Annotated in this window: 95 protein-coding genes and 2 pseudogenes; 36 read left to right on the top strand and 61 right to left on the bottom strand. The window is 61.5% G+C overall.

Features of this window, described 5'->3' with window-relative positions; genetic code table 11:
* Window positions 1–83 precede the first annotated feature (83 nt).
* Complete coding sequence (locus tag HX803_RS22720) at window positions 84–1,097, top strand: sensor domain-containing diguanylate cyclase (protein WP_178923689.1); 1,014 nt, start codon at window positions 84–86, stop codon at window positions 1,095–1,097.
* On the opposite strand, the gene HX803_RS22715 is transcribed toward HX803_RS22720, so the two are convergent.
* On the bottom strand, window positions 1,098–2,126 hold the full coding sequence (locus tag HX803_RS22715) for an amino acid ABC transporter substrate-binding protein (protein ID WP_178923679.1): 1,029 nt from the start codon (window positions 2,124–2,126) through the stop codon (window positions 1,098–1,100).
* 144 nt (window positions 2,127–2,270) lie between these two features.
* On the opposite strand from HX803_RS22715, the gene HX803_RS22710 reads away from it, so the two are divergent.
* Both HX803_RS22710 and HX803_RS22705 read left to right on the top strand, forming a co-directional pair.
* A complete protein-coding gene (locus tag HX803_RS22710; protein WP_178923676.1) occupies window positions 2,271–3,164 on the top strand; it encodes a LysR substrate-binding domain-containing protein in 894 nt (297 codons plus the stop codon).
* A gap of 89 nt (window positions 3,165–3,253) precedes the next feature.
* A complete protein-coding gene (locus HX803_RS22705) occupies window positions 3,254–4,504 on the top strand; it encodes an aspartate aminotransferase family protein (protein ID WP_178923674.1) in 1,251 nt (416 codons plus the stop codon).
* Here HX803_RS22705 and HX803_RS22700 read toward each other — a convergent pair.
* The gene (locus tag HX803_RS22700) at window positions 4,501–6,525 is read right to left on the bottom strand and encodes a c-type cytochrome (RefSeq protein ID WP_178923672.1); all 2,025 of its coding nucleotides are present in this window, start codon (window positions 6,523–6,525) and stop codon (window positions 4,501–4,503) included. The genes HX803_RS22705 and HX803_RS22700 overlap by 4 nt on opposite strands.
* A gap of 201 nt (window positions 6,526–6,726) precedes the next feature.
* On the opposite strand from HX803_RS22700, the gene HX803_RS22695 reads away from it, so the two are divergent.
* Together HX803_RS22695 and HX803_RS22690 are read left to right on the top strand one after the other, a co-directional pair.
* Entirely contained in the window at window positions 6,727–7,230 is a 504-nt protein-coding gene (locus HX803_RS22695) for a DUF6622 family protein (RefSeq protein ID WP_178923671.1), read from the top strand.
* A gap of 70 nt (window positions 7,231–7,300) precedes the next feature.
* Window positions 7,301–8,008 carry a hypothetical protein gene (locus HX803_RS22690; RefSeq protein ID WP_178923670.1) on the top strand — a complete coding sequence of 236 codons (708 nt, stop codon included), beginning with the start codon at window positions 7,301–7,303 and terminating at the stop codon, window positions 8,006–8,008.
* Window positions 8,009–8,018: 10 nt separating this feature from the next.
* Here the strand turns inward: HX803_RS22690 and HX803_RS22685 are convergent, their stop codons facing one another.
* From HX803_RS22685 to cyoA, 12 genes are all read right to left on the bottom strand, one after another.
* A complete protein-coding gene (locus tag HX803_RS22685; RefSeq protein WP_178923669.1) occupies window positions 8,019–9,137 on the bottom strand; it encodes an aminotransferase class V-fold PLP-dependent enzyme in 1,119 nt (372 codons plus the stop codon).
* A gap of 1 nt (window position 9,138) precedes the next feature.
* Window positions 9,139–10,344 carry an MFS transporter gene (locus tag HX803_RS22680; RefSeq protein ID WP_178923668.1) on the bottom strand — a complete coding sequence of 402 codons (1,206 nt, stop codon included), beginning with the start codon at window positions 10,342–10,344 and terminating at the stop codon, window positions 9,139–9,141.
* Window positions 10,344–11,594, bottom strand: a complete 1,251-nt coding sequence (locus HX803_RS22675) for an ATP-grasp domain-containing protein (protein WP_178923667.1) — start codon at window positions 11,592–11,594, stop codon at window positions 10,344–10,346. The genes HX803_RS22680 and HX803_RS22675 overlap by 1 nt, the downstream gene beginning before the upstream one ends.
* A gap of 13 nt (window positions 11,595–11,607) precedes the next feature.
* Window positions 11,608–12,579 (bottom strand): proline dehydrogenase family protein, encoded by a 972-nt coding sequence (locus HX803_RS22670; protein WP_178923666.1) that lies wholly within the window; start codon window positions 12,577–12,579, stop codon window positions 11,608–11,610.
* Window positions 12,580–12,583: 4 nt separating this feature from the next.
* Window positions 12,584–13,654, bottom strand: coding sequence for a fatty acid desaturase family protein (locus tag HX803_RS22665; RefSeq protein WP_178923665.1), 1,071 nt, complete (start codon window positions 13,652–13,654; stop codon window positions 12,584–12,586).
* A 270-nt stretch (window positions 13,655–13,924) separates the two neighbouring features.
* Window positions 13,925–14,632 carry a LuxR family transcriptional regulator gene (locus HX803_RS22660; RefSeq protein ID WP_178923663.1) on the bottom strand — a complete coding sequence of 236 codons (708 nt, stop codon included), beginning with the start codon at window positions 14,630–14,632 and terminating at the stop codon, window positions 13,925–13,927.
* A 196-nt stretch (window positions 14,633–14,828) separates the two neighbouring features.
* Complete coding sequence (locus HX803_RS22655; protein WP_178923661.1) at window positions 14,829–15,914, bottom strand: pyridoxal phosphate-dependent aminotransferase; 1,086 nt, start codon at window positions 15,912–15,914, stop codon at window positions 14,829–14,831.
* A gap of 144 nt (window positions 15,915–16,058) precedes the next feature.
* Window positions 16,059–16,946: a heme o synthase gene (cyoE, locus tag HX803_RS22650; RefSeq protein WP_034100500.1), complete on the bottom strand. Its 888-nt coding sequence runs from the start codon at window positions 16,944–16,946 to the stop codon at window positions 16,059–16,061.
* An 11-nt stretch (window positions 16,947–16,957) separates the two neighbouring features.
* Window positions 16,958–17,299: a cytochrome o ubiquinol oxidase subunit IV gene (gene cyoD, locus HX803_RS22645; protein ID WP_016979640.1), complete on the bottom strand. Its 342-nt coding sequence runs from the start codon at window positions 17,297–17,299 to the stop codon at window positions 16,958–16,960.
* Window positions 17,299–17,925, bottom strand: coding sequence for a cytochrome o ubiquinol oxidase subunit III (locus HX803_RS22640; protein WP_058426759.1), 627 nt, complete (start codon window positions 17,923–17,925; stop codon window positions 17,299–17,301). Before HX803_RS22640 ends, cyoD begins: the two co-directional genes overlap by 1 nt.
* Window positions 17,926–17,928: 3 nt before the next feature.
* Entirely contained in the window at window positions 17,929–19,947 is a 2,019-nt protein-coding gene (gene cyoB / locus HX803_RS22635; protein ID WP_176996976.1) for a cytochrome o ubiquinol oxidase subunit I, read from the bottom strand.
* Window positions 19,948–19,950: 3 nt separating this feature from the next.
* Entirely contained in the window at window positions 19,951–20,892 is a 942-nt protein-coding gene (cyoA, locus tag HX803_RS22630; protein WP_176996975.1) for a ubiquinol oxidase subunit II, read from the bottom strand.
* A 27-nt stretch (window positions 20,893–20,919) separates the two neighbouring features.
* On the opposite strand from cyoA, the pseudogene HX803_RS32970 reads away from it, so the two are divergent.
* A pseudogene (locus tag HX803_RS32970) lies at window positions 20,920–21,210 on the top strand (hypothetical protein).
* Window positions 21,211–21,683: 473 nt separating this feature from the next.
* Here HX803_RS32970 and HX803_RS22625 read toward each other — a convergent pair.
* Together HX803_RS22625 and hmpA are read right to left on the bottom strand one after the other, a co-directional pair.
* A complete protein-coding gene (locus tag HX803_RS22625) occupies window positions 21,684–22,190 on the bottom strand; it encodes a disulfide bond formation protein B (protein ID WP_178923660.1) in 507 nt (168 codons plus the stop codon).
* 149 nt (window positions 22,191–22,339) lie between these two features.
* Window positions 22,340–23,521, bottom strand: coding sequence for an NO-inducible flavohemoprotein (hmpA, locus tag HX803_RS22620; RefSeq protein ID WP_178923659.1), 1,182 nt, complete (start codon window positions 23,519–23,521; stop codon window positions 22,340–22,342).
* A 147-nt stretch (window positions 23,522–23,668) separates the two neighbouring features.
* Here hmpA and norR point away from each other — a divergent pair, with 147 nt between their 5' ends.
* Window positions 23,669–25,216, top strand: coding sequence for a nitric oxide reductase transcriptional regulator NorR (norR, locus tag HX803_RS22615; protein WP_178923658.1), 1,548 nt, complete (start codon window positions 23,669–23,671; stop codon window positions 25,214–25,216).
* A gap of 48 nt (window positions 25,217–25,264) precedes the next feature.
* On the opposite strand, the gene HX803_RS22610 is transcribed toward norR, so the two are convergent.
* The gene (locus HX803_RS22610; protein WP_178923657.1) at window positions 25,265–26,167 is read right to left on the bottom strand and encodes a DMT family transporter; all 903 of its coding nucleotides are present in this window, start codon (window positions 26,165–26,167) and stop codon (window positions 25,265–25,267) included.
* A 138-nt stretch (window positions 26,168–26,305) separates the two neighbouring features.
* Between HX803_RS22610 and HX803_RS22605 the strand changes: the two genes are divergently transcribed.
* Window positions 26,306–27,178 carry a helix-turn-helix domain-containing protein gene (locus HX803_RS22605; protein ID WP_178923656.1) on the top strand — a complete coding sequence of 291 codons (873 nt, stop codon included), beginning with the start codon at window positions 26,306–26,308 and terminating at the stop codon, window positions 27,176–27,178.
* A 3-nt stretch (window positions 27,179–27,181) separates the two neighbouring features.
* On the opposite strand, the gene HX803_RS22600 is transcribed toward HX803_RS22605, so the two are convergent.
* From HX803_RS22600 to HX803_RS22565, 8 genes are all read right to left on the bottom strand, one after another.
* On the bottom strand, window positions 27,182–29,686 hold the full coding sequence (locus tag HX803_RS22600; protein ID WP_178923655.1) for a LuxR C-terminal-related transcriptional regulator: 2,505 nt from the start codon (window positions 29,684–29,686) through the stop codon (window positions 27,182–27,184).
* A gap of 181 nt (window positions 29,687–29,867) precedes the next feature.
* On the bottom strand, window positions 29,868–31,235 hold the full coding sequence (locus HX803_RS22595; RefSeq protein WP_178923654.1) for a DUF1329 domain-containing protein: 1,368 nt from the start codon (window positions 31,233–31,235) through the stop codon (window positions 29,868–29,870).
* A 24-nt stretch (window positions 31,236–31,259) separates the two neighbouring features.
* Window positions 31,260–33,026, bottom strand: a complete 1,767-nt coding sequence (locus HX803_RS22590) for a DUF1302 domain-containing protein (protein WP_178923691.1) — start codon at window positions 33,024–33,026, stop codon at window positions 31,260–31,262.
* Between the two features lie 498 nt (window positions 33,027–33,524).
* A complete protein-coding gene (locus tag HX803_RS22585) occupies window positions 33,525–34,436 on the bottom strand; it encodes an SDR family oxidoreductase (RefSeq protein ID WP_178923652.1) in 912 nt (303 codons plus the stop codon).
* Window positions 34,437–34,554: 118 nt separating this feature from the next.
* Complete coding sequence (locus HX803_RS22580; RefSeq protein WP_178923651.1) at window positions 34,555–35,457, bottom strand: alpha/beta fold hydrolase; 903 nt, start codon at window positions 35,455–35,457, stop codon at window positions 34,555–34,557.
* A complete protein-coding gene (locus tag HX803_RS22575; RefSeq protein WP_178923650.1) occupies window positions 35,457–36,239 on the bottom strand; it encodes a class II aldolase/adducin family protein in 783 nt (260 codons plus the stop codon). The genes HX803_RS22580 and HX803_RS22575 overlap by 1 nt, the downstream gene beginning before the upstream one ends.
* A gap of 143 nt (window positions 36,240–36,382) precedes the next feature.
* The gene (locus HX803_RS22570; RefSeq protein WP_178923649.1) at window positions 36,383–37,069 is read right to left on the bottom strand and encodes an LrgB family protein; all 687 of its coding nucleotides are present in this window, start codon (window positions 37,067–37,069) and stop codon (window positions 36,383–36,385) included.
* Window positions 37,059–37,445 carry a CidA/LrgA family protein gene (locus tag HX803_RS22565; protein ID WP_178923648.1) on the bottom strand — a complete coding sequence of 129 codons (387 nt, stop codon included), beginning with the start codon at window positions 37,443–37,445 and terminating at the stop codon, window positions 37,059–37,061. Before HX803_RS22565 ends, HX803_RS22570 begins: the two co-directional genes overlap by 11 nt.
* 99 nt (window positions 37,446–37,544) lie before the next feature.
* Here HX803_RS22565 and HX803_RS22560 point away from each other — a divergent pair, with 99 nt between their 5' ends.
* The gene (locus HX803_RS22560; protein ID WP_178923647.1) at window positions 37,545–38,441 is read left to right on the top strand and encodes a LysR family transcriptional regulator; all 897 of its coding nucleotides are present in this window, start codon (window positions 37,545–37,547) and stop codon (window positions 38,439–38,441) included.
* Here HX803_RS22560 and HX803_RS22555 read toward each other — a convergent pair.
* Complete coding sequence (locus tag HX803_RS22555) at window positions 38,422–38,877, bottom strand: flavodoxin (protein ID WP_178923646.1); 456 nt, start codon at window positions 38,875–38,877, stop codon at window positions 38,422–38,424. The two genes, HX803_RS22560 and HX803_RS22555, sit on opposite strands and share 20 nt — an antisense overlap.
* 128 nt (window positions 38,878–39,005) lie before the next feature.
* Here HX803_RS22555 and HX803_RS22550 point away from each other — a divergent pair, with 128 nt between their 5' ends.
* Both HX803_RS22550 and HX803_RS22545 read left to right on the top strand, forming a co-directional pair.
* A complete protein-coding gene (locus HX803_RS22550) occupies window positions 39,006–39,473 on the top strand; it encodes a PAS domain-containing protein (protein WP_178923644.1) in 468 nt (155 codons plus the stop codon).
* Between the two features lie 56 nt (window positions 39,474–39,529).
* Window positions 39,530–40,135 carry a hypothetical protein gene (locus tag HX803_RS22545; RefSeq protein WP_178923642.1) on the top strand — a complete coding sequence of 202 codons (606 nt, stop codon included), beginning with the start codon at window positions 39,530–39,532 and terminating at the stop codon, window positions 40,133–40,135.
* Window positions 40,136–40,137: 2 nt separating this feature from the next.
* Here the strand turns inward: HX803_RS22545 and HX803_RS22540 are convergent, their stop codons facing one another.
* Window positions 40,138–41,094 (bottom strand): MerR family transcriptional regulator, encoded by a 957-nt coding sequence (locus HX803_RS22540; RefSeq protein WP_178923640.1) that lies wholly within the window; start codon window positions 41,092–41,094, stop codon window positions 40,138–40,140.
* A gap of 212 nt (window positions 41,095–41,306) precedes the next feature.
* On the opposite strand from HX803_RS22540, the gene HX803_RS22535 reads away from it, so the two are divergent.
* Genes HX803_RS22535 through HX803_RS22510 form a run of 6 tightly spaced genes read left to right on the top strand, consistent with a single transcriptional unit; the run spans window position 41,307 to window position 44,242 of the window.
* Complete coding sequence (locus HX803_RS22535; protein WP_178923637.1) at window positions 41,307–41,867, top strand: antibiotic biosynthesis monooxygenase; 561 nt, start codon at window positions 41,307–41,309, stop codon at window positions 41,865–41,867.
* 56 nt (window positions 41,868–41,923) lie between these two features.
* Window positions 41,924–42,634: a dihydromonapterin reductase gene (folM, locus tag HX803_RS22530; RefSeq protein WP_178923635.1), complete on the top strand. Its 711-nt coding sequence runs from the start codon at window positions 41,924–41,926 to the stop codon at window positions 42,632–42,634.
* A 20-nt stretch (window positions 42,635–42,654) separates the two neighbouring features.
* Window positions 42,655–43,215: a GTP cyclohydrolase I FolE gene (gene folE / locus HX803_RS22525; protein WP_176996954.1), complete on the top strand. Its 561-nt coding sequence runs from the start codon at window positions 42,655–42,657 to the stop codon at window positions 43,213–43,215.
* Window positions 43,216–43,217: 2 nt separating this feature from the next.
* Window positions 43,218–43,589, top strand: a complete 372-nt coding sequence (gene folX / locus HX803_RS22520; RefSeq protein ID WP_003176029.1) for a dihydroneopterin triphosphate 2'-epimerase — start codon at window positions 43,218–43,220, stop codon at window positions 43,587–43,589.
* 22 nt (window positions 43,590–43,611) lie between these two features.
* Window positions 43,612–43,908, top strand: a complete 297-nt coding sequence (locus tag HX803_RS22515) for a DUF1244 domain-containing protein (protein WP_178923633.1) — start codon at window positions 43,612–43,614, stop codon at window positions 43,906–43,908.
* Window positions 43,901–44,242, top strand: a complete 342-nt coding sequence (locus HX803_RS22510) for a HopJ type III effector protein (protein WP_178923631.1) — start codon at window positions 43,901–43,903, stop codon at window positions 44,240–44,242. Before HX803_RS22515 ends, HX803_RS22510 begins: the two co-directional genes overlap by 8 nt.
* Window positions 44,243–44,425: 183 nt before the next feature.
* Here the strand turns inward: HX803_RS22510 and trxB are convergent, their stop codons facing one another.
* Window positions 44,426–45,388, bottom strand: coding sequence for a thioredoxin-disulfide reductase (trxB, locus tag HX803_RS22505; RefSeq protein WP_025858049.1), 963 nt, complete (start codon window positions 45,386–45,388; stop codon window positions 44,426–44,428).
* 281 nt (window positions 45,389–45,669) lie between these two features.
* Between trxB and cysZ the strand changes: the two genes are divergently transcribed.
* Together cysZ and HX803_RS22495 are read left to right on the top strand one after the other, a co-directional pair.
* Complete coding sequence (gene cysZ / locus HX803_RS22500; RefSeq protein ID WP_178923629.1) at window positions 45,670–46,437, top strand: sulfate transporter CysZ; 768 nt, start codon at window positions 45,670–45,672, stop codon at window positions 46,435–46,437.
* A 54-nt stretch (window positions 46,438–46,491) separates the two neighbouring features.
* The gene (locus HX803_RS22495) at window positions 46,492–47,670 is read left to right on the top strand and encodes a glycosyltransferase family 1 protein (protein WP_178923627.1); all 1,179 of its coding nucleotides are present in this window, start codon (window positions 46,492–46,494) and stop codon (window positions 47,668–47,670) included.
* Between the two features lie 336 nt (window positions 47,671–48,006).
* Here the strand turns inward: HX803_RS22495 and HX803_RS22490 are convergent, their stop codons facing one another.
* The 7 genes from HX803_RS22490 to rplU all read right to left on the bottom strand — a co-directional run bounded on the left by HX803_RS22490 (window position 48,007) and on the right by rplU (window position 53,574).
* Entirely contained in the window at window positions 48,007–49,110 is a 1,104-nt protein-coding gene (locus HX803_RS22490; RefSeq protein WP_178923625.1) for an NADH:flavin oxidoreductase, read from the bottom strand.
* Window positions 49,111–49,257: 147 nt separating this feature from the next.
* Window positions 49,258–49,740: a glutathione peroxidase gene (locus HX803_RS22485; protein WP_178923623.1), complete on the bottom strand. Its 483-nt coding sequence runs from the start codon at window positions 49,738–49,740 to the stop codon at window positions 49,258–49,260.
* 101 nt (window positions 49,741–49,841) lie between these two features.
* A complete protein-coding gene (locus HX803_RS22480) occupies window positions 49,842–50,306 on the bottom strand; it encodes a CreA family protein (protein WP_058425718.1) in 465 nt (154 codons plus the stop codon).
* Window positions 50,307–50,321: 15 nt separating this feature from the next.
* The gene (gene proB / locus HX803_RS22475; RefSeq protein ID WP_178923621.1) at window positions 50,322–51,440 is read right to left on the bottom strand and encodes a glutamate 5-kinase; all 1,119 of its coding nucleotides are present in this window, start codon (window positions 51,438–51,440) and stop codon (window positions 50,322–50,324) included.
* A 109-nt stretch (window positions 51,441–51,549) separates the two neighbouring features.
* A complete protein-coding gene (gene cgtA, locus HX803_RS22470) occupies window positions 51,550–52,773 on the bottom strand; it encodes an Obg family GTPase CgtA (RefSeq protein WP_176996947.1) in 1,224 nt (407 codons plus the stop codon).
* Window positions 52,774–52,967: 194 nt separating this feature from the next.
* Window positions 52,968–53,225 carry a 50S ribosomal protein L27 gene (gene rpmA / locus HX803_RS22465; RefSeq protein WP_003176049.1) on the bottom strand — a complete coding sequence of 86 codons (258 nt, stop codon included), beginning with the start codon at window positions 53,223–53,225 and terminating at the stop codon, window positions 52,968–52,970.
* Between the two features lie 34 nt (window positions 53,226–53,259).
* Entirely contained in the window at window positions 53,260–53,574 is a 315-nt protein-coding gene (gene rplU, locus HX803_RS22460) for a 50S ribosomal protein L21 (protein ID WP_007950961.1), read from the bottom strand.
* 239 nt (window positions 53,575–53,813) lie between these two features.
* Here rplU and HX803_RS22455 point away from each other — a divergent pair, with 239 nt between their 5' ends.
* The 3 genes from HX803_RS22455 to HX803_RS22445 all read left to right on the top strand — a co-directional run bounded on the left by HX803_RS22455 (window position 53,814) and on the right by HX803_RS22445 (window position 55,753).
* On the top strand, window positions 53,814–54,782 hold the full coding sequence (locus HX803_RS22455; protein WP_176996946.1) for a polyprenyl synthetase family protein: 969 nt from the start codon (window positions 53,814–53,816) through the stop codon (window positions 54,780–54,782).
* 211 nt (window positions 54,783–54,993) lie between these two features.
* Window positions 54,994–55,335 (top strand): zinc ribbon domain-containing protein YjdM, encoded by a 342-nt coding sequence (locus tag HX803_RS22450; protein ID WP_178923619.1) that lies wholly within the window; start codon window positions 54,994–54,996, stop codon window positions 55,333–55,335.
* A 160-nt stretch (window positions 55,336–55,495) separates the two neighbouring features.
* Window positions 55,496–55,753 (top strand): hypothetical protein, encoded by a 258-nt coding sequence (locus HX803_RS22445; RefSeq protein WP_064454108.1) that lies wholly within the window; start codon window positions 55,496–55,498, stop codon window positions 55,751–55,753.
* Between the two features lie 151 nt (window positions 55,754–55,904).
* On the opposite strand, the gene HX803_RS22440 is transcribed toward HX803_RS22445, so the two are convergent.
* Window positions 55,905–56,522: an FKBP-type peptidyl-prolyl cis-trans isomerase gene (locus tag HX803_RS22440; protein WP_106578202.1), complete on the bottom strand. Its 618-nt coding sequence runs from the start codon at window positions 56,520–56,522 to the stop codon at window positions 55,905–55,907.
* Between the two features lie 176 nt (window positions 56,523–56,698).
* On the opposite strand from HX803_RS22440, the gene HX803_RS22435 reads away from it, so the two are divergent.
* The 3 genes and pseudogenes from HX803_RS22435 (at window position 56,699) to HX803_RS33190 (ending at window position 64,477) form a co-directional block, all read left to right on the top strand.
* Entirely contained in the window at window positions 56,699–62,392 is a 5,694-nt protein-coding gene (locus tag HX803_RS22435; RefSeq protein WP_178923617.1) for a membrane-targeted effector domain-containing toxin, read from the top strand.
* 75 nt (window positions 62,393–62,467) lie between these two features.
* A pseudogene (locus tag HX803_RS33195) lies at window positions 62,468–63,574 on the top strand (methyl-accepting chemotaxis protein); the annotation flags it as partial.
* A gap of 39 nt (window positions 63,575–63,613) precedes the next feature.
* On the top strand, window positions 63,614–64,477 hold the full coding sequence (locus HX803_RS33190) for a methyl-accepting chemotaxis protein (protein ID WP_371319360.1): 864 nt from the start codon (window positions 63,614–63,616) through the stop codon (window positions 64,475–64,477).
* A 193-nt stretch (window positions 64,478–64,670) separates the two neighbouring features.
* On the opposite strand, the gene HX803_RS22425 is transcribed toward HX803_RS33190, so the two are convergent.
* The 4 genes from HX803_RS22425 to HX803_RS22410 form a co-directional block, all read right to left on the bottom strand.
* Window positions 64,671–65,039, bottom strand: a complete 369-nt coding sequence (locus HX803_RS22425) for a glyoxalase superfamily protein (RefSeq protein ID WP_178923613.1) — start codon at window positions 65,037–65,039, stop codon at window positions 64,671–64,673.
* A gap of 155 nt (window positions 65,040–65,194) precedes the next feature.
* The gene (locus HX803_RS22420) at window positions 65,195–66,661 is read right to left on the bottom strand and encodes an amidohydrolase family protein (protein ID WP_178923611.1); all 1,467 of its coding nucleotides are present in this window, start codon (window positions 66,659–66,661) and stop codon (window positions 65,195–65,197) included.
* Window position 66,662: 1 nt separating this feature from the next.
* Window positions 66,663–67,523 (bottom strand): MurR/RpiR family transcriptional regulator, encoded by an 861-nt coding sequence (locus HX803_RS22415; protein ID WP_178923609.1) that lies wholly within the window; start codon window positions 67,521–67,523, stop codon window positions 66,663–66,665.
* Between the two features lie 12 nt (window positions 67,524–67,535).
* Complete coding sequence (locus HX803_RS22410) at window positions 67,536–68,885, bottom strand: gluconate:H+ symporter (RefSeq protein ID WP_256732910.1); 1,350 nt, start codon at window positions 68,883–68,885, stop codon at window positions 67,536–67,538.
* Between the two features lie 261 nt (window positions 68,886–69,146).
* Here HX803_RS22410 and HX803_RS22405 point away from each other — a divergent pair, with 261 nt between their 5' ends.
* Window positions 69,147–69,539 carry a lysozyme inhibitor LprI family protein gene (locus tag HX803_RS22405; protein WP_176996938.1) on the top strand — a complete coding sequence of 131 codons (393 nt, stop codon included), beginning with the start codon at window positions 69,147–69,149 and terminating at the stop codon, window positions 69,537–69,539.
* Between the two features lie 21 nt (window positions 69,540–69,560).
* On the opposite strand, the gene HX803_RS22400 is transcribed toward HX803_RS22405, so the two are convergent.
* The 5 genes from HX803_RS22400 to HX803_RS22380 all read right to left on the bottom strand — a co-directional run bounded on the left by HX803_RS22400 (window position 69,561) and on the right by HX803_RS22380 (window position 74,651).
* Window positions 69,561–71,006 (bottom strand): SulP family inorganic anion transporter, encoded by a 1,446-nt coding sequence (locus HX803_RS22400; protein WP_178923599.1) that lies wholly within the window; start codon window positions 71,004–71,006, stop codon window positions 69,561–69,563.
* 193 nt (window positions 71,007–71,199) lie between these two features.
* On the bottom strand, window positions 71,200–72,093 hold the full coding sequence (locus HX803_RS22395; protein ID WP_178923597.1) for an NAD-dependent epimerase/dehydratase family protein: 894 nt from the start codon (window positions 72,091–72,093) through the stop codon (window positions 71,200–71,202).
* A gap of 158 nt (window positions 72,094–72,251) precedes the next feature.
* Window positions 72,252–73,148, bottom strand: coding sequence for a LysR family transcriptional regulator (locus HX803_RS22390; protein ID WP_178923595.1), 897 nt, complete (start codon window positions 73,146–73,148; stop codon window positions 72,252–72,254).
* Window positions 73,149–73,178: 30 nt separating this feature from the next.
* Window positions 73,179–73,769 (bottom strand): NAD(P)H-dependent oxidoreductase, encoded by a 591-nt coding sequence (locus HX803_RS22385; RefSeq protein ID WP_178923593.1) that lies wholly within the window; start codon window positions 73,767–73,769, stop codon window positions 73,179–73,181.
* A 117-nt stretch (window positions 73,770–73,886) separates the two neighbouring features.
* The gene (locus tag HX803_RS22380) at window positions 73,887–74,651 is read right to left on the bottom strand and encodes a sulfite exporter TauE/SafE family protein (RefSeq protein ID WP_178923591.1); all 765 of its coding nucleotides are present in this window, start codon (window positions 74,649–74,651) and stop codon (window positions 73,887–73,889) included.
* A gap of 184 nt (window positions 74,652–74,835) precedes the next feature.
* Between HX803_RS22380 and HX803_RS22375 the strand changes: the two genes are divergently transcribed.
* Entirely contained in the window at window positions 74,836–75,726 is an 891-nt protein-coding gene (locus HX803_RS22375; RefSeq protein ID WP_178923589.1) for a LysR substrate-binding domain-containing protein, read from the top strand.
* On the opposite strand, the gene HX803_RS22370 is transcribed toward HX803_RS22375, so the two are convergent.
* Complete coding sequence (locus HX803_RS22370) at window positions 75,672–77,078, bottom strand: amino acid permease (protein ID WP_178923587.1); 1,407 nt, start codon at window positions 77,076–77,078, stop codon at window positions 75,672–75,674. The two genes, HX803_RS22375 and HX803_RS22370, sit on opposite strands and share 55 nt — an antisense overlap.
* 111 nt (window positions 77,079–77,189) lie before the next feature.
* Window positions 77,190–78,440, bottom strand: a complete 1,251-nt coding sequence (kynU, locus tag HX803_RS22365) for a kynureninase (RefSeq protein ID WP_178923585.1) — start codon at window positions 78,438–78,440, stop codon at window positions 77,190–77,192.
* A gap of 143 nt (window positions 78,441–78,583) precedes the next feature.
* Between kynU and HX803_RS22360 the strand changes: the two genes are divergently transcribed.
* The gene (locus tag HX803_RS22360) at window positions 78,584–79,057 is read left to right on the top strand and encodes an Lrp/AsnC family transcriptional regulator (RefSeq protein WP_016974903.1); all 474 of its coding nucleotides are present in this window, start codon (window positions 78,584–78,586) and stop codon (window positions 79,055–79,057) included.
* 130 nt (window positions 79,058–79,187) lie between these two features.
* On the opposite strand, the gene catA is transcribed toward HX803_RS22360, so the two are convergent.
* Genes catA through HX803_RS22345 form a run of 3 tightly spaced genes read right to left on the bottom strand, consistent with a single transcriptional unit; the run spans window position 79,188 to window position 81,589 of the window.
* Window positions 79,188–80,117, bottom strand: a complete 930-nt coding sequence (gene catA / locus HX803_RS22355; RefSeq protein WP_178923583.1) for a catechol 1,2-dioxygenase — start codon at window positions 80,115–80,117, stop codon at window positions 79,188–79,190.
* A gap of 41 nt (window positions 80,118–80,158) precedes the next feature.
* Complete coding sequence (gene catC, locus HX803_RS22350; protein WP_178923581.1) at window positions 80,159–80,449, bottom strand: muconolactone Delta-isomerase; 291 nt, start codon at window positions 80,447–80,449, stop codon at window positions 80,159–80,161.
* Between the two features lie 12 nt (window positions 80,450–80,461).
* Complete coding sequence (locus HX803_RS22345) at window positions 80,462–81,589, bottom strand: muconate/chloromuconate family cycloisomerase (RefSeq protein WP_178923579.1); 1,128 nt, start codon at window positions 81,587–81,589, stop codon at window positions 80,462–80,464.
* 114 nt (window positions 81,590–81,703) lie between these two features.
* On the opposite strand from HX803_RS22345, the gene HX803_RS22340 reads away from it, so the two are divergent.
* Complete coding sequence (locus HX803_RS22340) at window positions 81,704–82,579, top strand: LysR family transcriptional regulator (RefSeq protein WP_178923577.1); 876 nt, start codon at window positions 81,704–81,706, stop codon at window positions 82,577–82,579.
* Between the two features lie 133 nt (window positions 82,580–82,712).
* Here HX803_RS22340 and HX803_RS22335 read toward each other — a convergent pair whose 3' ends face one another.
* On the bottom strand, window positions 82,713–83,705 hold the full coding sequence (locus HX803_RS22335) for a helix-turn-helix domain-containing protein (protein WP_178923575.1): 993 nt from the start codon (window positions 83,703–83,705) through the stop codon (window positions 82,713–82,715).
* Between the two features lie 327 nt (window positions 83,706–84,032).
* Here HX803_RS22335 and antA point away from each other — a divergent pair, with 327 nt between their 5' ends.
* The 4 genes from antA (at window position 84,033) to HX803_RS22315 (ending at window position 88,511) form a co-directional block, all read left to right on the top strand.
* On the top strand, window positions 84,033–85,424 hold the full coding sequence (antA, locus tag HX803_RS22330; RefSeq protein ID WP_178923573.1) for an anthranilate 1,2-dioxygenase large subunit: 1,392 nt from the start codon (window positions 84,033–84,035) through the stop codon (window positions 85,422–85,424).
* Window positions 85,424–85,915 carry an anthranilate 1,2-dioxygenase small subunit gene (gene antB, locus HX803_RS22325; protein ID WP_178923571.1) on the top strand — a complete coding sequence of 164 codons (492 nt, stop codon included), beginning with the start codon at window positions 85,424–85,426 and terminating at the stop codon, window positions 85,913–85,915. Before antA ends, antB begins: the two co-directional genes overlap by 1 nt.
* Window positions 85,916–86,033: 118 nt before the next feature.
* Window positions 86,034–87,041 carry an anthranilate 1,2-dioxygenase electron transfer component AntC gene (gene antC / locus HX803_RS22320; RefSeq protein ID WP_178923562.1) on the top strand — a complete coding sequence of 336 codons (1,008 nt, stop codon included), beginning with the start codon at window positions 86,034–86,036 and terminating at the stop codon, window positions 87,039–87,041.
* A 69-nt stretch (window positions 87,042–87,110) separates the two neighbouring features.
* Window positions 87,111–88,511 carry an amino acid permease gene (locus HX803_RS22315; protein ID WP_178923560.1) on the top strand — a complete coding sequence of 467 codons (1,401 nt, stop codon included), beginning with the start codon at window positions 87,111–87,113 and terminating at the stop codon, window positions 88,509–88,511.
* Between the two features lie 145 nt (window positions 88,512–88,656).
* On the opposite strand, the gene kynA is transcribed toward HX803_RS22315, so the two are convergent.
* Both kynA and kynB read right to left on the bottom strand, forming a co-directional pair.
* Window positions 88,657–89,514 carry a tryptophan 2,3-dioxygenase gene (gene kynA, locus HX803_RS22310; protein ID WP_178923558.1) on the bottom strand — a complete coding sequence of 286 codons (858 nt, stop codon included), beginning with the start codon at window positions 89,512–89,514 and terminating at the stop codon, window positions 88,657–88,659.
* A complete protein-coding gene (gene kynB / locus HX803_RS22305) occupies window positions 89,511–90,161 on the bottom strand; it encodes an arylformamidase (RefSeq protein WP_178923556.1) in 651 nt (216 codons plus the stop codon). The genes kynA and kynB overlap by 4 nt, the downstream gene beginning before the upstream one ends.
* Window positions 90,162–90,536: 375 nt before the next feature.
* On the opposite strand from kynB, the gene HX803_RS22300 reads away from it, so the two are divergent.
* On the top strand, window positions 90,537–90,881 hold the full coding sequence (locus HX803_RS22300; protein ID WP_049711538.1) for a cupin domain-containing protein: 345 nt from the start codon (window positions 90,537–90,539) through the stop codon (window positions 90,879–90,881).
* A gap of 108 nt (window positions 90,882–90,989) precedes the next feature.
* Here the strand turns inward: HX803_RS22300 and mmsB are convergent, their stop codons facing one another.
* Together mmsB and HX803_RS22290 are read right to left on the bottom strand one after the other, a co-directional pair.
* A complete protein-coding gene (gene mmsB / locus HX803_RS22295) occupies window positions 90,990–91,877 on the bottom strand; it encodes a 3-hydroxyisobutyrate dehydrogenase (RefSeq protein ID WP_178923554.1) in 888 nt (295 codons plus the stop codon).
* Window positions 91,878–91,892: 15 nt separating this feature from the next.
* A complete protein-coding gene (locus HX803_RS22290) occupies window positions 91,893–93,410 on the bottom strand; it encodes a CoA-acylating methylmalonate-semialdehyde dehydrogenase (RefSeq protein WP_178923552.1) in 1,518 nt (505 codons plus the stop codon).
* 129 nt (window positions 93,411–93,539) lie between these two features.
* Here HX803_RS22290 and HX803_RS22285 point away from each other — a divergent pair, with 129 nt between their 5' ends.
* Window positions 93,540–94,487 carry a LysR family transcriptional regulator gene (locus tag HX803_RS22285; RefSeq protein WP_178923550.1) on the top strand — a complete coding sequence of 316 codons (948 nt, stop codon included), beginning with the start codon at window positions 93,540–93,542 and terminating at the stop codon, window positions 94,485–94,487.
* A 326-nt stretch (window positions 94,488–94,813) separates the two neighbouring features.
* Complete coding sequence (locus HX803_RS22280; protein ID WP_178923548.1) at window positions 94,814–95,104, top strand: DUF3077 domain-containing protein; 291 nt, start codon at window positions 94,814–94,816, stop codon at window positions 95,102–95,104.
* 160 nt (window positions 95,105–95,264) lie between these two features.
* Here HX803_RS22280 and HX803_RS22275 read toward each other — a convergent pair whose 3' ends face one another.
* The 6 genes from HX803_RS22275 to recC form a co-directional block, all read right to left on the bottom strand.
* Window positions 95,265–95,756, bottom strand: a complete 492-nt coding sequence (locus tag HX803_RS22275; protein ID WP_178923547.1) for an OmpA family protein — start codon at window positions 95,754–95,756, stop codon at window positions 95,265–95,267.
* Window positions 95,757–95,760: 4 nt separating this feature from the next.
* Entirely contained in the window at window positions 95,761–97,023 is a 1,263-nt protein-coding gene (locus tag HX803_RS22270) for a diguanylate cyclase domain-containing protein (protein ID WP_178923546.1), read from the bottom strand.
* Window positions 97,020–97,595, bottom strand: a complete 576-nt coding sequence (locus HX803_RS22265) for a YfiR family protein (RefSeq protein WP_178923543.1) — start codon at window positions 97,593–97,595, stop codon at window positions 97,020–97,022. The genes HX803_RS22270 and HX803_RS22265 overlap by 4 nt, the downstream gene beginning before the upstream one ends.
* Before the next feature lie 142 nt (window positions 97,596–97,737).
* Window positions 97,738–99,807, bottom strand: a complete 2,070-nt coding sequence (gene recD / locus HX803_RS22260) for an exodeoxyribonuclease V subunit alpha (protein ID WP_178923541.1) — start codon at window positions 99,805–99,807, stop codon at window positions 97,738–97,740.
* Window positions 99,804–103,478, bottom strand: a complete 3,675-nt coding sequence (gene recB, locus HX803_RS22255) for an exodeoxyribonuclease V subunit beta (RefSeq protein WP_178923539.1) — start codon at window positions 103,476–103,478, stop codon at window positions 99,804–99,806. Before recB ends, recD begins: the two co-directional genes overlap by 4 nt.
* Window positions 103,475–106,927, bottom strand: coding sequence for an exodeoxyribonuclease V subunit gamma (recC, locus tag HX803_RS22250; RefSeq protein WP_178923537.1), 3,453 nt, complete (start codon window positions 106,925–106,927; stop codon window positions 103,475–103,477). Before recC ends, recB begins: the two co-directional genes overlap by 4 nt.
* Window positions 106,928–107,031 lie beyond the last annotated feature (104 nt).

Below are 107,031 nucleotides of genomic sequence, written 5' to 3'. Positions count from 1 at the left end.
CCGTTGTACAGTAGCCCCAGCCACGGAGTATCGGCGTAAACAACGACTGGCCTTGGGAGCCAGCCCACGCAGGAAGCGCATATATGGACGATACATCCGACAGCAAGCCGCTACGCAATGATTTTTCCGACCTCAATGCCGACATGCTGCATGCCGTCATGGAGCTGGTCAGCGACGGTATCTGGGACTGGAACGCCAATACCGGGTTCGTCTACCGCAACCCCGGCTGGTACGAAATGCTCGGCTATCCCCGCCACTCCCTGGAGAACAGTGTGTTCACCTGGGAAAACGTGATCCACCCCGAAGACTACCCGCAGGTCATGACGCTGTTTGATGCCTACATCAGCCGTCGCGCGCCCCACTACCGAGCCGAATACCGTTGCCGCAAGAAGGATGGCACCTACCTGTGGATAGAAGACCGCGGCTACGTGATCGCGCGTAACCCCGACGGTACGGTGGCCCGCATGGTGGGGGCCCATCGCGATATCCATACGCGCAAGTCGTCGATCGAGCAGTTGGAACGACGTAACCAATCCCTTGAAGCCCTGGTGGCAGAGCGCACCCGCGAACTGTCGCGGGTCAATCAGCAACTGCAAGTGCAGCTGGACGAAAACCGCTCCCTGGCCGAACTCGACACCCTGACCCGCGTCGCCAACCGATACCGCCTGGAAAAAGTGCTGCGGGAAGAATGTGACCGTGCCGAGCGCTTCCGCCTGCCGTTGACGCTGATCGCCATGGACATCGATGATTTCAAGCCGATCAATGACAAACATGGTCACGCGGTGGGCGACCAGACCCTGGTGCGTGTGGTGCAAAACCTGGTGGCGCGCGTGCGCCCCGGCGAGTTGCTCGCCCGCTGGGGCGGTGACGAGTTCATGCTGATCCTGCCCAAAAGCAACCTGGAGGCGGCGAAGGCTGTGGCCCAGAGCATTCGCCAACAGATCATTCAGGTGCCCGCCGTGGGCGATTTCAAGGTGACCCTGAGCCTGGGCGTGGCCGAGCGCCAAAGCGGTGAATCCCCTGCCGCACTGATGGCGCGTGCCGATCAGGCGTTGTACCGCGCCAAGGCGGCAGGGAAGGACACCGCGTCGGAATAACTAGCGCACGGGCGGTGCGTACTGGATACCGCCTTGGCTCCACAGGGCGTTGAGCCCGCGCTTGATCTTCAGCACGCTGCCCTGGCCGATGTTGCGCTCGAACACTTCGTCGTAGTTACCCACCTGCTTGACGATCTGCACCACCCAATCCTTGCGCAGTTTGAGGTCCCGCCCGTATTCACCGTCGGCACCGAGCAAGCGCGCCACATCCGGGTTCTTGGTGGTCTTGGCCTGCTCCTCGACGTTCTGCGAGGTGATGCCCATTTCCTCGGCATTGAGCATGGCGAACAGGGTCCATTTGACGATGCTGAACCACTCATCATCGCCCTTGCGCACCAGCGGCCCCAGCGGCTCTTTGGAAATCACTTCCGGCAGCACCACGAACTCATCCGGGTGGGCCATCTTGATGCGTTGGGCATACAGGCCCGACTGGTCGGTGGTCAGCACGTCGCAGCGCCCGGACTCCAGGCCCTTGGCGCTTTCATCGGCGGTGTCGAAGGTGATCGGCGTGTACTTCATGCCGTTGGTGCGAAAGTAATCCGACACGTTGAGTTCGGTGGTGGTGCCGGCCTGGATACAGATGGTCGCGCCGTCCAGTTGCTTGGCACCGGTCACGCCCAGCTTGTTGTTCACCAGGAAGCCGATGCCGTCGTAGTAGGTCACGCCGGTAAATACCAGGCCCATCCCTGAGTCGCGGGAGCTGGTCCAGGTGGTGTTGCGCGAGATCACATCCACCTCACCCGATTGCAGCGCGGTGAAGCGCTCCTTGGCGGTCAGTTGGCTGAACTTCACTTTCGAAGCGTCACCAAACACTGCCGCCGCAACGGCGTGGCACACATCCACGTCGATACCGGTCATCTTGCCCTTGCTGTCCGGCACACCAAAGCCTGGCAGGCCATCGCTGACACCGCACTGGATAAAGCCCTTCTTCTGGATCGCATCCAGCGTGGCCCCCGCCTGCGCGGTACCGGCCAAGCCCAATACGGCGGTGGCGCCCAGTGCGGCCAAGGTGGTTTTGAATGGATTCATGCAAGGCACTCCCTGTCATTCCTTATTATTCGGCGCTTCACAGCCCGCGCCGGTTTATAGTGCTGCCGGGCAGTATCCACGGCTTTACGGCGCTGCCACAAACGACCTTTAGGCAAAGGCTCCTTCCGATTTGGAATGAACTGCATGATTTCAAAACGTTTGACCCCTTCGATGACCGCCCTGCAATGCTTCGAAGCCGCCGCCCGCCACCTGAGCTTCACCCGCGCCGCCGAAGAGCTGCACCTGACCCAGAGCGCAGTGAGCAAACAAGTCGCGCAGTTGGAAGAGATGCTCTGCCACAACCTGTTCGAACGGGTGCGCCAGCGCCTGTACCTGTCACCGGCGGGCTCGCTGTACCTGGCCGAGGTGCACAAGATCCTGACCCAGGTGGACATCTCCAGCCGTTACATCCTCACCTACGGCGGCGAGACCGAAGTGCTGCGCATCGCCACCCAGCCGACCTTCGGCGACCGCTGGCTGGTGCCCAAGCTCAAGGATTTCGCGGCCAAGCACCCAAACATCCACCTCGATGTGCGCAACGAACTGGAGCCCTTCGACGTGCTGCAGGCCAAGGCCGATATCGCGTTTTTCTTCGGCCAGGGTTCGTGGCCCGGGGCAACGTGCATCGAGCTGTTCCGTGAGGCCGTGGTGCCGGTGTGCGCGCCGGGGTTTGTCGCCGACGGCAGCGACGCCTCGTCACGCCACACCCTGCTGCAATGCACCTCGCGCCCGGAAGCCTGGCACGAGTGGTTCCTGGAACAGGGCCTGCATTCGCAGAACAGCTACCACGGGCCGCGTTTCGACACGTTCTACATGTGCATCCGCGCCGCGCAATCGGGCTACGGGGTGGCGCTGGTGCCCCAATACCTGGTGGCCGAAGAGCTGGCCAACGGCAGCCTGATGATCCCGTGGAAGTACACGATGCCCAGCGCCGGCGCGCACTTTATCGCCCACGCCGAACACGCCGGCGAAGTGCCAAAAGTGAAGGCCTTCCTGAAGTGGATGGTGAGCTACATCAAGGCACATCCCGACTTTTAATAATGACCCGGCGACTTTATTTCGTTTGCGGCAAGGCCGGGCGCACGGCTTAGATAAAAAGACGCCCGCCATTGCCGAGTCCAAGATTCATGAGCCGCGAAACCATCAGCCAATCGATTTCCGTCGTCCACCCCATCAGCCTCAGCCACGGCAAGAACGCCGAAGTATGGGACACCACGGGCAAGCGCTACATCGACTTTGTTGGCGGCATCGGCGTGCTCAACCTTGGCCACTGTCACCCCGGCGTGGTGGAGGCGATTCGTGAACAGGCCACCCAGCTCACGCACTACGCGTTCAACGCCGCCCCGCATGCGCCCTACATTGAGCTGATGGGACGTCTGACCGCGTTCATCCCGGTGGGCTACCCGGTCAGCGGCATGCTCACCAACAGTGGCGCAGAAGCCGCAGAAAACGCCTTGAAGATCGTACGCGGCGCCACTGGCCGCACGGCGGTGATCGCATTCGATGGTGCGTTCCACGGGCGCACCCTGGCCACCCTCAACCTCAATGGCAAGGTGGCGCCCTACAAGCAAAAGGTCGGCGTGCTGCCCGGCCCGGTGTACCACCTGCCCTATCCCAGCGCCGATAACGGCGTGAGCTGCACCGAGGCCCTGAAGGCCATGGACCGCCTGTTCAGCGTGGAAATCGACGTGGACGACGTCGCCTGTTTCATCATCGAACCCGTCCAGGGCGAAGGTGGTTTCCTCGCCCTGGATGTCGAGTTCGCCCAGGCGCTGCGGCGTTTCTGCGACGAGAACAACATCCTGCTGATCGCCGATGAAATCCAGTCGGGGTTCGGGCGTACCGGCCAGCGTTTTGCGTTCTCGCGCCTGGGCATCGAACCGGACCTGCTCCTGCTGGGTAAAAGCATTGCCGGTGGCGTACCGCTCGGTGCCGTCTTGGGGCGCAAAGCGCTGATGGACAACCTGCCCAAAGGTGGCCTGGGCGGCACCTATTCCGGCAACCCTATCGCTTGTGCGGCAGCGCTGGCCACCCTCGATGCAATGACCGATGAACACCTGCAAGCCTGGGGCTCACACCAGCAAGAGGCCATCGCCGGCCGTTATGACACCTGGCGCGCACAAGGCCTTACGCCCTACCTCGGCCGCTTGACCGGGGTCGGAGCGATGCGAGGTATCGAGCTGGTCAACGCCGACGGTTCGCCCGCGCCGAAACAGCTGGCTCAACTATTGAGCCTGGCGCGGGACGCCGGTTTGCTGCTGATGCCCAGTGGCAAATCGCGGCACATCATCCGCCTGCTGGCGCCACTGACCATCGAGCCTGCAGTACTCGAAGAAGGCCTGGATATTCTCGAGGCCTGCCTCAAGCAGTTGGACTAATAGCGCGCATCGGCGGGTTTGCCGCCGTTGGGCCAGTCCTTGACCTTGTCCGGGAAGTCCGGACGCGGCTGGCCCGAAAAGTACGCCGCCACGTCCACCGCCTCCTGGTCCGACAAACCGCCCTGGCCCAGCGGGAATTTTTCGTGGAAGCCGATCGGCATGTTGCGTTTGACGAACGCCGCAGCCGTGTAAGGGCGGGCCATGCCGGCGCCGATGTTAAACGATTGCTCGCCCCACAGCGGCGGGTACACCAGCTCCCCGTCGGCACGCGCCAAGCCCTGGCCGTTATCGCCATGGCACACCGCACATTGCTGGGCGTAGACCGCCTTGCCATTGGCCAGATCCGGTTTGATCGCCGGGTCGATCTTGCCCACGCCGCGCCCGGCTACTTTGTCTTCGGGGCGTGTGTTGTTTTTCATCCAGTCGAAATACGCGACCATGGCCTGCATGTCCGCCGATTGCGGCGCCAACGGCGTGCCGTTCATCGACCGGCGGAAGCAGCCGTTGATGCGCTCTTCGAGGCTGACCACCTTGCCCGCACGCGGCGCATAGCTGGGGAAAAACGCCGACACGCCTACAAAGGGCGAACCGTCCGCCACGGTGCCGGCGTTGAGATGGCAGCTGGTGCAATTGAGTGAGTTGCCGACGTTATCCGGCAGCAGCGCCTTGGTTTGCAGGTGCAGGCGCATGCCACGCACCACCTGGCCGGCGTTGGGGGCGGCGAGCAGGTCGGCCAGGCGCGGGGTTTCAAACGCCGATGAATCGGTGGTGGCCGGGTTGAGTTGGGCACGCAGTGTCTTCACTTGGGCGGCGCTGATCGGGGTGCCCTCATTGCCCCAACGGGTGCGCACGAAGCTCAGGATCTCGGCAATTTCCGAGTCCGCCAGGCGCGCGAAACCGGGCATTGTGTAGACCCGTGGATGGGCCGCCGTTTGCGCGGTTTCCCAACCGGTGAGGGTGATGTGCAGCAACGACGTCGGGTTGCTGGACGCAATGCTCGGGTTGCCAGCCAAGGGCGGGAACAGGCCCTTCACCCCGGCGCCATCGGCACGGTGGCAGTCACTGCAGAACTGCATGTACCCCAACCCGCCCCGGCTGGTGAACAAATCGGCAGGCGGCGCGGCCGGGGCGCGGGCGACGGCGGGCATCGGCAGGTCGTCTTTGCCCGGTGGCAGGGATTTGAGGTAACTGGCGACGGCGGTGAGGTCGTCGTCACTGAAGTGCTGGGTGCTGTGGTGAATCACATCCGCCATGTTGCCGGCCACCGTGGCAAAGCGGTTCTGCCCGGTCTTGAGCAGTTGCACGGTGTCTTCCACGGTCCACAGGTTGCGCAGGCTCAAGGCGCGCCAGTGCTCGACGGTTTCGCCTGCCAGGTAATGCCGGCCGCTGCGGCCCTCATCGCTCATGGCCTTTTCCTGGAAGGCGATGCCGCGTGGAGTGTGGCAAGAACCGCAGTGACCGAGACCCTGGACCAGGTAGGCGCCACGGTTGAGCACCTCGTTACGGGCTGGATCGGGGGTGAAGGGTTGCTTGTCGAGAAAGGCGAAATTCCACAACGCCAGGCCCCAACGCTGGTTGAAGGGGAAGCCCATGTCGGCGTCGAGGTTGGCCTGTTGCACGGGCTCCACGCCCTGCATCAGGTAGGCGTACAAGGCACGCATGTCCGCTTCGCTCATCTTCGCGTAGGAAGGATACGGCATCGCCGGGTACAGGTTCATACCGGCCGGGGTAACACCTTCACGCATCACCCGGTCGAACTGTTCGAAGGTGTAGGCGCCCATACCCGTCTCACGGTCCGGGGTGATATTGCTGGAGTAGATCGTGCCCATGGGCGTGCTCAACGCCAGGCCACCGGCCATCACTTTGCCCTGCTGGGCAGTGTGGCAGGCGATACAGTCGCCCAGTTGTGCAACGTATCGGCCGTGTTCGATGAGAGGGGTATCGGGTACGTTGGCGTGCAGGGGTAGCGCCAGACACAGCGTCGCCCCCAGCAAGACCAGGCGGGAGAGGGAAAGCGCCATCGCATTAGTCCTTTAATAACCCGGCGTGGGGTGGGCCCCTCGGCGCAGGTCGGTGGTCATTTTTATGGGTTCATCAGGCCTCTGTGTTGTAACGGTTTTGTCGACATGGCGTTTTGATGTGGGTCAGGCTCAATTCGATAGACAAACCCCTGAACGCTCGACGACTATCCACCGCTCACCCCTACCGCACGGACGCAGCCCATGCTCGATATCCTCCAAGGCACGCCCCTGTGGGTGTACGCCGTTTACCTGTGGATTTGCTACTACGGCATCAAGGCCAGCCTGGGTGGGCGCGAAAGTCGTCGCTCGTTGATGATCCTGCCAGTGGTGCTGGTGGTGTGGTCGTTGATGGCGTTGCCGCCTTCGCTGCTGTCGAGCAGCGCCTGGGTGGGCGGCGCCATCGTGGGCAGCCTGCTGGGCATGCGGTTGTTCAATGCCAACGGTGCGCATCTGGATGCCAACGGCGAAAGCCTGGTGCTGACGGGCACCTGGAAAACACTGTTGATCTCCCAGCTGTTCTTTGCGGTGAAGTACTACTTCGGCTACCAGCAGGCGGTGCACCCGTTGCTGTTGAGCACGCCAGAGATGCGGGTGGCGGTCGGCGCGGTCTCGGGGTTTACCGTTGGTCTGTTCTGCGGGCGGGCCGTGCGGTTGCACCGGGCGCTGGCCGCGTTGCGCGGCAAGGTGGGCAGCGTGCTGCCTTGACCTGATCCCCCTCCCCCCTGAAAATGCCCGACGCTTTTTTGTCTCCGTTTACTGAAGTAGTGAAATTTCAATGTCCGATTCCTACACCGAAGAAGAATCCGTAGTCGCCTTGCAATCCAAAGCTGAATACGAAAACGCCATCAATCTTTCACAGCATGTGCCAGCGGCCAAGATCATCAGTGAAATGGTGCTGGACGCCTTCCACACCTCCAAGGAAAGCGACCAGATCCGCGAACTGCGCGTCGCTATCCGCCAGGCCCACGATGCCTTCGATGACGACAAGGCCTACGAACTGATGGGCCAGCTCAAGCAACTGAAAGACGCCGAGGCTGCCGACAACGCCGCCCTGGAAAACCTCAGCAGCCAATTCTCCATCAGTCGCATCCTGTCCAGCTTCAAGGACGACCCCGCGTTCCAGGAGCTGGTCTACGGCCTGGCCCTCAAGGTGCTGAACCAGAGCCACCAGGCCATCAGCAACCCGAGCGCCGGCAAGAGCAAGGCCGCACGGGCCAAGAAAGAAGCCGAAGTGTTCGTGATCAGCAAGGACGGCATCAGTGTCACCCTGCCGTTGCGCACACCGCGCTCCAAGCTCAACGTCGACCGTGAAGCGTTGGAGTTCCTCGGCTTTGCCTTCGTGGGCGAAGGCAGCGAGGCCGAACTGGAAAGCGAAACCTTCTTCGACAACAGCGGCGTCGAGCAGTCGGTCACCCGCAAAAGCATCGTGACCGCGCTGCAGCAGCAGAGCGCGTTCGACGGCTACACCATCGCCGCGCAGTGACTGCCTGACACTACAAGCTGCGCAGTGTCACCAGGGCCTGCTCCACCTGGGCCAGGGTGACCTGCCGGCCGACCGAGGCGCGCACGAAATGCGTGGCGCCCAAGTCCTTGAGCAGCAACGGCGTGTGGGCGGCAGTGCCCGCCCACAGGTTGAGGCCCAATTCGCGGGCCAGGCTGACAAACACCTTGGCCGAGCTGTTGCGCGGCACGAACGACACAATCCCGGTTTGCTCGAACTGCTCACACAGCAGTTGCACCTGCGGCAAGCGCCGCAGCTCCTGCACCAGCAACGCATAAGGTTCGGTGTTCACCGCCGCGCCCACCTCCGCGTATTCGCCCATCGCCGTGTGCAAGCCCACCAGGGCCGAAAAACTCTTCTCGGCAATCTCCAGCACCCGCGCACTGGACACCTCGATACGGTTGACCTCGCCGTCGGTGCTGGCCGCATGCAGGTCGGCAAAGTTCAGTTCCAACTGGCCAAGCAAACGCGGCGACACATAGGCAATCCCGCTGCCACGCGGCCCGCAGAGAAACTTGCGCCCCGCGCCCGTCAACACATCACAGTGAATGTCACGTACGTCCAGCGGCAACTGGCCCAGGGATTGGCACGCGTCGACCACGTACAACGCGCTCGAGTCCTTGAGCAACGCGCCCAGCGCTTCCACCGGGTTGATCACGCCGCAGCACGACGGCAGGTGCGACACACTGACCAGGAACACCTCGTCGTCCAGGTTGCGCTGCACCCAATCCAGGTCCAGCGGGGTGGTCGCGGTGGTTGGGATCACCTCGACACGGATGTCGCGAGACAGCTTGAGGTAGTTGAAAAAGATCAGGTTGGCCGCGTACTCCGAGGTCGACACCCACACCCGCTTGCCCCGGGGGAAGTCGAGCTTGCCAAGGATGCTGGTCCAGGCCTCGGTGGCACTGCTGAAAAAACCGATGTCGGTCGGCTGCGCATTCAACAGCCCGGCGGCGACCCGGTACAGGTCGACGTTGAGCAGCTCCTCGTAGGCCAGTTCCGTCTCATAACTGCCAATGCGCGCTTCGATCGAGGTAAAGCGCTGGATCGCATTCAACGTGGCCGTGGACATCAGGCCCGCGCCAGCGGTGTTCAAGTGCACGATGCTCATTTCACGCTTCCTTGTTCCACAAGAGGGTTGAGCTTTTCATCACGCCCACCGCCACCGCGAACAGCAGCAACACGGTGCCGGACAGCAACCACGGTGATGGCAGGGACGGCTGCGCCACCAACATGAACGCCAGCGACGGCGTGATCATGACCCCGATGTTGACCCCCGCCGAGTAGTAACCCAGGTTGCGGTCCACGGTGTGCCGGCTGGAGATGCTGCTCACGTAATGGGTGATGCCGGGGAACACGATCATCTCGCCCAGGCTCCACAGCACGGTGGCCACCAGCAGCATCGCGCCGACATGGCTGAAGCCCATCAGGAAAAAACCGACCCCGGCCAACAGGAACCCCGCCACCAGTGAACGGCTGCTCGACAGGTGCGCCATGCGTTGGTTGATCGGCACTTCGAACAGGATCACCAGCAAGGCGTTGATGAAGAAAATGATGCCGACGTAATACGCCGGCAGTTCGGTGTAAGTGATGATGTAGGCCGACAGGAAAGTCGGCGGCAAGGCGTAGGCCACATGCACCGGCAGCGCTGCCAGCAAGATCACCAGCAAGCGCGAGCGCTCATGCGGTGCCGTCTCCGGCAAGCCATTGCCCTTGCTCGCCAGTGGCGCTGCCTGTGCCGCGCCAACCGTGACCGCACGGCCGAATCGCAGGCAGGCGGCAAACGACACCAGGGACAACGCTGCGTTGATGTAAAACACTGCGTCGGCGTTGCTCAGGAAAATCAGGCTGCCCAACAGCGGCCCGATCGCCATGCCGATGTTGATCGCCAGGCGGTTGCAGGAAAACGCCACCTTGCGCGTCTCGCTGCTGCTGTGGGTCACCGTCTCGGAGAACGTCGCCGGCGTGAAGGCTTCGTAGCAGGCGCCCCAGAGGAACGACAGCACGAACAGCGCGGCGGTGTTGTCCACCGACGGGATGATCAACAGCAGCAGCGCGTTGAGCAGCAACGAGCCGAGGATCACCCGGTTGGCCCCCAGGCGCTTGATCACCGCACCGATGATCAAGTCCACGAACAGCGCTCCCGCGCCATACACGCCGACCAACAGGCCGGCCGTGCCCGCCGACACGGCGTGCTGATGAATCAGGTACGCCGCGTAGAACGGGAACGCCATGGTGCCCATGCGGAACACCAGGGTGATCATGAACAGCGATTGCAGCCGGGCGTTGAGCCCGCGTAACGCGCGATAAGTGCCCATCAGCGGATCACGTAGACGTTGTCTTTGTACTGGCGGATCTGCTCGTAATCCTGGTCGATATCACGCTGGTTCTCCGACAACAGGAACACACGCAACGGGCTGCTGAGCAGGTCGACGGTCTTTTTCATCAGCTTGCCGGCCTTGTACTTCACGCTCAGTTTGTGCACCGAGGGCAGCGCTTCGATCAGGTGAATGGCCGCTTCGTTGAAGCCGGTCACTTCGCCTTGCAGCGTGGTGTCGGTGTTGATCACGCAGGCTTCCTTGAGCTTGTGGTAGCGCTTGCCGGCGTAACCGGCCTTGAACGCCTCGCCGTCGCAGTAGGCCAGGTAGGTCAACTGCGCCTGGTTGCCGCCCAGGCTGATGTCGTGGAAATTGGGTTCCATGTTGCCGTTCAGCCGCGCACCGACTTCCACCAGCGCAGGGCCGGCCTCGGTCAGGATCACCTCCGAGTGCGCCGGGCCGTTGTTGATTCCCAGGGCCTTGAGCACCTTGACGATGTAGTCCACCAGCACGTTGGCTTCCGGGCTGTCAGGGGCGATCAGCACGTCACGGTCGTAGATGTTCTTGCCGCCGCTGACTTCGCGCTTCACATAACGCCAGATCCCGCAGACATACACCTGCCCGTCACGGCTCACCGTATCGACGATGAACTCCGGCCCCTTGAGGTAGGACTGGCAGAGGATCTCGGTGTTGGCCAGGCCGAAGATGTCCAGGTTGGACACCACTTCCTGGCACGCGCGCTTCACGTCCTCGACGTTGTGGCAGATCGAAACCCCGTCGGTAGACGCCGAGCTGAGTGGCTTGACCACGCACGGGAACACCTGGCCGGCCTCGACCCAGGCCAGCAACTCGGCAGGGTCGGCGGACTTGATCTGCCGCGCGGTCAGCAGGCCGGCAGCGGCCACCTTGCCGATCATTTCAAACTTGTCGCGGCGCGCCCGGGAGCCGGCGCTGCCGTTGGAGGTTGGCAATTGCAGTTGCTCGCTCAGGTAGTCGGCAAACGGCACGCCAGGCTCCTGGCCGGCGATCACCGCCACCACGTCGAACTCACGCAGGCGGCGCACCACGGCTTCGGCGCTGCCGTTGAAGATCAGGTTGTGCTCGAACTCATCCAGGTTCGGCCCGAGCATGCTCGGCATCAGTTCCGGGGTGCTCTGCACGTGAATCAGGCCCAGGCCGGCGTCCCGAAAGAATTTGGGCAGGAAGTTACCGCTGGAGTAGACATCAACCAAGGCGACGTACTGTTTCATGAGGATGTCCTTTTCAGTAATGAGTGGCGGTTTCGGAAGGGCGCGGCGACGCCACGTCGTCCAGCGCGAGGAAAATGTTCTGGGGGAATTCAGCGACGCGGTGCAGCAGGTGCAAATACCAATTGGTGCCGTACACCGCCGACACGCGGGTCTTGACCTGGCCAGCGTCCTTGACGGCCTTGATCAACTCAGGACGCACGCCGTGGAGCATCTCCAGCTCGCCACGGCTGGCGATGCCGCTGGCGAGGATCTGCTCGACCAGTAGCGGGTCCTGGGTGGCGAACGCGTAGTTGCTGCTGGCGCCGTTGATGCGGTCGAGCAGGCCCAGGTAGCGCTCGTTCAATTGCGCACCACGGGGCAAGGCAATGGCGGCCGGCTCGGCGTAGACGCCTTTGACCAGGCGCACCTTGCAGCCGGTGCCGAGGATCTCGCCCAGGTCATCGGGCGTGCGGTTCAATTGCGCCTGCAGGGTGATGCCCAGGTTGGGGAACCGCCCACTCAGGTGCATGAAGATGTCGAGGATCGAGTCGGTCCACTGGGACCGCTCCATGCTGAGGATCACGCCGACGTCCTTGTCGGCCGCATGGGTGAGGATCTTCGAGCAGTTCTCGATTGCCAGTTCCCGGGAAATGATGGTGCCGACGTTGGACAGGTCGAAGCCCAGTTGCGGCGGTTCGCTGAGTGTCGGGTGCAGCGCCATCAGGTCGATCAGCTTGAGGTATTCATCGGTGGCGGTGGTCACCTCGGCCAAGGTGGTGGCCTCTTCGCCCACGTATTCCACACCGGTGCGATAGCCCTTGCCCTGCAGGGCGGCGAGCTTGTCGAGCATCTCCAGGCGGTCTTCGGAAATGATGTAGCGCAAGGCGGCCGGGCGCAGGAAATCACGCAGGGTGTCGCTGGCCAGGAACAGGTCGCGGTAGGTCTTGTTGGCCGCCAGTTTTTTCAGGGCCAGGGTCGCCAGCAGGCTGTTGTCTGTGTCGTTCATGGTGTCAAACCCCGTAGGCCTGGTTGAGCATGCGACGGGCGAAGCTTGAGTCGTCGGCATGATTGGCAATCTTGTGGGCGCGGAACTTGGCCGCGTAGCTGAGCATGGTTTCCTTGTGCGGGCTGTGGCGATCGCGGGTAAAAATCCCGGCCCACAGGTTGTCCCAACGGGCGTACTCGGGGTGCGACATCAGCAGCTCGTGGGCCTTGCGCATGTTCCAGTGGGGAATGGCCGGGTGCAGGTGGTGCACCAGGTGGTAGTTGTCGTCGTGGCGGCCGAAAAAGAAGTTCTCCAGTGCATTGCCCTTGCGGTTGCGGGTCAGCAGCAGCTTCTCGGTTTCAGCGGCGGGCAGCGGGTAGTGCTCGGCCAGCTCGATGATCCAGCCCACGGCCACGGCGGTGGTGAACAGCGGTACGAGCCAGAACAGCAGCAGCTCGGTGACCACGCCGAAGCTGGCGGCCACGGCGAAGATCGCTGCCCAGTAGGTCCACAGCATGAGGCGTTCGTTGCGGATCTTCTTGTCCGAACCCTGGGCCTTGACGCGGTCTTTGATGATGTAGCGGATGTACTGCAGGGTGCGGTAGCCGGACAGGGCCAGCAGCACATTTTTCAGGAAGAACTCACGCTCGCTCTGCTTGACGTCGTACAGCCCGCATTTGAGGTGGAAGTTGTAGTCCGGGTCTTTTTCCGGGTGGCCCAGGTGCACGTGGTGGTTCTTGATGTGCGAGATGCTGTAGGACTGGTGCAGGTGGAAAATCAAATAACCGGAGAGGAACGTGCCGGAAAACCAGTTGATAAAGCGATTTTTGGCCAACATCTTGTGCGCCGACTCATGCAGCACGTTGGCCAGAGCGCGTTGGGTGGTGCCAATCAGAAACAGCGAAACCGGGTAGAACCAGTAGCTGATCCCCAAGGACAGGTAGATGGCAAACGCGATGATGGCGTAGTCCTTGCCCAGCGCGACGGCCCAGTGATAGTTATCTTTTTTGCATAAGTGCTTGAGCATCCCGAAGGTCTCGCGGGAGATACCCGCGGCGTATTCGCCAGCAGCTTCTTTGTTCTGATTGACCAGCATAATCACTCCATTAATTAAGCGGCACGCTGTAACACCCAACCCGCGCGAGTGGCACTGGACTTCCTGGCTCATTACCGGCTCGGGCATTTTTTTAGGTATTACAGCTAACGTTTTTTTTGCCTGAGCTAGACTCATCGGCTGCGAAAAAAACTAAAGCACCGCCCTATCGCTAACAAGCTGCCCTTTTAGACAGGTAGGCCCCAATGCCACGCGCACGCGAACGCGCGCCTGCGAAAAATCGCAGGCGGGCGTGGGATTAACAGGTGTGGGTCAGGCTTGTTCGCGGATATAGCCCAGTTGCAGGGCCTTGCGAATGGCAGATTTGCCGTTGGTGACGTCCAGTTTGTCGAAGACGTTTTTCATGTGGAACTTGACCGTGCGCGGGCTCATTGACGTCAGCAGGGCAATTTCGTTGTAGGTCTTGCCCAGGCTGGTCCAGGACAGCACTTCGGTTTCACGGGGGGTGAGGACGGTCTGCTGGGTCTGTGCGGGCGCACAGCTCTCCAATGCCTCGTCGTACACCGAGACCAGCAACATCTGCAGCTCGCTCTTGTTGGCCAGCACGGTGTCGCGAAAATGCTGGCCCTCGCCGAAGCTGCACAGGTTGAGGATCGAGTAAAACCCACGGTTGCCGTGCACGATAAAACTCGCCCCCTCCCCCACCGGCGCGCAGGGCCCGGGAACCGGGACGGCCTCTTCAGCCGGGGCCAGCAGGTTTTCATCGCTCCAGAAAAAAGGTTTTACCCGGCCCTTGGACAAGGAGAGCAACTGGCCACGCTGATAGAAGTCGTCGGCGGAGTCCGCTCGCTCCAGGGCGTCGGGGTAATTGGAGATGATCTCCGCCTCATCCAGCGTCGGCCCGCATTGATAGACCTCGAAGTGCCCAAGCCCCCGTCGGGTCAGCTCGGCATCGAGCAGTTGGCGCACGTCGGCAGGCTGCATGGGCGTGCTGTTATTGGGTTGACCATTGCTTCGCATGAATCTCGTCCCTGATGAGTGACTACGGGTGAGCCTAGCGTTCTGGCCAGGGCGCTTCAATCCCAAAGCTCCCGATTCAGAGTCGACTCACCCAGTAGGAAATATCCCTACACAACAAGAAGAATGAAACATGCCCCAAACGCCTTGTCCAGTGGTTCCCATGGCGAGCCGACCATGGGCACGGGATTCACCTGGCTCAGACCACCTGCGCGGCAAACACCTCACGGAAGCGCTGCATCTGCTGTGCACTACCAACGGTTACTCGCACCCACTGCGGCCAGTTCTTCCACACCCGCCCGATCAACACGCCGTGCTCGGCCAGCCGCTCGATGACCTGCTCGGCGGGGCGTTTCACGTCGATCATGAAGCAGTTGCTGGCGGACACCGTACAGGTGAAACCGCGCGCCTTGAGCCAGGCCACCGTCTCATCCCGCGCCCGGGCGTTGAGCGCCTTGCGTTGGGGCAACAGCTTCACGTCTTCCAGGCTGGCATGGGCGCCCAGCAGGCTGGAACCGGCCGGCACGTTGTCGCCGCCGAACACCGCCAGCCGCTCCAGTAGCGCCGGGTGGCCGATCGCCAGGCCCACACGGGCGCCGGCCAGTCCGTAGATTTTCGAGAAGGTCCGTAGCACCAGCAGGTCGTCGTGCTCCTTGACCCAGCTGATGCAACTGGGCGCATCGGAGAAGTCGATATAGGCCTCGTCCACCACCAGCACGCTGCCTTTGGGCTTGTTTGCCAGTGCCTCGCGGATGGCGTCGGTGGGGGTCAGGGTGCCGGTGGGGTTGTTGGGGTTGCACACGTAGAGCATGCCGGCCTGGGGGTCGGCAGCGAGCATGGCGGGAATGTCGTGGGCATGCGCGGCGTCGAGGTCCACTTCCTGCACGGGCGCCTTCCAGTTTTCGGCCGCCTGGCGCGGCACTTCATAGGACGGCGTGGCCATCACCAGGCCACGGGTGGTGCTGGTGAACGCCAGCACCGCATAGCGCAGGGCCGCCATCGAGCCGGAAAACACCGCCACCTGGTCTTCGGCAATGCCTTGTTGCTGGGCGAACAGTTCGGCCAGCGCATACATATGACCATAGGGATACAGCGCAGCAGTAGCGATCCCGCGCTGCATGGCCTCCTGCACCGCGCCGGAGGGGCCGTAGGGGCTTTCGTTGTAGTTCAGCCGCAGCCTGTCAGCCTTGGCCGGTGGCGGGCTGGCAACGGCCCAATCCAGGCGCCCCAGCAATGGCAGGGCTGCGCCCACGGTGAGAAGGGACCGGCGACTGACGCTGAACATGGAGCTACTCCTTGTAGGCGGGCGATGAATTCTCACTACTCATTCAGAGGGGTATGACGAGAATGGTCCCGGCCGATTTAACCAGCGCCCAAGAAAAAGCCCCGCGCTTCTCTCGAAGGCGGGGCTCTTTCACTGCAGGACCACTCAGTGAGCGTAAGTCAGCAGCAGCTCTTTCGGCACTTGGAAATCCAGGGACATCATCACGCTGAGCGCGGTGATGGTGAAGATCGAGAACACGAACAGCTTGCGCGCCCAGACGGTGTCATCCACCGCCTTGTAGCCGGTCCAGGCCATGTACAACCAGTACATGCCCATGGCGGCGGCGACGGCGAGGTAGCTCATGCCGGCGTAGCCACTGAAGGTCAACATCAAGGTCGCCACGAGGAAGGCCAGGATGTAGAGCAGGATGTGTTTCTTGGCCACCTGAATGCCACGCTTGACCGGCAATACCGGAATCGACGCAGCCAGGTAGTCATTGAAGCGGAAAATCGCAATGGCGTAGGAGTGCGGCATCTGCCACAGGCTGAACATCACCAGTAGCGTCAGCGCGGCCATGTCGAAGCTATTGGTCACAGCCACATAACCAATCACCGGCGGCATCGCCCCCGACAGACTGCCCACCAGCGTGCCGTGAACCGACTTGCGCTTGAGGTACAGGCTGTAGAGGCCGACGTAGATGACAAACCCGATCACGGCAAACAGCGCCGCCAACGGGTTGGCCACCTTGTACAACAGTGCCACACCGGCAACACCCAGGACGGTCGCGTAGACCAGTGCCAGTTTCAGGGAGATTAAGCCCTGGACCAGCACGCGGTTCTTGGTGCGCTCCATCTTGATATCGATGTCACGGTCGATGCAGTTGTTGAACACACATCCGGAAGCTACCACCAGGGAGGTGCCGATCATTGCAGCCAGGAAGATGGCCAGATCGACATGTCCCTTGGAGGCCAGGAAGAAACCGCCCGCCACAGAAAGCACGTTACCGAAAATGATCCCCGGTTTGGTGATTTGGATAAAGTGCTTAAGCGACATCGGGTCTTACCTCACTTCGCCATCATGAACGTATGGATGCTGAACATGATCCATATCGACAGGCCAACCAGCAGCACGATTACGATCCCTGCGAACACGAAGGCAACCACGTTATCGCGCTGTTCCTTGGAACGATCCAGGTGCAGGAAGTACACCAGGTGAACCAGAACCTGAATCACCGCGAATGCCAGCACGATCATCAAGGTGATCGACTTTGGCAGGGTCGGGTACATCACCAGACCAAACGGGATGAGCGTCAGGATGACCGACAGGATGAAGCCGATAGCGTAGGACTTTACGCTGCCGTGGCTCGCATCATGGCTGTCATGGTCATGGGAGTGTGCATTAGCCATTACAGAGTCCCCATCAAGTAGACGACGGTGAATACGCAGATCCAGACCACGTCCAGGAAGTGCCAGAACAGGCTCAGGCAGGTCAGGCGAGTCTTGTTGGTGTTGGTCAGGCCGTGTTTATTGACCTGATACATCATCACCGCCATCCACAGCAGGCCAGCCGAAACGTGCAGACCGTGGGTGCCTACCAGCGTGAAGAACGCGGACAGGAAGCCGGAACGGTGCGGGCCGTAGCCTTCGGAGATCAGCAGGTGGAACTCGTTGATCTCCATGCCGATGAAGCCCAGGCCGAACAGGAAGGTCAGTGCCAACCAGCTCAGAACGCCTTTCTTGTTGCCCTTGTAGAAGGCCAACATGGCGAAGCCGTAGGTGATCGAACTGAACAACAGCAAGGCGGTTTCGCCGAGCACGTAAGGCAGTTCGAAGATGTCGTGGCCCGACGGGCCACCCGCTACGTTGTTTACCAGTACCGCGTACACCGCGAAGATCGACGCAAACAAGATGCAGTCGGTCATCAGGTAGAGCCAGAAACCGAAAACGGTCATTGGCCCCGAGTCGTGGTGATGGTCATCGTGCCCATGGTCATCGACATGGGCGTGTCCAGCATTGGTCACTAAGTTCGACATGGTTTAAGCCTGTTCCAACGAGGTTTCTACACGGTTGGCCGGAATCTTCTTCTCGGCTACCAGGCGAGCGTGCTGCTCGGCTTCGATGCGCTCGATCGTCTCGACCGGCACCATGTAGCCTTGATCATCACGGGCAGCGTGAATGATGAAGTAACCGATAGTGCCCACCAGGCTCACGATCGCCAGCCACCAGATGTGCCAGATCATCGCGAAACCGAACACGGTCAGCAGGCCGCCCATCACCACGCCAGTGGCGGTGTTGTTTGGCATGTGGATCGGTTCGTAGTGCTTCGGACGCTGGTACGCAGTACCGTCTTCCTTGGCTTCGGTGAACGCATCAATGGTGTTCGCAGTAGGGATCACGGCGAAGTTGTAGAACGGCGGTGGCGACGAAGTCGACCATTCCAGGGTGTGGCCATTCCATGGGTCGCCAGAGTCGCAAGCGTTTTGCTTACGGTCACGGACACTCACGTACAGCTGGATCAGCTGGCAGGCAATACCCACAGCGATCATCACCGCACCGAACATGGCGACGTACAGGTACGGCACCCACTCAGGGTTGGTAGTAGCGTTCAGACGACGGGTCATGCCCATGAAGCCCAGCGCGTAGAGCGGCATGAACGCGACGAAGAAGCCCGAGATCCAGAACCAGAATGCAGCCTTGCCCCAACCTTCGTGCAGCTTGAAGCCGAACGCTTTCGGGAAGTAGAAGCTGAAACCAGCGATGTAACCGAATACAGCACCACCGATGATCACGTTGTGGAAGTGAGCGATCACGAACAGGCTGTTGTGCAGGACGAAGTCAGCACCCGGAATGGCCAGCAGTACGCCGGTCATGCCGCCGATGGCGAAGGTCACCATGAAGCCCAGGGTCCACAGAACCTGGCTGGTGATACGCAGACGGCCGTGGTAGATGGTGAACAGCCAGTTGAATAGCTTCACCCCCGTCGGGATGGAAATCAGCATGGTCGCCAGGCCGAAGAAGGCGTTGACGCTGGCACCCGAACCCATGGTGAAGAAGTGGTGCAGCCACACCATGAAGCCCAGTACAGAGATTGCGCCCGATGCGTAGACCATCGAGTGGTGACCGAACAGGCGTTTGCCGGTAAAGGTCGAGATCACTTCAGAGAAGATACCGAACGCTGGCAGGATCAGGATGTACACCTCAGGGTGACCCCATGCCCAGAACAGGTTCACGTACATCATTGGATTGCCACCAAGTTCGTTGGTGAAAATGTGGAAATCCAGGTAACGGTCAAGCGACAGCAGCGCCATGGTAGCGGCCAGGATCGGGAACGAAGCCACGATCAGGACGTTGGCCCAGGTGCAGGTCCAGGTGAAGATCGGCATGTCCATCAGTTTCATGCCAGGGGCGCGCATTTTCAGTACGGTGGCCAGGAAGTTGACCCCCGTTAGCGTCGTCCCGAGCCCTGATAACTGTAGCGCCCAGATGTAGTAGTCCACACCCACGCCCGGACTGTACTGAATGCCCGACAGTGGCGGATACGCAACCCAACCGGTCTTGGCGAATTCGCCGACGCCCAGGGAAACGTTGATCAGCACAACGCCGGAAACCAGCAGCCAGAAGCTCAGGGAGTTCAGGAACGGGTAGGCAACGTCACGGGCACCGATCTGCAGCGGCAAGGCAAGGTTCATCAGGCCGGTGAAGAATGGCATCGCCATGAAGATGATCATGATCACACCGTGAGCGGTGAAGATCTGGTCATAGTGTTCAGGTGGCAGATAGCCAGGCGAACCCTCGGTGGCCATGGCCAGCTGGGTACGCATCATGATGGCGTCGGCAAAACCACGCAGCAGCATGACCATGGCAACGATGACGTACATGACGCCGATTTTCTTGTGGTCGACCGACGTCAACCACTCGGTCCACAGGTAGGACCATTTCTTGAAATAGGTGATACCTGCTACGAGCGCCAGACCACCCAGCGCGATCATGGCGATAGTCACCATTACGATCGGCTCGTGGAACGGGACCGCATCCCAACTTAATTTACCAAACATCGTTTACTCCTCTGCCCCAGCAGTTGAATGCGCGCCCGTTTCAGAACCTTCAACCGCGGCCACTTCTTTCTTCTCGTGCTTGACCGGCTTGCCTGGCTTCATACCTTCGTACTTGTCGACGATTTTCTGAAACAGGTTCGGCTCGTACGTGGAGTACAGGGCGACTGGGTTGTTCTGGCTTGGTTTGGTCAGGGCATCGTATTCAGCTTGATCAAGCTGTTTAGGTGCGGCCTTGACTTCGGCTACCCAGGCGTTGAAATCGTCCTGGCTCGTCGAGATCGCTTTGAATTTCATGCCGGTGAAGCCAGCACCGCTGTAGTTAGCGGAGATGCCTTCCATTTCAGCTTTTTCGTTGGCGATCAGGTGCAGGCGAGTCTGCATGCCTGCCATCGCGTAGATCTGACCGCCCAGGGCTGGGATGAAGAACGAGTTCATCACGGCGTCGGAGGTGATCCGGAAGTTAAGCGGGGTGTTCTCTGGGAACTTGATCTCGTTGACCGTGGCGATACCCAGGTCCGGGTAGATGAACAGCCACTTCCAGTCCAGCGCGACCACTTCGATGTTGATCGGCTTGACGTCGGATTCCAGCGGACGGTACGGGTCCAGCTCGTGGGTCGACTTATAGGTGATGTAACCCAGGGCGATGATGATGAGGACCGGTACCAGCCACACCGCGATTTCAATCTTGGTGGAGTGCGACCACTTGGGCGCGTAGGTAGCGCTGGTGTTCGACGCGCGGTATTTCCAGGCGAAGGCGAAGGTCATGATGATCACAGGGACCACGACCAGCAGCATCAGCAGAGTAGCGGTGATGATCAGGTTGCGTTGATCCAGACCGATCTGTCCTTTTGGGTCCATCAAGGTCCACTTGCAGCCTCCGAGCATTAACATCATGCCAAGCAGCGGCAAAAAGCCTAGTAATCGGGGGTACCTGTTTTTACTCATCTCACGACCTCTAAAGCAGCTTGCGCAATGCAGTTGGGTTTTGATCGCCAACACTTCACCCTGCCAAGGGTTGGCATTTCTCTTCGATTGAATAAGAGCCTGCCCGCTACGCCATAACGGAGCGTTTCACGGACCTGCGGTGAGTTCTTATTCGATTTCGTGGTTAAAGGCCTTGTTACAGACCAATTCCATTTGGTGCGGATAGTTGAAAGGCTGCCGGAACCTGGGGTCGCACAGAGCCATCCATCTGCCCCTCGACCGCTCCAATGCTCAAATATTGAACAGCACCGGACATTCAGTGCGGGCGATTGTAGTTAGCTAGCGATGTATAAACCATGTCTTATAAAGAAATAATTTTTATCGATTACAGCAATAATCCTTCACCATTATTGCAACGGTTCGCGATCTTATCGCGTTCGATTCTCAACAAAAACCACAAAAATTGCCGTGTTATTCGGTAAACCGTCACATCCCTTACACGCTGTAAGGGCATGCGAAACGGATCCAACCCCCCATAAAACAAGGCATTCGGACATCACCGAACGGCTCGGACGACAGGCGTTTCGCGGGATCGTTCAAACGACGAACTGACAGCACACATCACGCGCCCGAGGCAAATTTAATAGGTTGCGCATTGGGTCAGAAACGTCCTGCGACAGGTTCCGTGTGACAACATGTCGCACGCTGCGCACGCCCGAAATTGCTCCTCGTCACGGCAATTTCACAAATTCCTACACAGCAAAACGCCCCGGCCTCCCATCAGGAGAACCGGGGCGTTTTGCATAACCGACTCAGGCCCTGCGTTGGCGATTACGGTAGATGCCCAGCGGCACCAGGATCACCGTCAGCACGAACGCCACCAGCGCCCACTGCGCCAGGGACAGGCCGAGGATCGGTGGGTACGGCGTGCTGCAGAAGCCATCCACCTGGAACCCCAACGGGAACACCTTGGCCAGGGGCAGCTCATCGACGATCGGCTGCAGCACGTCCACGCCGCAGCTGACCTCTGGGAAGAACTGGGTGTACACATGATGACCGGCCGCCGCGACGCCACCCAGGGCGCTCAGAATCACCAACCCTTCGAACAGCGTGACCGCGCCTTTGGTGCGCATGGCCGCGCCGATGAACGCGAACACGGCAATCAGCAGCAACGCATAGCGCTGCAGGATACACAGCGGGCAAGGCGCCTCGCCCAACACCACCTGCATGTACAGCGCACCGCCGATCAGCGCCAGGCAGATGATGCCCAGCAACACCAGAAAGCGCCGCTCCCTGCCTAAACGCAATTCGTCACTCATCTCGGGTTCCCTTTGTTTGGTTGTGCCAATGGCCGCAAGTTTACACACAGAGAGTGGTTTAAACAGAAGGGGGTTAACGGGGGATTAATCGGGGGGAATAGAGAAACAAATGTGGGAGTGGCACCGCCACTCCCACATTTTTGACCGCGTTATTCCAACGCCGACGCCGGGCCGAAGAATTCATAACGGCTTTGTTTGTCCGGCACACCCAACGCCTTGAGGTGGCGCTTGACCGCGCCCATGAAACCCTTAGGCCCCAGGAAGTACGCATCCACATCACGCTGCTCCGGCAACCACGCCGCCAGTTGCTCCTGGGTCAGCATGCCCACCTTGTCTGCGGCCGGGCTGATGCCATCGTCCTCGGCATAGCAGTAAAAGCGCTTGAGCTGCGGGTGCTTGGCGGCCAGGCCGTCCACCCAGTCACGGAACGCATGCACCCCGCCGTTACGCGCACAATGGATAAAGTGCACCGGGCGCTCGGTGGCCAGGGCCGCTTCCAGCATCGGCAGGGTCGGCGTGATGCCCACGCCGCCGCTGATCAGCACCAGCGGTTTGTCACTGGCCGCCAGGGTGAACTCGCCCGACGGCGGGAACAGGTCGATGGTCGCGCCGACGTGCATCTGGTCATGCAGGTAGTTGGACACCCGCCCACCGGCTTCGCGCTTGACGCTGATGCGGTACAGGCCCGCATCGCTCAAGGCCGAGAGGGAATAGTTGCGGCGCACTTCTTCACCGTCGAGCACCAGCTTCATGCCAATGTATTGGCCAGGTGCAGCCGCCAGGATCGGGCCATTGTCCACCGGGGCAAAATAGAAGGAGATGATTTCATCGCTCTCCTCCACACGCTTGACCAGGATGAACGGCCGCGCACCGCGCCAGCCGCCCGGGGCCTGGGCTTTTTCGTCGTAGATGGCGGCTTCGGCGCCGATCAGGATGTCGGCCAGTTGGCCATAGGCGGCGCCCCAGGCACTCATCACCTCAGGCGTGGCGATCTCGCTGCCCAGCACTTCGGAAATCGCACGCAGCAGGCAGGCGCCGACGATCGGGTAGTGCTCTGGCAGGATCTGCAGGGCCACGTGCTTGTTGATGATCTTGGCGACGAGGTCGCCCAGTTGGTCCAGTTGGTCGATGTGCCGTGCGTACATCAGCACGCCGTTGGCCAAGGCGCGGGGCTGGTCGCCACTGGCCTGGTGGGCCTGGTTGAACAGCGGGCGAACCTGCGGGTACTCGGAGAGCATCATGCGATAGAAATGGGTGATCAGCGCTTCGCCGCCGCTTTCCAGCAGGGGCACAGTGGATTTGACGATGGCACGGTCTTGGGCACTAAGCATGGCAGACTCCTGGGTCTTTTGACTGATTGCCTTTAGATACTCAGTATTCGTGCCAATTTTTTAATCCTTATATTTCAATGACTTGAATAATTTATAGTCATTTTGACTTCCTACACCGTATAGTCATAAGGACTACAAGGAGTCATTATGACTGCACACTCCCTGCTCACCACCCTGCTCCCCCTGGTCGCCGACCTGTCCCGCGATCTGCCCGAAAGCGAGCGCTACCGCCGCCTGCTGCAGGCCATGCGCGCCCTGCTGCCCTGCGACGCCGCCGCGTTGTTGCGCCTGGACGGCGAGTGGTTGGTGCCGCTGGCGGTGGATGGCTTGAGTGCCGACACCCTGGGTCGACGCTTCAAGGTCAGTGAGCACCCACGCTTTGAGGTGCTGCTCAGCAGCCCCGGCCCGACCCGCTTTGACAGTGACAGCCAACTGCCCGACCCCTACGACGGACTGGTGGACGGTATGCACGGGCACCTGGAAGTCCACGATTGCATGGGCTGCCCGTTGTTTGTCGACGACCGGCCGTGGGGACTGCTGACCTTGGACGCCCTCGACACTGAGCGTTTCGAACGGGTCGAACTGGACGCCCTGCAAGCCTTCGCCAGCCTGGCGGCGGCCACGGTGAATGTCGCCGAGCGCATCGAACGCCTGGCCCTGCGCGCCGAAGATGAACACCAGCGCGCCGAAATCTACCGCCAGGCCAGCGGCCAGCAGCACAAGGAAATGATCGGTCAGAGCAAGGCACACAAGCGCCTGGTCGAGGAAATCAAACTGGTGGGCGGCAGCGACCTGACGGTGCTGATCACCGGCGAAACCGGCGTGGGCAAAGAGTTGGTGGCGCAGGCGATCCATGCCGCGTCCGCACGCGCCGACAAACCGCTGATCAGCCTCAACTGCGCGGCCCTGCCGGAAACCCTGGTCGAGAGCGAACTGTTCGGCCACGTGCGCGGCGCCTTTACCGGCGCGCTGAACGAACGCCGTGGCAAATTCGAGCTGGCCAATGGCGGCACGCTGTTCCTGGACGAAGTGGGCGAGTTGTCCCTGACCGTGCAGGCCAAGCTGTTGCGCGTGCTGCAAAGCGGTCAGTTGCAGCGCCTGGGGTCGGACAAGGAGCACCAGGTGGATGTGCGCCTGATCGCCGCCACCAACCGCGACCTCGCCGAGGAGGTGCGTAACGGCCGCTACCGCGCCGACTTCTACCACCGCCTGAGCGTGTACCCGCTGCAAGTGCCGGCGCTGCGCGAGCGTGGCCGTGATGTGTTGTTGCTGGCGGGTTACTTTCTGGAGCAAAACCGCTCGCGCATGGGCCTGGGCAGCCTGCGCCTGACCAGCGATGCCCAGGCGGCGCTGCTGGCCTACAACTGGCCAGGTAACGTGCGGGAGCTGGAACATTTGATTGGCCGCAGCGCACTCAAGGCCCTGGGCAATTGCCGCGAGCGGCCGAAGATCCTCAGCCTGAGCGCCCAGGACCTGGACCTGCCCGACGTCAGCGCGCCGCCTGCACTGGAAGCCGCGACCGAAACAGCCCCCGTGGTCACCGGCGACCTGCGCCAGGCCACCGAGGAGTACCAGCGCCAGGTGATCAGCGCCTGCCTGGAACGCCATCAGCACAACTGGGCCAGCGCCGCCCGAGAACTGGGACTGGACCGCGCCAACCTCGGCCGCATGGCCAAGCGCCTGGGCCTCAAATAGAAAGGTCAACACAATCCAAATGTGGGAGCGGGCTTGCTCGCTCCCACATTAGATTGTCTTCGCCTTTAAGATTACGTTCGCAGGTTTGGGCTTTCGAAACACCAACACATTGCCCAACATCACCAACACCAACCCCGCCAGCGCGGGCGCGGTCCATTGGTAGCCCTCGGCAAACGCCGAGACGTTCAGCGCCACCACCGGGAACAGCACGGTGCAGTACGCCGCACGCTCCGGGCCCATACGCCCGACCAGGGTGAGGTAGGCGGTAAAGCCGATCACCGAGCCCGGGATCACCAGGTACCACAGGGCGCCGATATAACGCGCGCTCCAATCCATGTCGAACGGGATGCCGCGCACCGCGCAGTAGGTCGCCAGCATCGCCGCCCCGTAAGCCATGCCCCAGGCGTTGGTGGTCAGCGGCTTGAGCCCGGCCTTCTGTTGCAGGCTCGAGAGCATGTTGCCCGCCGAGAAACACATCGTGCCGAGCAACGCCAGGCCTAACCCCAGCAAGGTCTGCGGGCTGGCGGTATGCCCGACCAGTTCCGGCCAGAACAAGAAGCCCAGCCCCAACAAGCCCAGCGCGCCGCCCATCAATACGTTGCGCGCTACACGTTGGCCAAAGAACACCCGGGCATTCAGCGCGTTCCACAGCGTGGCGGTGGAAAACACCACGGCCACCAGGCCGCTGGGGATCCATTGGCTGGCGGTGAGAAAGCACATGAAGTTCACGCAAAACAGGCACAAGCCCTGGGCCAGGCAGATCAGGTGCCCGCGTCGGTTCATCACCTGCAACTTGCGGCTGAGCAACAACAGCGCAAACAGCACCAGGGCCGCGAGGCCAAAGCGATAGACGATCGACACGGGAATCGCCACAACGCCCAACTGCCATTTGAGGGCGATCCAGGTGGTGCCCCAGATCAGCACGGTGAGTAAATACAGGAAAAGGTTCATGGTGGGCTCCGGTGATTGAGCCACAGTGTCCCTCGCAGCCAGCCCCGATCTCTTGCACATTCTTGCGCTTTTGTCGGATCACGGGATCACAGCGCAACCCGCGCGGAGTAGGATGCAAGGCGTCGGAGAATACACACCATGCCTGATCTGCAATCCCTGCAAGTCTTTCAAGCCCTCAACCGCTCGCCCCACGCTCGCCTCGAAGCCTGCGCCGAGCTCGGTGACGGCTTGTCGGCAGCCTTGTGGAGCAACCACCACGACTCCCAGGATTACCAGGCGCCGGGCCACCATACCTTGTCGTGCTATATCGGCGGCGGCACCGGCACGTTCCGCCGCGACCAGCCGGGCACCAAGGGCGGCCCCGACAAGCTGTGCATCCTGCCGGCCGAACACCGCTCGGCCTGGGTGATCAACGGCGAAATCCGCCTGGCCCACGTGTATTTCAGTCCGGAGCAGTTTGCCCTCGGCTGCGTCACCCTGCTCGACCGCGAGCCCCGCGAGCTGCAATTGCGCGAAAGCACCTTTCTTGAAGACGCCCGCCAGGCCCAACGTTTTCACCAATTGATCGCGCTCAACTGGCAAGAACCGGCCGAGCGCTTGCTGACCAGCAGCCTGGCCCATGAAATGCTCAGCCACACCTTGCTCAGCCAGGTGGGCGCACGTGAAGGGTTGCGCTTGAAAGGCGGGCTGGCCGCACACCAGCGGCGGCTGTTGGTGGACTACATCGAGCATCACTTGGAAGAGCCGATCAGCCTCGGTCAACTCGCCGGTTTGTGTGCGTTGTCGGAATACCACTTTGCGCGGATGTTCCGCCAAAGCTTCGGCCTGCCGCCGCACCAATACCTGCTGGCGCGCCGTCTGGCCCGCGCACAAGCCTTGCTGCGTGGGGGCACCCTGCCGCTGGGCGAGATCGCCTGGTTGTGCGGCTTCTCCAGCGCCAGCCACTTCACCCACCGTTTCCGCCAGGCCATGGGCGCGACGCCCGGGGAATACCGCCAGGCGTTCGCTTAACCTTCAACCGCCCATCAAGCCCAATGTCTTGGCCTTGGCCACCGCTTGCGTGCGCCGCTCCACGCCCAGCTTGCTGTGAATACGCCGTGCGTGGGTCTTCACGGTGTGCAGAGAGATAAACAAACGGTCGGCGATTTCCAGATTAGAGTTGCCCAGGGCAATCAATTGCAGCACCTCCAGCTCGCGCTGGCTCAGCGGGTTGTCCACCGCACCGGCGGGCGTCGCCTGTGGCTCCAGGCCCAGCTCACTCAACAACCCGGGGGAACGCAGGCGCAACTCGCGAATGGCTTGTTGCACCTGGCAACGCCCTGCCAACTCCAAGCCCGCACGCAACGCACTGCGGGCCTGGACGGCGTCACCCAGTTGCCAAGCCACCTCCCCCAACACCAACTGCAGCTCGGTTTCCAGGCACAGCATGCCGCGCTCGCGGGTGGCGTCGAGCAAGGCCGTGAGCCGTGGGATCGGTTGCTCGGCGCAGCCCAGTCTGACCTCGGCCAATACCAGCAGGTATTCCAGGCGCGGTATCAATTCCAGCGTGGCCGGCGGCGCCTGGCGGGCGTTTGGCCCACGGAAGTGGCGCAACACCCGGCGAACCGCTTCCACCGTCAATTCAGCGCGACCTTGCTGCAACCAGAAATGCCCGCTGACCAACAACAACACCGCGCGATACACCGTGTCCGGTACGTGGCGTTGTTGCATCAAGCGCTCGGCCTCACGCAACTGGATAAACGCCTGGGCGTAATCGCCACGGTTCGCCGCCAACAATGCCAACCCAAGAAACCCGTACAGCACGCGCTTGTCCTGACTGTGCAGGCACATCTTCAAGCCCGCGTCGAAACACTCGGCCGCCAATTCATCCTGGCCTTGGCGCAACGCCAGGTGCCCGCGCCGCAACGCGATGCGCCCCACCAGCGGGCCGGCCTTCAGCCGCTGTTGAAGCAACCTCGCTTGCACTTGTTCGAGCAGGCTTTGTGCCCGGTACGGCGCGCCCCGCTGTTCGAGCAATTGCGCGTGATCCAGTTCCAACAGAGACTCCAGCAGCAGCGAGCCGTGGGCACGCGCCAGGCACAGCGCCTCACGGCTCAAGGCTTGGGCGGTATCGAGCTCGCCGCGCAGCAAGGCTTGCTGGGTCAGCCCCGACAAGCACATCAGGCGTGACGTCCACGCACTGTCGGGCAAGGCTTGCAGCGCCTCCAGAAAGTGCTCGCGGGAACGCTCGGCATCGCCGCCCAGGTGCAACAACCAGCCCCACTGCGCCTGCCAGCGCGCCAGCAGATAACGTTGCTGGGCCGCCGTCGGTTGCGGCGCAAAACGTGCCAGTTGGTCGATACATTGCGCGGCCTGCTCAAAGCGCCCGGCGAACAGCAACGCAGCCGTGACCAGCCCGACCAGTTGCGCAGAGCCGAGCATCAATTCATCGCCATGCTGCTCGTGCAGGCGCAACAACAACGCGGCGTTCTGCTGGCGGAACAGGTCTTCGAAACTGAAGTGCTGCAACAGGCTCACGGCCACTTCGTACTCTTCGGCGAGCAGCGCCTGCTCGAAGGCGGCCTGCCAGTCCTGCTCGGCGGTGAACCACTGGCAGGCCCGCCGGTGCCAGGAGCGTTTGGCCGGCCAGGGCTCGTCACTCAGTAATCGGGCAAGCGGCGGGAAGACCTGGAGCCAGTCGGTGTCTTCCCAAGGTTGGATAAACGCGCCGAGCGCCTGCAACTCCCGCAGGTAGTGGTCACCGTCACCAAAACCGAACAAGTGCTCGCACAGCCCTGCATTAAAGCGTGGCAGATGGGCGAGTACGCGCCAGGCCTCTGCCAGCTCGGCGGGCAAGGTGCCGAACAGTTCGTGTTGCAGGTAGTCGAACAAGGTTTTTTCGGGGTGGCCGTCCCCCAGCAAAGCGATGCGCACGCCCGCGCACCAGCCGCCGCTGAACTGCATGACACGTTCAACCGACTGCCCTGGCGTATGCCGCAGCAGTGACTGGACCTCCGCCGGGTTGAATGCCAATTCGGCGCCGCACTCCAACAGCTCATCATCGAGCAGCAAGCGTGGCCAGTTGCATAACGGCCGTCGGCGCGCACCCAGCCACCACGTCAGCGCGGGGCTGCTGGAGGTGAACAGGCGGTCGAGCAAGGCGTCGGTGCCTGGCGTGGGTAGACGACAGAAGTCGTCGAGGAATACCCATGCTGGGGTTTGCCATCGGGAAAGGTCCAGCAGCAGCGAGGCTTCATCGGTAAACACCAGGCCAAGGTTTTGCGCCAGCCGCTGGCACAGCTCGAGGGGGCTCAAGACCGCGCCATTGAGTGGCAACCAGTACACCTGGCAACCCACCGGCGCCTGCATGGCGCACTCAGCGAGCAACGCACTTTTGCCGCTGCCACCGGGCGCGCACAGCAACTTCACGCGCACCTGCGCCGCCAGCAACGGTTCGGCCAGGCGCGGGCGCAATAAATGGTGGGAGGACAGCCGTGGCATGAATCCAGGACGGTCCAGGCAGCGTGTCATGGCGGTCATTGCTGCATCCTGCTTTTTTATTGTTATGCAACCTGGCGCCTACCCTAGTCCTGTGGTCGGCGGTTGTTGAAGAAGTATTCAGCGAACTGATTTCAAGCCATAAAAAAGGCCGGAATTCCCAAGGGAGCCCGGCCTTTCTCTGTAGGAGCCGGCTTGCCGGCTCCTACAAGGGGGGGTGCGATCAGCGAATGCCTTCGGACCTCAGGGCTGCCGGGGTGTAGTCCGCTGCTTTTGCCGCGAAGCCGAACACGAAGCTGCTCTTCTCTTCGTTTTTCATGCCCAGGGCGATGTAGCGCCCGGCGATGAGGTCGTACAGGGTTTCCACGGTGTAGGCCGGCACCTGGTGGTCGTAGTAGAACTGCGCATGACCTTCGGCCACCCGCCACAGCTGGCCACGGCCGTCGTAGTGATCCACCAGTGCCACCTGCCAACTGTCTTCGTCGATGTACATGTGGCGCTTGGCGTAGATGTGCCGCTCGCTCGGCTTGACCGTGCCGACCACTTCCCACACGCGGTGCAGCTCATAGCGGGTCAGGTCCTGGTTGATGTGGCCGGCCTTGATGATGTCGTCGTACTTGAGGGTCGGCTGGTCCAGCTTGTAGCTGTTGTAGGGAATGTACATCTCCTTCTTGCCCACCAGCTTCCAGTCGTAACGGTCCGGAGCGCCGGAGAACATGTCGAAGTTGTCGGAGGTGCGCAGGCCGTCGGACGCCGTGCCCGGCCCGTCATACGCCACTTGCGGCGCGCGGCGTACCCGGCGTTGGCCGGCATTGTAGATCCACGCCAGGCGCGGTTCCTTCACCTGGTCGAGGGTCTCATGCACCAGCAGCACGTTACCGGCCAGGCGCGCCGGCGCGGTCACCGACTGCTTGAAGAAGGTCAGCACGTTGGCGCCCTTGGCCGGGTCCATGTCCGGAATCAACTGCGGCACCGCCACTTCTTCCTCGAAGCGGATCGGGGTGTAGCTGCCGTTGGTCTGCGGGGTGGCCTGGGTGATGATGCGGCGCAGGTTGCCACCGTGGTAACGGGTGATGTGGTTCCACAGCACCTCCACGCCATTCTTCGGAATCGGGAACGCGTAGTAGCGGTTGCCGGTGAAGTTCTCCAAGCCGTTGCCGTCGTTGATCGCGTGCACATTCAGGGCGCTGCGCTTGATCGACTCGTAGATGTCCGCCGGCAGGTTGACCGTGCGGTGGCTGGGGTAGACCGGGATCTTGTAGGTCTCGGGGTAGCGCTTGAACATGGCGACCTGGCCGTCGGAGAGTTTGTCCTTGTACTTGTCGACGGTGGCCGCGGTGATCACGAACAGCGGTTTCTCACTGGCGAACGGGTCGGCGAGAAAACCCTTGCTGTCCACCGCGCCGGCGTTTTTCGGGATGCCGCCCGTCCAGGCCGGGATCGAGCCATCGGCGTTGCCGGCCTTTTCCGAGCCCATGGGGGTCAGGGTGGTGCCGAGCTTGGCGGCTTCGTCCGGGGACACAGCGGCCATGACATTGGCGGCCATCAGGCTAAGGGCCAATACGCCGCATTGCAGAATCATCTTGCGCATGAAGTTGTCCTTTTCAAACCGTGATCAGAAGTTCGCACCGACGCTGAGGGACAGGAAGTCGCGGTCGGTCAGGGTGTTGTAGTGGCCACCGAAAAAGTCGGTGTAACTGAGGCTGGCGGTGTAGGTGTTGCGGTAGTCGGCATCGACACCGATGCTCACCGCCTTGGCGCCTTCGTTGAACAGGCCGTTGGGGCCGTAGCCTTTCACGTCATGGGACCAAGACAGGTTCGGCTTGAGGTTGACCCCGGCAAACACGTTGCTGTAGTCGAGGATCGCCCGGGCGCGGTAACCATAGGAGGTGGCGGTGACAAACCCATCGGTATCACCTTGGTAGCCGTAAACGCCGTAAACCGAATCACGCCCATAGCGCAGCTTGCTCTTGGATTCCAGGCCCGCCACATAGGTGACGCCCGCCTCGCCCACCAAGGTCAGACGGTCAGCGCCCAAGACCTGATCGAAGAACTGAGTAAAGGTGGTTTGAGCCTGGGTGATTTGCTTGCGGCGGTAGCCTTTGTTGTCGGCGCCGGCAGAGGAACTGATGACCGAAGTTCCGGGAGTTGCCGGGTTAACCAGCGCCAGCGTCAGGTCGGTGGTGTTCAACTGCACGGGGGCGTTGGGCCGGTAGCTGATTTCGCCGCTCCACGCCGTGCCGGTGGGCAAGGTGGTCGAGAAGCTGGCGCCGTAGAGGCGAATGTCTTCCGGGTATTCGAGGTAGTACTGGCCACGACCAAGCATGACGCTTGATTTGAGCGACGGCAGTAACGCCGCAGGGACAAACCCTGCCATACCGGCCAACGCATTCAGCGTGCCCTGCCCGGCACTGGTGGTACCCACCGTCGGTGTACGGCTGTGGTAATTCATGAAATACAACGCGTACTCAGTGTCGTCCCCCAGCCAGCGCAAGGCACCGCCAAACTGGCCGCCGTCGCGGGCCTCACGGTCCTTACCACGCTGTACCACAATCCCTTCGTTGGTCACTGCAAAGCCTTGCCCGAAAGCCCTGGCCAGCGGCTGGAACCCCGCCGCCGCCGCAGTCCCCACGGTGTAGTTGTTGTTACAACCGTGGGCTACTACGTCATTGCCAAAGAACGTCCCGCAGTTATCCACCACGGTGTTTTCCCAGTTCAACTGGTAGAAGCCTTCCACGGTCAGTTGGTTGGTGAGGCTCTGCGAAGCGAACAGCATGTTCACCGGAATCAGCCCTTCCTTGATCTCCGCACCTGGGCGGCGGAAGGCCGAGACATCGATGGGGTTGATGCTATTGATGGAGTTGCCGATAAAGGTGCTCTCGCCCCAACTGACCACTTGCTTGCCCACGCGCACGTTGCCCGGCAGGTCGGCGATGGAGTAGTTGTGATAGACAAAGGCATCGAGCAATTCGTAGCCGGAGGAGCGTGCGCCTTCATCGCGATGGTGATTGCTGATCTGCTTGAACTCGCGGTCTTCGTCCTGCAACTCAAAGTCGTACCAGTACTTGCCGCGCACGAAGACGCCGCTGTCACCGTACTTGAGCTCCAGGTCGTGAATGCCCTTGAAAATCTTGGAGAAGGTCTCGCCCTTCTTGAAGTTCAGCCGCCCGTCATCCCCGGTAGACGCCTGCCCCGTACCGCCATTGGTCACGCCCACCAGCTTCTTGTCGGCATCGCGCATGCCCCAACTCGCGCCGACCGACAGCGAGGAGTCGAATTGCCCTTCGATCTCGCCAATGTTGAACGAAACAGCCTGCGCCTGGGCGCAGCAACCCAGTGCAACCGCAGCCGCCAGCGCTTGCGGCGTGAAGATGGCGCGCATTGTTGTTTTTGTCATGCGTCTTCCCCGGTGAGTGACAGAAGGCCCCACCCTACTGCCGCACATCAGGAGCGATAAGCGCACCAAAGGGGTATTCGTGCTGTCGCTCAAAAGGATTAACCGGCGCTCCGGCCGGGGTTTTCGCGGGGGCATGGACCGGGTGGATGGCGGGTTATCAGGGGCATGGATGGTGCGCCGCGCAACTGTTGCCAATTCAGTAACAGTCCTTGTCCCGATCCGCTATTACTCATTCTGTTACAACCGAATATGCTTACCGGGCTTTCAGGGCGAACCGCCCGCTTCCGTAACCGGAAGAACAGCTGGATTCAAATGGATTGAGGCCTGTTTTCAATCTGTTATCGGTGTTCACTGACGTTGATTTGTCGCTCCTTGATCCAACGTCTTACTTCGGCCGCTGCCTGTGCAGCGGCCTTTTTTATGCCCCAAATAAAACGGGGCGCTCTCAGCGCCCCGTGGGATTCAACCGTGTTCCAGCAACGATCAGAGGCTGAACTTCTGTAAGTTGGCCATCATCTCCTTCAATGCTTCGATGTTGTCCTTGGGGTGCGCCGCGCCGTGGAAGTCGCAGATCTGCGCCCAATGCGCCGCCACATCGTCAGGGGAGAAACCGGCCTCGGGGTCAAAGCCCACGCCCAGGCTGCGCTCCCAACGGGTCTTGCCGATCCATCCGCCGCCCACCTCGAACAACCCCGAGGTTTCCTGGCACGCCTCGCTGCCCAGGTACACCACCAAGGGGCTGACCAACTCCGGCTTGAGGCGCTCGAACACTTGCGGCGGGATCAGGCCTTCGGTCATGCGCGTGCCGCCCGTGGGGGCAATGGCGTTCACCAGGATGTTGTTCTTGCGCCCTTCCAGCGCCAGGGTGCGGGTCAGGCCATACAAGCCGAGCTTGGCCATGCCGTAGTTGGACTGGCCGAAATTGCCGTAGATGCCCGAGGTGGAGGCGGTGAAGATCACCCGGCCATAGCCTTGCTCACGCAGGTGCGGCCAGGCGGCGCGGGTGACTTTGTAGGCGCCTTCGACATGCACCCGGTAAACCAGGTCCCAGTCGCTGTCGTCCATTTTGTGGAAGGTCTTATCGCGCAGGATGCCAGCGTTGTTGACCACCACGTCGATGCGACCGAAGGCGTCCAGCGCGTTCTGTACGATCTTGTCGCCGTCGGTGACGGAATCATGGTTGGCTTCGGCAATGCCGCCCGCTTCGCGGATTTCGGCGACCACGCGGTCGGCAGCGGAGGCATTAGCGCCCTCGCCCTGGGTAGAGCCGCCCAAGTCGTTGACCAGCACCTTGGCCCCATGCCTGGCGAACAGCAGCGCATGGGCCCGGCCCAACCCGCCGCCGGCACCGGTGACGATCACGACCTTATCCTGGAACTGCACTGACTCACTCATACCGAACTCCGCTGGCGACAATGGGAATGGGTTGAGTGTCAGGCACAGCGCCTGCGGTCACAATAAAGTCGCCCGAGGCTGAATGGTGCTCGATAAGGCAGCGGGATGATTGTGCCGCTCAGGAATAGGCAACCCGAGGCGCCGGATGGCCAATACGCTCGCGAAACGCCAGGTAATGCTTGAGCACCTGCACCGGCGCCTCAATCTGCGGGTAGTGGCCGATGCCTGCCAGCAGCACCGTGTCAGCGTGCGGTACCAACTGGTGATAACGCTCCACCATGTGCGCGCCGGAGATCGGGTCGACCTCACCGTCGATCACCCGCAAGGGCACGTCGCCACGCTGCATCGCCGCGACCCATCGCTCGCGCTGGCGACGGCGCTGGGGAATATAGGCGATCAGTTTGTGCAGGATGCGCGTGCCGTCGTTGCAGTGGATCAGGCTCCAGAAGTCATCCAGGGCGCTTTCGCTGGGCCGGGTGTGGGGCCCGAAAATCTGGCTGAAGCTGTCCGACAACGCGTTGCGCCCAAAGGCGCGACCGATCATCCAGCCCAGGGGGCTGAGCAGCAGTTTCTGTACCAGGGCCGGGCGATGGGTTTCGGGAAACAGGCCGCCGTTGAGGAACACGCAACTGGCCATCTGAAAGCGACCCTCGTAATGCCGCGCCAGCAATTCCTGGGCAACGCTGTCGCCGTAATCATGGGCCAGCACATGCACCGGCTGCTCCACCCGCAGGTGTTCAAGCAAGGCTTGCTGCAAATCGGCCTGTTCCAGCAGGCAGTAGTCGTGATCCAACGGCTTGGCGGATTCGCCGAACCCCAGCATGTCGCACGCGATCACCAGGTTGCGCTGGGCCAGGGGCTGCCACAGGTAATGCCAGTCCCAGCTGGCGGTGGGAAAGCCGTGAATCAACAATAGCGGTTCGCCTTGCCCGGCCACCCAGTAACGGATCGTGCGGCCACGGAAGTCGAAGGCCTGGCTGCGCTTGCGCCAGGCTCTGAGCGGGATCTCGGCGAGTGGCATCAGCTTTTATACCCCGGGTCTTGGCTGTCCAGCTTACGCAGCAACGCCGGCCAGGCCAGCGCGCCTCCCATACCTTGGGCGCTCTTTGTGACAGCCGCCACCATCGCCTTGGCCCCGGCCAGGATCTGCGGCCCGATGGCAATCAACTCGGCCCCGCCGTTTTGCGCCAGCACCTGGATTTCGCAGGCGCGCTGGAAGGTGAACATCATCAGGAAAGAGTCGGCAATGCTGCTGCCGCAGGTGAGCAAGCCGTGGTTGTGCAGCATCAGGAAGCTGTTTTCGCCCAGGTCGGCCTGCAGGCGGGCTTTCTCTTCGTGGTTCAGCGCCACGCCTTCATAGGCATGATAGGCCAGGCTGGACAGCACGAAGATCGATTGCTGGCTGATCGGCAACACGCCCTGCTTCTGCGCGGCGACCGCCACACCTGCTGCGGTGTGGGTATGCAGTACGCACGTCACATCGTGGCGCACTTCATGGATGGCGCTGTGGATGGTGTAGCCCGCCGGGTTGATCTCGTAGGGGCTGTCCATCAGCTTGTTGCCGGCCTGGTCCACCTTGACCAGGCTCGACGCCGTGATCTCATGGAACATCAGCCCATAGGGGTTGATCAGGAAATCATCGGTGCCCGGCACCTTCGCCGAAATATGGGTGAAGATCAGGTCGTCCCAGCCATGCAGCGCCACCAGGCGATAGCAGGCTGCCAGGTCGACACGGGCTTGCCATTCGGCAGCGCTGACCTGGTCTTTGACATTCTGTGGCGTTAGAACGGGGGCTAGGCTCACGGCAATGACCTCCTTGGCGCACTTCTTAATTATTGTTTTTTTCGGTGATGAGCCAGTCTAGTCAGACACCCCGGCCACCGTAGTTGCCTTGGCAGCCAGCTTGATGACCGTGCGAGTCAGTCAGAAGAATAGTCCAAATGGCGTCAGAGAAGCGCCGCCAATAAAGGCACGGCGAACAGGTTGAGCAGCCCGGTCAGCACCATCACCAGGCCCGCCACCGAACCCTCTTCGCCGCCCACTTCCCGCGCCCGGCTGACGCCTGCGCCATGGGCACCCACGCCAAACAGGGCACCCCGCGCCAGTGGTGTGCGCAACGGCAACCACTTGAGCAGCACGCCGCCGAGCATGGCGCCGAACACACCGGTGAACATCACGAACACAGCGGTGAGTTCCGGCACGCCGCCGAGGTCGGAACTCACCGGCATGGCAAACGGCGTGGTGATGGAGCGCGGTACCAGGGACATTGTCACCGAGCTGTCCAGCGCCAGCGCCTTGGCCAGGCCGAACGAGGTGGCGATGGACGCCGCGCTGCCCGCGATCATCCCCAGCAGCAACGCCGACCAGTGGCGTGCCAGCAACCGGCGCTGTTGCCAGATCGGCACGGCGAACGCCACGGTGACCGGGCCCAGTACCAGCATCAGCCAATGGGTGTCGGCGGCGTATTCGGCGTAGGCCGTTTTCATCGGCACGGCCACCGCCAGCAGCAACACCGGCACCAGAATCAATGGCGACAACAGGTAGCGCCCGGTGCGGCGGTAGATCCAGCGGCTGAAGATGTAGGCACCCAGGGTCAGGGCGAGCCAGAACACCGGCATCAGCTCAAGCTTCACGGCGCATTCTCCAGCGGCACACCAGCTCGACGGTAAACGCGGTCACCAGCATCACCGCCAGCGTGCTGAAGCCGATCACCAGCAGGATGCGCCAGCCGTCGTTGAGCAACAGGCCGCCGTAATCGAGCAGGCTCATCAAGGCCGGGATAAAGAACAGCAGCATCTCCGCCATCAACACCCCGGCGCCCAGTTGCAGGGCCGCCGGCTTGACCAGCCCACTGGCGAAGGTCGCCAGCAACAGGCCCAGGCCCACTACGCCGCCCGGAATCGGCCAGGCCAGCCATACGGCCAGTTCACACCCCAACAGGTAGATAGCCAATAGCACGACCAACTCCGCCAGCAGACGACCGAGGTGTTTGAAGGTGAAACGTTTCATGGGCTTGGGTTCCTCGCAGAACGCCATTTTAAAGAGGCCATGCCCATCCCCACAGCGAATTGTTAGACTGCCAACTATTCCAATCTGGAATCACGCCCCATGGAATTCAAACAGCTGCGCAGCTTTGTCGAAGTGATCCACCGTGGAGGTTTTACCCAGGCCGGTAGAACCCTGCACATCAGCCAATCGGCCGTCAGCAAACAGGTCGCGCAGTTGGAGGAAAGCCTGGGCACTCCCTTGCTGGAGCGCACCGGCTCGCAGATCCGCCTGACCGCCGCCGGCGAGGTGGTGCTGCAGCTGGCCGAGGCCATGCTGCGCCTGCAGGCCGAGTTACTCAGCGAACTGGATGACATGCAGCAACTGACCCGCGGCGAGTTGCGCCTGGGCCTGCCGCTGTTGGCGGGAGACACGTTGTTTGCCGGGCTGTTTGCCGAGTACCGCAGGCGCTACCCGAACGTCACCATTCAATTGCTGGAGGGTGGCAGTCGTACGATCGAGCAGGCGATCCTCAGCGGCGAGCTGGACGTGGGTGGCAGCCTGATGCCCAGCGACCCGGCCTTTGCCTGGCAAGCGTTCTGCGATGAACCGCTGGATGCCTTGCTGCCGATGGACCATCCCTTGGCGGACAATGCCCAGGTCCGTCTTGAGGAATTGGCTGACACGCCGTTCCTGATGTACCAGCGCAGTTTTGTGCTGAACGATCGGCTGATGCAGGCCTGCCAGCAATTGGGTTTCACCCCGAAGGAAATCGGCCGCAGCGGGCAGGCAGATTTCCTCGTGGCGCTGGTGGCGGCCGGCCAGGGCGTGGTGTTGCTGCCCAGTGTGGTCGCCCGTGGGCTGGTGCGACCAGGGGTGGTACGCCTGACGCTCAAGGCGCCGGAGTACCTGCGCTGGGACATCGCCTTTATCTGGCGTGAGGGAGCCTATCTGTCCAAAGCCGCCCAGGCCTGGCTGGCGTTGCTGCGCGAGTTTCCGGTCAGCCGCGCAGTGCAGTGACCAGCTCCGCCAGCCACGGCTCGGCGTCAGCTTCGGGGGTGACGCTTTCGCTGGCGTCCAGGCGCAGCATTGGCAGCACTTCGCGCACACCCAACTCGCCGAACAGCTCGCGCATTTGCTCGCCGCCTCCGCAGAAGGTATCGCCATAGCTCGCATCACCCAAACCGATCACCGCGCCTGGCAGGCCACGCCAGGCGGCAGGCAACTGGTCGCGGATGGACGAGTACAGCGGTTGCAGGTTGTCAGGCAACTCACCCATGCCGGTGGTGGAGGTCACTGCCAGGAACGCCTCGGGGGCGAAAGCCTGCACGTCGGCCAAGGTCGCACGCGGGTTGTGCCAGGCGTCAAAGCCGGCGGCCTTGAGGATGCCGGCGGCGTGGCGGGCGACTTCTTCTGCGGTGCCGTAGACCGAGCCGGAAAGGATGGCGACTTTCATCAATCTGATCCTGTAGTTGAGCGAAAGCGTGGGATATTAACAGCTGGCGCAAATATTTCGGCGTGTACCGTGCAACATTCAAGGCGTGCCATAAACTCCACATTCCAGAACTCGCCATAGAACGCTCAATGATCAACGCCCACCTGATGCAAATGGTCATCAACGCCTCCAACGACGGGATTGTCGTCGCCGAACGGGAAGGCAAAGACAAACCGCTGATCTACGTCAACCCGGCTTTCGAACGGATGACCGGCTATGACCTGGACGACATCCTGTACCAGGACTGCCGCTTCCTGCAGTCGGGCGACCGAGACCAGCCGGCCCTGATGGCCATTCGCGAGGCCCTCGACAGCGGCGGCAGTTGCCGGGAAATCCTGCGCAATTACCGCAAGGACGGCACCCACTTCTGGAACGAGCTGTCGATTTCGACGGTTTTCAACGAGACCGACAAGCAGACTTATTTTGTGGGCGTGCAAAAAGACGTGACCGCCCAGGTCAGGGCACAGCAGCGCGTTGCACAGCTGGAAGCACAGGTGGCCGAGCTGAAAGAGCAGGTGGCCGCCCTTCAGGCGACGAGTGGAATCAACAAATTGTAGAAAACGCGGTCTTTAGAGCGATAATGGCTTTTTAATGTCTCACCGTGAGCACCCTCATGCATCGCGACGCTCTACTGACCCAGGACGAACTGGACTTTATCCAGAACATGCAGCACAACCCGCAGCTCAACTTGCGGGACGCATCGTCGAGCCTGACCGTCAACGGCGGCGCGCAGATTCGTGATTTGCTCACCCGGCTGGCCGCTCACGACCACCTCACCATCCAGGCCCAATTCGACAACCAGCAACTGACCTTTCCCCTGCATCTGGTGGAAGATGAGTTTCACGCGGTGCATTTGCGCCTGGGCGTACCCAGCATCTTCGAAGACGGGCCCATGATCCGTCCGTGGCGCCTGGCACTTGAAACACCGGTGGCACTGGAAAACGTCAGGGGCAGCCCTGGCGCGCTGTGGGTGCATGAAGTGTCATTCAAGGGGGTGCTGGTGGAAATCCGTGGCCGGATCAAACCGCCAAAATCCTTTTCCCTGTGGTTCAGCCCGTCCGGGTACGAGCGTATCGCGCTGCGCGGCACGCTGGAGCGGGAAACCGCCCGCGGCTTGTTCGCTTACCGCCTGAGCCAGGGCGACGCGGATGAAACCGAGCGCCTGCGCCAGTTCATCCTGCACCAGCACCGCCTGGTGCATCCACAAGTCCACGCCTGATATCAGGTATCCAGCCGGCCGCCGAGAAACTGCTGCAAGCGACGCGGCATCAGCCGTGCGTCATTGCCCAGACAGCCAATCGACGACCCGTTCAAGCTCGTTTCTGCCAAGTCTGATGCATCACCGGCCAACAGCAACGGGCAATCCAGGGTCATGGCAAGGCGCTTGAGGCGCGACGGCAATTCGCTGCCTGGGAAACGATTGGAAAACAGCACCAGAGCCTGAGGCCGGGTCTTTTCGCAGACCAGCGTCAGCTCATCGAAGGGCTGACCAACCCCCAGGACTTTGACCGCGAGGCTTTCCGTCGACATCAACAAGCCTGCAACCAATAACTCCAGCTCGCGGCATTCCCCGGCGATGGCGGATAACAACACCCTGGGCGCAGGCGTTGCCGTCGCCATTTGTAGGCGTTGCGCGGTACGTGAACGCAGGAAGTTGTCGAAGAACAGCCATTCGCTGGCCTGGCCGAAGCCACCGTGGTGACGCAGCAGTTGTTGCCACAGCGGCATCAGGATGTCCTGGAACACCACGGCCATGGAGTAGGCCGAGAAGATCTGGCCGTATAGGCGGTCAAGCTGGCGGTCATCGAATGCGCTGATGGCCTGGCGCAATTGCACTTGCCATTGGCGCCACTCCAGCTCGGTATCGGCACGCGAAGCGCTGATCGGCTGGCTGCTGGCGTCATCTCGCGCGAGGATCTTGCCCACCTTGCTCACCGCGACGCCGCGCTCGATCCAGTCGAGGATGCGATGAACGGTGTCGATATCGGTGCTTGAGTACAACCGATGCCCACTTTCGGTGCGCACAGGCTGGATCAACCCATAGCGTCGCTCCCAGGCACGCAGCGTGACCGGGTTTACGCCGGTGAGCCTTGCGACTTCGCGAATTGGAAACAACACCACATCGTCAGCCTGGCTGTCTTGTGTGGTTTCACGCTGTGGGGCAATGATTTCGGGCATCAGAGGTCGGAAAGATCCGTGCAAATGTGGATCCTATTTAACGCCCATTGCCGTCGCCGGTTCAAGGTCTGCGGCGATCTGTCCGAAGTCTCTGGCGTATTTGGATAAAACAGGAATAATCCTTGCCTGTTTTTACGTGGCAGCCCCACCCGGCCGCTACGTTCGTGCGCCGCCTACCCGGCCCAGCGCACCTGATTACTCGGAGATACACAATGTCTACCTCACCCGTCACCCTGATGGTTGCGCGCCGCGTGGCCAAAGGACGCTATGAAGAATTGATGACCTGGCTGCGCGAAGGCGAGCAACTGGCCACCGACTTCCCCGGCTACCTGGGCTCAGGCGTGCTCGCACCGCCGCCCAACGACGACGAATTCCAGATCATTTTCCGTTTTGCCGACGAGAAAACCCTGCATGCCTGGGAGTTTTCCGCCTCCCGCAGCGCCTGGCTGGACCGAGGAAGCGAACTGTTTGCCGACCCGTCCGAGCATCGCGTGAGCGGCATCGATGGCTGGTTCGGCGCCGCAGGCGCGCGACCGCCGCGCTGGAAGCAAGCCGTGGCGATCTGGCTGGCGTTTTTCCCGGTGTCGCTGATTTTCAACTTTGTACTGGGCCCGTTGCTCGGCGAGTTGGACCTGCTTCCCCGCGTACTGGTCAGCACCCTGGCGCTCACGCCACTGATGGTTTACCTGTTCATTCCGCTGTCGACTCACCTGCTGGCCAACTGGCTGCATCCCGCCCCCACACCGCGTAAGGCCACCGAAGCCGCCGCGTGAGTACAGGGGGCCCGGTCGCTGGTATGATTTGAGCCTGCCAGCGAATCGAGCCCCCCATGACTGCAACAGACGCCCCGATCCTGATCACCGGTGCCGGCCAGCGTGTCGGCCTGCATTGTGCCGAGCGCCTGCTGGATGACGGCCACTCGGTGATTTTCAGCTACCGCAGCGAACGCCCCGGCGTACACACCCTGCGTGAGCGGGGAGCGGTGGGCGTGTTTGCCGATTTCTCCAGCGAGGCCGGGATCCTGGCCTTCATCGCTGAGCTGAAGACTCACACCGACAGCCTGCGCGCGATCATCCACAACGCCTCGGCGTGGGTTGCAGAAGCCCCAGGCGACGAGAGTCGCGCGTTCAGCGACATGTTCAGCGTGCACATGCTTGCGCCCTACCTGATCAACCTGCATTGTTCACCCTTGCTGCAACGCTCGACACCGGCGGACATCGTGCACATCAGCGATGACGTGGTGCGCAAGGGCAGCCGCCAGCACATCGCCTACTGCGCCACCAAGGCCGGGCTCGACAGCCTCACGTTGTCGTTCGCCGCGCAGTTCGCGCCGCTGATCAAGGTCAACGGCATCGCCCCGGCGATGGTGATGTTCAACGAGGGCGACGACGCGGCCTACCGCGCCAAGGTGCTGGCCAAATCGGCCCTGGGCATCGAGCCCGGGCCCGAAGTGATCTACCAGAGCGTGCGTTACCTGCTGGATAACCCTTATGTCACTGGTACCACCCTGACCGTCAACGGCGGGCGGCATATCAAGTAAGCCGTTTGTGAGGATGTTGTATGACCTTGTCCCTGCCCCAACACTACCGCGAGATCCTCAAAAGCCTGGGCGAAGACCCGGAGCGCGAAGGGTTGCTCGACACGCCCAAGCGCGCCGCCAAGGCCATGCAGTACCTGTGTCATGGCTACGAGCAGAACCTGGAAACCATCGTCAACGGCGCGCTGTTCACCTCCGACAATGACGAGATGGTGATCCTCAAGGACATCGAGCTGTATTCGCTGTGCGAGCATCACCTGCTGCCCTTCATCGGCAAGGCTCATGTGGCCTACATTCCGACAGGCAAAGTGCTGGGCCTGTCGAAACTGGCGCGCATTGTCGACATGTACGCACGGCGCCTGCAGATCCAGGAAAACCTCACGCGGCAAATCGCCGACGCCATCCAGAGCGTCACCCAGGCGGCCGGTGTGGCGGTGGTGATCGAGGCGCAGCATATGTGCATGATGATGCGCGGCGTGGAAAAACAGAATTCAACCATGAACACCTCGGTGATGCTCGGCGCGTTCCGCGAGTCGAACACCACGCGCATGGAGTTCCTGCAACTGATTGGACGGAGCAAGTAGCAATGCCACAACTTCAACCAGGCATGGCGCGCATCCGGGTCAAGGACCTGTGCCTGCGCACATACATCGGCATCAACGAAGATGAGATCCTCAACAAGCAGGACGTGCTGATCAACCTGACCATCCTGTATGCCGCGCAGGAAGCCGTGCGTGACAACGATATCGATCACGCGCTGAACTACCGCACCATCACCAAGGCGATCATTGCCCACGTCGAAGGCAACCGCTTTGCCTTGCTGGAGCGCCTGACCCAGGAACTGCTGGACCTGGTGATGAGCAACGAGTCCGTGCTGTATGCCGAAGTCGAAGTGGACAAGCCCCATGCGCTGCGCTTTGCCGAGTCGGTGTCGATTACCCTGGCGGCCAGCCGCTAACCCCTGAACCTGCGTGAGCCCTATGAACGATCAACAACGCCTCGAACTCGAAGCCGCCGCCTTCCGCCGGTTGGTGGCGCACCTGGACAGCCGCAAGGATGTGCAGAACATCGACCTGATGAACCTCTCGGGCTTCTGCCGCAACTGCTTGTCCAAGTGGTACAAGGCCGAGGCCGACGAACGCCACATCGAGCTGAGCCTCGATGACGCCCGCGAAGTGGTGTACGGCATGCCGTACGCCGAATGGAAAGCCCACTATCAGAAAGAAGCCAGCGCCGACCAACAGGCGGCGTTTGCCAAAGGAAAACCCCATGACTGACTTGAACACCCTGCGCGCCAGCCTCAACAGCGGCGAACACGTTTTTGCCGACACCCTGGCGTTTGTCGCTGCCGGTTACGACTACCAGCCGCAAGCGTTCACCAACGGTCCTGTGGATAACGCGGCCGGGCAGAACGAAGGCTCGTGCAAGACCCTGGGCCTGGCGTTGCTGGAAGGTTTGAACGACCAGGAAGCGCTGCTGGCGTTTGGTGAGCATTATCGTTCGGTGGTGGCCACGCCGGAAGGCAGCGACCATGGCAACATTCGTGCGTTGATCGCGCACGGCCTGGCCGGTGTGAAGTTCACTGCACAGCCACTGACCCGCAAATTCTGAGTCAGACATAGATAAAAATGTGGGAGCGGGCTTGCTCGCGAAAGCGGTGGATCAGTCGACTTATTCGGTGACTGACACTCAGCATTCGCGAGCAAGCCCGCTCCCACATTTGAACTGCGGTGATCATCAAATCACGCGCATAAAAAAACCGGCCTCTCAGCCGGTTTTTTTATTTCAACGGGTTTAGAACGCAGCGTCCTTCAACCCATCGAGGTAACGCTCGGCATCCAGGGCTGCCATGCAACCGGCGCCGGCCGAGGTAATGGCTTGGCGGTACACGTGGTCAGCCACGTCACCGGCGGCGAAGATGCCCTCGATGTTGGTGGCAGTGGCGTTGCCTTCACGGCCGCCCTGCACCACCAGGTAGCCGTCTTTGGCTTCCAGCACGCCTTCGAACAGCGACGTGTTCGGGGTGTGGCCGATGGCGATGAACACGCCGTCGACTTTCAGTTCGTCGAAGCTGCCGTCGTTGTTTTTCAGGCGGGCACCGGTCACGCCCATGTTGTCGCCCAGGACTTCGTCCAGGGTGGCATTGAGCTTGAGGATGATCTTGCCTTCAGCGACACGGGCGTGCAGCTTGTCGATCAGGATCTTCTCGGCACGGAAGGTCTCGCGGCGGTGAACCAGGGTCACGGTGCTGGCGATGTTGGCCAGGTACAGTGCCTCTTCCACGGCGGTGTTGCCCCCGCCGACTACGGCGACCGGCTTGTTGCGGTAGAAGAAACCGTCGCAGGTTGCGCAAGCGGAAACGCCCTTGCCCATGAACGCTTCTTCCGATGGCAGGCCCAGGTAGCGAGCGCTGGCGCCGGTGGCGATGATCAGGGCGTCACAGGTGTAGACGCCGCTGTCGCCGGTCAGGCTGTAAGGCTTCTTGGAGAAGTCGACCTTGTTGATGTGGTCGAAGACGATCTCGGTTTCGAAGCGCTCGGCATGCTCTTTCATGCGCTCCATCAGCACCGGGCCGGTCAGGCCATGGACGTCGCCCGGCCAGTTGTCGACTTCGGTGGTGGTGGTCAACTGACCGCCCGCTTGCATGCCGGTGATCAGCAGCGGCTTGAGGTTGGCCCGGGCAGCGTAGACCGCAGCGCTGTAACCGGCAGGGCCGGAACCGAGAATAATCACTCGCGAATGACGGGTATCAGACATGACTCACTCCTATCGACCACCCGGGCAACAGGGCGGCTGGAATAAAAAAGGACCGCGAAGCACTTGGGGAAGGCTTGAACTCGCACGTCCTGAAAATAATGGGTGCAGCGTATAGAGGGGGGCAAGATTAAGGAAATACGGAATAACAATCCAGCTCATAGGTGGTCTCTATGCAGTCGACCCGGTTGATCGATGGGTTTGTTACTGCTGATGTCGTGACTTTCGCCTGTTCAGCAAAGCCGGTAAGGTCGGCGCGTTCGTCCCTTTGCTCGGAGTTCTCCATGCCCGCCCCTGCTCTTTCTGGCCCGCAATACCTGCGTGAAGGCCTCAAACTGGTGCTGAGCCCTGGCCTGCGCCTGTTTGTGCTGCTGCCGCTGGCGATCAACCTGGTGCTGTTCGTCGGCTTGATCTATTTCGCCGGCCACCAGTTCAGCCTGTGGGTCGACCATTTGATGCCGACGCTACCCAGTTGGCTGGGTTTTCTGAATTACCTCTTGTGGCCACTGTTTGTGGTGCTGGTGGTGTTGATGGTGTTTTTCACCTTCACCATGCTGGCCAACATCATCGCCGCGCCGTTCAACGGTTTTCTCTCGGAGAAGGTTGAGGTGGTGGTGCGCGGCACGGATGACTTCCCAGCCTTCAGCTGGGGCGAACTGATCGCCATGGTGCCGCGCACCCTGGCCCGCGAAATGCGCAAGCTGGGCTACTTCCTGCCACGGGCCATCGGCCTGTTTATCCTGTCGTTCATCCCGGTGGTCAACTTGGTCGCCGCACCGCTGTGGCTGTTGTTCGGCGTGTGGATGATGGCGATCCAGTACATCGACTACCCGGCCGACAACCACAAGCTGGGCTGGAACGAGATGCTCGCCTGGCTGCGCCAGAAGCGCTGGCAGAGCATGAGCTTCGGCGGGATTGTCTACCTGGTGCTGCTGGTGCCGGTGGTCAACCTGCTGATGATGCCGGCGGCAGTGGCCGGGGCCACGCTGTTCTGGGTGCGCGAACAAGGTGCCGAGGCGATGGCACAGCAGAAAAAAGTGACCCCGTCATAAATCCATCATCCCGATGACACAATGACGACATGGCCCACGGTGACACTGTGGGTCATGACGACAGCCTCGCTTCACATCACCCTTATTACCGAAACCTTCCCGCCAGAAATCAACGGGGTGGCCAATACCCTTGGCCGCCTGTGCGAGGGTTTGCGCGCACGCGGCCATCAAGTCGAGCTGGTACGCCCACGCCAGGGCAGCGACCAGAGCCGCCCCAGCGACGACGAATTGCTGCTGTGTCGTGGCTGGCCATTGCCGGGTTACCCCGGCTTGCAATGGGGCCAGTCGTCGATGCACAAGTTGCTCAGGCGCTGGACGCGCCAGCGCCCGGATGTGCTGTATATCGCCACGGAAGGGCCACTGGGACTGTCTGCCCTGCGCGCAGCCAGGCGCTTGGGCATCAGCGTGGTCAGTGGCTTTCACACCAACTTCCAGCAGTACTCCAACCAATACGGCTTGAGTGTGTTGAGCCGGATGGTCACCCATTACTTGCGCTGGTTTCACAACCGCTCGACCTTGACCCTGGTGCCCAGCGCCAGCCAGCGCCTGGAACTGGAGCGCCGGCACTTCGAGCGCTTGGGCATGCTGTCACGCGGTGTGGACAGCCAGTTGTTCCACCCGGCCAAGCGCGACAGTGCGCTGCGTGAAAGCTGGGCCTTGAACGACGAGCAAACCGCTGTGCTGTATGTGGGGCGATTGGCGCAGGAAAAGAATCTAGGGTTGCTCAAGCGGTGCTTCGAGACGTTGCAAGACACCTACCCCATGCGCCAGATGAAACTGATCATCGTCGGCGATGGGCCGCAACGGGCCACCATGGAGAAGGAACTGCCCGAGGCGATTTTCTGCGGCACCTTGCGCGGTGAAGCGCTGGCGCGGCATTACGCATCAGGTGACGTGTTCCTGTTTCCCAGCCTGACGGAAACCTTCGGCAATGTGGTGCTGGAAGCCATGGCGTCGGGGTTGGGAGTGGTGGCCTACGACCAGGCCGCAGCGACCCAGCATATTCGCCATGGCTACAACGGTGTGCTGGCGATGCCCGGGGACGAAGGTGCGTTCTGCGATGCCGCCAACTGGCTGTTGGAAGACGCCGAAAGCCTGCGTCGCATGCGCCTCAATGCCCGGCAACATGCCAGCCGGCAAGGCTGGCCGGCAATTATCGAGCAGTTTGAGCGGCAGTTGCGCGGGGTGTGCGGCGAAAACTTTGCGCTTCCTACGCAGCCTTTCGTGCAATGAAGCGTTAAGTCTTTCCCTATGTTTACATCAGGAACTCCGATAGCGCTGAACGCCAATTATTGATACCTGCGATTCAAGCAGGCTCTTCAATTGACGGAGATACGAAAAATGTCAGCTTATGGAATGGGTGTACGTAATGGCGTCAACATGCCAAACGCCGAATGGGCGCGCCAGCAACACGTCTTGGATAAATCTCGAGCTGAACCCCCTGTCTACGGCCAGCCTGGGCAAGTCGACCCGCATAAAATCGATCGCACTAGAGAGCTGTACAAAGGGCCGCAATATTAACCGCTAAGGCGACAAGACTCCCTGTGCGAGCACAGGGAGTCGAGCCACTTACACCAGGGTCGTCAGCGCTTCACGGCTGAACGGCAGGATGTCACCCTCGCGACCTTCACGCACCTTCAGCGCCCAATCCGGGTCCACCAGCAGGGCACGGCCCACGGCGACCAGGTCGAACTCGTCGTTGTTCAAACGCTCCAGCAGCTTTTCCAGGCTGGCCGGTTGCGCGACCTTGTCGGTATTGACCATGAACTGCAGGAACTCGCCATCCAGGCCGACGCTGCCCACGGTGATGGTCGGCTTGCCGGTGAGCTGACGGGTCCAGCCGGCCAGGTTGAGGTCGGAACCTTCGAATTCGGGCTCCCAGAAACGGCGGGTGGAGCAGTGGAAAATATCCACACCGGCGTCGGCCAACGGCTTGAGGAACTCACCCAGCGCTTGCGGGGTTTGCACCAGGCGTGCGGTGTAGTCCTGCTGCTTCCACTGGGAGAAACGGAAGATGATCGGGAAATCCGGACCGACAGCGGCGCGGGTGGCCTGGATCAGTTCGATGGCAAAGCGCGAGCGGTTGGCCAGGCTGCCGCCGTATTCGTCGGTGCGCTGGTTGCTGCCTTCCCAGAAGAACTGGTCCACCAGGTAACCGTGGGCACCGTGGATCTCCACGCCGTCCATGCCGATACTCTGGGCATCCTTGGCGGCTTGGGCGAAGGCGTTGATCACGTCCTTGATGTCTTGCTGGGTCATGCCGTGGACGACCACGTTGCCGTCCTTGAGCTTTTCCATCGGACCGTAAGCCGGCACGCTGGCATCCGGCTCGGTACCGATACGGCGCACGCTGCCCACGTGCCACAGCTGCGGGACGATCTTGCCACCTTCGGCGTGCACGGCGTCGACCACTTTTTTCCAACCAGCCAAGGCGGCTTCGCCGTAGAAGTGCGGCACGTTCGGGTAGCCATTGGAAGCCGGGTGCCCCACCACCGTACCTTCGGTGATGATCAGGCCCACACCGGCTGCGGCGCGACGACGGTAGTACTCGATGACTTTGGAGTTGGGTACGCCACCCGGGGAGAACGAGCGGGTCATCGGCGCCATCACGACACGGGTCGACAGTTGCAATGCGCCGAGCTGGAAGGGTTTGAACAAGGCTTGCACAGGCATGGGAGCACTCCACGTCAGAGGGATTTATGATGTGGATAATATGGAGAGTGCAGCGTGTTGGATAGCACTATTGATTTGGGTGATTAAGGGGTAAAAGCGGCGCAATCCTGTAGGAGCCGGCTTGCCGGCTCCTACACAGGGATAGTGTCAGCTCAGGGCTTTTTCGATGGCCTGGACGATGGTGGGGTCATCCGGTGCGGTACGGGGAGAGAAACGGGCAAGTACGCGCCCATCCTTGCCCAGCAGGAATTTTTCAAAGTTCCAGGTGATATCGCCTGGAAACTCAGCGCCCTCACCCGCCAGCAAGCGGTACAGCTGATGACGGTCATGGCCATTGACGTCGAGCTTGCTGCCCAAAGGGAACGTCACGCCGTAGTTCAAGCTGCAGAACTCGCGGATCTCCTCTTCGGTGCCTGGCTCCTGGCCGGCAAACTGGTTGCACGGCAGGCCAAGCACGGTAAACCCCTGATCCTTGTATTGCTGGTAGAGGTTTTCCAAGGCCGCGTATTGCGGGGTCAAACCACATTTGGAGGCCACATTCACCACCAGCACAACGTGCCCCTTGAAGGGCGCCAATGGCAGCTCTTGTCCGTCCAAAGCTTTGAGTTTCAGGTCGTGGAAAGCACTCATGACGAACTCCAGATATCCCATGTTCTTCGCATTGCGGCGCTTTGAGATTACAACCCGCAAGCCTGCAATCATAGACGTCGATGACAAAACTCGCCTGCGGGTTACTGAGCGGTCGGCCAGGGCAGAATCGGTATGGCGGTCACCGCATTTTGCGGGCTGCCTTCGATCAAACGGTCGCTGTACACCAGGTAAACGAGGGTGTTGCGCTTCTTGTCGAGGAAGCGCACCACCTGCATGGTCTTGAACACAAGGGAGGTGCGCTCCTTGAACACTTCGTCGCCATCCTTGAGCTCGCCCTTGAAGCGGATCGGGCCCACCTGGCGGCAGGCAATCGAGGCTTCGGCGCGGTCTTCAGCCAAGCCCAGGCCGCCTTTGACGCCGCCAGTCTTGGCGCGCGACAGGTAACAGGTCACGCCGTCGACCTTGGGGTCATCGAAGGCTTCGACAACGATCCGGTCGTTGGGGCCGACGAATTTGAATACGGTCGACACCTGGCCGATTTCTTCGGCCGAGGCCAGCAGTGGCATGGCCAGCAGCAGGCCGAGCAATCCCTTTATCACGCGCATCATGTATTCCTTTGGTTAGACCAGGATCAGGTTGTCGCGGTGGACCAACTCAGGTTCCGCCATGTAACCCAATAATCCGACAATCGCATCGGAAGATTGTCCAATGATTTTCTGCGCTTCCAAGGCGCTGTAGTTGGCCAGGCCCCGGGCGATCTCACGGCCATCCGGCGCAACGCACACCACCATCTCACCACGGCGGAAGCTGCCCTGCACCAGCTTGACGCCCACCGGCAGCAAACTCTTGTTGCCCTGGGACAACGCCGACACCGCGCCATCATCCAGCACCAGGGTGCCACGGGTTTGCAGATGACCGGCCAGCCATTGTTTGCGCGCCGCCAGCATCCCGCGTTCCGGCGACAGCAGCGTACCGATGCGCTCGCCGGCCTTGAGACGGTCCAGCACACGCTCGATGCGCCCACCCACGATGATGGTGTGGGCACCAGAGCGCGCTGCCAGGCGTGCCGCACGCAGCTTGGTCTGCATGCCGCCACGGCCCAGGGCACCGCCGACGCTGCCGGCCACGGCGTCCAGGGCCGGGTCATCGGCGCGGGCTTCGAAGATCAACTGGGCATCGGGGTTGTTGCGCGGGTCGGCGTCAAACATGCCGTCGCGGTCGGTGAGGATCACCAGCAGATCGGCTTCCACCAGGTTGGCCACCAGGGCGGCCAGGGTGTCGTTGTCGCCAAAGCGGATTTCGTCGGTGACCACGGTATCGTTTTCATTGATCACCGGGATGACTTTCAGCTCTACCAGCGCGCGCAGGGTGCTACGGGCGTTGAGGTAGCGCTTGCGGTCGGACAGATCGTCGTGGGTCAGCAGGATCTGCGCCGTGTGGCGGCCGTGCTCGGCAAAGCTGGATTCCCAGGCTTGCACCAGGCCCATCTGGCCGATGGCGGCGGCGGCTTGCAGTTCGTGCATCGCGCTGGGTCGCGCGGTCCAGCCGAGGCGGCTCATCCCGGCGGCAACGGCCCCGGACGACACCAGCACCAGCTCCACACCGGCCTCATGCAAGGCCACCATTTGCTCGACCCAGACGCCCATGGCTGCGCGATCCAGACCTTTGCCATCCGCCGTCAGCAACGCACTTCCGATCTTTACGACCCAGCGCTGCGCACCTGTCACTTTGCTCCGCATCATCTTCAACCTTAGATTGAGGGCTGCGCGACCCAGCGCGGCCCATAACGTTAAACCCGGATACTAAAACGCCGCTCCAGGGAGCGGCGTTCAAGTTTACTGCAACGGATCAGTCGCGCACGTAAATGATTTCCGGACCGTCTTCATCATCCACGTCTTCTTCGTCCCAATCGTCGTCGCCGATGTCGTGGACCGACTTCACGCCACTGCGGCGCAAGGCACGCTGGTCGTCCAGGGCCTGCAGCTGGGCGCGGGCTTCGTCTTCGATGCGCTGATCGAGTTCGGCCAGTTCGGCCTTGAACACCGGGTCGGCCGCCAGGCGGTCGGCGCGGTCTTCCAGGTAGCGCATGATGTCGCGGGTCAGGCGCTCGGTGCCTTCTTTGGCGATGGCCGAGATCACGTAGACCGGGCCTTCCCACTCCAGGCGGTCGACGATTTCCTTGACGCGCGCCTCGTGCTCTTCTTCGAGGATCTGGTCGCACTTGTTCAGCACCAGCCAACGATCACGCTCGGCCAGGGACGGGCTGAACTTGGTCAGTTCGCTGACGATCACTTCGGCGGCATCCGGTGCGCTGGTGTCATCCAGTGGCGCCATGTCCACGAGGTGCAGCAGCAGACGGGTACGGGACAAGTGCTTGAGGAAGCGAATCCCCAGGCCTGCGCCATCGGAAGCACCTTCGATCAGACCGGGAATGTCGGCGATCACGAAGCTTTTCCAGCGGTCAACGCTGACCACGCCCAGGTTGGGCACCAGGGTGGTGAACGGGTAGTCGGCAACTTTCGGCTTCGCGGCCGAGACCGAGCGGATGAAGGTACTTTTACCGGCGTTCGGCAGGCCCAACAGGCCCACGTCGGCCAATACTTTCATTTCCAGCTTCAGGTCACGCTGTTCGCCCGGCTTGCCTGGAGTGGTCTGGCGCGGCGCGCGGTTGGTACTGGACTTGAATCGGGTGTTGCCCAGACCGTGCCAGCCGCCCTGCACAACCATCAGCTTCTGGCCGGCCTTGGTCAGGTCGCCGATCACTTCCTGGGTGGCAGAGTCGATGATGGTGGTGCCGACCGGTACGCGCAGTACCAGGTCTTCGCCTTTTTTACCGGTGCAGTCGGTGCTGCCGCCGTTGGAGCCACGCTCGGCATCGAAGTGCCGGGTGTAACGGTAGTCGACCAGGGTGTTGAGGTTTTCGTCGGCCATCATGTAGATGGAACCGCCGTCACCGCCGTCACCGCCGTTGGGGCCACCGTTTTCGATGAATTTTTCGCGACGGAAACTCATGCAACCGTTACCGCCGTCGCCTGCTTTTACTCGGATGGAAACTTCATCAACGAACTTCATAACAAAACGCCTCTCGTCGCGTGGACGAGCTTAAGAAACCAAGACATAAGACTCTTGCAAAAATGAGCGTAGCGACCTCAAGCAACCGCCGCAAATGCGGCGGCTTGCGCCCATTACAAACAGCTTTGCAAGAGACTCACCCCACAAACGAAAAAGCCCCGTCGCAAGACAGGGCTTTTCCAGCGATCTCGCAATTAAGCTGCGACAACGCTCACGTAACGGCGGTTGAACGCGCCTTTTACTTCAAACTTGATCACGCCTTCGATTTTCGCGAAGAGAGTGTGATCTTTACCCATGCCTACACCGTAACCGGCGTGGAATTGGGTGCCGCGCTGACGCACGATGATGTTGCCCGGAATGATTTTCTGGCCGCCATACATCTTCACGCCAAGGCGTTTGGCTTCTGAGTCGCGACCGTTACGGGTACTACCACCAGCTTTTTTGTGTGCCATGAGTCAATTCTCCTAGTGAGGAATTAGGCTGAAATTAAGCCTGAATACCGGTGATTTTGATCTCGGTGTACCACTGGCGGTGGCCCATACGTTTCATGTGGTGCTTACGACGACGGAACTTGATGATGCGGACTTTATCGTGACGACCTTGGGAGATCACTTCAGCCACAACGGTAGCGCCAGCAACAACTGGAGCGCCGATGTTCACGTCATCGCCATTGGCGACCAACAGAACGCGATCAAAAGTCACGGATTCGCCAGTAGCGACTTCCAGTTTTTCGATCTTCAGGTATTCACCTGGGGCGACTTTGTATTGCTTGCCACCAGTAACAATTACTGCGTACGACATGGTATTTCTCCGATAATCCTGCTCACCCAGCGCTTTATAAGAAGAGGTATTGGCTGGCATGGCTGCATGGGATGGACGTCCCGAATGCAATTGCGTAAGGCAGGTGCTGCCCAGGAAGTTCAGGGTGCGCGATTGTACGCAAGGTAAAGGGGTGTTGCAAGGGGCCGTCTATCGCGCCTTGACACCCGGGGGTCAGGGTCCTAGCATGCCGCGCAACCCTTCTGGAGCGACTGTCGCTGATGCAACCCCAAGCTTTCTACCGCGCGGTCGCGGACGATTTTAGCGCCGTCGACGGCATCATCAAGCAGCAGCTGACATCTAAAGTGCCGCTGGTCTCCAAAATCGGCGACTACATTACGTCGGCGGGCGGCAAACGCCTGCGTCCTTTATTAGTGTTGCTGTGCGGCAAGGCCCTGGGCCGTGAGGGCGATGACCTGCGCCTCTTGGCCGCCACCATTGAGTTCCTGCACACCGCTACCCTGCTGCATGACGACGTGGTCGACATGTCCGGCATGCGCCGTGGCCGCGAGACCGCCAACGCAATGTGGGGCAATGCCCCCAGCGTACTGGTGGGTGACTTCCTGTATTCGCGCTCCTTCGAAATGATGGTCGAGCTGGGCTCGATGCCAGTGATGAAGATTCTTTCACAGGCCACACGCATCATCGCCGAGGGCGAAGTGTTGCAGCTGTCGAAGGTCCGCGACGCCAGCACCACCGAAGAAACCTACATGGAAGTGATTCGCGGCAAGACCGCGATGCTCTTCGAAGCCTCGACCCACAGTGCCGCAGCGCTGTGTGGCGCCACCGCCGAACAGGCCGAAGCGCTGCGCACCTTTGGTGATCACCTGGGCGTGGCGTTCCAACTGGTGGACGACCTGCTCGACTACCGTGGCGACGCCGAAACCCTGGGCAAGAACGTGGGTGACGACCTGGCCGAAGGCAAGCCGACCCTGCCGTTGATCTACACCATGCGCGAAGGCACACCGGAACAGGCAGCCCTGGTGCGCAAGGCGATCCAGAAAGGCGGGATCGAAGACCTGGAGGCCATCCGTGCCGCCGTTGAAGCTTCGGGCTCGCTGGATTACACCGCTCAGTTGGCGCGTGACTTCGTCGCCCGTGCCATCCAGTGCCTGGAAGTGATTCCAGCCAGCGAATACCGGGACGCCTTGGTCGAGCTGAGTGAGTTTGCGGTAGCCCGCACTCACTGATCCGGCCCTATGTAGGAAAGGGCTTGTGTGGGAGCGGGCTTGCTCGCGAAAGCGGTGTATCAGTCGGTATATGTGCTGACTGAAATCCGCTTTCGCGAGCAAGCCCGCTCCCACATTTAGTTTGTATTGCCAGCTCAAGACTGCGTCCTCCCTCGCAATAAACCCTATATAATGTGCGCCCTTTAGCCATCCTGACTTTCAAGGAGCCTTAGTGAGCACGTTGCCACCCTGCCCGAAATGCAATTCCGAATACACCTACGAAGACGGCGCCCAGCTGATCTGCCCGGAATGCGCCCATGAGTGGTCCGCCAACGGCGAGACCGAAGCAGCCGGTGATGAAACCGTGAAGAAAGATGCTGTAGGCAATGTGCTGCAGGACGGCGATACCATCACCGTGATCAAGGACCTCAAGGTCAAGGGCACTTCCCTGGTGGTCAAGGTCGGCACCAAGGTCAAGAACATCCGCCTGTGCGACGGCGACCACGATATCGATTGCAAGATCGACGGTATCGGCCCGATGAAGCTCAAGTCCGAGTTCGTGCGCAAGGTCTGAACCGGCTGCTTCCATCCCGCGCCCGTCGCGGGATGGCGTTTCGCCCTCCCCGTTGATCCCGCGCAATATCCACACAGAAAAATCCAGAATCCGCCAATAGGCACTTGCTATTCCACGAATAAGAATTATTCTCATTGAAACCCATCAAGGAGAATGACTCATGACGTATTTGATCGATGCCTGGCTGGACCGCCCACACCCTTACCTGCGCATCCTGCATCGGGAAACCGGTGAAGTCTGTGCGGTGCTGGAAGAGGAAGCGCTGAATGAGCTGCAGGACCAGGGCGACCTGGACGTGAGTGGCCTGAGTTCCAGTGAGCCTGGGGTGTTGAAGGAGGTCGTGCGTAACCTGTTTCTGTTCTGCTATGCCCGAGCGTTGCGCCCGGCCACTGAGTTGAATGGCAAGTTCCATCCATGAAGCAAACTGTACAGTCTTTGGGAACGGGCTTTATGTGGGAGCGGGCTTGCTCGCGAAGCGGACAACACGGTGTATCAGACAGACCGCGTTGATGCATTCGCGAGCAAGCCCGCTCCCACACAAGCCCAACACCCGCAGTAATCAGCAGGTCTTACAGAACGTCGAGCAGCTCGACGTCGAACACCAGAACGCTGTGCGGCGGGATGCTGCCAACGCCTTGAGCGCCATAAGCCAGTTCGCTCGGCACGTACAGGCGCCATTTGCTGCCGGCATTCATCAGTTGCAGGGCTTCGGTCCAGCCAGCGATCACGCCACCGACCGGGAATTCTGCAGGCTGGCCGCGCTCGTAGGAGCTGTCAAACACAGTGCCGTCGATCAGGGTGCCGTGGTAGTGGGTACGCACTTGGTCTTCACGGGTTGGCTTGGCGCCAGTACCCGCGGTCAGCACTTCAAATTGCAGGCCAGAAGCCAGGGTGGTGATGCCATCACGCTTGGCATTTTCAGCCAGGAATGCCAGGCCAGCGCCAGCAGCCGCTTCAGCCTTGGCAGCCGCTTCGGCTTGCATGATTTCACGGATGACCTTGAAGCTGGCAGCCATTTGCTCCTGGTCAACACGGCTTGGCTTACCGGCGAACGCGTCGGTCAGGCCGGCCAGGATCGCGTCGATGCTCACGCCCGGTGGCGGATTATCGCGCAGTTGGTCGCCCAGTTGACGGCCAATACCGTAGCTGACGCGGGTTTCGTCGGTGGACAGATTAACTTCGGACATGAAGGTGCTCCGCTGTAGGACGGCACGAATGTCCGTGCCCTCCAGATCTAAAAGGGCCAGCAGACTAGCACACAACACCCAACCTTGATGAGCGTCCCGCTATAGCTATCTACAGCCGGACACCCGTCGCCACTCCCCATGCTGGTGGTTCCATTCATCACCCTGGGACCGTGCCGATGAGTACGCCGAATCACCGCCTCCCCCTGCAACAACTCCACAGTCACCTGCTGGAAATCGCCCCAACGCTGCGCCCCCATAGTCGGCGCCCCGTCACCTTGCCAGATGAGCGGCTGGCACTGGACACCCTCAACACCACCCTCAAGCGCATCAACCAAGCCTATATGACCCAGGCCAGCGCCCTTTACCAGGCGCTGGACCTGACCGACCCCGGCCAACTGGCCAAACTGAAAACCCGCCTGGACACCCAGCTGCAACACCTGGATGACACCAGCACCGTCAATGGCCAGAGCCGCAAGACCTACCTGACTGACACTGCCGGCATCAAGGCGCTGGAACAGGAAACCCGGCTCAATGTCAGCGATACCTTGCTGTCCCCCCTCGACCTGCAGATGCTGGAAGACTGCTCCCGGCCTCCGACGTTGCGCCCTGGTCTGTACGCCTTGACCTTTGATTACCAGGACCGACGCATCGAATTCGCCGGGGCGTTCGTGCTGACACGCCAGGCTACCCCGAGCGTTGACCGCTTGAGCGGCGATGCCGTCGTGGGCCCGGTGCTGCTCTTCACGCCCTCACGTGGGTTGGAAGCCTTCGCCACCTTGCAAGACCTTGACCAGGGCCTGCTGCATACCATGGCACTGCGCAGCGGCCACGCTGAATTCAGCCGTCACTTGCCGGTGCAGTATCAGCACCTGGATGTCACCGATATCTGGCCGCTGGCACTGCAACCGATCACCGATCAACCGCTGTTCGAACATGCTTATCAAGCCCTGCTCGACAAACGTAAAAAAGACATCCACCACGCCCTGAGCCTGGCCGAAAATGCTCAGTTGAACGCTACCCAACTCAAGCAGCACCTCGACGACGCCCTCCACGCCGCGCTGCCCGACCTCACGCCGCGCCTGGACATTCGCGCCCAACGCCTGCTGGAGCGCGACCTGTTCAATGCCCTGCCCGACTGGTATCGCAGCGCCAACACGCGCGAGCGCGCGACCGTCGACCAGCACCTGCAGCGCTACAATCAAGCCCGCCAGGCTTTCCTCGAACTGTTCGGCCCCGCCGCGACACCTCAAGCCCTGGCCCGCCATCAATGGGCCGAGCAACTGGCCGATGAGCTGGATATCCACGACCTGGACCCGGACCTGCTGCACATCACCACGCTTCGTACCGTGCCTCAGGTTGGCACCTACAACCAGCAACGGTCATTGGTGGAGCTGACCCTGCGCGGCCTGCACCCCGGCGACAGTACGCCCGGTTCGGCGTTCCTCGATCGCAGCACCTTGAGCTACGCCGGAGCGCCGCTTGGCGCCGCCCACGCGCACCTCAACCTGCCCACCTTGCTCACGCTGCTGCAAGACCTGCAACCGCGCCTGGACTTCGCCAGCACGCTGAAAACCGCACTGGCCGCTCCACAAGTCAAATTGGCGGCACGGAGGCTCTTCGATCAGCGCCTGGTGCTCATGGCCAACCTCGCCCGGCTGCAAGGCCATCTGGGCCCGGACGATTTCCAACGTTTCGAAGACTTGCAAAAACACACACGCCAATCGTTGCACGCCCAGACCGTGTTGCTCCACGGCGCACAACTCAAGGACCTGTGGCTGCTGCGCGAAGATGACGACCAGGGCCAGGTCAAACGCCTCCTGCTGTGTACGCCCGACGCACCGAGCGCCCGGCAGTTCATCGCGTTCAACACACTGCGCGAATGCCAGACCCATATCATCGGCTGGACGGACAGCAAGGCCCGCCTCAAGGGGCGCACCATGAGCGACTACCTGCTGGAGCAGGTGCCGCTGCGTTTCAGGCCAAAGATGCGTGACTTTCTGCGCAGTATCAGCCTGCGCCCTGACGCCAACGAGCACCTGGAAGTGACTTTTGGCAAACCGTGCACCTATGCCGACTGCCTGGAAGCGATCGCCGCGCACCAGTTGACGATACAGTTGGATGACTACGAGTTCAGCTCACCGGCCTGGTACCGCACGGCCTCTGTCAATGATCGCAGCCGCCTGGCAAGCCTGGCCGACGATGCGGCCGGCGCACTGCGTGTCTATAACGCAAGGCCAGACGCTGAATCCAGCGTCCCTGCGTTCGAGCGCTACCTGCACGACCAAGCCAGGCTCAGTCTCAACCGTCTGTTAGGTCGCCAGCAAAACGATATTGACCCGGATACAGTATTTGCCTATGCCCCCAAACCACTGGTGGGCGCTGCGGCGACGCCAGTGTCGTACACCACGCTGTATCGCGATGGGTATGAAGACGGCATCGGCTTTCTCAATGAAAAATTCTCAACCTCCGCGACCTTCCGCGGCCCGCCCGACGTAGACCTGAGCCCGTTGACAGCGCAGAACGTAGCACGCTCCGTCACGGGCGTCTGGATCGGTCAACGCTACACCGATGAAATCCGTCGACGCCTGCAAAACAGTGACAGCCCAGGCTATGACGAGCGACGCACTGCCGTGCTGGCCATCGTGCAACTGCAGATGAAAAGCGCGGCTCTGGAGTCCCGCCTGCAAGGGCATCTCACTCCAGCTGACCTGGCCTGGCTGGAGAGGGCCATTGAGGGTCTTTCCGACAGCGGCAACACCGAGCGCAACATCTACAGGGTGCACCGACTGTCCATTGATGGAGACTGGGTGATCGGCAACTACCTGTTCAGCCACGGCGACAAGCCGATACTGCTTTACACCCCTGATGCGCCGGACGGTATCCGTTGGCGCGAGGCCAGGCTGTTCAACTACGTGCTCAAAAAAGTTGAGGGGATGCCCGCTTACTGGGGCGCGCGGGTACCGTTGCCGTCAATGGCACGGGTTGCACAGTTCCTGAAAACCGCTCGTGAAGGGTTGCCGGTCGAGATCGACCGCACCACCCCGAGCCCTGCCCGGTATGACAGCATCCAGCACATCACACCGCTGACCGATCTGCGCCATGAGTTCTACAACATGAGCCTGCAACGCAAGATCGATGACGTGCACGCGACAACAGTCAATCGGCTCCAGATGATCACTGGCATTCTGTGGACCTGCGTCGAGTGGCTGACCGCGGTCGCCACCATGCCGTTCCCACTGCTCAGCCTGACCCTGGGCGGCCTACTGGCCTTCAAGGACGCCATGCTCGCCCTCAACGCCTACCACCAGAACGACACGGACAGCGCCCTGCAGCACTATCTCGGCTACCTGGCCAATGTGGGCGGGGCGCTGTTGTTCGACGCGCGTCCGGCATTGAAGGGCGCCTTCAAGTCACTGCGTCCGACGATTCGCACGAGCACACAAGCTGCCGACAACGCAGTGCTCAGCCAGGTAGACATGCTCAAACCCGAGGGCATGCAGCCGGTGCTGTTCGACGGAAACTCACTGTGGGCGTCACACACCCCGGATGCATTGGGTCGCTACTTGCTGTATCGCCATGACCCGCAGAGCGGCCAGTTGCTGTCCACCTCACGGTTGGTCAACCGCAATGCCGACGGCCAATGGGTGCGTTCCGGTGTGGTCGGTGGCGGGCGCAAGAAATACGAAAAGCTGTTGGCCGACGAGAGCAGCCCACTGGAGGCATTCGACGTCGCGCCCGAGCAAGCCAAGACCTTCCGCGCGATGCTCGACCCGGAGTTCAAGGCCCGCCTGGAGGGGATGGGGGCCGAATATGGCGGTGCCGCACAAGGTAATGCCTTCAACCAAGCGGCCCCCTTGCGCACGGCGTATGCCAAGCAGATCGAACTACTGAACCAGCGTGCCGACGCCTTCTTCCCGGCGCTCCCCGCTGCGGCGCCCAAGTCCCCCTTGCCCGTGTTCGCGGTCGATACCGCACCTGTGGATATCCTCAAGTCCCTGTTCAATCGCCACAAACGCCTGATCATCGGCGCCCTCGACAGCTCCATCGCCAGCAAGCAACTGTTGATCGAACAATTGCCTGCGCTGGCCGAACAGGGGCTCAAGCGCGTCTACATCGAAAATCTGCCCCGCGACCTGTTCCATCGCAAGCTGAAGGTCCTCAACAACCAGCTCGGCGGCAACAAGGCCCAGGCGCTGGCACAGATCGAGCGACATCTGATGCAAGTCGATCAAGCCCTGGGGCTCACGGCCGATGCCCCGTTCACTTATCGAAAATTGCTGCTGGAAACCCAACGCTTGAATATTGCCATCGATGGCATCGACGGGTCCGCCTCGTACCATATGGAGCACGTACTGGCTCTTGGGGAGGGTCCGCGCTTCATTCCCCGCAGCAGCAAGCTGCGCAATGCCTACTCCCACTCCGTGATTGAACAAAACCTGAAAAACAACCCCGGCGAAGGCTGGTTGGCGCTGGTGGACTCCAACCGCCTGGGCACTCATGAACAGGTCGCGGGCCTGGCAGATCTACAAAACACTCCGGCCCTGCGGGTTGAAGACGCCGCACCCGGCCAACGCATCGGCGTGTGGCCCGACACTGCCACCCGCGCGCAGTCTCGCGGTGACTTCATCCTGGCCCTGCCAACCATCCACGCCACGTTGCGCAGACCCAGTACGTCGGGCACACCGGCGGGCGCTGCCAGCCATTACGCCGCGTTCGACCTGCCCTCGGACATTCGCAGCGATATCAACCTGATCAGGCAGACCCATCGCGGCCTCGACACTCGCTACTCAATTGCCACCCCCCGACATGCTGCCGCGCAATCCACCTTCAGCCAAACCCGGCAGCGGCTTTCGGACAACGCCAAGATTTTTTTCAACGAGCTCACATTGCCCCCGCGCAGTTTGCCGGCGAACCTGGCCACGACCAGCAGTGAAACCGTGTTCATCGAGCGGCTGTACCAACAAAAACTCGGGCTGGTCATTGGCGAAGCCCACAGCGCCCGCGCCAGCAAGCGGCTGCTGATCGACAACTTCAAGCTCCTGAAAAAACAGGGCGTCAAAACGCTATACATGGAGCATCTGCTCACCGACCTGCACCAGGCCGCGCTGGAGACTTACCAGCGCACGCTGAAAATGCCGCCCATTCTGGAGCATTACCTGCTGAGTCTGGACGCCGGTCACATGCCGCAATACAGAGGCCCGGACACCTTCACTCAAGTCGTCAAGGCAGCCAACAAGCACGGGATCCGCATACGTGCACTGGACTGCACCGCCAGCTATCACGTCAAAGGCCTCGGTGGGGATACCCCCCGCGCCCGGCTGTTCAGCTACTTTGCCAACCAGGTGATCAGCGCAGACCAACAGGCCCTGGGTCCGCATAAGTGGGTAGCGTTCATGGGCAGTACGCACACGGACATGTATGTCGGCGTACCCGGTATCGCGCAGTTGCAGGATGCCGTCAGCCTGCATGTGCGTGATACCGCGCCGTCATTGGCCAAACCGTTGCACAGCGCTGGCTGGCAGAGGGTTGACGACCGCTACGGCGTGGCCTTGCGCAGCGACTACCGCGTTGAAGTGGGCATTGCAGGGCGGCCGCTACCCCCCGTCGAACCGCTGCCGGACCGCAGCAAGCTAACGGCGCCCGGACAGTTCTTCATCGAGCGCCCCACTGACGGCGAGGCCAACCTGGTGCACTTCTCGCGCAGCAATGAAATTCTCACCACGCCGATTCAAATCGACGACAAGGGCCAGTACTTCGTCGAGCGCTGGGAGTCCTTCAGCCCCCTGCGCTTCTACTACTTGTCTCAATTGGTCGAGGCGCTCAAAACCCCTCCCCCAAGAGGCATGGGGTTAACACAAGTGGCCGGATAAGCCGCCAGCACCCTGCCCGTTCATCGGGCAGAGTGCCTGTTTCACCCCACCAGCCGAAAAAGCCATTTCAGATTCATGTATCGCCGCCGATACCCATCTACTTACTTTGGCTGGCTCAAACAACAACACCGTCCAGCAGACAAACATCAACTTGCGGAGCATTCGATGAACAGCTGGTTCGGCAACATCAGCGTCAACCTCAAACTGGGCCTGGGCTTCGGCCTGGTATTGGTCCTCACCTCGATCCTGGCCTTGACCGGCTGGACCAGCCTGGGCGGCCTGATCGATCGCAGTAACTGGATGAGCGACATCACCCAGCTCAACGCCTCGTTGACCAAGCTGCGCATCGTGCGCTTGCAGTACATGCTGGCCAACGGTGATGAGGCCGTGGCGCAAAACGTGCAGACCAACCTCGACGCCTTCGCCGCCCAGCAACAGAAACTGCTGGACAGCTTCAAGAGCCCGGAAAACCTCAAGCTGCTCAACGAGCAGAAGAGCATCATCACCGCTTACCAGCAGTCTTTGAACAAGATGCGCGAGGCCTATCGCAACGGCAGCGCCGCGCGCCAGGTCATGGGCGACAAGGCTGACATCGCCAACGCCCAGATCAACGCCCTGGAAACCAACGTGCAGCAGATGCCCGACAGTGCAGAGCGCTTCACGCAATACCAGGCCGTGACAGATGCCAAGGAAGACTTCCAACTGGCGCGCTATGAAGTGCGCGGCTACACCAACAACGTCAACGCCGAGACCGAAGCCCGCGCCGCCGCACAAATCGAAAAAGCCATCGGCGGCTTGAAGAAGCTGAGCGCCGCGTTCGGCAGCAGCCAGCAAGCCGCATTGGCTTCGCTGGAAACGGCACTGGGCGCCTATCGCAGTGCCGTGCAGAGCTACAAGGCCGCCAACGCCAACATCGTGACCGCTCGTGCCGAGATGACCACCCAGGGCACCGACATCGTCTCGATCAGCGAAAAGCTCTACGACATCCAGCTAGATCGCCGCGACGCAGAAAGCGCCCAGGCCCGCAGCCTGCAATTGATCAGCACCCTGCTGGCCCTGCTGGTCGGCATCATTGCCGCACTGGTCATCACCCGCCAGATCACCCGCCCACTGCAAGACACCCTGGCCGTGGTTGAACACATCGCCTCGGGCGACTTGAGCCACAACATCCAGGTCACCCGCCGCGACGAACTGGGCGTGCTGCAACAAGGCATCCAGCGCATGGGCACCACGTTGCGTGAACTGATCAGCGGTATCCGCGATGGCGTGATGCAGATCTCCAGCGCCGCCGAAGAGCTGTCGGCCGTGACCGAACAGACCAGTGCAGGCGTGAACAGCCAGAAGATCGAGACCGATCAAGTGGCCACTGCCATGCACGAGATGACCGCTACCGTGCAGGAAGTGGCGCGCAATGCCGAGCAAGCCTCCCAGGCCGCGTCCGACGCCGACGGCCAGGCCCGTGAAGGCGACAAGGTGGTGGCCGAAGCCATTGCCCAGATCGAGCGCCTGGCCGCCGAAGTGGCGCGCTCCACCGATGCCATGACGCACCTGCAGCAAGAGAGCAACAAGATCGGCAGCGTGATGGACGTGATCAAGGCCGTGGCCGAACAGACCAACCTGCTCGCCCTCAACGCGGCGATCGAAGCGGCACGTGCCGGTGAAGCCGGTCGTGGGTTTGCCGTGGTAGCGGATGAAGTGCGCGGCCTGGCCCAGCGCACGCAGAAGTCCACCGAGGAAATCGAAGGCCTGGTAGCCGGTTTGCAGAACGGCACGCAGCAAGTGGCCAACGTGATGAACAACAGCCGCAGCCTCACTGACAGCAGCGTCGAACTGACGCGCAAGGCCGGCGTGTCACTGGAAAACATCACCCGTACGGTGTCGAACATCCAGTCGATGAACCAGCAGATCGCAGCCGCCGCCGAGCAGCAGAGCGCCGTGGCTGAAGAGATCAGCCGCAGTATCGTGAATGTGCGTGATGTGTCCGAGCAGACTGCAACGGCGAGTGACGAGACGGCTAAATCGAGTGTGGAGCTGGCGCGCTTGGGCAGCCAGTTGCAGCAGATGGTCAGTCATTTCCGGGTTTAAGCGTAATCAATGTGGCGAGGGAGCTTGCTCCCTCGCCACAGGTGCAAACTCAGACACACTCGGCCCTCCGTGAGTTGGGCCTTACCTCCAGCGCACTTACCGGAACACGTGAGCCCTCGGACGCAGGTCGATGCGTCCTTTGAGAGCGCAGCCCCAGCCACTAACTGGGTTTTTTATTGCCTGCGATTTCCCCTCAGCCCTCGCCTTCCTCGACAAACACCAGCCGATTCCCAAACGGGTCCTTGATGCTCATCTCACGCGAGCCCCAGGGCGTGTCTTCAACCCCTGGCTTGGCATACCGGTAGTCCTTGCCCACCAACTGCTGCTGATAGGCGTCCACCCCTTGCGCCTGGATCCGCACCGCCGCGCCCGGCGACGCATCGCCATGGTGCTCGGACAAATGCAGCACGCAGTCACCCAGCGATACTTGTAAATACAGCGGAAAATTCGCTTCGAAGCGATGCTGCCAATCCACCTTGAACCCCAGGAAATCGACGTAAAACTCCAGCGCCTTGGCCTCGTCGAAAATCCGCAAAATGGGGGTGACTTTTCCTAAGTGCATGCATCCGCCTCCGTGTCTGAAAACCACAACTATAGGGGGTTCCATTGTTGAATGGCAGATCGAAATCGCAGGCAACTCCCACAGTGGATCGCATTCATCCAGCCCCCCCGATCCACTGTGGGAGCTGGCTTGCCTGCGATGAAGGCCAAACCGATCTACCGCCCCTCCACAAACCCACCCCGCAAATCCCCACTGCGCGCCAGGAACCGCCCCGGCCTTTCACCGTTCGCCTGCCCTTCGCTGTAGCTCAACACGCCGTTGACCCACACGCCATCAATCCCTTCCGCTGCCTGCTGCGGCGCCTTGAAATCCGCCACATCGCGCACGCGCAACGGGTCGAACAGCACCAGGTCAGCCCAGTGCCCTTCGCGGATTTCGCCGCGTTCGGACAACCCAAATCGCGCGGCCGACAGCCCGGTCATCTTGTGCACGGCGGTATGCAACGGGAACAAGCCGACATCCCGACTGAAATGCCCCAGCACCCGCGGAAACGCCCCCCACAAACGCGGATGCGGGAACGGGTCTTCCGGCAGCCCGTCCGACCCGACCATCGATAAGGGATGCGCCAAAATACGCCGCACATCCGCCTCATCCATCCCGTAGTACACCGCCCCGGCAGGTTGTAGCCGGCGCGCGGCATCCATCAGCGAAACATCCCACTCGGCCGCAATATCCTGCAAATCACGCCCGCCCATCTCCGGGTGTGGCGTCGACCAGGTGATGGTGATGCGGAACGCATCGGTGACCTGCTTGAGGTCCAGCGTCGAAGAGCTCGCCGCATAGGGGTAGCAATCGCAGCCTACCGGGTGGGTTTTCGCCGCCTCTTCCAAGGACGCCAGCAACTGCGGACTACGCCCCCAGTTACCCGCGCCGGCACACTTGAGGTGAGAAATGATCACCGGCGCCCTGGCATGCCGGCCGATCAGGAAGGCCTCGTCCATCGCCTCCAGCACCGGTTCAAATTCGCTGCGCAAATGGGTGGTGTACACCGCGCCAAACGCGGTCAGTTCCTCACTCAATTGCAGCACTTCATCGGTCTCGGCGTTGAACGCGCTGGCGTAGGCCAGGCCTGTGGATAAACCGAGGGCGCCGGCTTCGAGACTTTCTTGCAGTTGCACACGCATGGCCGAAATTTCATCCGGCGTGGCGGTGCGATGCAGGTCATCCATATGGTTGCTGCGCAAGGCCGTATGGCCGATCAGCGCAGCGACATTGACCGCTGGGTGGGCGCTTTCCACCGCAGCACGGTAATCGGAAAACCGTGGGTAAGTGAACGCCGCGCGCGTGCCCAACAGGTTCATCGGGTCCGGAGGGTCACCGCGCAAACTGACCGGCGATGCACTGATGCCGCAATTGCCGACAATCACCGTCGTAACCCCTTGGCTGAGCTTGGGCAGCATCTGCGGTTGGCGGATCACCACCGTGTCATCGTGGGTGTGCACGTCGATAAAGCCCGGCGCCAACACGCGCCCCGTCGCATCCACTTCATGGGGGGCCGTCGCCTCGGATAAATCGCCGATGGTCTCGATGCGCCCTTCGCGCAGCCCGACGTCAGCAACATAGCCGGGCGTGTTGCTGCCATCGATGATCAACGCCTGGCGAATCAGCGTGTCGTACGTCATGTCAGTCTCCAAGCGGCAGGCTGTCGGGGCCGCCGCGATAATCGTCCAGCGCCAGCTTGATCCGGCGCAGGCGTTCCTGGTTGTCGTCCGGCATGGCCAGCGCCAGCTCGGTGGCGAGCAGGTCGATGGCCAACAGCAGTCCGTAGCGCGCCGCCGTGGGTTTGTAGATAAAACTGGTTTCAGCCGGTTGCAGCGGCAGCACCACGTCGGCCAGTTCGGCCAGCGGGGAACCGGCAAGGGTGATGGCGATGATGCGCGCATCGTAGTTGCGCGCCAGCCTGACCACGTCCAGCAACTCCGGCGTTAGGCCGGTGAGCGAGCACACAATCAACGCGTGCTCAGGGCCCAACGTCGCGGCAGTGACACGCATCATCACCGGGTCATGGCTGGCGGCAATCGGGTACCCCAAACGTACCAGGCGGACCTGCAACTCATCGCTGCACAGGCTCGACGGGCCGCCCATGCCAAACGCATGGATCATCCGCGCCTTGCCCAACAGGCTCACCGCATCGGCAAAACTCGCCTGGTTGAAACCCGACAAATGCTGGCGCAAGGTCGCCTCGATATCCCCCAGGATCTGCCGATGAAAGGCCGACTGTTCCGGCAACCCCGACGGGTCCAGGAAACGGCTGCCCACGCCACTGGCCTGGGCCAGTTGCAGGCGCAAATCGCGCAGATCCCGACAGCCCACACTGCGCGCGAACCGCGACAGCGTCGCCGTGCTGACCTCGGCCCGTTGGGACAGCGCTTCCAGGCTGGCCGACGCGGCAAAACCCACGTCCTCAAGCATCAGCTTGGCGATTCGCCCTTCACCGGCGCTGAAAGAATCCTGGCGGGCGCGGATCTGGTAGAGGATGTCCATGGGGTCTCCGGGTTACAGGATGCAGGACAGACCATAGGTCAGACCGAAGGCGACCACTGAAATGAGGGTCTCCAACACGGTCCAGGTCTTGAAGGTCTGGATCACCGTCATATTGAAGTATTCCTTGATCAGCCAGAAGCCGCCGTCGTTCACGTGGGAAAAGATCACCGAGCCCGCGCCCGTGGCCAGTACCAGCAATTCGGGGTGTGGATAACCCAGGCCCATGGCGACTGGGGCAACCACGCCAGACGCGGTGGTCATGGCCACCGTCGCCGAACCGGTGGCAATACGCATCAACGCAGCAAACAGCCACCCCATCACCAGCGGCGACAGGTGAAAGGCGTGGGCCAAACCGAGAATTTCGTGGGTAACGCCCGCGTCGACCAGGATGCGATTCAAACCACCGCCCGCGCCCACCAGCAAGGTGATACTCGCGGTCGGTGCCAGGCACTCATTGGTGAACTTGAGGATCGACTCGCGATTGAAGCCCTGTGCAATGCCCAAGGTCCAGAAGCTCACCAAGGTCGCCACCAACAACGCGATCACCGAGTTGCCGATAAACAGCAGGAATTGATTGAAGCCGGTGCCCGGTGTAGAAATCACATTGGCCCAACCGCCGATCATCATCAGCACCACCGGCAGCAAAATAGTGCCCATGGTCAGCGTGAAGCTCGGCAGGCGGGTGCGCGGTTCGCGGTCGATGAACTGGCGTTCCAGCGGGTTTTCGGCCGGTAAGTGAATGCGCGGCACGATGAATTTGGCGTAGACAGGACCGGCGATGATGGCGGTGGGAATGCCGATCAAAATCGCATACAGCACGGTCTGCCCCACTGACGCGTTGTACGCCAGCACCGCCATCATCGCCGCCGGGTGCGGTGGCACCAACGCGTGCACCACCGACAGGCCGGCGACCATCGGCAAGCCGACCATCAGGATCGACACGCCCACGCGCCGCGCCACGGTAAAGGCGATCGGCACCAGCAACACAAAACCGACCTCGAAAAACAGCGGTAACCCCACCAGGAAGGCAATGCACACCATGGCCCAATGGGCGTTGCGCTCGCCAAAACGGCTGATCAGCGTGCGCGCCACCTGTTCGGCGCCACCGGACTCGGCCATCATCTTGCCCAGCATGGTGCCCAGCGCGACAACCAGGGCGATATGCCCCAGGGTCTTGCCGACGCCCGCCTCGTAGGAGCCCATGATGGTGTCGGCCGGCATGCCGGCCATCAGCGCCAGGCCAATCGACACCAGGGTGATGACGATGAACGGGTTGAGCCGGTAACGTGCAATCAGCACGATCAATGCAATGATGGCAATGGCAGCGTATGCCAATAGCCCGAAGCCCGGTGATGCGGCCATGCGGTACTCCTCGGAAAGGGTCACGTCGATTTGTGGGTGAAACTCATAAATCATTACCGAGGAGCATTTTCAATTTTCATGAAAGTAATTTTCGCCTACGGATAAGCGCTGTCGCTTTGGGATATGCCAGGCGACCGTTCATGAAAATCCGGAGGGTGTTCTTACATGAAGTTTTTTGCGTGCCGAAACTCAATGGCCGGGGCCGAGTCTCAGATTGCGGCGCCCTCACCGCCCAGTACTCACGACCAGGAAAAACAGACAATGAATCGCAAAGCCCTGCTAGTTCCTTTTGCCGCCAGCGCCCTGCTGCTCGCGCTGTGCGGCAACGCCTCGGCCGCCGATAACCCGGCGCTGAAAAAATGCATGGACGGCGCCAACACCACCGCGGACATGGTCGGCTGCAACACCAAGGAGGCCAAGGTGCAGGATGACCGCTTGAACAAAGCCTACAAGACCGCGCTGGCCGCCCAGGAAGGCGACCGCAAACAGAAGCTGCAAGACGTGCAGCGTTTGTGGATCAAATACCGCGACGCCAATTGCGGCTTCGCCGGCAGCGCCACCGGCGGCACCATCGACCAGGTCAACGGCACCGGCTGTGTGCTCGACATGACCCAGACCCGCGCCCAGGAACTCGAAGACCTGGTAGGGCCATAACCCCAGCCGGCTCCTACAGGTTCAGTCGTGGTGGACCTTGGCGCGCTTGAGCAGCTTCTTGCACCGCTCGGACAGGTGCAGCACCCGCAGGTGCTTGCCGGCCTTGGTGTAGCGTTCGCGCAGGGTCATCAGCGCAGCAATCGCTGAATAGTCGACAAAGCTCAGGTGGCGGCAGTCCAGCGTCACCTGGGCCGGGTCGTTGGCCGGGTCGAAGCGGTTCAAAAACGGCGTGGTCGAGGCGAAGAACAACGTGCCGTGCACGCGGTACAACTTGCTGCCATCGGCTTCCAAGTGCTCATCGGCATACAGCTCCCGCGCCTGTTGCCAGGCAAAGTTCAGCGCCGCAATCACGATCCCGCACAGCACTGCCGTGGCCAGGTCGGTGAACACCGTGATCACGGTCACCGCCAGAATCACCAGCACGTCGTTGAGCGGCACCTTGTTGATCACCCGCAAGGACGCCCAGGCGAACGTCTGCTGGGACACCACAAACATCACCCCCACCAGCGCCGCCAGCGGAATCCGCTCGATGAACGGCGACAGAAACAGAATGAACAGCAAGATCATCACCCCGGCGAACACCCCGGAGAAACGCCCGCGCCCACCGGAGCTGAGGTTGATCACGGTTTGCCCGATCATTGCGCAACCGCCCATGCCGCCAAACACACCCGAGACCATATTCGCCGCGCCCAAGGCCACGCTTTCGCGGTCGGGGTAGCCACGGGTCTCGGTGATTTCGTCAGTGAGGTTGAGGGTGAGCAGGGTTTCCAGCAGGCCGACCATGGCCATCAGGAACGCGTAGGGCGCGATGATGGCGAGGGTTTCCAGGGTCCAGGGAACCTGCGGCAGCGCGAAGGTCGGTAGGCCACCGGCGATGTGGGCCATGTCGCCCAGGGTGCGCGTGGGCAAACCGAGCAGGTACACCGCCAGGCCTACGCCGAGGATCGCCACCAAGGCCGGCGGCACGGCGCGGGTGATACGTGGCAACAGGTACACGATGGCCATGGTCACCAGCACCAAACCGATCATCACGTACAGCGGCGTGCCGTTGAGCCAGTGCTCACCGCTCTTGAAGTGCTCCAGTTGCGCCAACGCGATGATGATCGCCAGGCCGTTGACGAAGCCCAGCATCACCGGGTGCGGCACCATGCGCACCAGCTTGCCCAGGCGCAGCAGGCCGAAGGCGATCATGATCAACCCGCCCAGCAGCACCGTGGCCAGCAGATATTCCACACCGTGCTGCACCACCAGCGCGACGATCACCACCGCCATCGACCCGGCTGCGCCCGAGACCATGCCCGGCCGGCCACCGAACAGCGCCGTGAGGGTGCAGATGATAAAGGCGCCGTAGAGCCCCATCAGCGGGTTGAGATGAGCCACCAGGGCAAAGGCGATGCATTCGGGCAGCAGCGCGAACGACGTGGTGAGGCCGGCCAGGGCATCGGCGCGCAGACGGGAGAGGGTCATGAGGTACCAGGGTAATGCGGGGATAAGGCGGGGGATGGTACGGAATTGAAGGGGTTGCGGCTAGCCTCGAAAACCGCGCCGCCTCCTTCGCGAGCAAGCCCGCTCCCACACTGACTGCATTTCAAAGCTGAAACTCGGTCAATTGTGGGAGCGGGCTTGCTCGCGAAGGCAGCACCGCGGTGCTAAGCGAACGTCACACCATCTCGTGGCGAATCCACTCCACCACCGACGTACGCTTCGGCGCCCAGCCCAGCAGCTCGCGCGCATGCTTGCCGCGCACGCGGCTGTTGGAGCCCAGGCCATAGTTGGCCATTTCATAGCCCCACTCGGCTTCGGCGTCGGCCAATGGCCAATCCTGTGGTTCACCCAGGTTCAGGGCTTGAGCGATGGCGGTGGTCATGTCGATAAACGACGCCTCACTGCTTTCCACAAAGTAGAACGTGCCCGGCACATTCTTGGTCAGCGCCAGCAGGTACAAGGCCACCACGTCTTCAATGTGCACGTTGGACCAGATGTTCTGCCCAGTGCCCACGTGGCGCACCACACCGCTCTTGCGGGCTTGCTTGAGCAAGCGCGGCAATTGCACGCTGTCACGTTTCACGCCCAGGCTGTGGCCGTAGATCAAGGTGTTGCAGATGACTGCCGAGTTGACGCCTTCTTTGGCCGCGGCCAGGATCAGGTTGTCGATGGCCACGCGAGCGGCTTTATCCACCGTCGGCTCGGGCAAGTTGTCTTCGAAGTAGATAACGTCGCTGGATTTACCGCCAGACGCGTCACCGACGATGCTCGAACCGCTGGTGTGCAAGAAGGGTTTGTTCGAACCTTTCAGCGCAGCTAGCAAGGTTTCAACGGCGGCGCGGTGGTCGCTGCTGGCGGCGTTGATCACGGCGTCGGCCTTCTGCGCCTGTTCGGTCAATACCGGAGCGTCATCAAGCGTGCCGATGATCGGTTTGATGCCCAGGGCGGTCATTTCTGCCGCTTGTTCGGCACTGCGCACCAGGCCGGTGACGCTGTGGCCGGCCTTGACCAGGCCGGTGGCGATGGAACCACCGATAAAACCTGCGGCACCGGTTACGAATACGTTCATGGAGTGATCTCCTGACTGGGTAAGTGATGGGTGTAGGAGTTGTCGAGCGCAAGCGAGGCTGCGATGGGTGCGACTCGATGTATGCCCAGATGATGAAGGGACGACGGCTGTCGAATAAGCCCGTCCCGCCCAATTCACTCTTGCGCGAAGATCACGAATCAGCAGGCATACCGCGCCAGCTTGGCCTGGATAAAGTCCAGGAAACACTGGATACGCAACGCCAACTGCGAGTTGCGGTAGAACACCGCGTGGATCGGCTGGCGATACCCGCTGTTGAAGTTCTCCAGCACCGGCACCAGGCGCCCGGCCTCGATGTCGTCGATGGTCATGAAGTTCGACAGGCAACAAATGCCCTGCCCCTCCAAAGCCAAATGCCGCACGGTTTCACCACTGGACGCGGCCACACTGGGCTGGATCAGCCAGCGGTCGCCCTCCACATGACGCAGCGGCCAGTGGTTGAGGGTTTCGGTCTGGGTGAAGCCGAGCAAGGTGTGCTCCGCCAATTCGGCCACCGTCTGCGGGGTGCCGTGCCGCTTGAGGTAGTCGGGGCTGGCGAGGATATGCAGCGGCGTGCAACCGAGGGAGCGCGCGTGCAGGGTGGAGTCGGCCAGCACACCGATGCGAATGGCGATGTCGGTGCTCTGTTCCAGCAGGTCGATGATCAAGTCATCGCTGTTGAGCTCCAGCTGAATGTCCGGGTACAGGCTGCGGAATTCGGCGATGTACGGCACGATCCCATGCAGCATGAACGGCACGGCGGCGTTGATCCGCAGCCGCCCGGCCGGCTTTTTCTGGCGCGACGACAGGCGCTCTTCCAACTCATCCATCTGCGCCAGGATCACCTTGGCCTGCTCGAAGAAGTACTTGCCCTCCTCGGTCAGGTCCATGCGCCGCGTGGTGCGGTTGATCAGCGTGGTGTCGAGCTTGGCTTCCAGGCGCGACAAGGTGCGGCTGACCGCCGACGGCGTCTGCCCGACCTGCTCCGCCGCCGCGGAAATCGAGCCGCACTCAATCACGCTGACAAAGATCTGTAGCTCATCGGATCGGGCTTTCACGGGCAGTCCTCTTTTTCGGTTGCTGGCAGCTTACACCGAGAAATTGAACACCTGCGCCAGATGCCGCTCGTAGCGCGCCACGTCAGCCTCGATCGCCGGGCGCTTCATCACGTCCACACAGAGGAAGGTCGGCAGGCCGGTCATGCCAAGGAACTCATTGGCTTTGTGGAACGGGAAGTACACCGCGTCCACGCCCTTGGCTTCGAAGAAGTCGGTAGGGTCGTCGAAGGCTTGCTGCGGCGCGTTCCAGGTCAGCGACAGCATGTACTGCTTGCCCTGGATCAGCCCGCCGCTGCCGTACTTCTGCGACGAGTCAGAGCGCGTGCGGCCGTCGCTGGCGTAGAGGCTGCCGTGGCCTTCAGTGAAGACTTCGTCGATGTACTTCTTGACGATCCACGGCGCGCCCATCCACCAGCCGGGCATCTGGTAGATGATCACGTCGGCCCAAAGGTATTTGGCGACTTCTTCGGCCACGTCGTAGCCTGCGTCGATGTGGGTGACCTTGACGTCGATGCCGGCACGGTCCAATACCGCCACGGCGGCGTCATGCAGGGTGGTGTTATAGCGGCCGTCGGAGTGCGCAAATTGCTTGCCGCCGTTGAGCAGGAGGACTTTTTTCATGGGGGATTCCAAAGGGTTAGAAATGTCTGCCGGCAGGCTATCGACATTGCCCCCTCGGAATAAGCAGCGGCGCGGCAAAATACATTTGATCAAAATGCACGAATAAGGCGTTGATCTTTAACCGCTGATCAGCAGATGGGCGCCCAACAATGCCATGCCGACGAAAAACACGCGCTTGAACAACACCGCGCTGATGCGCTGGCGTACCGCCTGGCCCAGCCACATGCCCAGCAGCGCCGGCACCAGCGCCAGCAGCGACGCATTGATCTCGCCGCCTCCCAGCGAACCGCGCCAGGCTAGGCCGGCGGCGAGCGCCAGGGTCGACACGGTGAACGACAGCCCCAGCGCCTGCACCAGTTGATCACGGTTCAAGCCCAAGGCCTGCAGGTACGGCACCGCAGGAATCACAAACACGCCGGTGGCCGAGGTGATGATGCCGGTGATCACGCCGCACACCGGGCCCAGCCAGCGCTCGGCCTCAGGCTTGACCTTGAAAGTGGGCAGGAACAGCCCGCTCAGCGCATACACCAGCAACGCGCCGCCCAACGCATGCACCACCCAGCCACCGCCATCCATGCCCAGCCACAGCGTACCGAGCCCGGTGCCGAGGAAAATCAGCAGCAGCATCGGCCACAGGCGTTTGAGCAAGGCACTCAAATGACCGCCGAACGCCAGTTGCCACAGGTTGGTGACCGTCGACGGAATGATCAGCAGCGCCGCAGCCTGCGCCGGCAGCATAGCCAGGCCGAGCAGGCCCATGGCCACGGTGGGCAGGCCAAGGCCGATCACACCCTTGACGGTACCGGCCAGCAGGAAAGTGCCGATCACCAACAGGGTCAGGGCTGGGCCAATGTCTTGGTAGAACGCTAGGAAGGTATTCATGGAGGGATTGTGAGGGATTTCGGCCTGATCGGAAATTCGCCATATACTGAGGCAGCCTCTTGTTTTGCATGAGGCTGAGGCCGCCTTCGCGAGCAAGCCCGCTCCCACATGTTGAAATGCATTCCAAATGTGGGAGCGGGCTTGCTCGCGAAGGGGCCAGTCCTGTCAACCGAGAAACCCAGCCATGCACTTTGACCTGATCGACCTGCGCCTCTACCTGCACATCCTCGACACCGGCAACATCACCGCCGGCGCAGCCCGCAGCCATCTGTCCCTGGCCGCCGCCAGCGCACGCATCCGCGCGATGGAAGCCTCACTGGGCATCGAGTTTCTGGAGCGCAACCGCCGCGGTGTCACGCCCACCCCCGCAGGCAAAGCCCTGGCCCGTCACGCTCGCCTGTTGCTGCAACAAGCCGAACACCTGCAACAGGACCTGGCGGAATACGCCAATGGCATCAAAGGCCAGGTGCGCTTGCTGTGCAACACCACGGCCCTTAGCGAACACCTGCCGGAACTGCTCGCCGACTTTTTGCGCCAGCACCCCAACCTCGATATCGACCTGCAGGAGCTGCCGAGCCTACGCATCACCCAGGCCCTGCGCCAGGGCACGGCAGACCTGGGGATCATTTCCGACGCGGTAGACACCCACGGCCTGCAAACCCTGCCCTTTCGCGACGACCCACTGGTGCTGATCACGCCGCTGGATCATCCGTTCACCGGTGGAAGTTTTATCGACAGCCTGCAACACGACTTCGTCGGCCTGGCCGCCAACAGCGCATTGACCGTGTACCTGGAAGAACAGGCGCTGCACGCAGGGTTCCGCCTGCAAACGCGCATCCGCGCCGAGGGGTTTGAGGGGGTGATGCGCATGGTCGCAGGCGGTGCCGGCCTGGGGATTGTCCCCCAGGCGGCACTGGAGCGCTGGCCGTCGGCGCCGCGTTTCAATACCCAGCCTTTGCAGGAAGACTGGGCCTGCCGGAAATTGCTGCTCGCGGCGCGTGCGTTCGAACAGCTGCCCGGTTACGCCAAGGCCTTGTTCGACGCTTTGGCCCTGCCCTTGCGGAAGAACCCGTAATACACCACCGACAGGATCAGCAGGAAGGGCACGCCAAACACCAGGGTCATCTTGAACGCGTCAGTGAAGTAGGTGGTGATCATCACCGCGCCCATCAGCACCAGGCCCAGCAGCGTGCTGTAGGGAAACAGGCGCAGCTGGAACGACAGCGTCGGCCCGCCATGGCGCTTGCGGTAACGGCGGAAGAAGAAGTGGGTGAGGAAGATCATGAACCAAGTGAAGATCGCGCCAAACATGGAAATAGCCATCATCAGCGTGAATGAGCTTTCCGGGTACACCACGTTGAGCAACGTCGCCAGGGCAATCCCCGAGCTGGACAGCAACAGCGCGTTCAGTGGGATGCCGCTCTTGCTCAAGGCGCCCATGGCCTTGGGCGCAAACCCGGCGCGGGACAAGCTAAACATCATGCGCGTGGTGATGTAGAGCTGGCTGTTCATGGCCGACAACGCCGCGATCAGGATCACGAAATTCATCACCCCGGTGGCGCCGGGAATGCCGATGGTCTGCATCACCGTGACGAACGGGCTCTGGGTCTGCCCGGCCTGGTTCCACGGCACGATGGCGAGCATCAACGCCAGGGTCAGCAGGTAAAACACCACCAGGCGCACGATGGTGGCGCGGAAGGCCTTCTTCACCGCCTGCTCCGGGTCGGCGGCTTCACCGGCGGCCACGGCGATCATCTCCACGCTCAGGTAGCTGAAGATCGACACAATCACCGCGATCCACATGCCACTCAGGCCATGGGGGAAAAAGCCGTCGTGGGCCGTGTAGTTCTGCACGCCGTACTCCGGGTTGCCCGAGCCGAACACCACGTAGACGGCGAGGATGATGAAGCCGACGATGGCGCTGATCTTGATCGTGGAAAACCAGTATTCGAAATTGCCGAAGGTCTTCACGCTGATTGCATTGAGCAGGATCAGCACGCTGGAAAACGACACGATCCACACCCATTCCGGCACATTGGCGAACCAGTACTTCATGTACATCGCCACCGCCGTGACCTCGGCGCCCACGGCCAGCACAATCGCCGCCCAATAGGCGTAACGCACCAGGAACCCGGCCAGCGGGCTGATGTAGAACTCGGCGTAGGCACCAAACGAGCCCGAGGTGGAATGGGCCACCGTCATCTCCGCCAGACAACCCATCAACAGCAAGGTGATCAACGCACCGATGGCGTAGCTCACCAGTACGCTGGGCCCGGCGTAACCAATGGCATAGGCGCTGCCCATGAACAGCCCGGTGCCGATGGCGCCACCGATGGCGATCATGCTCATCTGGCCGGAAGTGAGCTGGCGCCTCAGGCCCAGTTCGCGGTGGGTGATCTCTGCAAAGCCGTTGTCTGGCGTGGTCACGTGGTGTGCCCCTTTATTATTGTGATTGCACTGTTTTAGGCGGTTGTCACAGATCCACTGTGGGAGCTGGCTTTGTGTGGGAGCGGGCTCCACATTTTGATCTGCGTTGTGTCAGGTGACGCTGTTGCGCACTTTGAATTGCGGCTGGTCCCAGGTGCGGTTGTCGAGGATCTCGCCAAGGATTTCCACGGCATCGAACACCTCGGTGAAGCTTGTGTACAACGGCGTAAACCCGAACCGCATGATGCGCGGCTCACGGTAATCACCGATCACGCCACGGGCAATCAGCGCCTGGATCACCGCGTAGCCTTCAGGGTGTTCAAAGCTCACGTGACTGCCGCGCTTGGCGTGCTCACGCGGGGTGATCAGCACCAGGCCATGGGCAGCGCAACGCGCTTCGACCAATGCGATGAACAGGTCGGTCAATGCCAGGGATTTGCTGCGCAGGCTGGCCATGTCGGTCTGGGCAAAAATCTCCAGGCCGCATTCCACCATGGCCAGCGACGTGATCGGCTGCGTGCCGCACAGGTAACGGGCGATGCCCGCACTCGGCGCGTAGTTGGACTCCATGGCGAACTGGCGGGTATGCCCGAACCAGCCCGACAGCGGCTGGCGCACCACGTCCACCAGGGCCGGGTTGACCCACACGAACGCCTGGGAGCCGGGGCCGCCATTCAGGTATTTGTAGGTGCAGCCAATCGCGTAGTCCGCACCGGCCGTGTGCAAGTCGAGGGGCACCGCGCCCGCCGAATGCGCCAGGTCCCAGATGCTCAGCGCGCCGCACTCGTGGCTCAAGGCCGTGACCGCTTGCATGTCGTACATGTAGCCGGTCTTGTAGTTGACGTGGGTGAGCATCACCACCGCCACATCGTTGTCGATGGCTTGGGGCAGTTCGTCCGGGCTGTTGACCAGCCGCAAGGAATAACCCTGTTGCAGCAACTCGGTGAGGCCTTCGGCGATGTACAGGTCAGTGGGGAAGTTGCTGGCTTCGCTGACGATCACCTTGCGCGCCGGTGTGCGTTGGCGCTGCACCGTGAGGGCGGCACTGAGTACCTTGAACAGGTTGATCGAAGTGGTATCGGTGATCACCACTTCGCCGTCTCGTGCACCGATCAGCGGGGCCAGGCGGTTGCCCAGGCGTTGCGACAAGTCGGCCCAGCCAGCGCTGTTCCAACTGCGGATCAAGCCATTGCCCCACTCCTCGGCGATCACCGCTTGCGCCCGTTCCAGCGCGGCCACCGGGCGGGCGCCGAGGGAGTTGCCGTCGAGGTAGATCACGCCGTCAGGCAGCGCGAACTGACGCCGCAAGGGCGCCAGCGGATCCTGGTCATCCAGGGCTAGGCAGTGGCTTCGAGTGGTCATGGGTTGTCCTGTTTTTATAAGTGAAGATGGACAAAATATTGAACGAAGCTTTACAAAATTTTCGTGCAAAGTAACGGCTAAAAGGCTAATTAAGCTGTAGGAAATTCGAATTTAACCCCTAAACACGCGGATTTATTCTAACCATGATTCTCGACGCCACCGACCTGCGCCTCCTGCATTTCCTGCAACAGGATGGCCGTATCAGCAACCAGGAGCTGGCGGAAAAAGTCGCGCTGTCGCCGTCCGCCTGCCTGCGCCGTTTGCGCCTGCTGGAGAGCGAAGGAATCATCAGCGGCTATCGCGCAGTGCTCAACGCCGAGCAATTGGGCATCGAGCTGGAGGCCATCGTGCACCTGTCGTTGCGCCAGGATGTGGAGGATTGGCACGAGACGTTCATCAAGAAGGTGCAGGGCTGGCCCGAGGTGGCCAGCGCCTACGTGATCACCGGCGCCAGCAACTATGTGCTGCGGGTGCAGGCGAGGAACCTGAAGCACTTTTCGGACTTTATCGTGAACCACCTGAACCGCACGGCGGGGGTGATGGATATCCGTTCAGAGATTGTGCTGCAGAAGATCAAGGATCGGGATGAAGTGCTGGATTTGGTTATCCGCAAATAACCAGCAACACCACAAAAAAACCTATGAAAACTGGAACCTGTGGGAGCTGGCTTGCCGGCGATAGCTATGTAACATTCACCACCGCTATCGCAGGCAAGCCAGCTCCCACATTTTGAAACGTGTTCGCTGTTTAGTCTTCGAGGGCGCGCACGCGCTGCATGCGTTTTTGCTCGACCGGTGCCGCCGAGGCCTGCAACTCGAAGTCAAATTCGATCTGCGCAAACCGCCCTTCCACACCAAACTCCCGCGCCAGTTGCTGATCGTCACTGAAGCGGATTTCAGCAATCAATTCTTCCCGCGTCGCATAGGCAAAATCATCATGCAGGTACGGGTCATCCGACAGGTTGATCTGCGTGGTCAGGTGCCGATGCCCGGGCGCCGAGATGAAGAAGTGAATATGCGCCGGCCGCTGCCCATGACGCCCCAGTTGATCGAGCAACTGCTGGGTCGGGCCGGTCGGTGGGCAGCCGTAGCCTGACGGCACGATGCTGCGAAAACGGTAGTTGCCCTGGGCATCGGTTTCGATGCGCCGACGCAGGTTGAATTCCGACTGCGTCGGGTCGAACCAGGAGTAAGTGCCACCCGTGTTGGCCTGCCACACATCCACAATGGCCCCGGCCAATGGCTTGCCATGCGTGTCGCGTACTTGCCCGCGCATGAACAGCGGCACGGCCGCGTCAGTGCCGTCGTCCAGGCGTGCCTCGTATGTCGACAAAGGCGCCCCAGCCACATACAACGGGCCTTCGATGGTGCGCGGTGTACCGCCGAATTTGCCGGCTTCTTCGTCGGCGGCGTCCATCAGCAAATCCAGGTAATGCTCCAGGCCCAGGCCGGCCGCAAGCAAACCGGCTTCCTGATGCTTGCCCAGTTCGTTGAGGTAGTTGACCGCCTTCCAGAACTCTTCCGGGGTCACTTCCAGGTCTTCGATGATGTTCACGGTATCACGCAGGATCCGATAGATCAGCGCCTTGGTACGCGGGTTGCCACCGTCGTTGAGGTTGCCGCTGGCTTCTTCGAGAAACTGTTGGGCATGGGCAGTCTGGGACAGTCGGATGGACATGGTGCATTCCTCATCTTGTAGTTATTCGTGTGGAAAACGGCCTAGCGGTCGTCCTCATGGATCGACGAAGGGTGACGACACAGGGCGTTCACTTCGATGGCCATGTAGGGGAACAGCGGCAGCTGCATCAGCAGATCGTGCAAGTCCTGCACGCTGTCGACATCGAACACGCTGTAGTTGGCGTAGTGCCCGGCGATGCGCCACAGGTGGCGCCATTTGCCTTCTTGTTGCAGGCGCTGGGCCAAGGCTTTTTCTTCGGCCTTGAGGCCAGCAGCGCGCTCGGGACTCATGTCGAGGGGCAGGTTCACGGTCATTTTTACGTGGAACAACATGGCAGGCGCCTCTTAGTGTTTGTCACGACGGAAGAACGCCAGGCGCTCTTCATCGATGGCCAGGCCCAGGCCCGGGGCGGTGGAAACATGCAGCTGGAAATCGCGGTAAACCGGTGGTTCGACGAGGATGTCTTCGGTGAGCAGCAGCGGGCCGAACAGCTCGGTGTCCCACGCCAGTTTGTTCAGCGTGAGGAAGGCGTGGGCCGAGGCCAGCGTGCCGATACCGCCTTCGAGCATGGTGCCGCCGTACAGGCCAATGCCCGCCGCTTCAGCAATCGCCGCGGTGCGCAACACGGCGCGGGGCCCGCCGTTCTTGGCAATCTTGAGGGCGAACACCGAGGCCGCACCTTCGCGGGCCAGGTTGAAGGCATCCTCGACACACTCAATGGACTCATCGGCCATGATCGGCGCCGGGCTCGACAGGTTGAGCCGGGCCATGCCGCTGCGGTTATTGCGCGAGATCGGTTGTTCGATCAGGTCAATGCCGTTGTCGCCGAGCACCTTGCACGCGCGCAACGCAACGGCTTCATCCCAGGCCTGGTTGACGTCGACCCGCACGCTGGCGCGATCACCCAGGGCTTTTTTGATGGCAATGACGTGAGCCAGGTCGTGGGCGACTTCACCGGCGCCAATCTTCAATTTGAAAATGCGGTGACGGCGCAGGTCGAGCATCTTTTCGGCTTCGGCAATGTCCTTGTCCGTGTGGCCGCTGGCCAGAGTCCAGGCCACCGGCAAGGCATCACGCACGCGACCGCCGAGCAGTTCGCTGACCGGCAAGTTCAGCCGTTTGCCCAAGGCATCGAGCAAGGCGCTTTCGATCCCGGACTTGGCAAAGGTGTTGCCACGGATGCTGCGCTCCAGACGCAACATGGCCGCGTTGATATTGCTGGCGTCCTGACCGATCAGCAGCGGGGCGAAGTGGCGGTCGATGTTGATCTTGATGCTGTCAGGGCTTTCGTCGCCGTAGCTCAGGCCGCCGATGGTGGTGGCTTCGCCGATGCCTTCAATGCCGTCGGCGCAACGCAGACGGATGATCACCAGCGTCTGGTTTTGCATCGTGTGCATCGCCAGCTTGTGCGGGCGAATAGTGGGAAGGTCGACGATGATCGTCTCGATCGACTCGATGGCGCAAATCGGCATGGCTATACCCGTTGGGTTCTTTTTAGGTTTGAGCCGATTCTGTGCCGTATCTTTACAGGCTTCCAATATAGAATGGGTCTCGAGCAATACCCTCAAGGTATGAAAGGAGCCATCATGGAGCTGCGTCATCTGCGCTATTTCCAGGTGCTGGGTGAAACCCTCAACTTCACCCGCGCCGCCGAACGCCTGCACATTGCCCAGCCGCCGTTGAGCCGGCAGATCCAGCAATTGGAGGACGAATTGGGGGTGATCCTGCTGGAACGCGGCCGACCGCTGCGGCTGACCGAAGCCGGACGGTTTTTCTACGAACATGCCAATGTGCTGCTCGAACAATTGAGCAAGGTCTGCGACAACACACGGCGCATTGGCCAGGGCGAGAAGACCTGGCTGGGCATCGGCTTTGCCCCGTCGACCCTGTACGGCGTGCTGCCGGAACTGATCCGTCGCCTGCGCACCCATGAGGCGTTGGAGCTGGAGTTGGGGCTGTCGGAAATGACCACCTTGCAGCAGGTCGAAGCGCTCAAGGCTGGAAGGATTGATGTGGGGTTCGGGCGCATTCGCATCGACGACCCGGCCATCGTCCAGCGCGTGCTGGTGGAAGATCGACTGGTGGCCGTGCTGCCCGCCGGCCACCCGTTGCTGGAGGCGCCGGCCACCCTCGCCCAATTGGCCGCCGAACCGATTGTGCTCTACCCCGGCAACCCACGGCCCAGCTACGCCGACCATGTGATCGCGCTGTTCGACGCCCACGGTTTGAGCCTCAAGGTGGCGCAGTGGACCAACGAATTGCAGACCGCCATCGGGCTGGTGGGCGCGGGGATGGGCGTGACGCTGGTGCCGGCGTCGGTGCAGGTGCTGCACCGTGCAGACATCGGCTACACGCCGATTGTGGAGGCCACGGCGACCTCGCCGATCATTCTCAGCCGACGGGTGAATGACCAGTCGCCGGGGCTCAATCATTGCCTGCAACTGGTGGAAGAATTGATCTGATTCCTCCCAAACACCACATCTCCACTGTGGGAGCGGGCTTGCTCGCGAATGCGGTCTGCCAGTCGCCGGATGTATTGGCTGACACACTGCTTTCGCGAGCAAGCCCGCTCCCACATTTGGATCCTCATTGAGGTCAGCTACTGCGCAGGCGTTTGCGCTGCAGGGTTTGGCTGGGGGATTCATCGAACAACTTGCGGTACTCCGCAGAGAACCGCCCCAGGTGCGTAAACCCCCACCCCAGGGCAATTTCGGAGATGGTGCGCGTGGAGCCTTGTTCAAGGATCTCCTGACGCACTGCGCCCAACCGATGCTTCTTGAGGTACGCCATGGGCGACAGCGCGAAGTACTTGCGAAACGCATCGAACAGCTTGAAGCGCGTCACCCCGGAAACAGCTTCCAGGTCTTCCAGACACACCGCCTCACGAGCGTTGTCGTGCAGGTACTGGCGCGCCCGAATCAGGTAGTGCGGCAGTTTCACACCGAGTACGTCGCGCAGTTCTTCGGAGTAGTTGTTCGGCTGCGCCAGGATCAGCCCCTTGATCAATGAGCTTTCCAGGTCTCGGGTAAACGCCGCCTGTTCATATAACTCGCTGCTGCGCTCCAGCTCTGCAATGAAGTAACGCGCCATGCGCCACCACGACGCCGATGCGCCGTCCACCGCATCCATCACCGACTCGAACCGCAGCGGTGATTCGATCGGCCGTTGCAACAAACCTTCCAGCGTTTCGCTCATCGCCGCGCGGGTGATCACCACCTGCAACTTGCGACAGTCGCCAGAGATCGCCAGCACCTGGTGCTCGTTGGGCGAGAGGATCACGCCTTGGTCGCGGTTGGAACTCAGGCACTCACCGTTCTTGCTCAGTTCCTGCTCACCCACCAGCGGCAGGCTCAGGCTGTAGCTGCTGAAGTGTTCGGCGTCTTCGATGTCGATGGTCACGTCGGTGCCGTACTCGATCACGCCCAGGGTGGTGGCGCGGGACTTGAATACGTTGGCACTGTGGTGAAAACGCAGGCGCTCAGGCGTGGACGTCGCCAGCCTGTGCGGCCCACAGATGCCGGACATCCAGCTGCAGGCGCCTTCCAGGTCAAAGCGTTGAATATGGATTTCGCGTGTATGGCTACTCATCAAGGTGCACCCACGGCGGTTAGGCTTTTTGCGCGCTCTGGCGGCGCGTCGTTATTGTTCGACAGCAAGTTATGCGCCACACGCGCCCCATGGCCACTGAGTGGATAGGAACAGTCGACTATGTGGATAAGTCGCCGGTTCGCGCGCCCCTTGCCCTGCAAGACAGTAGCGCATCCCGTCACCGCTCTGCACCGGGTTGGGTATTTGCTGCCCAATTTTGCGGCCCAACTTTCCGGCGCAGGTTCGCCCATTTAGCGGATAGCCCGCGCGCTGCCCCGCCCCCTCTAATGAGCCACCGATTAGCCCTGATCAAAAAAGGTGCCTCCCATGAGTGGTGCAAGAAGCGTCGAGCAGTGGAAAACGTTTATCGAAGGCTGCCTGGATTTTCGCCCGGTGGATGAAGTGTTCCGCATCGCCCGGGACATGTTCACCGAGCCGGAATTGTTCGACCTGGAGATGGAACTGATCTTCGAAAAGAACTGGATCTACGCCTGCCATGAAAGCGAACTGGCCAACCCCCACGACTTCGTGACAATGCGCGCCGGGCGCCAGCCGATGATCATCACCCGCGATGGCGAAGGCCGGCTCAATGCGCTGATCAACGCCTGCCAGCATCGCGGCACCACCCTGACGCGGGTCGGCAAGGGCAACCAATCGACCTTCACCTGCCCGTTCCACGCCTGGTGCTACAAGAGCGACGGCCGGTTGGTGAAGGTCAAGGCACCGGGGGAATACCCAGAGGGCTTCGACAAAGCCACACGCGGCCTGAAAAAGGCACGCATCGACAGCTACAAGGGCTTTGTCTTCATCAGCCTGGACGTGAATGGCAGCGACAGCCTGGAAGACTTCCTCGGTGATGCCAAAGTGTTCTTCGACATGATGGTCGCGCAGTCCGCCACCGGCGAACTGGAAGTACTGCCGGGCAAGTCCGCCTACACCTATGACGGTAACTGGAAGCTGCAAAACGAGAACGGCCTGGACGGTTATCACGTCAGCACCGTGCACTACAACTACGTGGCCACGGTGCAGCATCGCCAGCAGGTGAACACCGAAAACGGCACCGGCTCGGGCAGCACCCTAGACTACAGCAAGCTCGGCGCCGGTGACGCAAACACTGACGACGGCTGGTTCGCCTTCAACAACGGCCACAGCCTGTTGTTCAGCGACATGCCCAACCCGAGCGTGCGCTCCGGCTACGCCACCATCATGCCGCGCCTGGTGGAAGAACACGGCCAGCAGAAGGCCGAGTGGATGATGCACCGCCTGCGCAACCTGAACATCTATCCGAGCCTGTTCTTCCTTGATCAGATCAGTTCGCAACTGCGCATCATCCGCCCGGTGGCATGGAACAAGACCGAGATCATCAGCCAGTGCCTGGGGGTGAAGAACGAATCCGACGCCGACCGTGAAAACCGTATCCGCCAGTTCGAGGACTTCTTCAACGTCTCGGGCATGGGCACGCCGGATGACCTGGTGGAGTTCCGCGAAGCCCAGCGCGGTTTCCAGGGGCGCCTGGAGCGCTGGAGCGATATCTCGCGTGGCAGTCATCGCTGGGAAACCGGGCCGACACCCAACAGCGAAGCCATCGGCATTCAACCGGCCATGACCGGCACCGAATTCACCCATGAAGGCCTGTATGTGAACCAGCACCGCAACTGGCAGCAATTCCTGCTCGATGGCCTGGACAAGCAAGCGCTGACCCTGCGGGAGGTGGAGTGATGAATGCCCCATTGCAGTACCGAATCGAGCAGTTCTTCTACCGCAAGGCCGAGCTGTGCGATGCCCAGGATTGGGACGCCTATGTGCAGCTGTTCGACCCGCAGAGTGAATTCCACCTGCCGCAGTGGGACTCGGAGCACGTCTACACCCGCGACCCCAAGCGTGAGATGTCGTTGATCTATTACGCCAACCGCTCCGGCCTGGAAGACCGTGTGTTCCGACTGCGCACCGGCAAAGCCGCGTCGGCCACGCCGATGCCGCGCACCTTGCACCTGATCAACAACGTGCGCATTGCCGAGCAGGGGGATGGAACGCTGGAGGTGAAATTGAACTGGCACACGCTGTTCTATCGCCTGGCCACCTCGGAGCAGTTCTACGGGCATGCCACGTACCGCCTCAAGCCCCACGGCGACAGTTGGTTGATCACCCGCAAGCATGCGCTGCTGCTCAACGACACCATCAACTCGGTGCTCGATTTCTATCACCTCTGACAACGGACTGTAGAGAGCGGGCTTGCCCCGCGCGGCGGTGTGTCAGATACGGCTTGTGTGTCTGATTGACCGCGGCGCGGGGCAAGCCCGCTCACTACAAGTTCTGTGAGCCAATAAGATGAATCACAAAGTGGCGTTCAGTTTTGCCGATGGCAAGACGCTGTTTTTCCCGGTGGCCGCTAATGAAATCCTGCTGGATGCGGCGCTGCGCAATGGCATCAAGATCCCGCTGGATTGCCGCGAGGGCGTGTGCGGCACCTGCCAGGGGCGCTGCGAGAGCGGCGATTACACCCAGGATTATGTCGACGAAGAAGCCCTGTCCAGCCTCGACCTGCAACAGCGCAAGATGCTCAGTTGCCAGACGCGGGTGAAGTCTGACGCGACGTTCTATTTCGACTTCGACTCAAGCCTGTGCAATGCGCCGGGGCCGGTGCAGGTACGGGGCAGCGTGAGCGCGGTGGAGCAGGTGTCGGCCAGCACGGCGATCCTGCAGGTGCAGTTGGAACAGGCCCTGGATTTTCTGCCGGGCCAATATGCGCGCCTGTCGGTGCCAGGCACGAACAGCTGGCGGTCATACTCCTTCGCCAACCTGCCGGGTAATCAGCTGCAGTTCCTGGTGCGCCTGCTGCCCGACGGGGTGATGAGCAACTACCTGCGCGAACGCTGCCAGGTGGGCGATGAGCTGGTGATGGAAGCCCCGCTGGGCGCGTTTTACCTGCGCCACGTGACCAAGCCGCTGGTGCTGGTGGCCGGCGGCACCGGGCTGTCGGCCTTGCTGGGCATGCTCGACGAACTGGCTGCCAACGGCTGCGACCACCCCGTTCATCTGTATTACGGCGTGCGCGGGGCCGAAGACTTGTGCGAAGCGCCGCGCATCCAGGCCTATGCTTCGAAAATTCCGGGCTTTCGCTACACCGAAGTGCTCAGCGCGCCCGCCGAAGACTGGCCCGGCAAGCGCGGCTACCTCACCGAGCATTTCGACTTGGCCGAATGGCGGGACAGTTCGGCAGATATGTACCTGTGCGGCCCCCCTCCAATGGTCGAATCCGTCCAACAATGGCTGGCGGATCAGGCACTTGATGGCGTTCAGCTGTATTACGAAAAGTTTACGCAGAGTAATATCTGACCCTCAGTACTTCTGAGGGGCAGCTGCGCGTGCACTTACCCTAAGAAAAACAAGTAGAAGGGAATGTTAATGGCGGATGACATGGTTAACCCGGTAGGCCTCAAGCGTGGCCTGAAGAACCGGCATATTCAGCTGATCGCCTTGGGAGGGGCGATTGGTACGGGGTTGTTCCTCGGCTCGGCCGGGGTACTCAAGTCGGCGGGGCCGTCGATGATCCTGGGCTACGCGATTGCCGGCTTCATCGCGTTCCTGATCATGCGCCAGCTCGGCGAGATGATCGTCGAAGAGCCGGTGGCCGGTTCCTTCAGCCACTTCGCCCACAAATACTGGGGCGGCTACGCGGGCTTCCTGGCGGGCTGGAACTACTGGGTGCTCTACGTACTGGTGGGCATGGCCGAACTGACGGCGGTGGGCAAGTACATCCAGTTCTGGTGGCCGGAGATCCCGACCTGGGTCAGTGCACTGGTGTTCTTTGTGGCCGTGAACCTGATCAACACCCTGAACGTGAAGTTCTTCGGTGAAGCGGAGTTCTGGTTCGCGATCATCAAGGTGGTGGCGATTGTCGGCATGATCGTGCTCGGCTGCTACCTGCTGTTCAGCGGCACCGGTGGCCCGCAAGCGACCGTCAGCAACCTGTGGAGCCACGGCGGGTTCTTCCCCAATGGCGGCATGGGGCTGTTGATGTCCATGGCGTTCATCATGTTCTCGTTCGGCGGCCTGGAGCTGGTGGGCATCACCGCCGCCGAGGCCAGCGAGCCGCGCAAGGTGATCCCGAAAGCGATCAACCAGGTGGTCTACCGGATCCTGATTTTCTACGTCGGCGCCCTGACCGTGCTGCTGTCGCTGTACCCATGGGACCAACTGCTGCAAACCCTCGGCGCGTCGGGCGATGCCTACAGCGGCAGCCCGTTCGTGCAGATCTTCTCGCTGATCGGCAACGACACCGCTGCCCACATCCTCAACTTCGTGGTGCTGACTGCGGCGCTGTCGGTGTACAACAGCGGCGTGTACTGCAACAGCCGCATGCTGTTCGGCCTGGCCGAGCAAGGCGATGCTCCGAAATCGTTGATGAAGCTGAACAAGCAAGGCGTGCCGATTCGCGCCCTGGCGATTTCGGCACTGGTGACGATGCTGTGCGTGGTGGTCAACTACGTGGCACCGAAGAGCGCGCTGGAGTTACTGTTCGCGCTGGTGGTTGCCTCGCTGATGATCAACTGGGCGCTGATCAGCATCACCCACATCAAGTTCCGCAAAGCCATGGGCCAGCAAGGCGTGACGCCGTCGTTCAAGACCTTCTGGTTCCCGTTCAGCAACTACCTGTGCCTGGCGTTCATGGTGATGATCATCAGCGTGATGCTGGCGATTCCGGGAATCAGCGAGTCGGTGTATGCGATGCCGGTGTGGGTGGGGATTATCTATGTGGCCTACCGGTTGCGGGTCAGAAACACGAAAGCAGCCGTGGCGCAGTAACCCCTGTGGGAGCGGGCTTGCTCGCGAATGCAGTGTGTCAGTCACTAGATGTGCTGGCTGAACCACCGCTTTCGCGAGCAAGCCCGCTCCCACAGTTTTGAATGCATTCCAAATGAAAAGGCCCCGGTAATCCGGGGCCTTTTATTTAGAGCGTGGAGCGTACTCGCCACAGCTCTGGGAACAACACGGTGTCGAGCATCTTGCGCAAATACCCCACGCCCTCGGTGCCGCCGGTTCCCGGCTGGAAACCAATAATCCGTTCCACCGTCGTCACATGGCGGAAACGCCACTGGCGGAACGAATCCTCCAGATCGATAAACTTCTCCGCCAACTGGTACAAATCCCAATAGCGGCTCGGGTCGCGGTACACCTCGCGCCACGCCGCCTCCACGGACTCATCATGTACCGTCGGCGCCGTCGGGTCGCGTTCGGCGCGTGTCGGGTCAATCGGCAGGCCGGCCTTGGCCATCAGGTTGATCGCCTCGTCATACAGCGACGGTGTGGCAATCGCCACTTTCAACTCGTTCAACAGCTCCGGCCGGTGGGCGTGGGGCCGCAACAGCGCCGCGCTCTTGTTGCCGAGGATGAATTCGATCTCGCGGTACTGGAACGATTGGAACCCCGACGACTGCCCGAGGAACGGGCGGATCGCCTTGTACTCCGACGGCGTCATGGTCGCCAGCACTGCCCAGGCGTGCACCAGTTGGTCGAAGATCCGCGACACCCGCGCCAGCATCTTGAACGCCGGCGGTAACTCGCCCAGGCGTACATGTTCGCGAGCGGCCTTGAGTTCGTGGAGCATGAGTTTCATCCACAGCTCAGAGGTCTGGTGCTGGATGATGAAGAGCATTTCGTTGTGGTCCGGCGACAGCGGGTGCTGGGCGCTGAGGACTTTGCCCAGGTCCAGGTAATCGCCGTAGCTCATGGACTCGGAAAAATTCAGTTCGGCGTTATGCCATTCTTCCGGGGGTTGGTAGTCGGAAGAGAAAGGACATTGGCTCATCGCGTGGGCTCCTTGAGCGGGCGGAGAATGGCGCGGACTGGGCTGGCGTCGAGGTTGGCAAACCGCAGCGGCAGCGCGATCAGTTCATAGTCGCCCTCCGGTACGTCGTCGAGCACGATGCCTTCGAGAATCGCCATGCCATGGCGCGCCACGGCGTTGTGCGAATCCATGGTCTTGGACTGCTGCGGGTCAAGCGACGGGGTGTCGATGCCGATCAAACGCACGCCCAGGCTGGCAAGCAGCTCGATGGTTTGCGGGGCGATGGCGGTGAAGCCCGAATCCCACTCAGTCAGCGGCGCTTGTGGATAAGTGCGCAGCAGCACGCGCTCCGGCAAGTTATCCACACGCCCTTCCAACTGATGCGGCTGCACCAGGGCGCCGCTGTCCAGGCAATGCAGCACGCGGCACGGGCCCATGTACACGTCCAGCGACACCTCGCCAATCGGCGCGCCGTCAGCGCTGTAATGCAGCGGTGCGTCCACGTGGGCGCCGGTGTGCGGCGACAAGGTGATGCGCCCCACATTCACCGGGCACTCCGGGCCAAACTGCCATACGCGCTCTTCCTGAAACGGCGTATCTCCCGGCCAGGTCGGGGTCGCCGTACTCAAGGGAGGGCTGATATCCCACCACGTTTTTATTGGGTTCATCTGAAGGCTCTCGGCGGTTACTGGGGTGAATGATACGAGGGCCTGTTGCGAATTTTCTTGCGAAATCTGGCGTGGATCGGGAAATTTTTCGCACTTACTGCGAAGAAATGGCGGATTTACGAACAAGTCTATCGTCCAGATGCGCCACCACTCCCTGTGGGAGCCGGGCTTGCCCGCGATGACGATGGCACTGCTTGCATCTTCATAGCCTGACACTCCGCTATCGCGGGCAAGCCCGGCTCCCACAAGGGTTCGCGGTGGTTTCCGGACCATCGCACCGCTGCGCTTCTGGGCATCCCGATGTCGAGTTCAGACCACTGCCGCCGCGCCCAAGGCCTTAGGGTGGCTCTTTCCATTCCCTGCCCTGGAGACATCATGTCCACGCCCATCACCGTACTGCGCGACACCCACCCCTTGCCGGTCCTGGATGCCTGCAAATGGGAAAAACTCGAAGGCGACCCGCACACCGTCAACCTCAACGCCTACACCAGCGAAGACGGCAGCAAGATCATGGGCACCTGGATCTGCACCCCGGGCAAGTGGTACGTGGACTACGTGAAGTGGGAATACTGCCACTTCCAGGAAGGTTACTGCATCATCACCCCAGAAGGCCTGGAGCCGATTCACCTGCGGGCTGGGGATATCTTCGTGGTGGAGCCGGGGATGAAGGGGACGTGGGAAGTGGTCGAGACGGTGCGTAAGTATTTTGTGTTTGCCTAAACAACACCTTGTGGCGAGGGAGCTTGCTCCCGCTGGAGTGCGCAGCGCTCCCAGGCTTTTTGGGTCTGCTTCGCAGCCCAGCGGGAGCAAGCTCCCTCGCCACAGTGTTTATTTGGGCTTGCGATAGCTGTTGATGATCGCCGAGAAGTCCTTGCCCCCTTCCCCACGCTGGCTCATCGATTGATACAACTGCTGGGCCACGGCGCCGAGAATCACCGGTTGCTTGGCCTGACGTGCAGCTTCGGTGGCCAGGCCCAGGTCCTTGAGCATCAGGTCGGCGCCAAACCCACCGGTGTACCCCCGCGACGACGGCGCGGTTTCAATCACGCCCGGCCATGGGTTGTAGGTGTCTGAACTCCAGCAGCGCCCGGTCGAGCTGTTGATGATCCCCGCCAGCACTTGCGTGTCGATGCCCAGCGCATCGCCCAACGCCATGGCTTCGCTGACGCCGACCATGCTGATCCCCAACAGCAGGTTGTTGCAGATCTTGGCGATTTGCCCGGTGCCCACGTCGCCGCAGTGCACGATGTTGCGGCCCATCTGCGCCAGCACCGGTTGCAGGGTGGCGAACAGTTCCGCGGTGGCGCCGACCATGAAGGTCAACGTCCCAGCGGCAGCGCCGCCGGTGCCGCCGGAGACCGGGGCGTCGGCCACGGCCACACCTTGCTTGGCCGCCACATTCGCGACGTCGCGGATGGTCTGTGGGTCGATGGTGCTGCAATCCACCGCCGGTACGCCTTGGCCGATGCCGGCGAGCACGCCGTCTTCATTCAGCCACACGCTGCGCACATGGGCGGCGGCAGGCAGCATGGTGATCACCAGTTCAGCGCCGGTGGCCGCATCACGCGGCGAATCGCTGATGGTGCCGCCCAGTTCGGCCAACTCCTTGAGCACCGCCTGATTCAAGTCGAACAGGTTCAGTGCGTGGCCGGCCTTGATCAGGTTGCGGGCCATGGGCGCGCCCATGTTGCCCAAGCCGATAAATGCAATCTTCATGGTCGTCTCCCGGAGTCAGCGCAGGTTGATGGTGGTGTTGACGCCATCGTTGACCGTATCGTCGTCGAACCAGCGGCTGGTGACGGTCTTGGTCTGGGTGTAGAACTGCACCACTTGCTTGCCGTACGGGCCCAGGTCGCCGAGCTTGGAACCACGCGAGCCGGTGAAGCTGAAGAACGGCACCGGCACAGGGATCGGGATGTTGATGCCGACCTGGCCGACATCGATTTCGCTCTGGAACTTACGCGCCGCCGCGCCGCTCTGGGTGAACAGGCCGGTGCCGTTGCCGAACGGGTTGGCGTTGACCAGGGCGATGGCCTCGTCGAGGGTCGCGACTTCAATCACCACCAGCACCGGACCGAAGATTTCCTGGGTGTAGATCTGCATATCGGTGGTCACGCCCGAGAACAGGGTCGGGCCGACAAAGTTGCCTTGCTCGAAGCCCGGCACCTTGATGTCACGGCCGTCCAGCTCCAGCTTGGCGCCTTCTTTCACGCCGCTTTCGATCAGGTCCAGGATGCGTGCCTTGGCGCGCTTGGAGATCACCGGGCCGACATCCGTGCCCGCTTCGCTGCCGGCATTCACCTTGAGTTTCTGCGCCAGTGCTTTCAGGTCCGGCAACCATTGCTTGGACGCGCCCACCAGCACCACCACCGAAGTGGCCATGCAGCGCTGGCCCGCCGCACCGAAACCGGCGCCGACCAGGGCATTGAGGGTGTGTTCACGGTTGGCATCCGGCAGCACCACGGCGTGGTTCTTGGCGCCCATCATCGATTGCACGCGCTTGCCGTGTTTGCCGGCCAGGTCATACACGTGGGTGCCCACGGCAGTCGAGCCGACGAAGGACACGGCCTTGATGTCTTTGTGAGTGCACAGCGCATCCACTACGTCCTTGCCGCCGTGCACCACGTTGAGCACGCCAGCCGGCACACCGGCTTCCAGTGCCAGCTCCACCAGCAACATCGTCGACAGCGGGTCCTGCTCGGACGGTTTAAGGACGAAGGTGTTACCGCAGGCGATGGCCATCGGGAACATCCACAGCGGGATCATCGCCGGGAAGTTGAATGGGGTGATGCCGGCGCAGACGCCGATCGGTTGGCGCAGGGTGTAGGTGTCGACGCCCCCAGCGACGTTCTCGGCGAACTCGCCCATTTGCAGGGTGCCGATGGAGCAGGCGTGCTCCACCACTTCCAGGCCACGGAAAATATCGCCTTCGGCATCGGCAATGGTCTTGCCCTGCTCGGCGCTGAGGACCACGGCGATACGCTTGGAATGTTCGCGGATCAAGGCTTGCAGCTTGAGCATGATGCGCATGCGCGCGCCGACTGGCGTCAGCTTCCAGTTCTGGAAGGCGCGATGGGCGGCATCGATGGCGGCGTTGACTTCATCGGCGGTGGCGAAGGGGACTTTGGCCAGCACCTCTTGGGTGGCCGGGTTGACGATGTCGTGCCACTCGGTGGTCTTGGACTCGACCCACTCACCGTTGATCAGCAGCTTGACCTGTTGCACGGAAATATCGGCAGATGCGTTCATGTGGTCTCCAATCTTGTAGTTATGCAGAGACAAGGCGCGTGAATCGCCTTGGAAATGAGGCGTTCGGACTGTTTTTCGAGTATAGATGTGCAAATCTCTAATAAGAACGCACATAAAAGCCGGACCAATATGCAAAAAAACATCACGTCCCTGGGCTCCCTGAACTGGGATGACCTGAAGTTTTTCCTCGAAGTAGCCCGCACCCGCAAGGCCAGCGTGGCCGCCAAGCGTCTGGCGGTGGACTACACCACGGTGTCGCGACGCATCAGCTCACTGGAAGTGTCCCTCGGTACGCTGCTGTTCGAAAAATCCCGGACCAATGGCTTCGTCCTCACCACCGAGGGCCAGCGTTTGCTGGGTTACGCCGAGGCCATCGAAAGCACTTTGCACATGGCCTGCGAGCAAGTCTCCGGCTCCGGTGTGGCGCTGTCCGGCCATGTGCGCATGGGCTGCACCGAAGGGTTCGGCAGCTTCTTCGTCACCCCGCAGTTGAGCCACTTTGTCGACACCTACCCCGCCATCTCGGTAGACATCCTGCCCCTGCCCCACTTCATCAGCCTGTCCAAGCGCGAAGCCGACATCGTCATCGCCCTGGAACGGCCGGAACATGGGCCCTATGTGTGCTGCAAGCTGTGCGACTACAAGTTGCAGCTGTACGCGACCCAGGAATACCTGGACCAGCACCCGCCCATCCGTAAACCGGGGGATTTGGCCGAGCATCCGTTTATCAGCTATGTGGATGATTTGGCGTTCAGCTCGGAGTTGCTCTACCTGGCCAACGTGGTGCCCGGCGCCAGCGCGAGTTTGCGCAGCACCAGCGTGATCGCGCAGTACGTGGCGGCGCAGCAGGGGCGGTCGATGGCAATATTGCCGTGCTTTCTGGCGGCGCAGGATCCGCGCTTGTTACCGGTGCTGGGGGAGCAGATTGCGATCACGCGACAGTTCTGGATGTACTGCCGGGAGGATCTGAGGAAGTTGAAGCGGATTACGTTGTTGTGGGACTACATCAGGGAAGTGACGGAGCAGAATCAGGGGTTGTTGATGGGGGAGACGCGGGAGATCAGGTTCGCGGATTAAAGGGCCATCAACGATGATTCGCTTTAAATTGCAGGACGTTTCCTAGAGACTCTCTACCCCATTGCGCCTTACCGTTGGGGTCACTAGCCTCCTGACTTCGCTGCACATCAGCGATCGGGTTTAGCGACTCGGATTAGTTGGGATGTGATGCCAAAGTATTGCCAGGCTGTTTACCTGTCTTTACCGTTTTATGGCGGCTGTACGCGGGAGACCTTCGGGTCTGCCGGGTTCCCAAATTTACCGGTTCGCTAACCCGTGTACAGCTGCCACCTCTTCATGTTTAGCGACATGCCGTGGTGACCCCTACTGCAAATTTGGGAAACATCATGTCCAAAATCGTCCCCGATCCCCCGCTTTCCTCCATCACCACCCTCGGCGTCGTCACCTTCGGCGACTACGGCGAAAACGAAAGACCGCTGTTTCGCGTCAACGCCGGCATGCCAATAGAGGAAGCGTTAGAGCACGCTTCCACCCTGCTTTTCTACTCCAAGAAACTCGCAATGGACGCCGCCATGGATGTGCGTGGCGAGCAATACGCGTGGGCCGCGCATTACCTGTGTGAGATGGGCAAGGCCGTGGTGGATGACTTGACGCAGGCGATGACACCGGGCCGTTAAGCGAACGAGGTCTCAAGCACACCGCAAAACCCACTGTGGGAGCTGGCTTGCCTGCGATGGCAGTGTGTCAGTCAGTACATCCAGTACTGAGACACCGCTATCGCAGGCAAGCCAGCTCCCACAGTTGATTGGGTTTCACATTGAGATTGGCGGGACGGGTTCAGTCCGCAATCACCACAATCGATACCCGGCGATTCTCGGTGCGCCCCGCTGCCGTGGTGTTCGGCGCGACCGGTTCGCTGCTGCCCAGGCCGCGCAGTTGGATGTTTTCTTCTTTCATCCCGACACCTTGCAGCACCGTGGCCACGCTTTTGGCGCGGCGCAGGGACAGTTGCTGGTTGTAGGTTTCCTTACCCGAGGCATCGGTATGGCCGTCGACGCGCACGCGTTCGATACCGACGCCCAGCAGGGCCTTGCCGATACGCTGGACGATCTCGGTACTGGGCTGGTTGAGGGTTTCGACGTCGCTGCCGAACAGCACTTTGCCGGACAGGCCGAATGCCCAGCCTTCGTCAGTGAGTTCGAAACCTTGCTGCTTGAGGACGGCGACCTGGGCCGGGGTCAGGCCTTTTGGGGGGGCTGTCTGGCATCCACCGAGGGCAAGGAATGCCACCAGCAAGGTGATAAACATAAATCGTGCAGTCGAGAACAAGGGATCAACTCCTGTGTTGAACGTTGACGACGGGGTTCTCCGACTCCGCCGTTTGCTGGCCACCGGACGATAAACGCTTGGCCTGGTACATCGCCGCGTCGGCGGCATTGAGCAGGGTGCCGGGAGTGGCGCCATGATCGGGGTAGAGGGCAATGCCGATACTGAGTGAGGTCAACACCTGGGTGTTGCCGGGCACCGGGATCGGCTGGTCCATGCTGGCAATGATTTTGTCGGCGATGCGCTGGGCATCTTCCACGTTGTGCAAGGGCGCCAGCAGGATGGCGAACTCATCACCGCCCAGGCGCGCCACCAGGTCATCTTCGCGCAGCTGGGCGCGCACACGGTCCGCCACGGCCACCAGCACCGCATCGCCTGCGGCGTGGCCAAAGCTGTCGTTGATTTCTTTGAAACGGTCGCTGTCGAGGTACAACACCGCCACCCGTTCCTTGGCCTTGGCCGCGCTGCGCAGGGCACGAATCAGGCGCCCTTCGAAGAACGCACGGTTGGGCAGGCCGGTGAGGCTGTCGTGATTGGCCTGGTGGGCGAGGGATTCGTTTTCACTTTGCAGGTGGCTTTGCCAGGCTTCCATCTCGCCGAGCAACGCGTTGAAGTCACTGCCCAGGCTGTCGAGTTCGGCAATTCGCGCCGGAGGCACGCGGCGGTCGAAGTCGCGCTCGCTGCGGGCGGCGTGGGCCACGGAGGCGAGACTCTGCAGGGGGCCGGTGATGCCACGCAACAGGCGTCGGGCCAGGTGCAAGGCGACCCAGGCGCTCAGGGCGGTGCAAATCAGGATCCCGGCCAGGCCGCTGAGCAAAAAGCGCAGCAAGCTGCCGCCATGGCCGGTCAGGTGAATGCTGCCGATGGTTCGCCCTTGGTGCAGGATCGGTTGATTGATCGGCTGTTCGAGCAGGGTATGGGCCAGCGCCAGTTCGACGCGCGACAGCATGCCGGTTTCCGGGCGGGTCCATTGCGCGAGCACCTTGCCATTCACGTCCTGCACTTGGGCCTCGGCGACCTCTTCAGTGGACGCAATCAGGCTCAGGGCCTCCGTGGCCGCAGCGCTGTCATTGAACACCACCGCTGCCTCCACGGTGTAGTTGATGGAGCGCGCGATCAGGTGCAGGTTGTGCTCGGCGTACACCCGCAGCGCCAGCACGCCGAGCAGGGTCAGGGAGACACTCGCCAGCGTCACCGCCACCAGCGCCAGGATCAAATGCCCTCGGCCAATGACGGAGCGCAGGGTTGGCCGCGCTTTTTCAAGGCTCATGGCGCAGGCGCCCGACGACGAGACAGTTGCAGCACGCTGGGGTGGATTCGCACACCGCTGCGAGCGACGGAGTCGAGGTTGACCTCGAACGACACCTGGTCATCCGCCACGCGCAGGCAGAACAGGCTGCCCACGGTGCATTGGTCGCCGCCTTCGCTGATGCTGAGCACCGGGTGGCCGATCAACGAGGTAAACAGGCGGCCACGCTCATCGGCGGTGAGCTTGCCGATGTACACCGCGTCACAGGCGTTGACGATATCGGGATGATCCGCCAGCAGGCGTTGCACCACCACCGGTCGGCCGGTGGCCTGGGTGGTGCCTTTGACCAGGTCGTCGGTGTATTGGGTCGGCCCGATGATGCACAGGCGCAATTGCGCAGGCTCCACCGGCCAGCGGGCATAACTGAGGATGCCAAGCACCACTTGGGTGACCGCCTGGGCACGCTGGTCAGCCAGGCTGGCCGGGGCAGGCGACTGGGCAAATACCCGGGGCGCGAGCAGGCACAGAACCGCCACCAGTAACATGCGTCTCCAGCTCAAACTGCGCTCTGCGGGCGAGACAGCCACGTTCATGCAGCAATTCTCTCAGGTGTTTTCAAGGTGATGCCGCAACGATAGCACAGCGGCGGAAAACCCCGCGAAGAGTAGGTCTTCACGGGGCGCGCTATTTTTTCAGAAAAATCAGACGACTGAATCAGAAATATTGCGTGACCTGTCAGTCAATTTTTTCAGCGGCATGATCCAGCTCAAGCATCAGCCCGCTCAAACGCTTGACCTTGCGTCGCACTGCCTCCTCGAACACGCCGCCACGGGGCTCGATCAGGCTGAACCAACGCTTGGCCCGGGTGATGCCGGTGTAGATCAGCTCCTTGGTTAGTACCGGGTTCAGTGCGTCCGGCAGGATCAAGGCGGTGTGGGTGAACTCCGAGCCCTGGGATTTGTGCACGGTCATGGCGTACACGGTTTCCACGTCGTTGAGCCGGCTGGGCAGCACAAAGCGCACACCGCCCTGGCCGTCGTTGCGCGGGAAGGCCACACGCAGCACCTGGGGGCCGCCATCGCTTTCGGGCAATTTCAAGGCAATGCCGATGTCACCGTTCATCAGGCCCAGGCCGTAATCGTTGCGGGTCATCAATACCGGGCGACCTTCGTACCATTGATCATCGCCTTCGATCAGCCGCACTTTGCGCAGGGCCGCCGTGATACGCAGGTTGAGACCTTCGACGCCCCACGGCCCCTTGCGCACGGCACAGAGCAATTGGAAGGCGTCGAAAGCCTCGAGCAACTGTTGCGCCCAGTGGATCCACGCCGCGTTTTCGCGCGGCGTATCAAGGGGCGGTCGGGCGCTTTGCAGCAGATTGAGGTAATAACGATACCCCTGGGCGCCGTCGCCCTGCCCGTCCAGCACCAGGCGCTCCAATGCGTGGTCGTGCTCGCCTTTGAGGCTGAGGCAGAACAGGTCGGCGTGACTGCGTGCCGCCAGGAGCTTGCGAGCCTCTTCGGCATTTTGCTGGTTGACCCAACGCGCCAGTTGCCCGATGCCGCTGCCTTCGCCGAATCGCCGCGAATAACGCAGCATCACCACCTGTTGCGCCAACGGGTGACTGCCGTCGAGGTCTTCTTGCAGGCCGCTGGCGCTGAGGTCTTCGCCGCTGACCGCTTGCAGCCAATGCCGCGTGTGAGGGCTGTACCAGCCAGCCTCGGCATCGCGGCACAGATCGCCGAGTACCGCGCCCGCCTCGACCGAGGCGAGTTGGTCTTTGTCCCCCAGCAATACCAGACGTGCGTGGGGCGGCAAGGCGTCCAGCAAGTTGGCCATCATTTCCAGGTCGATCATCGAGGCTTCGTCCACCACCAGCACATCCAGGGGCAGCGGGTTACCGACGTGATGACGGAAGTGCCGCGTGCCCGGGCGGCTGCCCAGCAAGCGGTGAACGGTGGTGACCTGGGTCGGGATTTTTTCCTTCACGCTGTCCGGCACTTTCAGCGACAGCACCTGCTGGCTGATGGATTCGGTAAGGCGTGCCGCGGCTTTACCGGTGGGGGCGGCCAGACGGATGCGCAGCGGGCTGCCGGTTTCCACGGCCGGGCCCTGCAACAGCGCAAGCAGCCGCACCACGGTGGTGGTCTTGCCGGTGCCAGGGCCGCCGGTGACGATACTGAAGGCACCGCGAGTGGCCAGGGCACAGGCCAATTTCTGCCAGTCGATCACACCGTCAGGCGGGGGCTGATCGAACAGGCCATTGAGTCGCTGGGGCAAGTCGGCGCTGACGGTTTCCTGGGTCGCCAGTCGCAGGCGCAGGGCCGTGTCGATGCGCCGCTCGTAGGTCCAGTAGCGGCGCAGATACAGGCGTTTTCCCGACAGAACCAAGGGCCGGCTTTGGGCGGCTTCGCTGCCATCGACGGCCAGGGCGACCAAGTGGCTGGCAGCCAGCGCATGGCACCAATGAGCACCGTCCAACCCGTCGAGCAGTTGCGACGGCAACAGCATGGCGCCGGTTTGCAGGTCGCCCTCGGGCGGCAGGGACAGGGCAAAGTCGGGGGCCTTGAGGGTTTCGAACAGGTCTAGGCAGACGTGACCGTGGCCCAACTGGTGGCTGGTCAAGGCCGCTGCCAGCAGCACCAACGGGTCGGCCTGTGGGTCGAGTTCGTGCAGGAAACCGACGAACGCTTTGTCCAAGGCACGCAGCCAGCCACGATCAACCCATCGCTCCAGCAGTTGCACCAGGTCGCCCGCGCGGCTGAGGGGCAACAGTTCCTCAAGCGGAAGCGGCGACAGGCTCATAGCAGCACTCCTTGTTCCCAGGCGGGCGCGGCCTTGGGCGGGATGGGTTTGCCCTGGAACATCAGGTCCAGACCTTCGATCAACGCCCGTGGTGGCCGGGTGAAATAAGCGCCTTGGCTGGCGGACTGAGTACCGCGCAGAAATACATACAACGCACCGCCCACATGGCGCTCGTAGTCGTAGTCCGGCAGGCGCGCCTTCAGTTGTCGGTGCAGGGCCAGCAGGTAAAGTACGTACTGCAGGTCGTACCGATGGTCGAGAATCGACTGTTCCATAGCCTCATGGGTGTAGGCCGAATCGTCAGGGCCGAGCCAGTTGGATTTGTAATCGGCCACGTAATAGCGGCCGTCGTGTTCGAAGGTCAGGTCGATAAACCCCTTGAACATGCCGTTGAGCAACACCGGTTCGGCGGCGACGCGAGAGACGCCCCCGTGGGTGTACTGGCACACCAGTTTGTCGAGGGCGAGCACGTCGACTTTGTGGCTGGCGAACCAGAACTCCATTTCGATCTGGTACTGCGTGAGGCCGCTGAGGGTGATGTGGCCGTTATCCACCGGCAACGGTGTTTGCAGCAGGTGGCCCAGCCAACTGCTCAAGGTGACGATCCAGCCTTCCCAGTTACGGCGGTTGCAGCGGGCGCCCACGGCTTTTTCGATAGCTACCGGGGTGACGTTGAAGCCCTCCTCACCCGCCCATTCCAACAGGCCGTGGAGGAACGTGCCTGGGTTCGGCCCTCGTGGGAAACGGTGAATGTCGCCACCCGAGGCGGCTACTTCGCGCGGTGCATCGGGGTCCAGACGCTCGTCATCGAACAGCTTCTGGGCCTGTGGGTTTTCCGGTGCTTCGAGGCTGGCGGCGCTCATGCTGTCGCCAATACGCAGCGCGCTGTAGGACGCTATCCACCAGTTCTCCGCCGCCTTGCGTTTGGGCAGCAAGGGTGCGAGCAAGGTGGCTTCATTTTTGGGTGGATGGAACAGGGTGCTGGTGACTTCGGGCACCGGGCCATAGTGGATGGCCTGGCAGCCTTCCTGAAGATCCAGCAGCCAACGTGCAAGGCCAGCGGACTCGCCCAGCGAGGCTCCCGCACCCAGTAGATAACCGAGTGCCGAAAGGTGCAGCACGGAGCTGCTGTTGTTGCCGCGCTTGAGGTCGGCGATGCCGAGCCAGCACGCATGCTTGGCGCGGGTCAGCGCCACGTAGAACAAGCGCAGGTCTTCGGCGAGGCGCTCGTCATCGGCTTGGGCGATCAGCTCGACGGTTGGGCGCAGGCTGACCTGGGATTTACCGTTTTCATCATGGTAGTGAAGGGGCAAGCGGCTGCCGTCGACCGGCTTGGCCGAACAGATGAAGGGCAGGAAAACCAGGTCGTACTCCAGGCCCTTGGACTTGTGGATGGTCACCACCTTGACCAGTTGCTCATCGCTTTCCAGGCGCAGGATCTGCTCTTCACCGGCTTGCCCGGAGAGTGCCAGGTGCTCGGCTAGGTGGCGGATCAGCGCCTGTTCACCGTCCAGTTCCGATGCAGCCTGTTGCAACAGTTCACTCAGATGCAGCAGGTTGGTCAGCACGCGCTCGCCGTCACTGCGGGCGATCAGGGTTTGTGGCAGTTGGAAGTCATGGAGCAGGCGTCGCAACATTGGCAGCACGCCTTGGGTGCGCCAGATCGCACGGTAACCTCGGAACTGCATGACGCGGGTTTCCCACGCCAGTTCGTCTTGATTCAGGCGCTCCAGTTCCGGCAACGAAAGGTTCAGGGTGACGCAGGCCAAGGCGGCACGCAGGGGGCGCTCGACATCCGGCTCGGCGCAGGCCTTGAGCCACGCGAGCAGGTCATGGGCTTCCTGGGCGGCAAAGACGGAGTCTTTATCCGACAAGTAAACGCTGCGCACGCCCCGGGCGGCCAACTCGGCCCGCACCGCCTGGGCCTCCTTGCCATCACGAACCAGGATGGCGATATCCGATGGAAGCACGCCCTTGAAGCTCGCGTCCGGCTGCAGGAAACCCGCCGTACCTTGCTGCCCGCCATTGAGCAACTCAACAATTTGCGTGGCACAGGCCGCTGCCAGTTGCTGGCGATAAACCACGTTGGATATCGGCTGGTCGGTGGACAAGTGCCAGAGGTTCATGGCGGGCAGCGTATGCCCGTCCACTTGCAGCTGTTCCTTGCGGCCCTGGGACAGCACCGACTGGAACGGCACCGGGTTTTCGCCATCCGGCTGACGGAACAGGAAAGCGCCACGGCCGGTTTCCGCACGTTGGAACACATGGTTGACCGCCTCGACCATCGCGTGGCTGGAGCGGAAGTTGGTGCCCAGGGTGTGGTGGCGACCGGTGGTGGACTGGCGCGCGCGCAGGTAGGTGTAGATGTCGGCACCGCGGAAAGCGTAGATCGCTTGCTTAGGGTCGCCGATCAGGAACAGGCCGCTGTCGAGGTGGTTTTCTTCGATGCGGTAGATGCTGTCGAAGATGCTGTATTGCACCGGGTCCGTGTCCTGGAACTCATCGATCAGCGCCACCGGGAACTGTTCGCGAATCACACTGGCCAGGCGCTCACCGCCGTCGGCTTGCAGGGCGGCATTGAGGCGGATGAGCATGTCGTCGAAGCCCATTTCGGCACGACGGCGTTTTTCGTCCTCAAAGCGTTTGCCGACCCAACCAGCGGCGTGTTGCAACACGGCGGCGTCAGGGCTTGGCAGCGCGTCGAGAGCAGCCTTGAGGCCGGCCATGGCGTCGATGCCGGGGTGATGCGGTGGCTCACCTTTCCAGGCTTCGGCCATGCCGTCGGGCGTAAGGCGGGTGAAACCGGTACCGATGTCCAGTTGTTCCAGGGTTTCGTCAGCGGCCCAGGCACTGATTTTTTCGAACCAGGGCTCGAAGTAGCGGGCTTGCATCTTGCGGCCATCGACGGCTTTGGCGGCCACGGCTTGCAGGCAGATGTCGCGCAGCTCGGCGGCCCATTGTTGCCAGGGGGCCTTGATTTGTATCAGCGCCTCACGGCGCTCCTGCAGGCAGGCGTTGATCAACTCGGCAGGGTCGCGGGTTTCGTCGGTGGGCCGTTCGCTGCCGAACAGTGCGCGCACTCGCGGCATCAATGCGGCAGGGCCGCCCCAGTTATTGCGCACCCAGTTGAGCGCGTCGTCGTGCATGGGGTAGCAGAACAGCCGCCAGTAGTCGCGCAGGACTTCGCCGAGCAGGTCGCTGTGGTCGGTTTCCAGGGTCTGGGTGAACAGGCTGCCGCTGTCGAAGGCGTGTTCGCGCAGCATGCGCTGGCACCAACTGTGGATGGTGGAGACAGCGGCTTCGTCCATCCATTGGGCTGCGATGTCCAATCGGTTAGCGCAGGCGGGCCATTGTTCCGGTGGGTATTGATCACGCAAGTCGGCGATCAAGGTGTCCGGCTGCGGGATTTCGTCACGGAAGAAGCGCGCGGCCTCGGACAGACGGATGCGGATGCGCTCACGCAATTCCTTGGTGGCCGCATCAGTGAAGGTCACCACCAGGATTTGCGGTGGCAGCAGTTCGCGGCCAAAGCCTGACTCATCACCACCGTGCCCGAGCACAAGGCGCAGATAGAGGGCGGAGATAGTGAAGGTCTTGCCGGTGCCGGCGCTGGCTTCAATCAGCTGGCTGCCTTTGAGCGGGAAGGCCAGGGCCAAGGGTTTGCTGCTCATGCGCCGGCCTCCTCGCCTGTCAGTGATCGCCATGGAGCGTTGAGCAGGGGGCGATATAGGGTTTCGCACCAACCTTCGAACTCTTCACTCGCCATCAGGGTGGCGAAGTCGGGGAACTGTCGCGTGAGCGCTGGGGTTTCACGGCGTTCACCATCGGTTGTGAGGCCGTCGCCCTCGTAGGCTTTACTCGCTGCTGCCAGGGCTTTTACAGGATCGGTTTGGCCGAGCCAGGCGAAGGCGGTTTTAACGGCGACAGACAGCGGTTTGCTCATGCCGGTATGCCAGGCCAGCAGCAGGTGGCCGAGGATTTCCTGGGCGGCAGGTTTATCCAGAGGTGACAGCAACAAAGTGTCATCGCTGGCCACCAAGCCGGTACTCAACGGCAGCCCGCAGGCGCAGGCAACCACGTGATTGACCCAGGGACGGATCAGGCGATGCCATTTGCGTGATTTGATCGAGCCGATGCTGTTGGGGATGGTGGTGACACTCAACAAGCCACCATCACTGCGCCGGTGCAGGCCACTGATCCAGCCGTCAAGTTGAATGCCTTGATGCTCAAAATTGATCGGTTCCGCGCCAGTGTGAGGCGTCGGCCAGAGGGCGAGTAATTGTTGGTAACGTTGCAGCAGGTCAGGCAACGGCTCGATCAGCTCGTTACGCAAATATTCGCCAAAGCCGACCATGGGCAACAGGCCACTACCTTGCAAGCGCAGGGCCTGCGCGCTTAGGGCTTGGTCGAGATGGTCGGGCTGCGTCAGTGCGGCATTCAGCAGGCTGTCGCTGAGGCTGTAGCGTTGCAGCGCGTCGAGCACGAAGGGTTCTTCGTCGGCCAGCGGCACTTCAGCGGCCTCAAAGAAAACTTTCAGACGCTGGCTGAAGAAGTGTTTGACCGGGTTGCGCAGGAAGTCCTGCAACTGACCGAGGGTCAGGGGTTCTTCCTGCTCGTATTGTGTGAGCCCTTCTTCTTCAAGCCTGGTAACCGGTGCTTCGTGGAGCAACTGCCATTCACGGGCGTAGCTGAACAGTGGGTCACCTTCGTGGAAATAGCGTGCGCTGAAGGGCTGGAGTGGGTGTTCCTGAGTCATGGCGTCCAGCAGGAGCTCTTCTGTATTTGCGTTGTGCCAGCCACTGGCGAGGTGGTCACGCAATTGACCGATCAGCACGGAGGCTGGGCGGTCACTGTTGTCGCGGATGCTGCGGCCCACCCAGCTGATGTACAACTGGTCTCGGGCTGACAACAGGGCTTCGAGTAGCAGGTAACGGTCGTCTTCACGGCGTGAACGGTCGCCAGGACGGTAATCACTGCCCATGAGGTCGAAGTCCAAGGGTGGCTGGGCGCGCGGGTAGTCGCCGTCGTTCATGCCGAGCAGGCATACGAGCTTGAACGGGATCGCACGCATAGGCATCAAGGTGCAAAAATTGACAGCTCCAGCGAGGAAGCGTTGGGACAGGCGACCTTGATCCAGTCCGGCCAGCCAGGCTTCACGGACGACGGTGAGCGGCAACTCATCCTGCAAGCCGACGGACTCACAGGTTTCCAACCAGGTCTCTCGCAGTTGCTCGAGTTGGCCCAGCAAGTAGTCGTCGTGTTCACTGCTCGGCAGGAAGAACAGTTGCATCAAGCGTTGCAGTCGCTCGCCCCATTGTTGAGGGGCGGCTGGTTGGGACAGCGCTTGGTGCGCGTCATTCAATGCATCGAGCAGGGCGACCAAGGGGCCGATAAGGGCAGCGTCAAGGCCACCAATTTCGTCGTAGGGCTCGATACCGTGACACGCAGCGCCGGAGCCGACCGCGTAACCCAGCAACATGCGGCGCAGGCCGAACCGCCAACTGTTTTGCTCCAGCTCATCCGGCAGGCCGAGCCCCGCGCGTTGTTCGGCATTGAGCCCCCAGCGTATGCCGGCGCCTTCGATCCAGCGATGCAGTGTGGGCAGGTCGCGTTCCTTGATCGCGAAGCGCTCGCGCAGGGCGGGCACGTCAAGCAAGTCGAGGATTTCGCTGACGGGGAAGCGGCTGTCGGGGAGTTTGAGCAGGTGTTCGACAGCGATCAGCAGAGGGTCGCGGCCGCGTTGGCCTTGGTCGGTGAGGGTAAAGGGAATGAAACGGGGGTCGCTTTTTTCCAGTTGGCCGAACACTGCGCGAATATGCGGTGCGTAGCTGTCGACGTCGGGGACCATGACGATGATGTCCCGGGGGCGCAGCGTGGGGTCTGCGCTGAAGCGCTGGAGCAATTGGTCGTGGAGGATTTCCACTTCGCGCTGGGCGCTGTGGGCAATGTGGAAGCGGATTGAGGTGTCGTGTTCCAGGTCCACGGCGGGCCATAGCTCGCGGGTTTCGTTGAGCGGGCGCAGTTCGAGGATGTCGTCCTGGAGCTGGTTGAGCAGCGTGGTGGGCTGGCTGTCGCTGAACAGGTCGATGCGCTCATCGCGGAAGGCGGCGCGGTAGCTGTTGGGGTCGTCGTAGCTGTCCAGCAGGCTGATGTAGTCGCGACCTTGTTTGCCCCAGGCTGCCAGCAGTGGATGGGCGTGCTGGTGCAAGGTTTGTGGGTCGATGGTGACCGGCATTCCGGCTTTACGGGCTTGACGCTTGTACTCGTTACGCAGCAGGTCTTTGTCGGCGACGATGTCAGACCAGTGGTGACGGCAAGGGTTGTGCACGCACAACAAGACTTGGCTGAAGCGTGCCAGGCCGGCGAGAGCTTCCAACGCTTGCGCGGGCAAAGATGAGATGCCGAACACAATCACCCGGGATGGCAAGCCTGCCGGAGCTTTTTCAAGGCTGTTGATGCGTTCGATAAAACGCTGGTGGACACCGGCGCGGCTTTCGGCCATGCCCTCTTCTCCTACGTCCAACAGCAGCGCGCGCCATAGCTCGGCTTGCCAGCAGTTGGCGGGGTTGAGTGGCTTGGGCTCGCCTCTGGCGCTACGCAATTGGTGGCGGCCGGCTGCCCAGTCCTCCAGCCAGTCGGCACGATAGACCTGGTATTGATCGAACAGGTCAGCCAGACGCTCGGCGAGTTGGTAGCGTTTGCGCAGGTCAGTGTCGTGGGTGAGGAAACGCTGCAATGGTTCAAAGTGCGGTTGATTGATGAGCTCTGGAAGCAGCCGCATGAGGCGCCAGGTCAGCGGCGCTTTATCGAGCAGAGACTTGGGCGGAATTTCATCCTTGCCCAAGACCATGCGATAGAGCTGCCACATGAAACTACCGGGTAGCTGCACGTCAATTGCAGCAGCGATGCCACAACCGCCCATGTCGTCGTCTTCCGGATCTTCAGCCAGGGCCAATTTGAGCCACTGTGCGATACCGTTGCTTTGTACCAAGGCAATTTCGTTTTCCAGGGGCGCCAGTGGATAGCGGCGCATCCAACTGACCACCAGGCTGCGCAGTTCGTCCAGGCGGTTGCCGTGAACCACCATGAATCCAGCGCTGAGGGACGTTGCATCCGGCATAACGGCTTCCTTGGGAAAAGCAAAATCGAGGGTGCGACTTTAGCACTGTGGGGAGTTGTTGGCGGAGTTGGGATGTTAGCTGGCTTTTCGACCGCCCAAAACAA

The organism is Pseudomonas sp. P7548 (assembly GCF_013386585.1).
Classification (GTDB): Bacteria; Pseudomonadota; Gammaproteobacteria; order Pseudomonadales; family Pseudomonadaceae; genus Aquipseudomonas.
Note: the sequence above shows the minus strand (reverse complement) of the source record. Positions and strands in the feature narration are given on the sequence as shown.

Bases quoted from the DNA above. Each gene is read 5' to 3' on its own strand.
- HX803_RS22720 (WP_178923689.1), top strand. From the start codon at position 84: ATGGACGATACATCCGACAGCAAGCCGCTACGCAATGATTTTTCCGAC.
- HX803_RS22715 (WP_178923679.1), bottom strand. From the start codon at position 2,126: ATGAATCCATTCAAAACCACCTTGGCCGCACTGGGCGCCACCGCCGTA.
- HX803_RS22710 (WP_178923676.1), top strand. From the start codon at position 2,271: ATGATTTCAAAACGTTTGACCCCTTCGATGACCGCCCTGCAATGCTTC.
- HX803_RS22705 (WP_178923674.1), top strand. From the start codon at position 3,254: ATGAGCCGCGAAACCATCAGCCAATCGATTTCCGTCGTCCACCCCATC.
- HX803_RS22700 (WP_178923672.1), bottom strand. From the start codon at position 6,525: ATGGCGCTTTCCCTCTCCCGCCTGGTCTTGCTGGGGGCGACGCTGTGT.
- HX803_RS22695 (WP_178923671.1), top strand. From the start codon at position 6,727: ATGCTCGATATCCTCCAAGGCACGCCCCTGTGGGTGTACGCCGTTTAC.
- HX803_RS22690 (WP_178923670.1), top strand. From the start codon at position 7,301: ATGTCCGATTCCTACACCGAAGAAGAATCCGTAGTCGCCTTGCAATCC.
- HX803_RS22685 (WP_178923669.1), bottom strand. From the start codon at position 9,137: ATGAGCATCGTGCACTTGAACACCGCTGGCGCGGGCCTGATGTCCACG.
- HX803_RS22680 (WP_178923668.1), bottom strand. From the start codon at position 10,344: ATGGGCACTTATCGCGCGTTACGCGGGCTCAACGCCCGGCTGCAATCG.
- HX803_RS22675 (WP_178923667.1), bottom strand. From the start codon at position 11,594: ATGAAACAGTACGTCGCCTTGGTTGATGTCTACTCCAGCGGTAACTTC.
- HX803_RS22670 (WP_178923666.1), bottom strand. From the start codon at position 12,579: ATGAACGACACAGACAACAGCCTGCTGGCGACCCTGGCCCTGAAAAAA.
- HX803_RS22665 (WP_178923665.1), bottom strand. From the start codon at position 13,654: ATGCTGGTCAATCAGAACAAAGAAGCTGCTGGCGAATACGCCGCGGGT.
- HX803_RS22660 (WP_178923663.1), bottom strand. From the start codon at position 14,632: ATGCGAAGCAATGGTCAACCCAATAACAGCACGCCCATGCAGCCTGCC.
- HX803_RS22655 (WP_178923661.1), bottom strand. From the start codon at position 15,914: ATGTTCAGCGTCAGTCGCCGGTCCCTTCTCACCGTGGGCGCAGCCCTG.
- cyoE (WP_034100500.1), bottom strand. From the start codon at position 16,946: ATGTCGCTTAAGCACTTTATCCAAATCACCAAACCGGGGATCATTTTC.
- cyoD (WP_016979640.1), bottom strand. From the start codon at position 17,299: ATGGCTAATGCACACTCCCATGACCATGACAGCCATGATGCGAGCCAC.
- HX803_RS22640 (WP_058426759.1), bottom strand. From the start codon at position 17,925: ATGTCGAACTTAGTGACCAATGCTGGACACGCCCATGTCGATGACCAT.
- cyoB (WP_176996976.1), bottom strand. From the start codon at position 19,947: ATGTTTGGTAAATTAAGTTGGGATGCGGTCCCGTTCCACGAGCCGATC.
- cyoA (WP_176996975.1), bottom strand. From the start codon at position 20,892: ATGAGTAAAAACAGGTACCCCCGATTACTAGGCTTTTTGCCGCTGCTT.
- HX803_RS22625 (WP_178923660.1), bottom strand. From the start codon at position 22,190: ATGAGTGACGAATTGCGTTTAGGCAGGGAGCGGCGCTTTCTGGTGTTG.
- hmpA (WP_178923659.1), bottom strand. From the start codon at position 23,521: ATGCTTAGTGCCCAAGACCGTGCCATCGTCAAATCCACTGTGCCCCTG.
- norR (WP_178923658.1), top strand. From the start codon at position 23,669: ATGACTGCACACTCCCTGCTCACCACCCTGCTCCCCCTGGTCGCCGAC.
- HX803_RS22610 (WP_178923657.1), bottom strand. From the start codon at position 26,167: ATGAACCTTTTCCTGTATTTACTCACCGTGCTGATCTGGGGCACCACC.
- HX803_RS22605 (WP_178923656.1), top strand. From the start codon at position 26,306: ATGCCTGATCTGCAATCCCTGCAAGTCTTTCAAGCCCTCAACCGCTCG.
- HX803_RS22600 (WP_178923655.1), bottom strand. From the start codon at position 29,686: ATGACCGCCATGACACGCTGCCTGGACCGTCCTGGATTCATGCCACGG.
- HX803_RS22595 (WP_178923654.1), bottom strand. From the start codon at position 31,235: ATGCGCAAGATGATTCTGCAATGCGGCGTATTGGCCCTTAGCCTGATG.
- HX803_RS22590 (WP_178923691.1), bottom strand. From the start codon at position 33,026: ATGCGCGCCATCTTCACGCCGCAAGCGCTGGCGGCTGCGGTTGCACTG.
- HX803_RS22585 (WP_178923652.1), bottom strand. From the start codon at position 34,436: ATGAGTGAGTCAGTGCAGTTCCAGGATAAGGTCGTGATCGTCACCGGT.
- HX803_RS22580 (WP_178923651.1), bottom strand. From the start codon at position 35,457: ATGCCACTCGCCGAGATCCCGCTCAGAGCCTGGCGCAAGCGCAGCCAG.
- HX803_RS22565 (WP_178923648.1), bottom strand. From the start codon at position 37,445: ATGAAACGTTTCACCTTCAAACACCTCGGTCGTCTGCTGGCGGAGTTG.
- HX803_RS22560 (WP_178923647.1), top strand. From the start codon at position 37,545: ATGGAATTCAAACAGCTGCGCAGCTTTGTCGAAGTGATCCACCGTGGA.
- HX803_RS22555 (WP_178923646.1), bottom strand. From the start codon at position 38,877: ATGAAAGTCGCCATCCTTTCCGGCTCGGTCTACGGCACCGCAGAAGAA.
- HX803_RS22550 (WP_178923644.1), top strand. From the start codon at position 39,006: ATGATCAACGCCCACCTGATGCAAATGGTCATCAACGCCTCCAACGAC.
- HX803_RS22545 (WP_178923642.1), top strand. From the start codon at position 39,530: ATGCATCGCGACGCTCTACTGACCCAGGACGAACTGGACTTTATCCAG.
- HX803_RS22540 (WP_178923640.1), bottom strand. From the start codon at position 41,094: ATGCCCGAAATCATTGCCCCACAGCGTGAAACCACACAAGACAGCCAG.
- HX803_RS22535 (WP_178923637.1), top strand. From the start codon at position 41,307: ATGTCTACCTCACCCGTCACCCTGATGGTTGCGCGCCGCGTGGCCAAA.
- folM (WP_178923635.1), top strand. From the start codon at position 41,924: ATGACTGCAACAGACGCCCCGATCCTGATCACCGGTGCCGGCCAGCGT.
- folE (WP_176996954.1), top strand. From the start codon at position 42,655: ATGACCTTGTCCCTGCCCCAACACTACCGCGAGATCCTCAAAAGCCTG.
- folX (WP_003176029.1), top strand. From the start codon at position 43,218: ATGCCACAACTTCAACCAGGCATGGCGCGCATCCGGGTCAAGGACCTG.
- HX803_RS22515 (WP_178923633.1), top strand. From the start codon at position 43,612: ATGAACGATCAACAACGCCTCGAACTCGAAGCCGCCGCCTTCCGCCGG.
- HX803_RS22510 (WP_178923631.1), top strand. From the start codon at position 43,901: ATGACTGACTTGAACACCCTGCGCGCCAGCCTCAACAGCGGCGAACAC.
- trxB (WP_025858049.1), bottom strand. From the start codon at position 45,388: ATGTCTGATACCCGTCATTCGCGAGTGATTATTCTCGGTTCCGGCCCT.
- cysZ (WP_178923629.1), top strand. From the start codon at position 45,670: ATGCCCGCCCCTGCTCTTTCTGGCCCGCAATACCTGCGTGAAGGCCTC.
- HX803_RS22495 (WP_178923627.1), top strand. From the start codon at position 46,492: ATGACGACAGCCTCGCTTCACATCACCCTTATTACCGAAACCTTCCCG.
- HX803_RS22490 (WP_178923625.1), bottom strand. From the start codon at position 49,110: ATGCCTGTGCAAGCCTTGTTCAAACCCTTCCAGCTCGGCGCATTGCAA.
- HX803_RS22485 (WP_178923623.1), bottom strand. From the start codon at position 49,740: ATGAGTGCTTTCCACGACCTGAAACTCAAAGCTTTGGACGGACAAGAG.
- HX803_RS22480 (WP_058425718.1), bottom strand. From the start codon at position 50,306: ATGCGCGTGATAAAGGGATTGCTCGGCCTGCTGCTGGCCATGCCACTG.
- proB (WP_178923621.1), bottom strand. From the start codon at position 51,440: ATGCGGAGCAAAGTGACAGGTGCGCAGCGCTGGGTCGTAAAGATCGGA.
- cgtA (WP_176996947.1), bottom strand. From the start codon at position 52,773: ATGAAGTTCGTTGATGAAGTTTCCATCCGAGTAAAAGCAGGCGACGGC.
- rpmA (WP_003176049.1), bottom strand. From the start codon at position 53,225: ATGGCACACAAAAAAGCTGGTGGTAGTACCCGTAACGGTCGCGACTCA.
- rplU (WP_007950961.1), bottom strand. From the start codon at position 53,574: ATGTCGTACGCAGTAATTGTTACTGGTGGCAAGCAATACAAAGTCGCC.
- HX803_RS22455 (WP_176996946.1), top strand. From the start codon at position 53,814: ATGCAACCCCAAGCTTTCTACCGCGCGGTCGCGGACGATTTTAGCGCC.
- HX803_RS22445 (WP_064454108.1), top strand. From the start codon at position 55,496: ATGACGTATTTGATCGATGCCTGGCTGGACCGCCCACACCCTTACCTG.
- HX803_RS22440 (WP_106578202.1), bottom strand. From the start codon at position 56,522: ATGTCCGAAGTTAATCTGTCCACCGACGAAACCCGCGTCAGCTACGGT.
- HX803_RS22435 (WP_178923617.1), top strand. From the start codon at position 56,699: ATGAGTACGCCGAATCACCGCCTCCCCCTGCAACAACTCCACAGTCAC.
- HX803_RS33190 (WP_371319360.1), top strand. From the start codon at position 63,614: ATGGGCACCACGTTGCGTGAACTGATCAGCGGTATCCGCGATGGCGTG.
- HX803_RS22425 (WP_178923613.1), bottom strand. From the start codon at position 65,039: ATGCACTTAGGAAAAGTCACCCCCATTTTGCGGATTTTCGACGAGGCC.
- HX803_RS22420 (WP_178923611.1), bottom strand. From the start codon at position 66,661: ATGACGTACGACACGCTGATTCGCCAGGCGTTGATCATCGATGGCAGC.
- HX803_RS22415 (WP_178923609.1), bottom strand. From the start codon at position 67,523: ATGGACATCCTCTACCAGATCCGCGCCCGCCAGGATTCTTTCAGCGCC.
- HX803_RS22410 (WP_256732910.1), bottom strand. From the start codon at position 68,885: ATGGCCGCATCACCGGGCTTCGGGCTATTGGCATACGCTGCCATTGCC.
- HX803_RS22405 (WP_176996938.1), top strand. From the start codon at position 69,147: ATGAATCGCAAAGCCCTGCTAGTTCCTTTTGCCGCCAGCGCCCTGCTG.
- HX803_RS22400 (WP_178923599.1), bottom strand. From the start codon at position 71,006: ATGACCCTCTCCCGTCTGCGCGCCGATGCCCTGGCCGGCCTCACCACG.
- HX803_RS22395 (WP_178923597.1), bottom strand. From the start codon at position 72,093: ATGAACGTATTCGTAACCGGTGCCGCAGGTTTTATCGGTGGTTCCATC.
- HX803_RS22385 (WP_178923593.1), bottom strand. From the start codon at position 73,769: ATGAAAAAAGTCCTCCTGCTCAACGGCGGCAAGCAATTTGCGCACTCC.
- HX803_RS22380 (WP_178923591.1), bottom strand. From the start codon at position 74,651: ATGAATACCTTCCTAGCGTTCTACCAAGACATTGGCCCAGCCCTGACC.
- HX803_RS22375 (WP_178923589.1), top strand. From the start codon at position 74,836: ATGCACTTTGACCTGATCGACCTGCGCCTCTACCTGCACATCCTCGAC.
- kynU (WP_178923585.1), bottom strand. From the start codon at position 78,440: ATGACCACTCGAAGCCACTGCCTAGCCCTGGATGACCAGGATCCGCTG.
- HX803_RS22360 (WP_016974903.1), top strand. From the start codon at position 78,584: ATGATTCTCGACGCCACCGACCTGCGCCTCCTGCATTTCCTGCAACAG.
- catA (WP_178923583.1), bottom strand. From the start codon at position 80,117: ATGTCCATCCGACTGTCCCAGACTGCCCATGCCCAACAGTTTCTCGAA.
- catC (WP_178923581.1), bottom strand. From the start codon at position 80,449: ATGTTGTTCCACGTAAAAATGACCGTGAACCTGCCCCTCGACATGAGT.
- HX803_RS22345 (WP_178923579.1), bottom strand. From the start codon at position 81,589: ATGCCGATTTGCGCCATCGAGTCGATCGAGACGATCATCGTCGACCTT.
- HX803_RS22340 (WP_178923577.1), top strand. From the start codon at position 81,704: ATGGAGCTGCGTCATCTGCGCTATTTCCAGGTGCTGGGTGAAACCCTC.
- HX803_RS22335 (WP_178923575.1), bottom strand. From the start codon at position 83,705: ATGAGTAGCCATACACGCGAAATCCATATTCAACGCTTTGACCTGGAA.
- antA (WP_178923573.1), top strand. From the start codon at position 84,033: ATGAGTGGTGCAAGAAGCGTCGAGCAGTGGAAAACGTTTATCGAAGGC.
- antB (WP_178923571.1), top strand. From the start codon at position 85,424: ATGAATGCCCCATTGCAGTACCGAATCGAGCAGTTCTTCTACCGCAAG.
- antC (WP_178923562.1), top strand. From the start codon at position 86,034: ATGAATCACAAAGTGGCGTTCAGTTTTGCCGATGGCAAGACGCTGTTT.
- HX803_RS22315 (WP_178923560.1), top strand. From the start codon at position 87,111: ATGGCGGATGACATGGTTAACCCGGTAGGCCTCAAGCGTGGCCTGAAG.
- kynA (WP_178923558.1), bottom strand. From the start codon at position 89,514: ATGAGCCAATGTCCTTTCTCTTCCGACTACCAACCCCCGGAAGAATGG.
- kynB (WP_178923556.1), bottom strand. From the start codon at position 90,161: ATGAACCCAATAAAAACGTGGTGGGATATCAGCCCTCCCTTGAGTACG.
- HX803_RS22300 (WP_049711538.1), top strand. From the start codon at position 90,537: ATGTCCACGCCCATCACCGTACTGCGCGACACCCACCCCTTGCCGGTC.
- mmsB (WP_178923554.1), bottom strand. From the start codon at position 91,877: ATGAAGATTGCATTTATCGGCTTGGGCAACATGGGCGCGCCCATGGCC.
- HX803_RS22290 (WP_178923552.1), bottom strand. From the start codon at position 93,410: ATGAACGCATCTGCCGATATTTCCGTGCAACAGGTCAAGCTGCTGATC.
- HX803_RS22285 (WP_178923550.1), top strand. From the start codon at position 93,540: ATGCAAAAAAACATCACGTCCCTGGGCTCCCTGAACTGGGATGACCTG.
- HX803_RS22280 (WP_178923548.1), top strand. From the start codon at position 94,814: ATGTCCAAAATCGTCCCCGATCCCCCGCTTTCCTCCATCACCACCCTC.
- HX803_RS22270 (WP_178923546.1), bottom strand. From the start codon at position 97,023: ATGAGCCTTGAAAAAGCGCGGCCAACCCTGCGCTCCGTCATTGGCCGA.
- HX803_RS22265 (WP_178923543.1), bottom strand. From the start codon at position 97,595: ATGAACGTGGCTGTCTCGCCCGCAGAGCGCAGTTTGAGCTGGAGACGC.
- recD (WP_178923541.1), bottom strand. From the start codon at position 99,807: ATGAGCCTGTCGCCGCTTCCGCTTGAGGAACTGTTGCCCCTCAGCCGC.
- recB (WP_178923539.1), bottom strand. From the start codon at position 103,478: ATGAGCAGCAAACCCTTGGCCCTGGCCTTCCCGCTCAAAGGCAGCCAG.
- recC (WP_178923537.1), bottom strand. From the start codon at position 106,927: ATGCCGGATGCAACGTCCCTCAGCGCTGGATTCATGGTGGTTCACGGC.